The 115,343-nt window shown below is 67.1% G+C and carries 95 protein-coding genes and 1 tRNA gene (2 of these 96 cut by a window edge); 29 read left to right on the top strand and 67 right to left on the bottom strand.

Annotated features, from left to right (window positions below):
- Positions 1-2,470 carry the 5' portion of a bifunctional acetate--CoA ligase family protein/GNAT family N-acetyltransferase gene (locus tag ACWF5H_RS07645; protein ID WP_452035938.1) on the bottom strand. Its footprint begins 257 nt before the window's first position, so only the first 2,470 of its 2,727 coding nucleotides appear in the window; the start codon lies at positions 2,468-2,470; the stop codon falls past the left edge of the window.
- Between the two features lie 47 nt (positions 2,471-2,517).
- Here ACWF5H_RS07645 and ACWF5H_RS07650 point away from each other — a divergent pair, with 47 nt between their 5' ends.
- Positions 2,518-5,064 (top strand): DNA gyrase/topoisomerase IV subunit A, encoded by a 2,547-nt coding sequence (locus tag ACWF5H_RS07650; protein WP_452035939.1) that lies wholly within the window; start codon positions 2,518-2,520, stop codon positions 5,062-5,064.
- A 9-nt stretch (positions 5,065-5,073) separates the two neighbouring features.
- Positions 5,074-5,592: a DinB family protein gene (locus ACWF5H_RS07655; RefSeq protein WP_452035940.1), complete on the top strand. Its 519-nt coding sequence runs from the start codon at positions 5,074-5,076 to the stop codon at positions 5,590-5,592.
- A 10-nt stretch (positions 5,593-5,602) separates the two neighbouring features.
- Here the strand turns inward: ACWF5H_RS07655 and ACWF5H_RS07660 are convergent, their stop codons facing one another.
- The 4 genes from ACWF5H_RS07660 to ACWF5H_RS07675 are packed head-to-tail and all read right to left on the bottom strand — an operon-like array spanning position 5,603 to position 12,665.
- Positions 5,603-6,586 (bottom strand): GNAT family N-acetyltransferase, encoded by a 984-nt coding sequence (locus ACWF5H_RS07660; protein ID WP_452035941.1) that lies wholly within the window; start codon positions 6,584-6,586, stop codon positions 5,603-5,605.
- Between the two features lie 4 nt (positions 6,587-6,590).
- Positions 6,591-9,992, bottom strand: coding sequence for a thiol reductant ABC exporter subunit CydD (cydD, locus tag ACWF5H_RS07665; RefSeq protein WP_452035942.1), 3,402 nt, complete (start codon positions 9,990-9,992; stop codon positions 6,591-6,593).
- Positions 9,989-11,008 carry a cytochrome d ubiquinol oxidase subunit II gene (gene cydB / locus ACWF5H_RS07670; RefSeq protein ID WP_452035944.1) on the bottom strand — a complete coding sequence of 340 codons (1,020 nt, stop codon included), beginning with the start codon at positions 11,006-11,008 and terminating at the stop codon, positions 9,989-9,991. Before cydB ends, cydD begins: the two co-directional genes overlap by 4 nt.
- Positions 11,009-11,039: 31 nt before the next feature.
- On the bottom strand, positions 11,040-12,665 hold the full coding sequence (locus ACWF5H_RS07675; protein WP_452035945.1) for a cytochrome ubiquinol oxidase subunit I: 1,626 nt from the start codon (positions 12,663-12,665) through the stop codon (positions 11,040-11,042).
- Positions 12,666-12,850: 185 nt separating this feature from the next.
- Here ACWF5H_RS07675 and ACWF5H_RS07680 point away from each other — a divergent pair, with 185 nt between their 5' ends.
- Together ACWF5H_RS07680 and ACWF5H_RS07685 are read left to right on the top strand one after the other, a co-directional pair.
- The gene (locus ACWF5H_RS07680) at positions 12,851-13,240 is read left to right on the top strand and encodes a BlaI/MecI/CopY family transcriptional regulator (RefSeq protein WP_364649750.1); all 390 of its coding nucleotides are present in this window, start codon (positions 12,851-12,853) and stop codon (positions 13,238-13,240) included.
- A gap of 6 nt (positions 13,241-13,246) precedes the next feature.
- Positions 13,247-14,224, top strand: coding sequence for a M56 family metallopeptidase (locus ACWF5H_RS07685; RefSeq protein ID WP_452035946.1), 978 nt, complete (start codon positions 13,247-13,249; stop codon positions 14,222-14,224).
- Here the strand turns inward: ACWF5H_RS07685 and ACWF5H_RS07690 are convergent.
- A complete protein-coding gene (locus ACWF5H_RS07690) occupies positions 14,221-16,332 on the bottom strand; it encodes a DNA gyrase/topoisomerase IV subunit B (protein ID WP_452035947.1) in 2,112 nt (703 codons plus the stop codon). The genes ACWF5H_RS07685 and ACWF5H_RS07690 overlap by 4 nt on opposite strands.
- Before the next feature lie 250 nt (positions 16,333-16,582).
- On the opposite strand from ACWF5H_RS07690, the gene ACWF5H_RS07695 reads away from it, so the two are divergent.
- A complete protein-coding gene (locus ACWF5H_RS07695; RefSeq protein WP_414960124.1) occupies positions 16,583-16,804 on the top strand; it encodes a DUF7455 domain-containing protein in 222 nt (73 codons plus the stop codon).
- 257 nt (positions 16,805-17,061) lie between these two features.
- Here ACWF5H_RS07695 and ACWF5H_RS07700 read toward each other — a convergent pair whose 3' ends face one another.
- The 4 genes from ACWF5H_RS07700 to ACWF5H_RS07715 all read right to left on the bottom strand — a co-directional run bounded on the left by ACWF5H_RS07700 (position 17,062) and on the right by ACWF5H_RS07715 (position 22,321).
- Positions 17,062-18,327 carry an RNA polymerase sigma factor gene (locus tag ACWF5H_RS07700; protein WP_452035949.1) on the bottom strand — a complete coding sequence of 422 codons (1,266 nt, stop codon included), beginning with the start codon at positions 18,325-18,327 and terminating at the stop codon, positions 17,062-17,064.
- A 250-nt stretch (positions 18,328-18,577) separates the two neighbouring features.
- Positions 18,578-19,852 carry a DUF4192 family protein gene (locus tag ACWF5H_RS07705; RefSeq protein ID WP_452035950.1) on the bottom strand — a complete coding sequence of 425 codons (1,275 nt, stop codon included), beginning with the start codon at positions 19,850-19,852 and terminating at the stop codon, positions 18,578-18,580.
- 95 nt (positions 19,853-19,947) lie between these two features.
- A complete protein-coding gene (locus ACWF5H_RS07710; RefSeq protein WP_452035952.1) occupies positions 19,948-21,303 on the bottom strand; it encodes an MFS transporter in 1,356 nt (451 codons plus the stop codon).
- A gap of 34 nt (positions 21,304-21,337) precedes the next feature.
- Positions 21,338-22,321 carry a proteasome assembly chaperone family protein gene (locus ACWF5H_RS07715; protein WP_452035953.1) on the bottom strand — a complete coding sequence of 328 codons (984 nt, stop codon included), beginning with the start codon at positions 22,319-22,321 and terminating at the stop codon, positions 21,338-21,340.
- 264 nt (positions 22,322-22,585) lie between these two features.
- On the opposite strand from ACWF5H_RS07715, the gene ACWF5H_RS07720 reads away from it, so the two are divergent.
- The 5 genes from ACWF5H_RS07720 (at position 22,586) to ACWF5H_RS07740 (ending at position 28,704) form a co-directional block, all read left to right on the top strand.
- Positions 22,586-24,109 (top strand): leucyl aminopeptidase, encoded by a 1,524-nt coding sequence (locus tag ACWF5H_RS07720; protein ID WP_452035956.1) that lies wholly within the window; start codon positions 22,586-22,588, stop codon positions 24,107-24,109.
- A gap of 182 nt (positions 24,110-24,291) precedes the next feature.
- Complete coding sequence (gene lpdA, locus ACWF5H_RS07725; protein WP_452035958.1) at positions 24,292-25,674, top strand: dihydrolipoyl dehydrogenase; 1,383 nt, start codon at positions 24,292-24,294, stop codon at positions 25,672-25,674.
- Positions 25,675-25,785: 111 nt separating this feature from the next.
- The gene (gene sucB, locus ACWF5H_RS07730) at positions 25,786-27,576 is read left to right on the top strand and encodes a 2-oxoglutarate dehydrogenase, E2 component, dihydrolipoamide succinyltransferase (protein ID WP_452035959.1); all 1,791 of its coding nucleotides are present in this window, start codon (positions 25,786-25,788) and stop codon (positions 27,574-27,576) included.
- A gap of 169 nt (positions 27,577-27,745) precedes the next feature.
- The gene (locus ACWF5H_RS07735; RefSeq protein WP_452035961.1) at positions 27,746-28,096 is read left to right on the top strand and encodes a hypothetical protein; all 351 of its coding nucleotides are present in this window, start codon (positions 27,746-27,748) and stop codon (positions 28,094-28,096) included.
- Positions 28,097-28,272: 176 nt separating this feature from the next.
- Positions 28,273-28,704 carry an OsmC family peroxiredoxin gene (locus ACWF5H_RS07740; RefSeq protein ID WP_364649717.1) on the top strand — a complete coding sequence of 144 codons (432 nt, stop codon included), beginning with the start codon at positions 28,273-28,275 and terminating at the stop codon, positions 28,702-28,704.
- An 85-nt stretch (positions 28,705-28,789) separates the two neighbouring features.
- Here ACWF5H_RS07740 and ACWF5H_RS07745 read toward each other — a convergent pair whose 3' ends face one another.
- Positions 28,790-32,281, bottom strand: a complete 3,492-nt coding sequence (locus ACWF5H_RS07745) for a S41 family peptidase (RefSeq protein WP_452035962.1) — start codon at positions 32,279-32,281, stop codon at positions 28,790-28,792.
- Between the two features lie 37 nt (positions 32,282-32,318).
- A complete protein-coding gene (locus ACWF5H_RS07750) occupies positions 32,319-34,115 on the bottom strand; it encodes a protein kinase domain-containing protein (RefSeq protein ID WP_452035963.1) in 1,797 nt (598 codons plus the stop codon).
- 101 nt (positions 34,116-34,216) lie between these two features.
- On the opposite strand from ACWF5H_RS07750, the gene lipB reads away from it, so the two are divergent.
- The 3 genes from lipB (at position 34,217) to ACWF5H_RS07765 (ending at position 36,796) form a co-directional block, all read left to right on the top strand.
- On the top strand, positions 34,217-34,933 hold the full coding sequence (gene lipB, locus ACWF5H_RS07755; RefSeq protein WP_452035964.1) for a lipoyl(octanoyl) transferase LipB: 717 nt from the start codon (positions 34,217-34,219) through the stop codon (positions 34,931-34,933).
- A complete protein-coding gene (gene lipA, locus ACWF5H_RS07760; RefSeq protein ID WP_452035965.1) occupies positions 34,930-35,934 on the top strand; it encodes a lipoyl synthase in 1,005 nt (334 codons plus the stop codon). Before lipB ends, lipA begins: the two co-directional genes overlap by 4 nt.
- Positions 35,935-36,040: 106 nt before the next feature.
- Positions 36,041-36,796, top strand: coding sequence for a DUF4191 domain-containing protein (locus ACWF5H_RS07765; RefSeq protein ID WP_127514393.1), 756 nt, complete (start codon positions 36,041-36,043; stop codon positions 36,794-36,796).
- A 113-nt stretch (positions 36,797-36,909) separates the two neighbouring features.
- Here ACWF5H_RS07765 and ACWF5H_RS07770 read toward each other — a convergent pair whose 3' ends face one another.
- Positions 36,910-37,347 (bottom strand): RDD family protein, encoded by a 438-nt coding sequence (locus tag ACWF5H_RS07770; RefSeq protein ID WP_364649703.1) that lies wholly within the window; start codon positions 37,345-37,347, stop codon positions 36,910-36,912.
- Between the two features lie 234 nt (positions 37,348-37,581).
- Here ACWF5H_RS07770 and glnA point away from each other — a divergent pair, with 234 nt between their 5' ends.
- On the top strand, positions 37,582-39,006 hold the full coding sequence (gene glnA / locus ACWF5H_RS07775) for a type I glutamate--ammonia ligase (protein ID WP_364649700.1): 1,425 nt from the start codon (positions 37,582-37,584) through the stop codon (positions 39,004-39,006).
- Between the two features lie 116 nt (positions 39,007-39,122).
- Here glnA and ACWF5H_RS07780 read toward each other — a convergent pair whose 3' ends face one another.
- From ACWF5H_RS07780 to ACWF5H_RS07795, 4 genes are all read right to left on the bottom strand, one after another.
- Entirely contained in the window at positions 39,123-39,320 is a 198-nt protein-coding gene (locus ACWF5H_RS07780) for a hypothetical protein (protein ID WP_452035966.1), read from the bottom strand.
- Positions 39,321-39,441: 121 nt separating this feature from the next.
- On the bottom strand, positions 39,442-39,768 hold the full coding sequence (locus ACWF5H_RS07785; protein WP_364649694.1) for a cupin domain-containing protein: 327 nt from the start codon (positions 39,766-39,768) through the stop codon (positions 39,442-39,444).
- Positions 39,769-39,918: 150 nt separating this feature from the next.
- Positions 39,919-42,936 (bottom strand): bifunctional [glutamine synthetase] adenylyltransferase/[glutamine synthetase]-adenylyl-L-tyrosine phosphorylase, encoded by a 3,018-nt coding sequence (locus ACWF5H_RS07790; RefSeq protein WP_452035967.1) that lies wholly within the window; start codon positions 42,934-42,936, stop codon positions 39,919-39,921.
- 11 nt (positions 42,937-42,947) lie between these two features.
- Positions 42,948-44,288, bottom strand: a complete 1,341-nt coding sequence (locus ACWF5H_RS07795; RefSeq protein WP_127514406.1) for a glutamine synthetase family protein — start codon at positions 44,286-44,288, stop codon at positions 42,948-42,950.
- A 174-nt stretch (positions 44,289-44,462) separates the two neighbouring features.
- Here ACWF5H_RS07795 and panB point away from each other — a divergent pair, with 174 nt between their 5' ends.
- Complete coding sequence (gene panB / locus ACWF5H_RS07800; RefSeq protein WP_364649688.1) at positions 44,463-45,335, top strand: 3-methyl-2-oxobutanoate hydroxymethyltransferase; 873 nt, start codon at positions 44,463-44,465, stop codon at positions 45,333-45,335.
- A gap of 56 nt (positions 45,336-45,391) precedes the next feature.
- Here panB and ACWF5H_RS07805 read toward each other — a convergent pair whose 3' ends face one another.
- Complete coding sequence (locus ACWF5H_RS07805) at positions 45,392-45,586, bottom strand: SPOR domain-containing protein (RefSeq protein WP_364650181.1); 195 nt, start codon at positions 45,584-45,586, stop codon at positions 45,392-45,394.
- Between the two features lie 62 nt (positions 45,587-45,648).
- Between ACWF5H_RS07805 and map the strand changes: the two genes are divergently transcribed.
- Together map and ppgK are read left to right on the top strand one after the other, a co-directional pair.
- The gene (gene map / locus ACWF5H_RS07810) at positions 45,649-46,527 is read left to right on the top strand and encodes a type I methionyl aminopeptidase (protein WP_452035968.1); all 879 of its coding nucleotides are present in this window, start codon (positions 45,649-45,651) and stop codon (positions 46,525-46,527) included.
- 80 nt (positions 46,528-46,607) lie between these two features.
- Positions 46,608-47,426, top strand: a complete 819-nt coding sequence (gene ppgK, locus ACWF5H_RS07815; RefSeq protein WP_364649682.1) for a polyphosphate--glucose phosphotransferase — start codon at positions 46,608-46,610, stop codon at positions 47,424-47,426.
- A gap of 63 nt (positions 47,427-47,489) precedes the next feature.
- Here the strand turns inward: ppgK and nrdR are convergent, their stop codons facing one another.
- The 25 genes from nrdR to dinB form a co-directional block, all read right to left on the bottom strand.
- Positions 47,490-47,990, bottom strand: a complete 501-nt coding sequence (nrdR, locus tag ACWF5H_RS07820) for a transcriptional regulator NrdR (protein WP_127514416.1) — start codon at positions 47,988-47,990, stop codon at positions 47,490-47,492.
- A gap of 100 nt (positions 47,991-48,090) precedes the next feature.
- Complete coding sequence (gene hisD, locus ACWF5H_RS07825) at positions 48,091-49,434, bottom strand: histidinol dehydrogenase (protein WP_452035969.1); 1,344 nt, start codon at positions 49,432-49,434, stop codon at positions 48,091-48,093.
- A 34-nt stretch (positions 49,435-49,468) separates the two neighbouring features.
- Positions 49,469-52,948, bottom strand: coding sequence for a DNA polymerase III subunit alpha (dnaE, locus tag ACWF5H_RS07830; RefSeq protein ID WP_452036074.1), 3,480 nt, complete (start codon positions 52,946-52,948; stop codon positions 49,469-49,471).
- A 108-nt stretch (positions 52,949-53,056) separates the two neighbouring features.
- Positions 53,057-53,992, bottom strand: a complete 936-nt coding sequence (locus tag ACWF5H_RS07835; protein ID WP_452035970.1) for an RluA family pseudouridine synthase — start codon at positions 53,990-53,992, stop codon at positions 53,057-53,059.
- Entirely contained in the window at positions 53,985-54,617 is a 633-nt protein-coding gene (lspA, locus tag ACWF5H_RS07840) for a signal peptidase II (protein ID WP_364649673.1), read from the bottom strand. The genes ACWF5H_RS07835 and lspA overlap by 8 nt, the downstream gene beginning before the upstream one ends.
- Positions 54,618-54,746: 129 nt before the next feature.
- The gene (locus ACWF5H_RS07845) at positions 54,747-55,412 is read right to left on the bottom strand and encodes a DivIVA domain-containing protein (protein WP_364649670.1); all 666 of its coding nucleotides are present in this window, start codon (positions 55,410-55,412) and stop codon (positions 54,747-54,749) included.
- 150 nt (positions 55,413-55,562) lie between these two features.
- A complete protein-coding gene (locus tag ACWF5H_RS07850; protein ID WP_127514426.1) occupies positions 55,563-55,850 on the bottom strand; it encodes a YggT family protein in 288 nt (95 codons plus the stop codon).
- Positions 55,851-55,919: 69 nt separating this feature from the next.
- On the bottom strand, positions 55,920-56,438 hold the full coding sequence (locus tag ACWF5H_RS07855) for a cell division protein SepF (RefSeq protein WP_452035972.1): 519 nt from the start codon (positions 56,436-56,438) through the stop codon (positions 55,920-55,922).
- 94 nt (positions 56,439-56,532) lie between these two features.
- The gene (locus ACWF5H_RS07860) at positions 56,533-57,282 is read right to left on the bottom strand and encodes a YggS family pyridoxal phosphate-dependent enzyme (RefSeq protein WP_452035973.1); all 750 of its coding nucleotides are present in this window, start codon (positions 57,280-57,282) and stop codon (positions 56,533-56,535) included.
- On the bottom strand, positions 57,279-57,992 hold the full coding sequence (locus ACWF5H_RS07865; RefSeq protein ID WP_452035975.1) for a polyphenol oxidase family protein: 714 nt from the start codon (positions 57,990-57,992) through the stop codon (positions 57,279-57,281). Before ACWF5H_RS07865 ends, ACWF5H_RS07860 begins: the two co-directional genes overlap by 4 nt.
- Positions 57,993-58,014: 22 nt before the next feature.
- Entirely contained in the window at positions 58,015-59,205 is a 1,191-nt protein-coding gene (ftsZ, locus tag ACWF5H_RS07870; protein ID WP_452035977.1) for a cell division protein FtsZ, read from the bottom strand.
- Positions 59,206-59,432: 227 nt separating this feature from the next.
- Positions 59,433-60,245: a cell division protein FtsQ/DivIB gene (locus tag ACWF5H_RS07875; RefSeq protein ID WP_452035979.1), complete on the bottom strand. Its 813-nt coding sequence runs from the start codon at positions 60,243-60,245 to the stop codon at positions 59,433-59,435.
- 353 nt (positions 60,246-60,598) lie between these two features.
- Positions 60,599-62,023: a UDP-N-acetylmuramate--L-alanine ligase gene (murC, locus tag ACWF5H_RS07880; protein ID WP_452035980.1), complete on the bottom strand. Its 1,425-nt coding sequence runs from the start codon at positions 62,021-62,023 to the stop codon at positions 60,599-60,601.
- The gene (gene murG / locus ACWF5H_RS07885; protein WP_452035981.1) at positions 62,020-63,129 is read right to left on the bottom strand and encodes an undecaprenyldiphospho-muramoylpentapeptide beta-N-acetylglucosaminyltransferase; all 1,110 of its coding nucleotides are present in this window, start codon (positions 63,127-63,129) and stop codon (positions 62,020-62,022) included. Before murG ends, murC begins: the two co-directional genes overlap by 4 nt.
- A gap of 43 nt (positions 63,130-63,172) precedes the next feature.
- Positions 63,173-64,489, bottom strand: coding sequence for a putative lipid II flippase FtsW (ftsW, locus tag ACWF5H_RS07890; RefSeq protein WP_452035983.1), 1,317 nt, complete (start codon positions 64,487-64,489; stop codon positions 63,173-63,175).
- The gene (gene murD / locus ACWF5H_RS07895; RefSeq protein WP_452035984.1) at positions 64,489-66,021 is read right to left on the bottom strand and encodes a UDP-N-acetylmuramoyl-L-alanine--D-glutamate ligase; all 1,533 of its coding nucleotides are present in this window, start codon (positions 66,019-66,021) and stop codon (positions 64,489-64,491) included. The genes ftsW and murD overlap by 1 nt, the downstream gene beginning before the upstream one ends.
- Positions 66,018-67,130, bottom strand: a complete 1,113-nt coding sequence (gene mraY / locus ACWF5H_RS07900) for a phospho-N-acetylmuramoyl-pentapeptide-transferase (protein ID WP_364649643.1) — start codon at positions 67,128-67,130, stop codon at positions 66,018-66,020. Before mraY ends, murD begins: the two co-directional genes overlap by 4 nt.
- On the bottom strand, positions 67,127-68,650 hold the full coding sequence (locus ACWF5H_RS07905) for a UDP-N-acetylmuramoyl-tripeptide--D-alanyl-D-alanine ligase (protein ID WP_452035986.1): 1,524 nt from the start codon (positions 68,648-68,650) through the stop codon (positions 67,127-67,129). Before ACWF5H_RS07905 ends, mraY begins: the two co-directional genes overlap by 4 nt.
- A 6-nt stretch (positions 68,651-68,656) precedes the next feature.
- A complete protein-coding gene (locus tag ACWF5H_RS07910; protein WP_452035987.1) occupies positions 68,657-70,315 on the bottom strand; it encodes a UDP-N-acetylmuramoyl-L-alanyl-D-glutamate--2,6-diaminopimelate ligase in 1,659 nt (552 codons plus the stop codon).
- Complete coding sequence (locus ACWF5H_RS07915) at positions 70,312-72,090, bottom strand: peptidoglycan D,D-transpeptidase FtsI family protein (RefSeq protein WP_452035989.1); 1,779 nt, start codon at positions 72,088-72,090, stop codon at positions 70,312-70,314. The genes ACWF5H_RS07910 and ACWF5H_RS07915 overlap by 4 nt, the downstream gene beginning before the upstream one ends.
- Positions 72,091-72,117: 27 nt before the next feature.
- Entirely contained in the window at positions 72,118-72,783 is a 666-nt protein-coding gene (locus ACWF5H_RS07920) for a hypothetical protein (protein WP_452035991.1), read from the bottom strand.
- Positions 72,780-73,769 carry a 16S rRNA (cytosine(1402)-N(4))-methyltransferase RsmH gene (rsmH, locus tag ACWF5H_RS07925; RefSeq protein ID WP_364649628.1) on the bottom strand — a complete coding sequence of 330 codons (990 nt, stop codon included), beginning with the start codon at positions 73,767-73,769 and terminating at the stop codon, positions 72,780-72,782. The genes ACWF5H_RS07920 and rsmH overlap by 4 nt, the downstream gene beginning before the upstream one ends.
- Before the next feature lie 208 nt (positions 73,770-73,977).
- Positions 73,978-74,409 carry a division/cell wall cluster transcriptional repressor MraZ gene (mraZ, locus tag ACWF5H_RS07930; RefSeq protein ID WP_127514456.1) on the bottom strand — a complete coding sequence of 144 codons (432 nt, stop codon included), beginning with the start codon at positions 74,407-74,409 and terminating at the stop codon, positions 73,978-73,980.
- Positions 74,410-74,819: 410 nt separating this feature from the next.
- Positions 74,820-75,194 (bottom strand): DUF3040 domain-containing protein, encoded by a 375-nt coding sequence (locus ACWF5H_RS07935; RefSeq protein ID WP_452035992.1) that lies wholly within the window; start codon positions 75,192-75,194, stop codon positions 74,820-74,822.
- 177 nt (positions 75,195-75,371) lie between these two features.
- Positions 75,372-76,571 carry a DNA polymerase IV gene (gene dinB, locus ACWF5H_RS07940; RefSeq protein ID WP_452036076.1) on the bottom strand — a complete coding sequence of 400 codons (1,200 nt, stop codon included), beginning with the start codon at positions 76,569-76,571 and terminating at the stop codon, positions 75,372-75,374.
- A 200-nt stretch (positions 76,572-76,771) separates the two neighbouring features.
- Here dinB and ACWF5H_RS07945 point away from each other — a divergent pair, with 200 nt between their 5' ends.
- The gene (locus ACWF5H_RS07945; protein WP_452035993.1) at positions 76,772-77,872 is read left to right on the top strand and encodes a polyprenyl synthetase family protein; all 1,101 of its coding nucleotides are present in this window, start codon (positions 76,772-76,774) and stop codon (positions 77,870-77,872) included.
- A gap of 67 nt (positions 77,873-77,939) precedes the next feature.
- Here the strand turns inward: ACWF5H_RS07945 and ACWF5H_RS07950 are convergent, their stop codons facing one another.
- Positions 77,940-78,293 (bottom strand): Rv2175c family DNA-binding protein, encoded by a 354-nt coding sequence (locus tag ACWF5H_RS07950; protein WP_452035995.1) that lies wholly within the window; start codon positions 78,291-78,293, stop codon positions 77,940-77,942.
- A gap of 738 nt (positions 78,294-79,031) precedes the next feature.
- Between ACWF5H_RS07950 and ACWF5H_RS07955 the strand changes: the two genes are divergently transcribed.
- Positions 79,032-80,309: a LysM peptidoglycan-binding domain-containing protein gene (locus ACWF5H_RS07955; RefSeq protein WP_452036078.1), complete on the top strand. Its 1,278-nt coding sequence runs from the start codon at positions 79,032-79,034 to the stop codon at positions 80,307-80,309.
- A gap of 81 nt (positions 80,310-80,390) precedes the next feature.
- Positions 80,391-82,373: a Stk1 family PASTA domain-containing Ser/Thr kinase gene (gene pknB, locus ACWF5H_RS07960; protein ID WP_452035997.1), complete on the top strand. Its 1,983-nt coding sequence runs from the start codon at positions 80,391-80,393 to the stop codon at positions 82,371-82,373.
- 131 nt (positions 82,374-82,504) lie between these two features.
- Here the strand turns inward: pknB and ACWF5H_RS07965 are convergent, their stop codons facing one another.
- Both ACWF5H_RS07965 and ACWF5H_RS07970 read right to left on the bottom strand, forming a co-directional pair.
- Entirely contained in the window at positions 82,505-83,890 is a 1,386-nt protein-coding gene (locus ACWF5H_RS07965) for a class II 3-deoxy-7-phosphoheptulonate synthase (protein WP_364649608.1), read from the bottom strand.
- An 82-nt stretch (positions 83,891-83,972) separates the two neighbouring features.
- A complete protein-coding gene (locus tag ACWF5H_RS07970) occupies positions 83,973-85,019 on the bottom strand; it encodes a 1-acyl-sn-glycerol-3-phosphate acyltransferase (protein ID WP_452035998.1) in 1,047 nt (348 codons plus the stop codon).
- 156 nt (positions 85,020-85,175) lie between these two features.
- Between ACWF5H_RS07970 and ACWF5H_RS07975 the strand changes: the two genes are divergently transcribed.
- Positions 85,176-85,964: an alpha/beta hydrolase gene (locus ACWF5H_RS07975; protein ID WP_452035999.1), complete on the top strand. Its 789-nt coding sequence runs from the start codon at positions 85,176-85,178 to the stop codon at positions 85,962-85,964.
- Positions 85,951-86,421: a hypothetical protein gene (locus ACWF5H_RS07980; protein WP_364649599.1), complete on the top strand. Its 471-nt coding sequence runs from the start codon at positions 85,951-85,953 to the stop codon at positions 86,419-86,421. Before ACWF5H_RS07975 ends, ACWF5H_RS07980 begins: the two co-directional genes overlap by 14 nt.
- Positions 86,422-86,438: 17 nt before the next feature.
- Here ACWF5H_RS07980 and ACWF5H_RS07985 read toward each other — a convergent pair whose 3' ends face one another.
- The gene (locus tag ACWF5H_RS07985) at positions 86,439-87,398 is read right to left on the bottom strand and encodes an ROK family glucokinase (protein ID WP_452036000.1); all 960 of its coding nucleotides are present in this window, start codon (positions 87,396-87,398) and stop codon (positions 86,439-86,441) included.
- A 174-nt stretch (positions 87,399-87,572) separates the two neighbouring features.
- Between ACWF5H_RS07985 and ACWF5H_RS07990 the strand changes: the two genes are divergently transcribed.
- Complete coding sequence (locus ACWF5H_RS07990; protein WP_452036001.1) at positions 87,573-89,381, top strand: AMP-dependent synthetase/ligase; 1,809 nt, start codon at positions 87,573-87,575, stop codon at positions 89,379-89,381.
- Between the two features lie 87 nt (positions 89,382-89,468).
- Here the strand turns inward: ACWF5H_RS07990 and ACWF5H_RS07995 are convergent, their stop codons facing one another.
- Positions 89,469-92,900, bottom strand: a complete 3,432-nt coding sequence (locus ACWF5H_RS07995) for a pyruvate carboxylase (protein ID WP_452036003.1) — start codon at positions 92,898-92,900, stop codon at positions 89,469-89,471.
- A gap of 316 nt (positions 92,901-93,216) precedes the next feature.
- Here ACWF5H_RS07995 and ACWF5H_RS08000 point away from each other — a divergent pair, with 316 nt between their 5' ends.
- Positions 93,217-94,056, top strand: a complete 840-nt coding sequence (locus tag ACWF5H_RS08000; protein WP_364649587.1) for a ParA family protein — start codon at positions 93,217-93,219, stop codon at positions 94,054-94,056.
- 111 nt (positions 94,057-94,167) lie between these two features.
- On the opposite strand, the gene ACWF5H_RS08005 is transcribed toward ACWF5H_RS08000, so the two are convergent.
- The 5 genes from ACWF5H_RS08005 to gcvH form a co-directional block, all read right to left on the bottom strand.
- Complete coding sequence (locus tag ACWF5H_RS08005) at positions 94,168-94,764, bottom strand: MerR family transcriptional regulator (RefSeq protein WP_127514479.1); 597 nt, start codon at positions 94,762-94,764, stop codon at positions 94,168-94,170.
- 230 nt (positions 94,765-94,994) lie between these two features.
- Positions 94,995-95,498, bottom strand: a complete 504-nt coding sequence (locus ACWF5H_RS08010; protein WP_452036006.1) for a bifunctional nuclease family protein — start codon at positions 95,496-95,498, stop codon at positions 94,995-94,997.
- An 11-nt stretch (positions 95,499-95,509) separates the two neighbouring features.
- Positions 95,510-96,187 carry a transcriptional regulator FtsR gene (ftsR, locus tag ACWF5H_RS08015; RefSeq protein WP_452036080.1) on the bottom strand — a complete coding sequence of 226 codons (678 nt, stop codon included), beginning with the start codon at positions 96,185-96,187 and terminating at the stop codon, positions 95,510-95,512.
- Positions 96,188-96,262: 75 nt separating this feature from the next.
- Positions 96,263-96,742 carry an FHA domain-containing protein gene (locus ACWF5H_RS08020; protein ID WP_364649580.1) on the bottom strand — a complete coding sequence of 160 codons (480 nt, stop codon included), beginning with the start codon at positions 96,740-96,742 and terminating at the stop codon, positions 96,263-96,265.
- A gap of 74 nt (positions 96,743-96,816) precedes the next feature.
- Positions 96,817-97,203 (bottom strand): glycine cleavage system protein GcvH, encoded by a 387-nt coding sequence (gcvH, locus tag ACWF5H_RS08025; protein ID WP_364649577.1) that lies wholly within the window; start codon positions 97,201-97,203, stop codon positions 96,817-96,819.
- 521 nt (positions 97,204-97,724) lie between these two features.
- Between gcvH and ACWF5H_RS08030 the strand changes: the two genes are divergently transcribed.
- Positions 97,725-98,459 carry a TetR/AcrR family transcriptional regulator gene (locus ACWF5H_RS08030; RefSeq protein ID WP_452036008.1) on the top strand — a complete coding sequence of 245 codons (735 nt, stop codon included), beginning with the start codon at positions 97,725-97,727 and terminating at the stop codon, positions 98,457-98,459.
- 133 nt (positions 98,460-98,592) lie between these two features.
- On the opposite strand, the gene ACWF5H_RS08035 is transcribed toward ACWF5H_RS08030, so the two are convergent.
- The 10 genes from ACWF5H_RS08035 to ACWF5H_RS08080 form a co-directional block, all read right to left on the bottom strand.
- A tRNA-Pro gene (locus tag ACWF5H_RS08035) sits at positions 98,593-98,666 on the bottom strand.
- Between the two features lie 126 nt (positions 98,667-98,792).
- On the bottom strand, positions 98,793-100,346 hold the full coding sequence (der, locus tag ACWF5H_RS08040; RefSeq protein ID WP_452036009.1) for a ribosome biogenesis GTPase Der: 1,554 nt from the start codon (positions 100,344-100,346) through the stop codon (positions 98,793-98,795).
- Positions 100,339-101,079 carry a lysophospholipid acyltransferase family protein gene (locus ACWF5H_RS08045; protein WP_452036010.1) on the bottom strand — a complete coding sequence of 247 codons (741 nt, stop codon included), beginning with the start codon at positions 101,077-101,079 and terminating at the stop codon, positions 100,339-100,341. Before ACWF5H_RS08045 ends, der begins: the two co-directional genes overlap by 8 nt.
- Positions 101,066-101,770: a (d)CMP kinase gene (cmk, locus tag ACWF5H_RS08050; RefSeq protein WP_364652402.1), complete on the bottom strand. Its 705-nt coding sequence runs from the start codon at positions 101,768-101,770 to the stop codon at positions 101,066-101,068. Before cmk ends, ACWF5H_RS08045 begins: the two co-directional genes overlap by 14 nt.
- A complete protein-coding gene (locus ACWF5H_RS08055; RefSeq protein WP_452036012.1) occupies positions 101,767-102,885 on the bottom strand; it encodes a prephenate dehydrogenase in 1,119 nt (372 codons plus the stop codon). The genes cmk and ACWF5H_RS08055 overlap by 4 nt, the downstream gene beginning before the upstream one ends.
- A 3-nt stretch (positions 102,886-102,888) precedes the next feature.
- The gene (locus ACWF5H_RS08060; RefSeq protein ID WP_452036013.1) at positions 102,889-104,139 is read right to left on the bottom strand and encodes a pseudouridine synthase; all 1,251 of its coding nucleotides are present in this window, start codon (positions 104,137-104,139) and stop codon (positions 102,889-102,891) included.
- 59 nt (positions 104,140-104,198) lie between these two features.
- Complete coding sequence (gene scpB, locus ACWF5H_RS08065) at positions 104,199-104,834, bottom strand: SMC-Scp complex subunit ScpB (protein ID WP_452036014.1); 636 nt, start codon at positions 104,832-104,834, stop codon at positions 104,199-104,201.
- On the bottom strand, positions 104,827-105,759 hold the full coding sequence (locus tag ACWF5H_RS08070; RefSeq protein ID WP_452036015.1) for a segregation and condensation protein A: 933 nt from the start codon (positions 105,757-105,759) through the stop codon (positions 104,827-104,829). Before ACWF5H_RS08070 ends, scpB begins: the two co-directional genes overlap by 8 nt.
- Positions 105,759-106,649: a ParA family protein gene (locus ACWF5H_RS08075; protein ID WP_127514504.1), complete on the bottom strand. Its 891-nt coding sequence runs from the start codon at positions 106,647-106,649 to the stop codon at positions 105,759-105,761. The genes ACWF5H_RS08070 and ACWF5H_RS08075 overlap by 1 nt, the downstream gene beginning before the upstream one ends.
- Positions 106,650-106,924: 275 nt before the next feature.
- Entirely contained in the window at positions 106,925-107,314 is a 390-nt protein-coding gene (locus ACWF5H_RS08080; RefSeq protein WP_452036082.1) for a VOC family protein, read from the bottom strand.
- Between the two features lie 201 nt (positions 107,315-107,515).
- Here ACWF5H_RS08080 and ACWF5H_RS08085 point away from each other — a divergent pair, with 201 nt between their 5' ends.
- From ACWF5H_RS08085 to ACWF5H_RS08100, 4 genes are read left to right on the top strand one after another with little or no spacing between them, the layout of a single operon-like run.
- Positions 107,516-108,232: a GntR family transcriptional regulator gene (locus ACWF5H_RS08085; protein WP_452036018.1), complete on the top strand. Its 717-nt coding sequence runs from the start codon at positions 107,516-107,518 to the stop codon at positions 108,230-108,232.
- Positions 108,232-109,752 carry an MmgE/PrpD family protein gene (locus tag ACWF5H_RS08090; RefSeq protein WP_452036020.1) on the top strand — a complete coding sequence of 507 codons (1,521 nt, stop codon included), beginning with the start codon at positions 108,232-108,234 and terminating at the stop codon, positions 109,750-109,752. The genes ACWF5H_RS08085 and ACWF5H_RS08090 overlap by 1 nt, the downstream gene beginning before the upstream one ends.
- Positions 109,753-110,658: a methylisocitrate lyase gene (gene prpB, locus ACWF5H_RS08095; RefSeq protein WP_452036021.1), complete on the top strand. Its 906-nt coding sequence runs from the start codon at positions 109,753-109,755 to the stop codon at positions 110,656-110,658. It begins immediately after the preceding gene.
- A 21-nt stretch (positions 110,659-110,679) separates the two neighbouring features.
- Positions 110,680-111,840 (top strand): bifunctional 2-methylcitrate synthase/citrate synthase, encoded by a 1,161-nt coding sequence (locus ACWF5H_RS08100; RefSeq protein ID WP_452036022.1) that lies wholly within the window; start codon positions 110,680-110,682, stop codon positions 111,838-111,840.
- Here the strand turns inward: ACWF5H_RS08100 and ACWF5H_RS08105 are convergent.
- The 4 genes in view from ACWF5H_RS08105 to ACWF5H_RS08120 are tightly spaced (at most 52 nt apart) and all read right to left on the bottom strand, a layout consistent with a single transcriptional unit that may run on beyond the window.
- A complete protein-coding gene (locus ACWF5H_RS08105) occupies positions 111,837-112,340 on the bottom strand; it encodes an 8-oxo-dGTP diphosphatase (RefSeq protein ID WP_452036023.1) in 504 nt (167 codons plus the stop codon). The two genes, ACWF5H_RS08100 and ACWF5H_RS08105, sit on opposite strands and share 4 nt — an antisense overlap.
- A gap of 52 nt (positions 112,341-112,392) precedes the next feature.
- Positions 112,393-113,373: a site-specific tyrosine recombinase XerD gene (gene xerD, locus ACWF5H_RS08110; RefSeq protein WP_452036024.1), complete on the bottom strand. Its 981-nt coding sequence runs from the start codon at positions 113,371-113,373 to the stop codon at positions 112,393-112,395.
- A gap of 6 nt (positions 113,374-113,379) precedes the next feature.
- Entirely contained in the window at positions 113,380-114,057 is a 678-nt protein-coding gene (locus tag ACWF5H_RS08115) for an NUDIX hydrolase (protein WP_364652390.1), read from the bottom strand.
- Position 114,058: 1 nt separating this feature from the next.
- Positions 114,059-115,343, bottom strand: the 3' portion of a protein-coding gene (locus tag ACWF5H_RS08120) for a CTP synthase (protein WP_364652389.1). Its footprint extends 437 nt past the window's final position; only the last 1,285 of its 1,722 coding nucleotides appear in the window; its start codon lies off the right edge, out of view; it ends in the stop codon at positions 114,059-114,061.

Below are 115,343 nucleotides of genomic sequence, written 5' to 3' on the forward strand. Positions count from 1 at the left end.
CGTCCACTGTGGTCAGTGGCGGGATCCGGTGCGACCAGTCCCCCAGCAGGTTCACGGCGTCGCCGGCCAGCCCGAAGGACACCACCGGGCCAAGCAGCGGATCTTCGATCGCGCGGATGGTGCAGGCCTGACCCGCGCGCACCATCGACTGGACCTCCAGCGGAATGTCGCCGAACTGGGCCAGGCTGGCCCGCATATGCGCAATGTTGGCGCGCAGCGTGGTTGCATCGGTGATGTTCAACCGGACGCCGCCCAGATCCAGCCGCTGGCGCAGCCGCGCATCGGTGGTCTTCAGCGCCACTGGCCAGCCGAGCCGTTCGGCGGCGGCCACCGCCTCGTCGTCGTTGGTGAAGCCGGCCGAGTCCTGCACGGTGATGCCGTAGCACCCCAGCAGCCGGGCGGTCTGCTCCTGGCTGGGCGTGAGCAGATCCGTGCCGGTCAGCCCGGCGAGCAGGGCGTCGATCTGCTGCTGGGACGCGGCGGGGTCGGTGCCGGCCGATTCGGTGTATTCGCCTTTGTCACGGGCCTTCCATTCGGCATAGCGGACCACGGCCGCCAGCGCGTTGACGGCGCTGCCGGGGCTGGCAAAACATGGCAGCGCCCGCTGGAGTCCGCCCGCCGCCGGTTCCGTACCGGCCCCGGATCCATCGCCGGTTGCCAGCAGGCCGTCGGTCCGTTCCGCCAGGTCGAGCACGCCCGTAAAGGAGGCAACCACCGGTTTGCCCGCTTCTTCCGCGCACTCGCGCAGCACTTCCGCCAGCACCGAGGTCTGGATTCCCGTGGCCGGGAGGAGGGTGACGACGGCGGCGTGCACCTCGGGCGCCGCCAGCGCCTGCCGCACCCGCTGGCGAAGCACCGGCAGCGCCTTGGACTGCCCGGTGTTCAGGTCCATCCCGGTTTCCAGCCGGACCACGTCCAACTGGTGGGCCTTGGCGGCGTCGGCCACCACGTTGCCCAGTGCCAGGGAGTTGCTGAACACGGCCAGATTGGCTCCGGCCGGGAGCGGCTGGCTGACCAGGATCTGCGCCACGTCCATGAGTTCTTCGTTGGTTTCCACGCGGATCACGCCGGACTGGCGGAACATCGCGTCCAGCGCGCCCATCGGCGCCTGGGTGGTCCGCACCGCATGGCCCGGGGGCAGCTGCAGTCCCATCACGTCGGACTTGGCCACGATCACGGGCTTGCTGAGCGAGAGCCGGCGGGCGATCCGGGAGAATTTACGCGGGTTGCCGATGGATTCCAGATACAGCCCCACCGCCTTGGTGGCCGCGTCATCTTCCCAGTACTGCATCACATCGTTGCCGGAAACGTCTGCCCGGTTGCCGCCGGAGACCATCGAGGACAAGCCGAGCCCGCGCCGGCTGGCGGCGGTGTAGAGCAGCACACCGATCGCCGCCGACTGGCTAAACAGTCCCAGCGGTCCTCGCGGCGGCATGGCGGGTGCCATGGACGCATTCAACGAGACAGCGGGATCGGTATTCAGGAGTCCCAGCGAACCGGGGCCGATCACGCGCATGCCGTGGGCGCGGGCGTGTCGGACCAGTTCGCGCTGCCGTTGCAGTCCTTCGTTGCCGGCTTGGGAGAATCCGTCGCTGGCCACCAAGATCCCCTTGACCCCGGCGGCAGCGCATTCGCGTGCCACCTTGGTTACTTCCTCATAGGGGACGGCGACGACGGCGAGTTCCACCGGTTCCGGGACCTCGGCGATGGTCCCATAGGAGATCATGCCGTTCAGCTCAAAGGCTTGCGGATTGATGGCGTAGACGGGGCCGGTGAATCCGGCTTCGATGATGTTCTCCAGCAGCGAGTAGCCCACGCTGCCCCAGTCCCGGCTGGCACCGATCACCGCCACGGCACCGGGCGCCAGCAGGGCGGCAACGCTCTTGGCCTCGGCCCGGTGTTCGCGGGAGGCCATCACGGCACGGGACCGTTCGGTCGGATCAAGGTCGAACTCCAGGGCGACCACGCCGTCGTCGAAATGGCGCCGCACTTCATACCCCGCGTCGTTGAAGACGGTGATCATCTTTCGGTTCTCCGGCAGCACCTCGGCGGAAAACTTGCTGATGCCGTTTTCCCGGGCGGCCGCGGCCAGGTGCTCCAGCAGAATGGATCCCAGTCCGCGCCCCTGGTGGGCGTCCGAAATGTTGAAGGCAACTTCGGCCTCGGCCGGATCGTTGAGCCGGTCATAGCGGCCGATCCCGATGATTTCGTCGCCCATGGTGATCACGAAGGCCACGCGGTTGACGTAGTCGACGTTGGTGAAGCGGGCCAGTTCGCGCGCGCTGAGCTTGGCCTTGAAGGTGAAAAAGCGCAGGTAGATGGAGCTCTCGGATTGCCCCACGTGGAAGGCCTGCAGCGCCTCGGCGTCGGCCGGGACTATGGGGCGCAGGTGCGCCGTCCCGCCGTCGCGCAGCACGACATCCGCTTCCCAATAATCCGGATAATCCGGGGAATCAGCCTCTTGCGCCATAAACTCACTGTATCCGCAACTTTTAACTAAGGACCGAAGCACTACCCATGCCCCGTCGCCAGACTCCAGCCCCCGAAGAGGACTTCACGGAGAACATCGTCGATATTGACGTGACTTCCGAGATGGAAGGCTCCTTCCTCGAATACGCCTACTCGGTCATCTACTCGCGCGCCCTGCCCGATGCCCGCGACGGGTTGAAGCCGGTGCAGCGCCGCATTCTGTACATGATGTCCCAGATGGGGCTGCGGCCGGACCGGGGGCATGTGAAGTCCGCCCGCGTGGTCGGCGAAGTGATGGGCAAGCTCCACCCGCACGGCGACGCCGCCATTTACGACGCGATGGTGCGGATGGCCCAGTCGTTCTCGCTGCGGATGCCGCTGATCGACGGGCACGGCAACTTCGGATCGCTCGACGACGGGCCGGCGGCGCCGCGGTACACCGAGGCGCGGCTGGCGGCCCCGGCGCTGGCGCTGACGGACCATCTGGACGAAGACGTGGTGGACTTCGTTCCCAACTACGACAACCAGCTGATGCAGCCGGAGGTGCTCCCGGCCGCCTTCCCCAACCTGCTGGTCAACGGCTCCTCCGGCATCGCCGTGGGTATGGCCACCAACATGGCTCCGCACAACCTGGGCGAAGTGATCGCCGCGGCCCAGCACCTGATCGCCAACCCCGAAGCCACTCTCGAGGACATCATCCGGTTCGTTCCGGGGCCGGATCTGCCTTCGGGCGGAAAGATCGTGGGACTGGACGGCGTCCGGGACGCGTACGCCACCGGCCGCGGTTCGTTCAAGACCAGGGCCAAGGTGGAGGTGGAAAAGCTCACCGCCCGCCGCACCGGACTGGTGGTCACGGAGCTGCCCTACGGCGTCGGCCCGGAAAAGGTGATCGAGAAGATCAAGGACGCGGTCACGTCCAAGAAGCTGCAGGGCATCAGCGACATAGTGGACCTGACCGACCGGCAGCACGGCCTGCGCCTGGTCATTGAACTGAAGAACGGCTTCAACCCGAACGCCGTGCTCGCCCAGCTGTACCGCTATTCGCCAATGGAAGATTCCTTTGGCATCAACAACGTCACGCTGGTGGACGGGCAGCCGCGCACGCTGGGCCTGCTGGAGCTGCTGCAGGTCTACGTGGACCACCGCATCGGCGTGGTCCGCCGGCGCACGGCGTTCCGGCTGGGCAAGAAGAAAGACCGGCTGCATCTGGTCGAGGGTCTCTTGATTGCCATCGTGGACATCGACGAGGTCATCCAGATCATCCGGTCCTCGGACGAAGCCGCCGCCGCCCGCGAACGGCTGATGGCGATCTACGACCTGTCCGAGATTCAGGCCAACTACATCCTGGAACTGCGGCTTCGCCAGCTGACCAAGTACTCGCGGATCGAACTGGAAAAGGAACAGGACGAACTGCGCCGCGAGATTGCGGAGCTGGAGGAGATCCTGGCCAACGAGTCCACGCTGCGCCGGCTGGTCTCCACCGAGCTGGGCGAGGTTTCCGCCCTCTACGCCACGCCGCGGCGGACCGTGCTGCTCGAATCCGAGGCCGCTGCCCCGCTTCGCGGCACGGCACTGCCGGCTCCAGCCGCCGCGGGCAAGAACGCCAAGGCGGCCCTGCCGCTGCAGATTGCCGACGACCCGTGCTGGGTACTGCTCTCCGCGTCCGGCCAGCTCGCCCGCACCGTGGACCAGGACCCTTTGGCGGACGGCCAGCGGATCCGGCACGACACGCTGCTGTCCGTGGTCAAGACCACCGCGCGCGCCGAGATCGGGGCCGTCACCTCGCTGGGCCGGATGCTGCGGCTACCGGTGCTGGACATGCCGGTGCTCGCCGGGGCGGCCGGTTCCCCGAATCTGGCCGGCGGGGTTCCGGTCAAGGAGTTCATCACGCTGGCGAAGGGCGAATCCCTGGTGGCGTTGGCGCCGCTGGACAAGGTGCTGGCCATCGGCACTGCCCAGGGCGTGGCCAAGCGCGTCACCCCGGACTACCCGCTGAACCGGGAGGACTGGGAGATCATCACGCTCAAGCCCAAGGACTACATTGTGGGCCTGAGCGTGCCGGCCGACGACGACGAGCTGGTCTTCATCACGCGCCAGGCGCAGCTACTGCACTTCCCGGCCTCCACGGTCCGGGCCCAGGGGCGCACCGCCGGCGGCGTGGCGGGGATCAAGCTGGCGGCCGAGGACACGGTAGCGTTCTTCGGCTCGGTCGCGGCCGGAGATCCGGCCGCCGTCGTCGTCACCGTTGCCTCCACGCAGGACGCCCTGCCGGGCACCTCCCCGGGATCCGTCAAGGTCACCCCGTTCGCCGAGTACCCGGCGAAGGGCCGGGCCACCGGCGGCGTCCGTGCACACCGCTTCCTGAAGGGCGAAGACGTGCTCACGCTGGCGTGGGCCGGGCATGGGCCCGCGAAGGCCAGTTCCGCCAACGGGGCCTCGCGGGCGTTGCCCACCGAACATGGCCGCCGCGATGGATCCGGCATACCGCTGTCCCAGGCGGTGGACGCCGTCGGCCCGTCCCTGTCCGGCCCGTCCCTGTCCGACCCGTCCCTGTCCGACCCGTCCCTGTCGCAGCAGGAGCCGGAAGACTCGTAGGCTGGCAGCATGCCGATCACTCCGGACACCAAAGACTGGACCTGGGTCACCGAACGGCCCTGCCCCGAATGCGGCTTCGATCCGGCCGGCATCACGCCGGACCGGATCGGCCCGGCGCTGCTGGCCTCCGTGCCGCGCTGGCAAGCCGCGCTGGCGGAACCCGGCGTGGGCAGCCGCCCGGACAGCAGCACCTGGTCCGTCCTGGAGTACGCGGCCCACGTGCGCGACCTCTGCCGGGTGTTCGACACCCGGCTCCAGCTGATGCTGGGCCAGGACAATCCGGACTTCGCGAACTGGGACCAGGATGCCGCAGCGGTGGAGGGACAGTACGCCAGCCTGGATCCACTCGCCGTGGCCCAGGAGTTAGCCGCGGCGGCAGCCGATGCGGCGGCGGCCTTCAACGCCGTGACGCCGGCAGAGTGGGACCGGAGCGGCAGACGCAGCAACGGCTCGGTTTTCACGGTCACCACCCTGGGCACCTACTTCCTGCACGACGTCACGCACCACCTGCACGACGTCGGGGCCTAGCGGCCCGGGGTCAGGTCAGCGGCAGCTCGTAGTCCAGGTAGCGCTTGGTGGGCACGTAGCCCATCCGGGTGTAGAGGGCCAGCGCCCCGCTGGGGTTCTCGGTGTCCACGCCCAGCCCGGCATGTGCCATCCCGCCGGCCTTGAACCGGCGCATGGCCTCCGCGAGCAGCGACTGGGCGAGCCCGCGGCCGCGCCACTGCCTGCGGACGCCCAGCAGGTTGGTGAACCCCTCGTCGTACCCCGACTGGTTTTTATACTCCGGATCAAAGCTGGCCACTTGGTACGCCACCGTCTCGCCGGAGGCGGCCTCCACCACCGACATGCTCCATTCCGGCTTGGTTTCCGGGTGCTGCACCAAGGTCTTCCACCGGCGCTCGTCCCGTGGCTCACTGCCCCAGTGGTCCGCGAACGCTTCGTTGTGGGCCAGCCGAACGGCGTCGCTGTCGCCCGGATCCAAGTCCACAAACGCGAAGCCATGCGGCAGCGGCGCGTCCGGAATCTCCTGGAGCGGCCGGGTCATTTCGGTGAAATAGCGCACCACCTTGGCACCCACCGCGGCCATCAGCGCGTTGTGCGCCGGGTCTTGTTCCTCGGTGCTGCTCCGCAGGACGCCGCCGGTGATGCCGGCCGCGCCGAACCGGCGCTTCTGGCACTCGGCCTGCCACGCGTAGAGCGCCCTGCCGATGCCGCGGCGGCGGCAGTCCGGATCCACCCCGCCCCAAGTGTGCGCCACGGGCGAGCCGGCGTTCGCGTAGACCCGGCCCACCGCACGCACGGTCCCGTCGGCATCCAGCCCGATGGCGGTGCACTCAGCCGGGTCGTTGGCAGGGTCGTCGAAAGCCTCCGCCAGATCCGCCTTCGTCTCGGTCCACACGGGCTTGTCCACCGCGGCCATCCGATGGATCAACTGGTGCCAGCCGTCAATGTCCGCTTCCGTCATCGCCCGCCACTGCAGGGCTGCGCCCGGATCGGCCGGGAGGTCGGGATTCGTCATTGCCTCAGCCTAAGGCAGCAGCGTACCTGCCGGTAGACATCCGCAACCGATCGTCGCACCACTGGGCCTGGCGCTCGTCGTGGGTCACCATGACCACTGCTTTCCCGGCGAGTGCCCGCCGCAGATCCAGCAACAGGTCGTCTGCCGCCTCGCGGTCAAGATGGGCGGTCGGTTCGTCCAACAGCACCACGTCCGAGTCGGCCAGCAGCGCCCTGGCCACGGCCAACCGCTGCCGCTGGCCGCCGGAGAGGAAGTGCCCGCCCGGGCCGATCCGCGTGTCGAGGCCCTCCGGGAGTCCGGCGAGGAATCCGCCGAGGCCCACGGCGGCCAGCGCCGAGCGCATCCGCTCCGCGCTGGGCGCCTGGTCAGGCCGCCGGGCCAGCAGCAGGTTGGCCCGCACCGTCGAGTTGAAGAGGTGCGCCTCCTGCGGCATCCAGGCGATGGCGGAGCGCGGCGCATCGCCGGCCGCGCCGTTGACCAGATACCGGCCGGACGCCAGCGGCAGGAAGCCCAGCAGCACGCCCAGCAGGGTGGACTTCCCGCTGCCCGACGGCCCGGTCACGGCCAGCCATTGCCCGCGCTCCACCCGCAGGTCCACGCCGGCGAAGGCGTCCTGCGCCGCGTCGGGATAGCGATAGGACGCGTCCCGCAGCTCCAGCGTTTCGACCGCTGGCCCGTCGGCCACGTCGTCGGCCGGGATCTCGGTGCTGCCCAGGTCCGGCGCCACCCGCGCCCCGGCGGCCCGCCAGGCGCCCCATTGCTGCACTGCGGTGTTGACGGCCATGAAGGGTTCCACCAGCGCCAACTGCATCAGGACGACGACGGCGGCCACCCCCGGAGCGGTGCCGCCGGCTGTTCCGATCATCACCACCGCGGCCAGCGAACAGGCCAGCGCGGTCAGTCCGTGGCCCAGTCCCTGGGCCCAGGCGCTGCGCTGCACTGCCGCCGTCGCCTGCCGGTCCAGCCGGCGGGCCCGCTGCAGCAGTGGCCGGGCTGCCGTGTTGGCGGCGAGATCCGGCGCGGCTGCCAGCAACCGCGTCACGGCGTTCAGCGACCTGCCCTTGAGCTGGACGTTGGTAGCCTGCGCGTGCCGGTCCGCCCAGCGGGTCACGGCCGGTGCCAGCACCACGCAGACCGCCGAGAGCAACAGCTGCCAGCCGAGGGCCGCAGGCATCAGCAGCGCGGTGGCCACACAGGAGGCCGCGGCCACCAGCAGGCCCACCAGCGGGGCGAAGACAGCCCGCGGAGCCACATCGCGCAGTTCGTCCACATCTCCGACCAGCCGTTCCAGCGCGCCGCCGCCGCGGGCCAGCCGCCGCCAGGCTGCCGGCCGCTGCAGCAGTCCGTTCCACAGCCGGATCCGCAGCCGGTCGGTGCTCTCGAAGACTGCGTCATGCAGTTTCAACCGTTCCTGGTACCGCAGCACCGAGCGTCCGATGCCGAAGAACCGGACTCCCACGATGGAAGTCATCAGGTGCAGGATCGGGGGCTGCTCGCTGGCGTAGACAATCAACCAGCCGGACAGACCGGCCAGCGAGACGGCGAAGAGTGCCGCACCAAGGCCAAAGCACAGCGCGGCCAGGAACCGCGGGCTCCACGGCCGCAGCAGGGCCGCTTGCCGCCACAGGCCGGGTCCGGCGGGGACTTCCGCGCTCGGCGCGTCCGTCCGGGGGCCCGGTGACCCGGCCACGGAATCGGTGTGTTCGGTGTCCGGCTCCGCGGATGCTGCCTGTCCAACGTGTCCAGCCGACGCCGCGGCATGTGCTGCCGGGGCGATTGACGGGCCCACCGGCACCACGTGGTCGGCGAGCGCCGCCGTGTCCGGGTCATGGGCCACCAGCACGGTGGTCACGCGGCCGCGAAGCCCGGCCAGCGCCGCCTCGATGGCGCGTGCACTCTGCTCGTCCACGTGGGCCGTGGGTTCATCGGCAAGCAGCACATCCACGCCGGGGACGTGCTCGATCCGGGCCAGTGCCCGCGCCACGGCCACCCGGCGCAGTTCGCCGGGGCTGAGGTCGCCGGTGTCGGCGTCCGCCAGACCGGCGGCGTTTACCCGTGCCAGCGCTTCCGCCGCTGCCGCCCGCCCCGCGGGTCCGGTCAGCCCCGCATACAGTGCCACCTCTTCGGCCGCCGTCGCTTCCGAGGGAACCGGGTGCTGCGGAATCCAGGCAATCCGGCCGCGATGTATGCCGGACACTTCCCCGGCCAGCCGGATGCCCGCGCCGTCGCGGCGAAGGCCGGCCAGCACTTCCAGCACTGTGCTCTTACCGCCGCCGCTCGGTCCGGACAGGGCTGTGATGCGACCCGCCGGCGCGGTAAAGTCCAGCCCTTCCAGCATTTGCCCCCGCCCGGAGTACCCCGCGGCCAGCCCGGCCACCCGCACTTCCGGCGCTCCCCCGCCTGCGGCAGCCACGGACCCTCCGGCAGCCAATGGACCGGCGGCGGGTACCAGTGGCCGGCCGGCCGGCGCGTCCAGCACGGCGTTGCTGCGCTTGAGCGATTCCACCCCGTCTTCGCTCGCGTGGTGCGCCGAGCCGAGGTCGCGCAGCGGCTGGAAACAGTCCGGTGCCAGGATCAGCGCCAGCAGCCCGGCTTCCAACTCCATCCCGCCATAGACCAGCCGGATGCCCACAAACACGGCCACCACGGCCACGGAGATGGTGGCGATCAGTTCCAGCGCCAGAGAGGAGAGGAAGGCCACCCGCAAGGTGGCGATGGTCCGTTCGCGGTAAGCGCCGGCGACATCGCGCAGCGCCCTGGTCTGTGCCGCGGCCCGGCCCAGCCCGACCAGGACCGGAAGCCCGCGGGCCAGTTCCAGCAGGTGGTCGGACAGCCGGTCCAAGGCCGCCGCGGCCTGTTCCGTCCGGTCTTCGGTGTGCTTGCCGATCAGGATCATGAAGACCGGCACCAACGGCAGCGTGAGCACCACGATTAGCGCGCTCACCCAGTCCGCGGCCAGGATCCGCAGCCCCACCAGCAGAGGTACCACGGCACAGGTCACCAGTGCCGGCAGGTACTTGGTGTAATAGTCGTCCAGGTTGTCCAGGCCCCGAGTGGCCAGGACGCTCAGGGCGCCGTCGCCGGCAGAGTCCGCTCCGTCAGATGTTGCACCTCCGTCGTCCAGGATCCGCGCGGAGAGGCGCGCCCGCAGGTCCTCCTTGACTCCGGCTGCGGCCCGCTGCGCCGCCACGTCCTGGCCCCAGGCCGCCGCAGAGCGCAGCACTGCACCCATGACGCCTGGCAGCAGTACCCCGTCCCAGCTGAAGGTCCCGGTCGCCAGGCCGGCCACCCCGGCGGCCACGGCAGACGCGAGCAGCACCAGTCCGGCGGCCTTGACCGCCGCGGCCAGCCCCAGCAGGTACAGGGCGCGTTTGCCGGCAGCGCCCACCGGCAGCATGGGTTTCATTGTGCGACGACGGCGTGTGCGGCGGGGATGGCCGACGAGCTCACCCGCTTGCGGAACACCCAGTAGGTGTAGCCCTGGTAGACCAGCACCGCCGGGATGCCGAAGAGCGCCACCACGCTCATCACGCCCAGCGTGTAGTCGGAGGACGAGGCGGATTCCACCGTCAGGCTGAAGGCCTCGTCGAGCGTGGACGGCAGCACCGTGGGGAACACTGCGCTGAAGATGGTCACCGTGCCGGCAATCAGGAAGACGCCGAGCCCGGCGAAGGAGAGCCCCTCCCGGCCGGCCTTGGCCATTAGCCAGGCGGCCACCGCGCCGGCGGCGGCAACCCCAAGGGTCACAACCGTGACCGGCTCGCCGTTGCGCAGCACCAGCGCCGCGGCCCAGACCGCCATCGGCAGCAGCGCCACCGGCAGCCAGCGCTGTACCAGTGCCTTGGCCCGCAGCCGGACGTCGCCGTCGGTCTTCAGGGTCAGGAATGCTGCCGCGTGCACCAGGCAGAAGCCCACCACGGCCAGGCCGCCGAGCACGGCGTAACCGTTGAACCAGGCGAATGCACCGCCCACCCGGTCGCCGTTGGCGTCAACGGGCAGCCCGGTGGTGGTCAGGGCCAGCATGGCGCCGACGCCGAAGGCTGCGATCAACGAGCCCAGCGAGATCGCCCAGTCCCAGCCGGACCGCCAGCGGTCGGAATCCACCTTGCCGCGGTATTCGATGCCGACGGCGCGGAAAATCAGGGCCAGCAGCACCAGCACCAGGGGCAGGTAAAGGCCGGAGAACAGCGCGGCATACCACTGCGGGAAGGCCGCAAACGTGGCGGCCCCCGCAGTGATCAGCCAGACTTCGTTCCCGTCCCAGACCGGACCGATGGTGTTCAGCAGCACGCGGCGTTCGGTGTTGTTCCGGGCGAAGCCGCGCATCATCATGCCGACGCCAAGGTCGAATCCTTCCAGGAACAGGTAGCCGGTCCAGAAGAAGGCGATGACGATGAACCAGACGGTGGGCAGGGTTTCCATGTAGTCCTCTTATCGTTCCGTGGGAGCCGGATCAGTAGGCGAAGCCGAGCACATCGGCTTCGCTGTCCTTGCCGCGGCCGCCGGTGCCGTCGCCGCCGCCGTCCGGGCCGCCGTCGTCGTCCTTCTCCGTGCCTTTCGCGGGCGATCCGTGCAGCAGTTCCGGCATTGCCGAGGGCACACCGCCGCGGCAGTAGGTCACGAGCAGCTTCACTTCCACCACCAGCAACGTGCCGTAGACCAATGTGAAGGCGCTCAGCGAGAAGATCAGTTCGGCCAGCGAGACCCCCGGCGAGACCGCGGCGGCGGTGAACATGAAGACGTTGTCGATGCCGTCGGGGTCCGGGTTGGGCGCCACCACGAACGGCTGGCGGCCCATTTCCGTGAAGATCCAGCCGGCCGAGTTCGCGCCGAACGGAGCCAGGATGCCGAACACGGCCAGCCGCATCAGCCACTTCGATTCGGGCACGGTGCCCTTGCGCACCACCCACAGCGCGACGACGGCGGCGGCCGCCGCCAGCATGCCGAAGGTGATCATCATGCGGAAGCCCCAGTAGGTGACCTCCATGACCGGCACGTAGTTGATTTCGGTTCCCGCGCGCTCGCCGTAGATCGGATTGTCCGGCAGATGCGTGCCAAACCGTTCCTGGTACTCCGGCAGCAGGGTGTTGATGCCGCGGATGTCGGTGTCGAAGTCGCCGTTGGCCAGGAAGGAGAGCATCCCGGGCAGTTCCACCACGGCCACCATGTCGCTGCACTCGTTCGACCCGAGGTCGCCGATCGACAGGATGGAGAAGCCGGTGCCGTCGTGGCAGGCGGCCTCGGCGGCAGCCATCTTCATCGGCTGCTGGTCAAACATGAGCTTGGCCTGCAGGTCACCGGTGAGGGAGACGCCGGCAAAAGAGACAACCGCGACGACGGCGCCGATCCGCAGCGAGCGGAGCCAGACCTTATGGTCCGCGGCGTCCCGGCCGCGGGCGGGATCCGATCCGACAATCACGCGGCCGTCCGCGCCGACCGTATCGATGCCGTCGCGGCGGCGCTTCCACAAGTGGTACCAGCTGATGCCCAGCAGGAAGCCGCCGGCCACCGAAAGGGCGCCGAAGATCGTGTGCGGGAAGGCCACCAGCAGGGTGTTGTTCGTCAGCACGGCCCAGACATCCACCATGACCGGCCGTCCGTCGATCATTTCGACGCCGACCGGGTGCTGCATCCAGGAGTTGGCGGCCAGGATGAAGTAGGCCGAAGCGATGGTCGCCAGCGAGGCGCACCAGATGCTGAGCAGGTGCACGGCCTTGGGCAGCCGGCCCCAGCCGAAAATCCACAAACCCAGGAAGATGGATTCAACGAAGAACGCCAGCAAGGCCTCCATCGCCAGCGGGGCGCCGAAGACGTCGCCGACGAAGCGGCTGTACTCGCTCCAGGCCATGCCGAACTGGAACTCCTGGACCAGGCCGGTGGCCACGCCCATGATGAAGTTGATCAGGAACAGCTTGCCCCAGAACTTGGTCATCCGCAGGTACTGATCCTTGCGGGTGCGATACCAAGCCGTGTGCATGATCGCGACCAGCAGCCCCAGACCAATGGTCAAGGGCACCATCAGGAAGTGGTAGACGGTGGTGATGCCGAACTGCCACCGCGCGATTTCCAGTGCTTCCAACCCGTGCCTCCCGGACTGATGTGCTTCCCGGACGGATCCGGAGTCATTTCTACATCCTGTAGAACTTAATCTTCTACGTACTGTAGAACATTTGCCCGAAAGACGGTAAATTAGAGACCAAGAGCACGGTCGCGGGAAGATTCCGCAGGCCGTTCATGCGACGTTAAGAGACGAAAAGGAACCAAATGGCTACTCTCGGAGAGCTGGAACGGGCAGTCATGGACGTGCTGTGGTCCCAGAACGCCGCCGATCCTGAAGAAACCGGACTGACTGCCAACGAACTGCGGGACCTGCTGGCACAGACCACCGCCGACGGAGCGGACGGCAAGGAACTGGCCGTCACGACGGTCCTGACAGTGCTGTCCCGCCTGGAGAAAAAGGGACTGGTCCAGCGCGGCCGGGACATCCGGCCGCACCGCTACCGGGCAGTCACCAGCCGTGAAGAACACACCGTGGAGCTGATGCACGAAGTACTGGGCTCGGCGCCGGACCGCGAGGCAGTCTTGGCCAGGTTCATCGGCACCGTGAGCGAACAAGAGGCCGAGGCACTGCGCAAGATCCTCTCTTCCAGCTAAAGCCGCATGTTTCTGGCCTCCTACCTGCTCGCCGCCCTGGCGGTCATTCTGGCGTGGCCGGCTCCCATCATGCTCTCGCGGGCACGCTGGACTGCCCGCAGCCCGGAGACGGCACTGGTGCTGTGGCAGGCCATCGCCCTGGCCGGCGGGTTGTCCATGATCGGCGCCATGCTGACATGGGGGCTGGAACCGCTGGGGGAAAACCTGCTGCAGGGCCTTCGTGGCCTGACCAGCCTGCTGCTGGACGGCAGCCCTGACGCCGGACTTGACCTGATTCATGTGTTCGCGCTCAGCGCGGCCCTGCTGCTGACCGTCCACCTGGTCTTCACGCTGCTGCTGACCTACTACAAGATCCGCAAACAGCGCGGCCGGCACCGTGACCTGCTGAACTTGCTCAGCTCCCCGTCCGCAGACTCCCCGCGGACCCTGGTGATCAACCATCCCGCACCGGTCGCCTACTGCCTGCCGGGCGGCGGCGGCTCCGTCACGGTGCTCTCGAACGGATTGCTCGAGTTACTCTCCCCGGACGAACTGCGGGCCGTGATGACGCACGAAAAGGCGCACCTGGACCAGCGCCACGACCTGTTGCTGTGGGCCTTCGCCGCCTGGCGGTCGGCCCTGCCGTGGCTCCCCACCTCGAAGCTGGCCCGGACAGCCGTGAACGAACTGACCGAAATGCTCGCAGACGACCACGCCCTGAAGACCTCGGACCGCGAGACGCTGATTCGGGCCATCGCCGTCGTCGCTGCGGGCGAGCGGCCGCAGCCGGGGGCAGCGACAGTGGCCACCGGAGTCGGCGACCCTGCCAAGGCCTTGCTCGGCGCGGCAGAGACGGAGACCTTTGTCACGGCACACCGGCTGCGGCGGTTGCTCTCCCCCGTTCCGGGCCTCGGCCGCCCCGCGCAATCGGCGGTGCTGCTGGGTTCGGCACTGCTACTGGCGGTGCCGACCGCGCTGCTGGTGGCACCCGGCCTGGCGTCTTAAGCGTCGATCCGTTCGCGGTCCAGCATTGAGGCTCCGGCAACGATGAACTCCTTACGCGGAGCCACATCCGATCCCATCAACAGATCGAAGGACCGCTCGGCCGCTTCGGCGTCCTCGATCCGCACCCGGCGCAACGTGCGATGCCTTGGTTCCATGGTGGTTTCGGCCAACTGGTCGGCGTCCATCTCGCCCAGGCCCTTGTAGCGCTGGATCGGTTCCTTGTACTTCCTGCCATCCTGTTCCAGCGTGGCGAGCAGCTTGTGCAGCTCGTTTTCCGAATAGGTGTACACCACTTCGTTGGCTTTGGAACCGGGGTTGATGATCTCCACCCGGTGCAGCGGCGGCACCGCGGCGTAAACCCGGCCGGCATCGACCAGCGGCCGCATATAGCGGAAGAAGAGCGTCAACAGCAGGGTTCGGATGTGCGCGCCGTCGACGTCGGCGTCGGTCATCAAGACGACCTTGCCGTAACGGGCGGCATCCAACTGGAAGCTGCGGCCGGAGCCGGCCCCCACCACCTGGATGATGGCGGCACATTCGGCGTTGTTCAGCATGTCTCCCACCGAGGCCTTCTGAACATTGAGGATCTTGCCGCGGATCGGCAGCAGCGCCTGATGGTCCGAGGAACGGGCCAGCCGGGCGGTGCCCAGGGCACTGTCGCCCTCCACGATGAACAGCTCGGACCGTTCGACCTCGTTGGTGCGGCAGTCGATCAGCTTTGCCGGCATGGTGGATGTCTCCAGCGCATTCTTCCGCCGCTGGGTTTCCTTGTGCACGCGGGCCGAGATGCGGGATTTCATCTCGCTGACGACCTTCTCCAGCAACAGCGCGGTTTGCGCCTTGTCCCCCCGGTTCGATGAACCGAGCTTCGCCGCCAGTTCCTTCTCAACCACTCGCGACACGATGGCACGCACGGCAGAGGTGCCGAGGATCTCCTTGGTCTGGCCTTCGAACTGCGGCTCGGCCAGGCGGACGGTGAGCACCGCGGTCAGCCCCGCGAAGACGTCGTCCTTCTCGATCTTGTCGTTGCCCGCTTTCAGCTTCCGGGCATTGGCCTCGATCACCTTGCGGAACGTTTTCAGCAGCGCCTGTTCGAAACCGCTCTGGTGCGTGCCGCCCTTGGGCGTGGCGATGATGTTCACGAACGAACGCACGGTGGTGTCGTAGCCGATGCCCCAGCGCAGGGCCACGTCCACCTCGCAGTCGCGGTCGACCTCGGTAATTTTGCTGTGCCCGTTTTCGTCGAGCACCGGCACGGTTTCCTTGAACTTGCCCGAACCGTGGAAGCGCCAGACATCGGTGACGGCACTGTCATTGGCCAGGTAGTCAACGAACTCGGCAATGCCGCCGTCGTGGTGGAAGACCTCTTCGAACGGACCGTCTTCGCCGGGGGTACCGGGCAGCCTGCGCTCGTCGCGCAGCGTGATCTTCAGCCCGGGAACCAGGAAGGAGGTCTGCCGGGCCCGGTTCTGCAGATCTTCGTAGGAAAACTTGGCATCCGGGGTGAAGATTTGCCGGTCTCCCCAATACCGGATGCGTGTGCCGGTCACGCCGCGCTTGGCGGTGCCGACGACTTCCAGCTTGGAGCCGGTGACGAACGGCTCGAACGTGGACTCCGGGCCCGGGCCCTTGGCCGGATCGATGAACTTTCCGGGCTCGCCGCGCCGGAAGGACATTCCGTAGGTCTTGCCGCCGCGGTCAACCTGGACATCCAGCCGGGAGGACAGCGCGTTGACCACGCTGGCGCCCACGCCGTGCAGACCGCCGGAGGCGGTGTAGGAGCCGCCGCCGAACTTGCCGCCGGCATGAAGTTTGGTGAACACGACTTCGACGCCGCTCAGACCGGTCTTGGGCTCGATATCCACCGGGATGCCGCGGCCGTCGTCATGGATCTCCACGGCCCCGTCCGGGTGCAGGGTGATCTTAATGCTCTGCCCGTAGCCTGCCAGGGCCTCGTCCACCGAGTTGTCGATGATTTCCCAGAGGCAATGCATCAATCCGCGGGAATCGGTTGAACCGATGTACATGCCCGGCCGTTTGCGGACGGCTTCCAGCCCTTCCAGGACGGAAAGGTGACGTGCTGTGTACTCAGACTTCGTTGGCGCCACGTGTAAAGTGCTCCTTGGCAAGACAGAACTGCGGTTCCTAGCCGCGGCCCGCCGCGAATAACGGACCGTTACTAGGCTAATCCCCTTTGCCTGCGCACCGGTGCACCGCGCCGAGCCGAGCCGCAGCATGTGACGCAGCTCCCTGCTGTTACCCACATGTGATACGCGGTGAGCGAAAGTGACCCAAAGATGCGAAGTTTTGGGAGGTCCGGATGGTTGTATGGATAGACGCACTCGTAAGGAGGTCATCATGACAACAGCAGTAGCCCCCCGTGAACTGACCGCAATGGACCGTTGCGACCGTTGTGGCGCTCAGGCCTATGTACGGGTGGTCCTGGCCTCCTCTGGCGGCGAACTCCTCTTCTGCGGGCACCATGCCCGGCAGCACGAGCCGCAGCTTCGCTCGAAAGCCTCGGAGTGGCAGGACGAAACCGGCCGCCTGACCGAAAAGGCCGGCGCCGGCGCCGAATAGGCCCTGGCCGAATAGCTGCCGGCGCAGCCTGACCGCGCACGGCAGGGCCTGACAGGTACCCACGTTGAAGGGCGCCGTTCCCCGGAGAGGGAACGGCGCCCTTCGCTTGTCCGGCGGACCGGCAGTTTCCGACGGCGGCATCCGCGGCTTGTTCTGCTGCGTCATCGCCGACGGTTTAACGGCAGCACGGCCGAAGGTTTAACGCCGGCAGGGCCGACCCCCTCTCGGGGAGCCGGCCCTGCCGCTACGTTGTGGGATCAGTCCAGGTAGTCGCGCAGTACCTGCGACCGCGACGGGTGCCGCAGCTTGGACATGGTCTTCGATTCGATCTGGCGGATGCGCTCACGCGTGACGCCATAGACCTTGCCGATTTCGTCTAAAGTCTTCGGCTGACCGTCGGTCAGGCCGAAGCGCATGGCCACCACGCCGGCTTCACGCTCGGACAACGTGTCAAGCACCGAGTGCAGCTGTTCCTGCAGCAAGGTGAAGCTGACGGCGTCGGCGGGAACAACGGCTTCGGAGTCCTCGATCAGGTCGCCGAACTCGGAGTCGCCGTCTTCGCCCAGCGGCGTGTGCAGCGAGATCGGCTCGCGGCCGTACTTCTGGACCTCGACGACCTTTTCGGGGGTCATGTCCAGTTCCTTGGCCAGCTCTTCGGGCGTAGGCTCGCGGCCCAGGTCCTGAAGCATTTGGCGCTGCACGCGGGCGAGCTTGTTGATGACTTCCACCATGTGCACCGGGATGCGGATGGTGCGGGCCTGGTCCGCCATGGCGCGGGTGATGGCCTGGCGGATCCACCAGGTTGCATAAGTGGAGAACTTGAAGCCCTTGGTGTAGTCGAACTTCTCCACCGCGCGGATGAGGCCCAGGTTGCCTTCCTGGATCAGATCCAGGAACAGCATGCCGCGGCCGGTGTAGCGCTTGGCCAGCGAGACTACCAGGCGCAGGTTGGCTTCGAGCAGGTGGTTCTTGGCCCGCTTGCCGTCGTGGACAATCTGCTCCAGGTCGCGGCGCAGCCGCGTTTCCATGGTGCCTTCGTCCTTGGCCAGTTTCTCTTCGGCGAAGAGACCGGCCTCGATCCGCAGCGCGAGGTCTACTTCCTGCTCAGCGTTGAGCAGGGCAACCTTGCCGATCTGCTTCAGGTAGTCCTTGACGGGGTCCGCGGTGGCACCGGCGGAGACTACCTGCTGGGCGGGAGCGTCGTCGTCGTCGGCATCGGAGTAGACGAAGCCGGAACCGGTTTCGCCTTCCTTGCCCTTCTTGGCACCGGCTTCCTCGGTGGCTTCGACATCTTCGTCCGCGGGATCCGTCTCTACGTCCGAATCTTCGTCGACTTCTTCCGTGGCCGGATCGGCGGCACCCGCATCCTTCTTGGCGGCGGCACCCGGCTTCCGGCCGCGCCGCTTGGGAGCGGCTTCTGCCGCTGACTGGGCGCCGGTGCGCTTGGCAGTCGCGGACTTCTTCGGAGCGGAGGCAGCAGTCTCCTCTTCGGGAGCTGCAACAGTCTTCTTGTCCGGTGACACAGAGAACCTTTCGTACGGCGGTCTGTGACGCTACCTGCGGGCAACACCACTATGACCCTGTCAAGTCCGTGTTTGATTTCAAACCAAAGTCACGGACGCAGGGTCTGCATGGCATAACCTGATCCGCGGCTGCGGTATTCCCGAAGGATGTACCGCTGTTTGAAACACGAACCCAACCGGGTCTCGGTTCCCATTGTCTCACGATTCAGTCCGCCGGAAGAACCGGATTTGGGCCCCCCTTCCGTCGCGGCTAGGCGGCCAAATGCCTCCGGCCGGGCCAAGCAGTCTCCCGGCGGCGTGCCCACATGGGCAGCATCCCGCTGGCCGCCAGTTCCCGAACCAGCTCGGCGAGCCGGTAGCCGGGCCGTTCACGCAGGCACGCTTCGGCGCGCTGATGGGCATGCGAACCGCGGCCCCTGGCCCATTCAATCCAGGCGTGCAGCGTTCCGGCCGCGGCGCGCGCGTGGCCGGCCCCCACCGCGTGTAGCTGCGCGAGTAGTTGCGCCGTGGCGTCCACACGCTCCCAATCCGGCGCCCGGGGCGAATCACCGACCAGGATCTTCGACAAGTCGCGGGCTGCCACGGAGTCGCCGGTCTCCGGCAACGGCTCGGCTTCCGCCTTCCCAGCTGTGCAGTGATCTGGCTCAGTGACGAGGCCCGCCGCTCTTGCCCACAGGAAAGCGTTCTCGAGACCGCTGCAGGCGAAGATGGCGATGGCGTCACGCACCGCGTTCTCGGTCAGGCTCGCGAGCAAAAAGGCTTGAGCCTGGGCAGTCATGCTTCCCGCTTGGTTGGCGGTCAAGGCATCCTCCCACCGGCGGAGGGTAGACAAGTAAACAGACGGAGACGTCCAGCTTCCGGCAAGTCCTTCGGCCAACTGGTCCGCCTCCGCCTGCAGGGCCGCCGGCGGATCCGGGGCCGGGAATGCGGCATCGGCAGACGGTTCGTCGGCAGATACAGCCTGGCTAGCTCCGGCCACGGGGTGGTCTCTGCGGGACGTTGCCGGTGCCGGTTCGGCTGCGGCCTCCGCCGCCGACGCGGCATACGTGCTGCCGTTGTAGACGAGTTCGGCGTTCAACGCGCTGTCCCGGATCTGCGACACCGGGCGCCCGGGCAACGGGCAGCAGCTGGTGTCGGTGCAGTACAGTTCGCGCCAATGCGTTGTGCCCACCGTCCAGCCGCTGCGGACCGGCAGCCCAACGTCGGCCAGGGAGCGGCCGAGGGCGGCGACCAGTTTTGCATGAGGCGGCCGGTCCGGCGTGCGCCACGCCTGTTCGGTGTAGAGGATTAACAGTGAGGAGTCTGCCTCCGCGTCGGAGCGCAGGTAGTCGGCTGCAGTCTCGGCGAACAGATCCAGCTGGCAGCTCTCCCCGTTCTCGGGGAGGTCCAGGCGCAGGGTGGCGCCGAGCCGGCCGCCGGCGAGGGACAAGAGCACCACGCTGGAGGAGGGCATGAATCCCAGCGTGTGCGGCACGAAGCCCAGGACGTCGGCGGGCTGGCGGGCCGTGATCTTCTTCTTCTCCATGGCAGAAGCCTGCCGCCGAGTGACCTCGGCGGCTATGCATCGGATAGAGCCTGTGGACAAAGGGGGCCGCAGCGGGCTCCGTGGAGGGAAGCTGGTCAGCCGCGCCGGTTTCCGCCGCTCTCCCGGCGTTCCCGGATCCGTTCGCGGCGCCTGCGCCGGTCCCTGGCCAGAGCATCCCGCAGCGGCGGCACAATGACTCCGCCGTGCGACATCCGCGTCCGCACCCGTTTACGCACGGTCAATATAGCCAGCGTGCCGCCGATCAGGAAGACGAATTGAAGGCTGAAGGCCAGCTTGAACGAGTCCAGCGCATACAGCTCGCCCTGCGAGAAACCGCTGGCCAGCAACGCATCCAGCACCACGCCCATGCCGAACATCACCAGCAGCGCCGAAATGAAACCGCCGACGTTGACGATGCCGGTGGCGGTGCCGGCGCGGCTGAGCGGATTGAACGTCCGCGCAAAGTCGAAGCCAATCATGGATCCCGGGCCTCCGACGGACACCGCCATCACCAGCAGCAGAAGCAGCCAGAACGGTGCCGGGCCGGGGTAAAGCAGCACGCACAGCCACGCTGCCGACATGGTCCCAATGATCAACAGGACCATGGTGGAGCGTCGCAACGGATGCCGGCCCACCCAGCCGCCCAGCAGCGGACCCGCAACGAAGGATGTCAGCACGGCTACCGTCATCAGCACCGAGGCTGCCGCCGGGGTGAGACCTTGGGCGGAGACGAGGAAGGGGTAGCCCCACATGAGCATAAAGACATTGGCGGGGAACTGGACCGTGAAATGAGTCCACAGCCCCAGCCTGGTGCCCGGTTCCCGCCAGGCATCTGCCAGGGACGCCCCGGTCTGTCGCAGGGTCGGCGGCAACGGCTTCTTCAGTTGCGCCGGCTCATTGCGGACCACGGCGAGCGCCAGCACGAAGGCCAGCGCGGACAGCGCGGCCACGGAGAGGAACGCCGGCGTCCAACCCGCAAGGTTCAGGATCGCCACGAAGGGGATGACGCTGATCAGTTGGCCGATTTGGCCCAGCTGGCCGGTGAGCTGGGTCAGCAGCGGAATGCGCCTCGCACTGAACCAGCTGGGCAACAGCCTCAGCACCGACACGAAGGTCATCGCGTCGCCCGCTCCCACGAGGATACGGCCTGCCAGACCCTCCGGCACGGACGAGGCAAAGGCCAGTGCGGTTTGCCCGGCCAACATCAGCAGGGCTCCACCGGCCACCATCATCCGCGGCCCGTACTTGTCCACCATCAGGCCGACAGGGATCTGCAGCCCTGCGTAAACCACCAACTGGACCACGGTGAAGGTCGACAGCGCGGCGGCGGTGGCGTCGAAGCGTTCGGTAGCCTGCAGGCCGGCTACGCCGAAAGAGGTGCGCTGGGTGATCGCGACCAGATAGGCGAAAATTCCGCTTCCCCACACCCACCATGCACGCCGCGAATCCATTGCTCCATTATTGCCCGCTTCCCGGGGCGCAGGACTAATCGGAGGTTCCGGGCTCGGCGGAAGGCTCCGTGCCCCCGTCCTCACCGGCGGCGGGCTGTGTGGCGAGGAATGCTTCTACCGCGGCACCGAGCTCGTCGGCGTCGGGCAGCTCTTCGTTGTCCTTGACCAGCAAGGAACGGCGCTCTTCGTGCCCGGCATATTCGTCGTACCGCTCTTCGAGGCGGACGACCACGCGCTGGACATCGGCTGAGTCCTGTACCTGCCGGTCGATCTGGCCTTCGACGTCGCGGCCGTTCTCGCGCAGCCGGTCGGTCGGGAGCATCAGCGACGTCGCGGCGCCGAGGTATTCCAAGGCGGCGACGGCGGCGGGCGGGTACTGGGCGTCCGCCAGGTAGTGCGGCACGTGGATGGAATAGCCCACCACGTCCCGGCCGGCTTCGGCCAGCCGCATTTCCAGCAGCGGCCCGATGCCTGCCTGCAATTCGGCTTGGGGCTTCCAGGTGGTGAAGCCGTCGATCAGATCCTGCCGGGAGCCGTGGACGGTGACACCAATTGGCCGGGTGTGCGGCACCGGCATGGGCAGCGACTGGACCCATGCCACCAGGCGCGTCTGGAGCCGGTTCGCCAGCCAGACGACCGCGCCGGAGAAACGGTCCCATTGGTAGTCGGGTTCGGGACCGGTCAACAGCAGGAACGGCGTGCCGAGCCCGTCGACCAGCCGGTAGAGCTCGATGGCGGGCACTTCGTAGTCAGTAAAGTGATCCCCCGCGAAGGTGATTTTGGGCCGCCTGCTGCGGTAGTCCACCAGCTGGTCGGCATCGAAGGCAGCAACCAGCTGGGCATCGAGCTCGTCGAGCAATTCGTCGCCGATCTGCTCCACCACGTGACCGGCTTCGGCTGCCCCGGTGAACCCCATCACGAGGTCAAGCCCGCGCAGCGCGGGTGAATCAAACAACTCAGCGTTGGTCGACATCAGCGACCGTGGATCCAACAATGTTTCCCTCCGTTCCGGCATCATCTTCCCTGCCGTGCATGGCCTTTACACATGCCAGCGCCGGAGCTGGCCGAAAAATTCCGCGGCTGTGGACCTCGTACAAGGCGTCCGAAACAGCGCATCCGTGCGCGAGAGACTACGATCGACAGGTGCAGGCCCTGTTCCGGCAAACGCCTGGTGGGGTTTTTCTGCTGCAACTAACTGTAAACACAACGGTATGCAACCGGTGAGCGGCGGCCACACCCGTTCCGCGCTGGCCGGCTGAAGGACAAGTTAGGACAGATCTGCGTGATCCCCACGACCGAGCTTAAGCTCAGCGCCATTGCCAAGGATGTCAGAAAAGCCAAGTCCGATGCCCTCGTCATCGCGGTCGGGCAGGGCGGCGACGGCCCGGTCCTGCTGGAGAATCCGTTATCGGCCAAGTCCGCCCAGGCCTTGGCCGACAGCCTGCCGTTGCTCGGAATCACCGGCGCAGCCGATGAAGTCCACCGGCTGCCGGGGCTGCCGGAGTCGGGCACGGATGTGCTGGTGTTGGCCGGCGTCGGAAAGCTGCCGCCCGGCAATGCCGTGACCACCGAGACCCTGCGCCGCGCCGCCGGCTCTGCGGTGCGCCAATTGGCCGGGGTCCGGTCGGTGGCCTTGGGCTTGCCGGCGGCCACCGTGGCCGAAGCCACGGCCGTGGCCGAAGGCGCCGCGCTCGGCGCCTATGCCTTCAATGAGCACCGCAGCCGCGAAAACGATGGCCGCCGCCCGGTCGCCGAAGCCACAGTGCTCACGCCGGTTGCCGGCGACAAGCAACTGGCCAAGGCGCTCAAGCGGGCCTCCGTGCTGGGACGGGCGGTCAATGCGACGCGCTCCCTGGTCAACCAGCCGCCGAGCCACCTCTACCCCGAGTCTTTCGCCTCGGCAGCTGCACAGATGGCCAAGGGCCTGCCGGTCAAGGTCACGGTCATGGACGAGGACAAACTGGAGAAGGACGGCTACGGCGGCTTGACCGGCGTCGGCAAGGGATCGACGCGGCCGCCGCGGTTGGTCAAGGTTGAATATGCCCCGGCCCGGGCCAAGGCGAAGCTCGCCTTCGTCGGCAAGGGCATCACGTTCGACTCCGGCGGCCTGTCGCTCAAGCCCGCTGCCGGCATGATGACGATGAAGTGCGACATGGCGGGCGCCGCCGTCGTTCTCAATGCTGTTTTGGCGATCGCCGAGTTGGGCCTGCCGGTGAAGGCCACCGCGTGGCTGTGCCTGGCGGAGAACATGCCCTCGGGCACCGCCTCCCGTCCCTCCGACGTACTCACCATGTACGGCGGCAAGACGGTGGAAGTCCTCAACACCGACGCCGAGGGCCGGCTGGTGATGGCCGACGGGCTGGCCGCGGCCAGCGAGGAACATCCCGACGTGTTGCTGGACGTCGCCACCCTGACAGGTGCACAGATGGTTGCGCTGGGAAGCCGGGTGGGCGCGGTCATGGGCGAAGAACCCGTGCGGGACGCCGTGAAGGCTGCCGCGGACCGGGCGGGGGAACTGTTCTGGCCGATGCCGCTGCCGGAGGAACTGCGCTCCGGCCTGGATTCCCAGGTGGCAGACCTGTCCAACATGGGCGACAAGTACGGCGGCATGCTGACGGCCGCGATCTTCCTGCGCGAGTTCGTGGGCGAAACCGCCGGCGTGCGCATCCCCTGGGCGCACTTGGATATTGCCGGACCGGCCTTCAACGAAGGCTCGCCGCACGGCTACACCCCGAAGGAGGGCACCGGCGTCGCAGTGCGCACCCTGGTGGCCTACGCCGAGGATGTGGTCGCCCGCAGCGCTTGAGGCCTGTATCGCCGCCCACCTTTCGGCGTGAATCCGCCCACAATCGGGCCCTGTGGTGCTGTCACCAAGTAGATGATGGTATGCGGTACCGCTAAGGTGAAAACCAAACCAACTTCGATCTTCAACCCAATCAACTCATCGACGTGTCACCACACGTTACGAACACGCGAGGGAGCGTTCACGTGGCCGATTCGGCAACAGCGCAAGAATTCGACATCCTGGTCCTCGGCGCCGGCAGCGGCGGTTATGCCGCGGCCCTGCGCGCCGTGCAACTGGGCTTCACCGTCGGCCTGGTGGAGAAGGCCAAGCTCGGCGGCACCTGCCTGCACAACGGCTGCATCCCCACCAAGGCCCTGCTGCACTCGGCCGAGCTGGCCGACCACGCCAAGGACGCCTCGAAGTACGGCGTGAACCTGAGCATGGACTCGATCGACATGGCCGCCGTCAACGCCTACAAAGACGGCATCATTGCCGGCAAGTTCAAGGGCCTCACCGGCCTGATCAAGTCCAAGGGCATCACCGTCATCGAGGGTGAAGGCAAGCTCGTCGGCACGGACACCGTCGAGGTCGACGGCACCGTCTACAAGGGCAAGAACATCGTTCTGGCCACTGGCTCCTACTCGAAGACGCTCCCCGGCCTCGAAATCGGTGGCAAGGTCATCACCTCCGACCACGCCCTGCAGATGGACACCCTGCCCAAGAGCGCGGTGATCCTCGGCGGCGGTGTGATCGGCGTCGAGTTCGCCTCCGTCTGGAAGTCCTTCGGGGTGGACGTCACCATCGTCGAGGGCCTGCCCTCGCTGGTCCCGAACGAGGACCCGGCCATCATCAAGCAGCTGGAGCGCGCCTTCAAGAAGCGCGGCATCAAGTTCAACACCGGCGTCTTCTTCGACAAGGTGGAGCAGAACGACGACGGCGTGGTGGTCACGCTGGCCGACGGCAAGACGTTCGAGGCCGACCTGTTGCTGGTGGCAGTGGGCCGCGGCCCGAGCACTGCCGGGCTGGGCTTCGAGGAAGCCGGCGTCACGGTGGACCGTGGCTTCGTGATCACCAACGAGCGCCTGCACACCGGCGTCGGCAACATCTACGCCGTCGGCGACATTGTCCCGGGCGTCCAGCTGGCACACCGCGGATTCCAGCAGGGAATCTTCGTGGCCGAGGAAATCGCCGGCAACAAGCCTGCCGTGATCGAGGACATCAACGTTCCGAAGGTCACCTACTGCGATCCGGAGATCGCCTCCGTCGGCCTGAACCAGCCGCAGGCCGAAGAGAAGTACGGCAAGGACAACGTGGAGACGGTCGAGTACAATCTGGCCGGCAACGGCAAGAGCTCCATCTTGGGCACCAGCGGCATCATCAAGATGGTCCGCGAGAAGGACGGCCCCATCGTCGGCATGCACATGATCGGCGGCCGCATCGGCGAGCAGATCGGCGAAGCGCAGCTGATCGTCAGCTGGGAAGCGTACCCGGAGGATGTTGCGGCACTGATCCACGCGCACCCGACCCAGAACGAGGCGCTCGGCGAAGCCGCCATGGCCCTGGCCGGCCGTCCGCTGCACGGATAACAAGCTTCCCTGAGTGCACCCGTCCCCACCGGACGGGTGCACTAGGCTCAAGAATAAGACTCGATGTACCGGCCAGTCCGGAAAATAGACTCAAAGGAGAACGGGGACGACATGTCTGAAACCGTGAACTTGCCCGCCCTCGGTGAAAGCGTCACCGAAGGCACTGTGACCCGCTGGCTGAAGCAGGTCGGCGACCGCGTCGAAGTCGACGAACCGCTGCTCGAGGTTTCCACCGACAAGGTCGACACCGAAATCCCCTCTCCCGTAGCCGGCGTGATCGAAGAGATCCTGGTGGCCGAGGACGAGACCGCCGACGTCGGAGCCCCGCTGGTGCGCATCGGCGACGGTTCCGGTTCCGGCCAGGCCGCCGAAGAGGCTCCCGCCGAGGAAGCCCCGGCAGCAGAGCCGCAGCAGGAGGCTCCCGCCGAGGAAGCCCCGAAGCAGGAGGAGCCCCAGCAGGAGGCTCCCGCGCAGGAAGCCCCGAAGCAGGAGGAGCCCCAGCAGGAGGCTCCCGCCGAGGAAGCCCCGGCCGCCGGTTCCGGCGAAGGCACCGAAGTCACCCTCCCGGCCCTGGGCGAGAGCGTCACCGAAGGTACCGTCACGCGCTGGCTGAAGCAGGTGGGCGACACGGTTGAGGTCGACGAGCCGCTGCTCGAGGTCTCCACCGACAAGGTCGACACCGAGATTCCGTCTCCGGTGGCCGGCACGGTCCAGGAGATTAAGGTCGCCGAGGACGAGACCGCCGAGGTCGGTTCCGTGCTGGCCATCATCGGCACCGGTGCCGCTCCCGCCAAGGCGGAGCCGAAGGAAGCCGAGCCGGTTGCCGCAGCGCCGGCCCAGGACCGCGAGGCCCCGGTAAAGGAGCCGGCCCAGGCCGAACAGCCCGCCGCCGAAGCACCCAAGGCAGAAGCCCCCAAGGCCGAGGCGCCTGCCGCCGAAGCCCCGAAGGCGGCGCCGGCCCCGGCCGAGGCTGCTGCAGCCTCCGACGCCGGCTACGTCACCCCGCTGGTCCGCAAACTGGCCAACCAGCACAAGGTGGACCTGTCCACCGTCAAGGGCACTGGCGTGGGCGGACGCATCCGCAAGCAGGACGTGCTCGAAGCAGCCGAAGCCGCCGCCAAGCCGGCGGCTCCCGCCGCAACCTCCGCAGCCGCTCCGGCCCAGGCAGCAGCCTCGGCCAAGCGCGGCACGGTCGAGAAGGCGCCGCGGATCCGACAGGTCATTGCCCGCCGGATGCGCGAGTCGCTGGACGCCTCCACGCAGCTCACCCAGGTCCACGAGATCGACATGACCAAGGTGGTCAAGCTCCGCGAACGCGCTAAGAAGTCCTTCCAGGATCAAAACGGCGTCAAGCTGACCTACCTGCCCTTCATCGCCAAGGCGGTGGCGGAGGCGCTCAAGCAGCACCCGAAGCTGAACGCCGAGTACGACGAGGAAAAGCAGGAGATCACCTACCACAACGCCGAGCACCTGGCGATTGCGGTGGATACCGACAAGGGCCTGCTGGTACCGGTCATCAATGACGCCGGCAACCTCAACCTCGCCGGCCTGGCTGGCAAGATTGCCGACGTCGCTGCCCGCACCCGGAGCAACAAGATCGGTCCGGACGAGCTCTCCGGCGGCACGTTCTCCATCACCAACATCGGCAGCGTCGGGGCCCTGTTCGACACTCCGATCATCAACCAGCCGCAGGTGGGCATCCTCGGGACCGGCAGCATCGTCAAGCGCGCCGTGGTGGTCCAGGATGAGAACGGCGACGATTCGATCGCTATCCGGTCGATGATGTACCTCTCGCTGACCTACGACCACCGCCTGGTCGACGGCGCGGATGCAGGACGCTTCCTGCAGACGCTGCGGGCACGATTGGAAGCCGGGCAGTTCGAGGCAGACCTGGGCCTCTAGCCCGTTCGGTCGGCACCACGCACGATTCGGCGGCGGGCTGCGTTCACTCTTGGACGCAGCCCGCCGCTGTTTCGTCTCCACTCCGGCTGCTACTACACCCAGTAGAAATATTCGGTTTGCCGCGGCATGCCGCGGATTGGCGCCCGCTGCCGGCCGCTAAGCTGGGCCTATGGACATCCTCTACAGCATTCTCGTCTTCCTGCACGTCGTCGGTGCGGCCATGATCGTCGGCATCTGGATCGGCAACATGAAGAAGCCCACCGTTCACCCGCGCCAGTTCGACGGCGCCGCACTGCAGGTCATCACCGGCGTCATTATGATGGGCCTGATTCCGGCCATGGACCTGGATGCAAACTATGTGAAGCTGACCACCAAGCTTGTCATCGCGCTTGTGGTTCTCGTCCTCGCGTTCATCGGCCGCCGCAAGTACAACGCGGGCGAACCGATTTCGGCCGGTCTGGCGCATTCCGTCGGCGGCTTGGCGCTCCTGAACGTCGCGATCGCGACCTTGTGGAACTGACCCTCTAAAGCTCCTGACACTGCGGCCGGCCCCGAGACTACGGGCCGGCCGCAGTGGCTTAAGCCGGGGCCGCCGGACAGGCAGTGGCAACTCCCCTAGTATGAAAAGGACGGCACCGGCCGCTTTCGGCCGGACCGGCATGGAACGCAACAGAGAACTTCAACCAAGGAGGACACATGGCTGCAACACGTTCTGCCAGCACCGAATGGAAGGGCGATCTCTTCACCGGCAGTGGCCAGACGACTTTCGAAACGTCTGGAATCGGCACCTACGAGGTCACCTGGAAGGCACGGGCGGAGCAGGCCGAAGGAAAGACGAGCCCCGAAGAGCTTCTGGCCGCCGCCCATGCCACCTGCTACTCGATGCAGTTCAGCAACATGCTCAAGGAAAACGGCACCACCGCGGAGAGCATCAAGACCTCGGCGGCAGTGGACTTCGTCCCGGGGACCGGCATCACCGAAATTCGCCTGACCGTCAACGCCACCGTGCCCGGCATCAGCGAGGATGACTTCCAGCGCCTGGCCACCGGCGCCAAGGAGAACTGTCCGGTATCCGGCGCCTTGGCCTCGGTTCCCAGCATCACACTGGACGCTACCCTGGCCAGCTAGTCGCGAACCTGATTGGCGGAAGAACCCCGGCGCATCGCTGATGCGCCGGGGTTCTTCCCGTTCAGGCCTTGTTCGCTAGCGGAGGTCAGCGCACATCCTGCGGCCGCGGCGGCAGCGGTCCGGGGCGCAGCATGGGGTAGCCGGCGCGCGACGGTGGCTGGTCGGTGGGCAGTTCGCCCAGCATCTCCTTGAGAATCCCCACCCCGTGCTCCAACTGCGGGTCCTCCCCCGCGCCATACGCGTGCGGCGGGAACGGCACCTCGATGTCCGGTTCCACGCCGTAGTTCTCCACGCCCCAGCCCACGCCCTGCGTGAACCAGAACGCATACCGCGGCTGCGTGACTCCGGTGCCGTCGGCCAGCGCAAACTTCGCGTCGATGCCGACCACTCCACCCCAAGTCCGTGTCCCGATCACGGGGCCGATGCCACGCAGCTTGCTCACCTGCGTGATGATGTCTCCGTCGGAACCGGCATATTCATCCGTGAGCAGGACGACCGGGCCCCGCGGAGCGTGTGCAGGATAGGTGCCCGGCTGCTCGCCGCGCGCGAGGTTCCAGGCGTTGACTTTGCGGCCGATCAGTTCGGCCACCAGCTGCGAGGTGTGGCCGCCCCGGTTGCGCCGGACATCGATGATGAGGGCGTCCTTGGCCGTCTCCACGTCCAAATCACGGTGCAATTGCGCCCAGCCGCGGGCCACCATGTCCGGGATGTGCAGGTAGCCGAAGCGTCCGTTCGATGCGTCACGGACATTCCGGCGGTTGCCGGCGACCCAGTTCTGGTACCGGAGCCGCTCCTCGTCGCGGATCGGGATCACCGCAATCCGCCGCTGCAGGCCGGCTTCCGGGCTGCCGGTGCCGTTGACGATGGTCAGTTCGACCGTCTTGCCGGCGGCGCCCACTAGCAGCGGCGCAGGCCCGGCGAGCGGATCCACCGGGATTCCATCCACGGCCGCAATCACGTCGCCCGGCTGGACGGCCGCGCCCGGCGCAGTCAGCGGAGACAGCGCCAGCGGATCCGAGGATTCTTCGGCCAGGATCTTGTGTACGGTCCATCCGGCGTCGGTCCGCACCAGATCGGCGCCCAGCAGACCCTGCTTGCCGGCGCCGGGTTCGGTGACCGGGGCGGGCATGACGTAGGCGTGCGAGGTGCCGAGTTCGCCGTGCAGCTCCCAGAGCAGGTCCACCAGGTCATCGTGGGAACCGAGGCGTTCCACCAGCGGCCGGTAGCGATCGTAGACGCCCTGCCAGTCCAGGCCCGCCATGTCCTCGGCCCAGTAGAAGTCGCGCTGCAGCCGCCAGGCCTCCTCGAAGGCCTGGCCCCAGACCTTGAGCGGCTCCAGCGTGAGCCGGATCCGGCTCAGGTCCACCAGCACGCTCTCCGGCGAATCGTCGTCGACTTTTCCGGCGGCGGGCACGGCCCTGACCTGCGACTTGTGCACGTACACCAGGCGCTTGCGGTCCTGCGACATTTCGTAAGCATCCAGGGCCGGCACCAGCACGGAAACCTCGCGCCGGGAGAGGTCGAACCGCTCCAGCCGCTGCGACTGCTCCGCATCCTCGGCCGAGGCTCGTCCTTCTCCGGTGACACCGGCGGGATCACTGGCCAGCCACAGCAACGCACCGTCCACCGCGGTGAGGCGTGTGTAGCGGCCCTGCTGGACCGGGACCGGGATGATCCGTTCGGCCAGCCGTTCGGCGTCCACCGCGATCTCCGCGGCGGCGGGCTTGGCCTCGCCGCTGTCCGGCGGGCCGTCTTGGTCCTTCTCCCCCGCCGGCGGCGCATCCGGCAACGTGCCGTGCACCGAGGGGCCGAACGGCGAGGGGGTGGCGGCGGCCAGGGCCACCAGGAACGGCTTGGTCGATGCCGGGAAACCCAGATCGAAGCTGTGAGTGGAATAGACCGGGTCGAAGCTCCGCTCGGAGAGGAAGGCTGCGAACTTGCCATCGGGGGTGAAGGCCGGTCCGTGGTCGCGGAAGCGTCCATCGGTGACATCGATGATGTTTCCCGTGCCGTCCGCCCGGACCAGCCGGAGCCGGGTGCGGGTGCCTTCCGCCGTCACCGGCTCGGCCCACAGGATCCAGCGTGAATCGGGTGAGAAGGCCAGTTCGTTGACCGCCCCGTGGTCGGTGCCCGCGAGCCGGCGCAGCTCCCCGCTCTCCGCGTCCAAGACCAGCAACTGTCCGTACTCGGTGGCCACCGCCGCCAAAGTGCCGTCCGGGCTGGCTGCGAGCGCGCTCACCCGGTCCGGCCCGGGCAGTTCCACCCGGCGCAACTGTTGCGGGGCCAGCGGCGCGGCCGAACGTGCCTCGGCTTCCTGGACATCCCCGCGGCCGCCCTGCTTACCGCCGGAGCGCACTTCCACAATGGGTTGGGATTGGGTCGGATTGACGACGGCGGAGGCCGAGACCGGGCGCGGCAAGCCGACCGGCTCCGGTTCCGCGGGTGCCGCGCTGGCTTCGGCGGGAGCGGTCGCTTCCGGCGGGGGAAGCTGTTCGAAAACCTGGCGGATGTAGAGAGCTTCTTCGCCCCCGTGGTCGGCAACGTAGACCACCCGCGAGTCACCCAGCGGCCGCGCCAGCCGCGCCCGGACGCCCGGCGTGGACTCCACCACGCGGGAAGGACCGTCCCGATGGGTCAGCCAGTGCACTGTTCCGTGCGCCTCGATGACTGACGCGGTTCCCTTCGGATTCGGCACGGCCGACGCCAAGTGCTGGGCCGCATTGAGAGGGCGGCTGCGCCGGCCGGTCGAGGCCGACCCCAACGTGAGGTTAATCCGGTGCGGCTCCGCCGCCAGGGAATCGAGCAGCCACAGCTCTCCTGCGGACTCGAAGACCACCCGGGTGCCGTCCGTGGAGGCATGGCGGACGTAAAAGCCGTCATGATCGGTGTGCCGGCGCAGGTCCGCCCCGTCCGGACGCACCGAATACAGGTTGCCGTGGCCTTCATGGTCGCTGAGAAACGCTACTCGGTCTCCGACCCACATCGGATCGGCCAAGTTCCCGTCCAGCTCAGCAGCGAGGCGACGGAATTCGCCGCCTCCATCGCGGTCGATCCACAGCTTTCCGGCCGTGCCACCGCGGTAGCGCTTCCACCAGGCCGGTTCGCGCGAGAGCACGCTGCCGACCACCACGGGCCGCTCGTCGCCAAGCTCCGGCCCAAACGCGACGGACTCAACCGGGCCATAAGGCAACACGCGGGCGCCGGAGCCGTCCAGCGGCACGGCGTAGGCCCAGGTGTGGCGCGATTCTTCACGCTGGAACGAACTGGTCACCAGGGCTTCGCCTTGGGGTGTGAATCCTTTGACCCTGGTGGAGGCATGTCCCCAATAGGTCAGCTGGCGGAAGCCGCCGCCGTCGACTGAGGCAGTCACTGCCTCCGGCGCGCTGGCCTGCACCACTCCCCAGACCAGACTCTGACCGTCGGGCGAGAATTTGGGGTTCCTGGCCGGCATTTGAAGTGACGAAACCCGCCACGCCCTGCCCCCGGCAAGCGGGCCCACCCACACATCGTCCTCGGCGACGAACGTGACCAGATCGGAGTGCACGTGCGGGTAGCGGAAGTAGCTGGATAAAGTCATGCCTCGATCTTAGTCACGGCCAGCAGCCGCCCTCGGGTCATCGGGGCGGCGGCGTTTCATGGACTGCTTGGATGAGCCAACCGGCGTCCTGCCGGACCAGTTCCAGCTGAATCCGCTGCATGCTGGGATCGGTGTGGTCCTGCACCACGCTGCCATCGGCCCTCAACTGGCGGAACGGCGCCGTGATGACCGTCGCAGCCACCATGACCGGTTGGCCCGACGCTGGTGCTGCCGGGTCAACCGTGAGGTCCTCGAGAGTGGTCTCGAAGTCCTGCAGCCAATCGCCCGCCTCGGTCAGCGCCGCGACGATATCCCGGTCGGTGTCCATGACGGCGGTTCCGGCCACATTGACCCGCTCGAGCAGTGTGGCAGACCGGGTACGCAGGGCTTCGGCACGCAACCATGCCAGAGCGGGCACGGCCGCGGCCGCGTCGTCGCCATGCAGTGCCTGCTCAAGGTCCGCCGGCATGGTCCGTGCCTCCGGCGGTGCCGCAGCCCGTCCTTCACGCTGCGCCGCGGCAACCTGCTGCACGGACTGGCCGCCGCCGGCAATTTGCGCCGCCTCCCGGGCACTCGGCGGAGCGGAGCTGCTCACCGCTGCGAGGGTCAACCCCGCCGCCGCAGCCACGGCTGTCAGCGCGAGCACCGCCCTGCCCCACCGTCGTCCGGCGGCTGGCCGGGCGTCGACGGCGGCGGGCGGATGTTGTTCACGTCCTCCTGTGCCACGCTCCCGCAGCCGCGGCGGCAGCGGGAGCCGCGTGCGGATCCGGGGCCGGGACCGCAGCCCGGGCAACGGCGCGGGCTTTTTGTCCGGCCGGCCCGCCCGCTTCCCCTCCCTCTGGCGCCGGGTCAACAGTTGGCTGGCCACGGATGGATGTGCCGACGCGGTCAGGTCCAGCGCCTCGGGGCGCGCGGTCCTGATCACGCGCCGGGCGAACTCTGCCGCCGACGGGCGCTCGTTCGAACGCTCCGCCAGTCCTTCTTCCAGCAGGGCAACCAGCTCCTCCGGCACATCAGGCACCAACGCGCCCAGCGGCGGGCGGTGTGCAGTGGCACCGGGCACCCGTCCGGTGAGGGAGAACCAGCCGATGGCAGCCAGTGCGTAGACGTCCGCTTCTGGGTCCAGCCCGCCCTCGGCCGGCATCCGGTGTGGCGCACTGAACCCGGGCGTGCCTGCCGCCGGCGGCTTATCGCTGCCCAGCGCACGCCCAACGCCCAGATCGGCCAGCAACGGCTTGCCCACCGCCGTGAACAGCACGTTGCCAGGCGAGACATCGCCGTGGACCACTCCGGTGCCGTGCAAGTAGTCGAGGGCACTGGCCAGCGGAGTCAGGATGGTCACCGCTTCGCCCACCGACAAGGGGCCCCGGGCGGCGACGAGCGCCGCCAGCGAACCACCGGCGGCATATTCCAGCAGCAGCCCCGGTCCCCGGTCCGTAGCCGCCTGACCATGCGTTTGCAGCAGGTGCTCATGCCGCCCGCCCGCCAACAAGGCCGATTCGCGGTCCGCCGCAGCAACGATGGTCTCCACCAGCGGCGTGTTGCTGACCACGGCCCAGGGCGCAGGCCTGCCAGCATCGGCAGCCGGCCCATGGAGCGCCGCACGCCGCGTCATCGGCGGCGCACCGGCGTCGTCGTGGTTTGCAGCAGAGCCGCGCCGGTCCGACAGCACCTTCAAGGCATACTCGGTACCTGTCGCCGCTTCCCGGACCAGCCACACCGATGCCGAGGCGCCGCTGCCGAGCCACCGCTGCACGATGAATCCCGGTGCCGCCGGACGCGGCGGTTCCTGCCCGGCGAGGGCCGTGCCGTCTGTCCGCTCGTCGTCGTCCATGCCTTACTTCTACTCCGTTCGGCGACGGTGCGCTGGCGTTATCCACAGCCCGCTCCGGTACACAAATAGAACTGCCGGTCGCCGGAGCGTAGGCTTGCGGGATGGCACTTGAGTTTTCGCGGGTGGGATTTGCCCCTGACTACGTCGACTATGAAGAAGGCTGGGCGCTGCAACGCCGGCTGCACGCTGAAGTGGTGGCGGGTTCCGCCCCCAGTACGGTGCTGTTGCTGGAACACAGGCCGGTGTATACCGCCGGAAAGAGGACCGAAGAGCACGAACGGCCGCTGGACGGCACCCCCGTGGTCAGCGTGGACCGCGGCGGCAAACTGACCTGGCACGGGCCCGGCCAGCTGGTGGGTTACCCCATCGTGGCCCTCCCCGATCCCACCAAGGTCGCCGACTACGTGGACATCCTGGAGCAGGTCCTGATCAATGTGCTCGCAGATTACGGCGTAACAGGCACACGGATCGAGGGCCGGTCAGGCGTGTGGATCGACGCCGACGAGCGCGGCCCGGCCCGCAAGATCGCCGCCATCGGCATCCGTGTCAATCACCGGGTGACCATGCACGGCTTTGCCTTGAACTGCCGTAATGATCTGGCGCCCTACAGCCAGATCATTGCCTGCGGCATCACCGATGCCGGCACCACCACCATCCAGGCCGAAACCGGCTTGGACGTCGCGCCGGCCGACATCGCCGACCGGGTGGAGGCGGAACTCCGCTCGTACGAAACCTCGCTGGTCAAGGCCGCTACCCCCGGCCCCGCGGCCACCGACACCGACCCTGGCCACCGCCAGACCGAAGGAGCCCTGCTGTGACGCTCGCCCCCGAAGGACGCCGCTTGCTGCGCGTCGAGGCCCGCAATGCCGCAACACCCGTGGAGCGCAAGCCGGATTGGATCAAGGCCAAGGTCAGCATGGGCCCCGAGTACGTGGGCATGAAGAACCTGGTCAAAAAGGAAGGGCTGCACACGGTCTGCGAAGAGGCAGGCTGCCCCAATATCTTTGAGTGCTGGGAAGACCGCGAGGCAACGTTCCTGATCGGCGGCTCCGAGTGCACCCGGCGATGCGATTTCTGCCAGATCGACACCGGCAAGCCGTCGCCGCTTGACGTTCTGGAGCCCACCAAGGTGGCCCAGTCGGTGCAGCAGATGAACCTGCGCTACGCCACCGTCACCGGTGTGGCCCGCGACGACCTGGCCGACGAGGGTGTGTGGCTCTACGCCGAGACCATTCGGAAGATCCACGAACTCAACCCGGGCACCGGCGTCGAAATCCTGATCCCGGACTTCTCCGGCAAGCCCGAGCACATCACCGCGATCTGCGAGGCCAAGCCGGAGGTGTTCGCGCACAACCTGGAGACCGTGCCTCGGATCTTCAAGCGCATCCGCCCCGCGTTCCGCTACGACCGCTCGCTGGACGTCCTCACCCAGGGCCGCGACCAGGGCATGGTGACCAAGTCCAACCTGATGCTGGGGATGGGCGAGACCCGCGAAGAGATCTCCGAGGCGCTGCGCGACCTGCACGCCGCCGGCTGCGACCTGATCACCATCAACCAGTACCTGCGCCCGACCGAGCGCCACCACCCGGTGGAGCGCTGGGTCAAGCCCGAGGAATTCGTCGAGCTGAGCCAGGAGGCCGAGGAGATCGGCTTCCTGGGTGTGATGAGCGGGCCGCTGGTGCGCTCGTCCTACCGGGCCAGCCGCCTGTGGGCCACCGCCATGCGCAAGAAGGGCTTGGAGCTTCCGCCCGAGCTGGCCCACATCGGCGAATCCGGCAGCACCCGTCAGGAAGCCGCCACGCTGGTTGCTTCCCGCTAGCTGAACCGGCCGGAACCACGGTCCGGGGGCCGCCAGGCTGCCGGACCGTTGCCGTGTCCAGAGAAGGCGCGCGAGCGACCCGTCCGTCACGATAGAATTGAACATTATGGCCAATCGCACCGATTCCGATGCCCCGAAACGGGGTCTCTTCTCACGCAAGCCCAAGGCTGAGAAGCCGTCCAAAGCCAACAAGCAGCCCGGCCGGCTGAAGCAGATCGGCCAGGTCTTCCAAATGACCCGGCGCAACGACCCGAACGTTGTCTGGTTCATGCTGCTGGCCTTCCTCGGCATCGTCGCCGTGGGCTTGGCCGTCGGCCTGCTAATCAACAACTGGATCACGCTGCTGATCATCTCCATCCCGCTGGGCGTGCTGGCTGCCACCTTCATCCTGTCCCGCCGCGCCGAACGTGCTGCGTTCTCGCAGATTGAAGGCCAGCCGGGTGCTTCCGGAGCGGCGCTGAGCGTCCTGCGCCGCGGCTGGATACTGCAGGACCAGCCGGTGGCCGTGAATCCGCGGACTCAGGACGCGGTGTTCCGTGCCGTGGGCCGCCCCGGCATTGTGCTGGTCACCGAGGGTCCCTCGCACCGCGTGCGCCAGTTGGTGGAGTCGGAGCGCCGCAGGCTGCGCCGCATTCTGCCCAACGTCAAGATCCATGTGATCGAGACCGGCCGCGGCGAGGGCCAGGTGGAGCTGAGTAAGGTGGCCAAGACCGTGCAGAAGCTCAAGAAGGAACTGACCAAGCAGGAGGTCAGCGCCGTGGACAAGCGGCTGCAGGCCCTGGGCAGCAGCAAGCTGCCGATCCCGAAGGGCGTGGACCCGTTCAAGGCCCGCCCGGACCGCAAGGCCATGCGCGGACGCTGATCCTTCCCTAGATATGCGAGAGGGGCTGCCGGTTCTGAACCGGCAGCCCCTCTCGCACATCAGGAGTTGATTTTGTCTGCGTCCGCCTGCGGTTGTACGCGACGCTGGCCGCGTCAGCGGCGGATCAGGATGGTGCCCATGGCCCGGTCGTGCAGGCCGCGCTGGTCGGCGTCGAAAATGGCCGCCGGAATCACCAGGCACAACAGGATGGTGCGGACCACCGCGGGCATCAATCCCGGAGCGGAGCCGTCGAGTTTGCGCACCTGGATGCCGAGCAGCCGGTGGCCGATGCTGTAGCCCAGGGTTCCCACCAGCAGCAACTGCTCGACGGCGAACACAGCCAGGATGGAAAGCTGGCCGCCGCCCAGGAACGCGTTGGCGATCGCATAACAGAGCAGCCAGTCGATCAGCAGCGCCACGATCCGGCGACCCGGGCGGGCAATCGATCCGCTGCCGGATTGCGGTAGCCCAAGCCGCTGGCCGGGCCATTGCTGCATGTTGGACTGCGGGGGGCCTTCAAGCCAGGAACCAAGATCGCGTCTACTTACCACCCCTCAAGTTTACCGGTCGTCGATGGCGCTGGTTCCCGGAGCGGCCGGACCTCCCGCAACTGCTGGCAAAGCCGTCGGCCCGCTGCCGCTAAACTTGCAGTGCACATCGATTTAAGTAACCTGCCCGAAACAATTGCGACACTGACGGGAAATTCCCTGCTTCTACTGTTGTAACTGTTGCCGCCCCGTAGAGCGGAGGCAGGTTCCCCCAGAATGCGTAAGGAGCATGACCCGATGTTCAAGAATGCGGACGAGGTCCTCACATACATCGCCGACGAAGACGTCAAGTTCGTCGATATCCGTTTCACCGACCTGCCAGGCGTCCAGCAGCACTTCAACGTGCCCGCGAAGACCGTTGACGCCGACTTCTTCGTGAACGGGCAGCTCTTCGACGGCTCCTCGATCCGCGGTTTCCAGGGCATCGCCGAATCCGACATGCAGCTGATCCCGGATGTCACCACCGCATTCATCGATCCGTTCCGGGTGGAGAAGACGCTGGCCCTGAACTTCTCCATCGTGAACCCGCGAACCGGCGACCCGTACCACCGCGACCCGCGCGGCGTGTCCGAGCGTGCCGAGGCGTACCTTGCATCCACCGGGATCGCCGACACCGCGTTCTTCGCCCCGGAAGCCGAATTCTTCATTTTCGACGACGTCCGTTACCAGTCCAGCCCGGAGCACTCCTTCTATAAGGTGGACTCGGTCGAGGCCCACTGGAACTCCGGCAAGAAGGAAGAAGGCGGCAACCAGGGCTACAAGACCCCGGTCAAGGGCGGCTACTTCCCGGTGGCCCCCACCGACAAGCAGGCCGACCTGCGCGACGCGATCTGCGTGGAACTGGACGCCGTCGGCCTCGAAGTGGAACGGTCCCACCATGAAGTCGGCTCCGCCGGCCAGGCCGAGATCAACTACCGGTTCAGCACCATGACGCACGCGGCCGACGACCTGCTGAAGTTCAAGTACATCGTCAAGAACGTGGCCGATGCCTGGGGCAAGTCCGCCACCTTCATGCCCAAGCCCGTCTTCGGTGACAACGGTTCCGGCATGCACTGCCACCAGTCGCTGTGGACCGGCGGAGAGCCCCTGTTCTACGACGAGAAGGGCTACGCCGGCCTGTCCGACACCGCCCGCTGGTACATCGGCGGCCTGCTCAAGCACGCTTCCGCCGTGCTCGCGTTCACCAACCCCACGGTGAACTCCTACCGCCGGCTGGTCAAGGGCTTCGAGGCCCCGGTGAACATGGTCTACTCGCAAGGCAACCGCTCGGCCGGCATCCGCATCCCGATCACCGGTTCCAACCCCAAGGCCAAGCGCATCGAGTTCCGCGCTCCCGACCCCAGCTCCAACCCCTACCTGGCCTTCGCTGCCCAGCTGATGGCAGGCCTGGACGGGATCAAGAACCGCATCGAGCCGGCCGACCCGATCGATAAGGACCTGTACGAGCTGCCCGCCGAGGAAGCCAAGGACATCCAGAAGGCTCCGGGTTCGCTGGAGGAAGCGCTCGAGGCTCTGGAGGCGGACAACGAGTTCCTGCAGGCCGGCGGCGTCTTCACCCAGGACCTGATCGACACCTGGATCGCCTACAAGCGCGAAGAGGAAATCACACCGCTGGCCGCCCGCCCGAACCCCTACGAGTTCGAGCTCTACTACGGCTGCTAGCCCAAGCATGCGCTAGACGTGCGGCCGCCCCGGCATCCGCACGATCGTGAGCTCCTCGAAGCGGCCCGCTATTGCCCTCCGGCAACCAGCGGGCCGCTTTCGTGCGTCGACACCCGCTAACGGCCCAGCGCCTTGCGGAATATGGCCACCACGCCAACAAACACCAGCGCGGTGACCGTGAGCACGAACGAATAGGCGACACCGATGCGCAGTATCACCAGGAGCACCAGGAACAGGGCGAGCGCGACGATGAGCGCGTTCTTCACCGGTCGCGGGGTACGGCCGCTGAGTGTGGATCCTCCGTTTCCACCCATAAGCCACATTTTGCCACTGCCGGGCGTCCACGTCCCGTCCCTGGCCGGGCCACCTGCGCGCGTTAGGCCTCCGCCAGAATAGTCCTGTCCCCGGGCCGGCCGGACGGCACGCGCGCAGGCCCTAGCGGTGCGTTTCGGTGACGGCGGTGAGCAGGAACACCGAGTCTTCGGATGCTTCCACCGAGTGCCGCTCCTGCGGAATGACGGCCAGCTGGTTCTGGTTCACCGCCATGCGTCCGGACGCGGAGACCACGGTCACCGACCCTTCAAGGACCAGCAGGGTGCCGGCGAGAGGAGCGTTGTGCTCCCCCAGTTCGGCCCCGGCCTTCAGTGCGAGTACGGTTTGGCGCAGCGGACCGTCCTGGGCCACCAAGGCCGCACTGCGTCCGTGCGGCGAGCCGACCGCCACCGCCAGATGCTCGCGTCCAACCACATCGATGTCGGTCATCTCTGAAGTCTCCTTCGCTTAGGTTCCGGCATCAGCCTAGCCCGGTCCCCTTCCGGCAGCCATCAAAGCACAGCGGATGGCCCGACGGCGGTGCCTGCCGAGGCGGGCTGCCCGCCGCCGGCAGCGGCTCGGAGCGCCCTGGCCGGGAGTTCAGGTGCCGTAACCATAGAAGTAGCGCTCGAAAATGGCGCGGGCGCGCCGGGTCAGGCGCAGGTAATCTTCCTCGATGGCCGCTGCGTTGCCCGGCTCGTACCCGCACCAGCGCGCCACCGCTTCCAGGTCCCGCCGCGAGGCGGGCAGCAGGTCGGAGTTCTTACCGGCCCAGATCACATTGGCCGAGCGGATCCGGGTGGCCAGGCTCCAGCTCCGGCCGAGCGTTGCCGCGTCGTCCTCGGGCAGCAGCCCGGCGGCGGCGATGGCCGAGAGCGCCGCCAAGGTGTTGGTGGTGCACAGCTCCGGACGCCCGTGGGCGTGCTGCAGCTGCAGCAACTGCACCAGCCATTCCACGTCGCTGAGTCCGCCGCGGCCCAGCTTCAGATGCCGGGCCGGATCGGCGCCGCGCGGCAGCCGCTCGGATTCCACCCGGGCCTTGATCCGGCGGATCTCGCGGGCTTGGTCGCTGGCCAGCTCCGCCGGATAGCGGATCGGATCCACCAATGCCATGAAGTCTTCGGCGAGGTCGTCGTCGCCGGCCATCGGGCGGGCGCGCAGCAAGGCCTGTGCCTCCCACACCAGCGACCAGCGCTGGTAGTACTCCCGGTACGAGTCCAGCGACCGCACCATCGGCCCGTTCTTGCCTTCCGGCCGCAGGGCCGCATCCACCTCCAGCACCCGCTCGGCCAGCACCGGCGGAGTACACGGCTGCTTTAGCAACGCAGAAATCCGGGCCACGATGCGCTCCGCCTGCTGCTGGGCCTGGCCGGGATCCGCACCCGGCAACGGCCGGTGCACGTACATCACGTCGGCATCCGAGCCGTAGCTGATTTCGCGTCCGCCCTGGCGGCCCATGGCGACCACCAGTAGCGCCGTCAACCGTCCCTCCGACTCCAGCACGGAGGTTTCCGCCACGTGCAAGGCCCCGAGCACTGCAGCCCGGTCGGCGTCGGACAAGGCCGCGCCGACCTGGCTTTGCTCCAGCAGGCCGGACGAGTCGGCGAGCGCTATGCGCAGCGTTTCCCGGCGGCGGATCAGCCGGATCAGCCGGATGGCCTCTTCCGGCACCGGATGGCGGGACATCTTGGATTGGATCTCCTGCCACTGGGCGTCGAAGCTCAGCGGCACCAGGTCTTTGTCCGTGCCCAGCCACGCCGTCGATTCCGGCGAAACCTCCAGCAGGTCCGTGATGAAGCGGCTGCTGGAGAGGACGTGGCACAGCCGTTCGGCGGCGGAGCTCGAGTCGCGCAGCATGCCCAGATACCAGTGCGAGTCCCCCAGCCGTTCGCTCAACCGCCGGAAGCCCAGCAGCCCGGCGTCGGGGTCCACCCCGGAAGCGATCCATTCCAGCAGCACCGGCAGCAGTTGGCGCTGCAGCGATGCCTTCCGGCTGACCCCGCCGGTCAGAGCCTCAATGTGGCGCATGGCGCCGCGCGGATCCTGGTAACCCAAGGCGGCCAGCCGGCCCTGGGCCGCCTCGGGGCTGAGCCGCACTTCGTCCAGGCTCAGGTTGGACGCGGCGGCCAGCAGCGGCCGGTAGAAGATTTGCTCATGCAGGGCCCGCACCCGGCGCTTGGTCTGCTGCCATTTCTCCAGCAGTTCCGCCGGTGCCGGGCGCCGGTCCAGCAGCGCGCCCTGTGCGGCCTTGGCCAGCACGCGCTGGGCCTGCTCGGCTTCGGGCATCAGGTGGGTCCGGCGCAGCTGCACCAGTTGGATCCGGTGCTCCAGGACACGCAGGAACCGGTACGCCTCATCGAATTCGCGGGCGTCCGCCCGGGAGATGTAGCCGGCCACGCTCAAGGCCCCGATGGCGGAGGTGGTGTCCCGCTGCCGGATGGACTCGTCCACACGGGCATGGACCAGCTGGAGCAATTGGACCGTGAACTCGACGTCCCGGAGTCCGCCGCGCCCCAGCTTGATCTGCCGGCCGCGCTCATGGGCCGGAATGTTTTCCGTGACCCGGCGGCGCATGGATTGCACCGACTCGACAAAGCCGTCGCGCTCCGAGGAGGACCACACCAGCGGTGCGACCGCTTCCTCATACCGGCGGCCCAGCTCGGCGTCGCCGGCCACCGCCCGGGCCTTCAGCAACGCCTGGAACTCCCAGCTCTGGGCCCAGCGCCGGTAGTACGTCAGATGCGAATCCAGGGTCCGCACCAACGGCCCGTCTTTGCCCTCCGGCCGCAGGTTGGCGTCCACTTCCCAGAGTCCGGGCTCCGGCCCGGGGGACGAGATGGCGCGCGCCGTTCCGGTGGCCAGAGCGGCACCTATGGCAGCGGCATCGCCGTCGTCGAGTCCCTCGGCCTCGACGACGTACACCACGTCGACGTCGGAAATATAATTCAGCTCGCCGGCGCCGCATTTGCCCATCCCGATGATGGCCAGTTTCACCGCCGCAACGTCCTCGGCGGGATAGCGTTCCGCCACCTCGGCCCGGGCCACCGCCAGCCCGGCCTCCAGCGCAGCCGCCGCCAGGTCGGCTAGCTCCCGGCCGACCGCCGGCATGAAGTCGACCGGAGAGGCAGCGCAAAGATCGCGGATGGCCAGTTCGGCCAGATGCCGGCGGTACGTGCTCCGCAGCTCGATGTAGGCGTCCTTGCCGGCGAGGGACGCGACCGGTTGGTCGGACAGCGGATCTGCCCGGACGGACTGCAGCATCGAACTGCGCAGCCGGGACGCCGGAACGCTGCCCGGTTCCGGGCCGATATCCGTGTCCAGGACATCAAGGTGCTCCGGCCGGCGGAGCAGGAATTCGCCCAGTGCTTCCGAGGCCCCGAGCAGCCTGAACAGGGCTTCGCTCCCGTCGCCACCCGTGTTGATGACCTCAACCAGGGACGGGTTCTTCTCCAGCAGCCGGACCAGGGTGACCAGCGCCTGGTCCGGGTCCGCGCTGACGGCGAAGCCCGCCTCCAACCGTTCCTGGCTGACGCCGGTCAGTTCCTTGGCCTTCAGGAAACGGGTGCTGCGCTCCAGGTCGTGAAAACCTCGGGCAATCAAACGCCGGGTGGTGAGCACTGTCTTTCGTCCTAGAGGATTCCGATGTTGCGCTTCAGCTCGTGCGGGGTCACCTGCAGCCGGTAGTCGTGCCATTCGGCGCGCTTGTTCCGCAGGAAGATTTCGTAGACCTGCTCGCCCAGGATGCCGGCGACCAGTTCGGACTCTTCCATCGCCCGGATGGCGTCGTGCAGGCTGGACGGCAGCGGATCAAGGCCCATGGCGCGGCGCTCCGCGGTGCTCAGGCTCCAGACGTCGTCCTCGGCCGCCGGCGGCAGCTCGTAGCCTTCCTCGATCCCCTTCAGGCCTGCCCCGAGCAGCACCGCGTAGGACAGGTACGGGTTGGCGGCCGAGTCAATGCCGCGGTACTCGACCCGGGCCGACTGGCCCTTGTTCGGCTTGTAGAGCGGAACCCGCAACAGGGCGGAGCGGTTGTTGTGGCCCCAGGAGATATAGCTGGGGGCCTCTCCCCCGCCCCACAGCCGTTTGTACGAGTTGACGAACTGGTTGGTGACCGCGGTGAACTCCGGGGCGTGGTGCAGGATCCCGGCCATGAACTGGCGGGCCGTTTTGGACAGCTGGTATTCGGCGCCGGCTTCGAAGAACGCGTTCGAATCGCCCTCGAACAACGAGAAGTGGGTGTGCATGCCGGAGCCGGGATGATCGGAGAAAGGCTTGGGCATGAAGGTGGCATAGATGCCCTCCATCAACGCCACTTCCTTGACCACCGTGCGGAAGGTCATGATGTTGTCCGCGGTCTGCAGGGCGTCGGCGTAGCGGAGGTCGATTTCGTTCTGCCCGGGACCGTCCTCATGATGGCTGAACTCCACCGAGATGCCCACGTTTTCCAGCATGGTCACCGCCGTGCGGCGGAAGTCCTGTGCCACGCCGCCGGGCACGTGGTCGAAATAGCCGGCCCGGTCCACGGGCACCGGAATCCCGTCCGGCCCCAGTTCGTCGGACTTGAGCAGATAAAACTCGATTTCCGGATGGGTATAGCAGGTGAAGCCCATCTCCGCCGCCTTGCTGAGCGTCCGCTTCAGCACGTTGCGCGGATCGGCGCTGGAGGGCTCGCCGTCGGGCGTGAGCACATCGCAGAACATCCGCGAGGTCTGCTCCGCCTCGCCCCGCCAGGGCAGGATCTGGAATGTAGTGGGGTCCGGCTGGACCAGCATGTCCGACTCGAAAACCCGAGCCAGGCCCTCGATCGAGGAACCGTCGAAGCCGAGCCCTTCTTCGAAGGCGCCTTCCACCTCAGCAGGAGCCAGCGCCACGGATTTCAGCGACCCGACGATGTCCGTGAACCAGAGCCGGACGAACCGCACGTCGCGCTCTTCGATGGTGCGGAGGACGAATTCCTGCTGACGGTCCATGGGCTGCCTTTCACTATGTCCGCAAGCGGCTTCTGACTCGGCGCCGGAAGCCGCCTGCCAGAGCCTGCCGTGTACTTCCCTTAGCCTACTGGCAGCACCGCCGAAACTTTCCGCCCGGTAACGCGGCCGCGCACAAGTGGAGCAAGCAGACGTCTGAGGATTAGGCTCTATCACATGCCCACTTCACAGCCTTCCGGCGCAGAGCAGCCGGCTCCCTACGGCACGCCCGCGGCGTCTTCGGCGCCGCGCCCGGCCCGCCGCACCCGCATTCACCACCTGCAGCAGGCCAAGGACGAGGGCCGCCGCTTTGCGATGCTGACCGCGTATGACCAGTACACCGCGGAGATTTTCGATGCGGCCGGGATCGAGGTGCTGTTGATCGGCGACTCGGCGTCCAACAATGTGCTGGGCAACGAGACGTCGCTGCCGATCACGGTGGACGAAATGCTGCCGCTCTGCCGGGCGGTCGCCCGTTCGGCCCGGAGCGCCTTCGTCGTTGCCGACCTGCCCTTCGGCAGCTATGAGGTCTCGCCGGCGCAGGCGGTGGAAACCGGCGTGCGTTTCCTGAAGGAAACGGGAGTACATGCGGTGAAGATGGAGGGCGGCGCGTACTACGCGGACACCGTCCGTGCCCTGGTGCAGGCCGGCGTTCCGGTGATGGCCCACATCGGCTTCACCCCGCAGAGCGAGCACGCGTTGGGCGGCTACCGGGTGCAGGGCCGCGGCGACGACGCCGGGCGGCTGATTGACGATGCGCTGGCGCTGGAAGCAGCCGGGGCGTTTGCGGTGCTGATGGAGATGGTCCCGGCCGAGGCGGCAGCCAAGGTTGATCAGGCCCTGCACGTTCCCACTGTCGGCATCGGAGCCGGTCCGTCGACCACCGGCCAGGTGCTCGTCTGGCAGGACATGGTGGGTCTGCGCGGGGGCAAGATGGCCAAGTTCGTCAAGCAGTATGCAGACGTGCGCAGCATCATTTCCGACGCCGCTGCCGCCTTCCGCTCGGAGGTCCAGGACGGCGCGTTCCCCGGCCCGGAGCACTCCTTCTAGCGCGGGTCTGCCACCCGGACGCGCTGGCCCCGGGCGGGCGGGGCCCCCCGACCGCGTCAGTCGTCCTCGGCGTCCCACTCCTCGTTGCGCTGATGCACCTTTTCCAGCGCGTGCTCGGCCTCTTCGCGGGTCGCGTACGGGCCGATCAGTTGGGTCCAGTCGGACTGGGCGCCCACTTCCACCTGGTGGGTGACGACGTTGTACCAGAAATCCGCCATGCCGGCCTCCTTAAGTTGACGGCGCCGTTGCAGCGTAGCCGCCTGCCGGCGTCTGACCCGCCCGGCACCGCTGCAGCACCTATATGATCGATACTATGCCCCACAACGCAGCAACAGCACCCGCCGGAACCCTCGTTCAAGGCACCATCAGCCCCACCTTGCCGGTCCCCGCTTCGATCGAACGGCCCGAGTACGCGTGGAAACCAGCGCCGGCTAAATTCACCGGTTCCGAGGTCAAGTCGCCGGAAACCATCGAAAAAATCCGCACCGCAGGTCGGATCGCTGCACAGGCCATCGTGGAGGTCGGCAAGCACATCGAACCAGGCGTCACCACCGACCAATTGGACCGGATCGGCCATGAGTTCCTGCTGGACCACCATGCGTATCCGTCCTGCCTGGGCTACCGCGGCTTCCCGAAGTCGATTTGCTCCTCCCTCAATGAGGTGATTTGCCACGGGATCCCGGATACCACCGTGGTGCAGGACGGCGACATCATCAACATCGACATCACCGCCTACCTGGACGGCGTCCACGGGGATACCAACCACACCTTTCTGGTCGGCGACGTCGACGAGGAGTCGAGGCTGCTGGTCGAGCGCACGCAGGAGTCGCTGCGCCGCGGCATCAAAGCAGTGGCGCCGGGCCGCGAAATCAATGTCATCGGCAGGACCATCGAGTCCTACGCCAAGCGTTTCGGCTACGGCGTGGTCCGCGATTTCACCGGCCATGGCGTGGGCGAAGCGTTCCACACCGGTCTGATCATCCCGCATTACGACGCCGCCCCCGCCTACAGCCGGGTGATCGAGCCGGGAATGGTCTTCACCATCGAGCCAATGTTGACGTTGGGCACCATCGAATGGGAGATGTGGGACGACGACTGGACGGTTGTCACCAAGGACCGCAAGCGGACCGCCCAGTTCGAGCACACCCTGGTGGTCACCGACTCGGGCGCGGAGATCCTGACCCTGCCCTAACCCGCCACCCTCCGGTGCAGCGGGTAGGCTACCGAATAGTCTGGCGCGGCACGCCGGATACAAGCGCACACGGAGGTGGCATGGCGACCAAGGACGGCAAGGACGGCAAGGCAGCCAAACTGGCAGCACGCTCGGCAATCGGGATCGATATCGGCGGCACCGGCATCAAGGGCGGCATCGTGGACCTCAAAAAGGGAAACCTGGTCGGCGACCGCATCCGTTACGACACTCCCCGCCCGTCCACGCCGGACGCCGTGGCCGACGTCGTCGCCCGCATCGTCACCGAACTCTGCGCCCGGCCCGAGGGCCCGGCGCCGGACCGCCCGGTGGGCGTCACCTTCCCGGCCATCATCCGCCACGGCGTCGCCCGGTCGGCGGCAAACGTTGACCCCAGCTGGATCGGCACCGACGTCGACTCGCTGCTCACCGCCAAGATGTCCCGTCCCGTCCAGGTCATCAACGACGCGGACGCGGCCGGGCTGGCCGAGGCCCGTTATGGGGCCGGGTCCGGAGTGAAGGGCACCCTGCTGGTCATCACCCTGGGCACCGGCATCGGCTCCGCCTTCATCTTCAACGGCAAGCTGGTGCCCAACGCCGAACTGGGGCATCTCGAGCTGGACGGGCACGACGCCGAGTCGAAGGCTTCCGCCGCGGCCCGGGAACGCGAGGGGCTGGACTGGGAGGAGTATGCCGAGCGCCTGCAGCGCTACTTTTCGCACGTGGAGTTCTTGTTCTCGCCGGAGCTGTTCATCATCGGCGGCGGTATATCGAAACGGAGCGAGGACTTCCTGCCCCTGCTTCGGCTGGCCACGCCGATCATTCCGGCGCAGCTGCGCAACAACGCCGGCATCGTCGGGGCTGCGCTGCAGTCGGCGATCCACTTCGGTTTCGCCAAGTAAAAAGTTGGTGCCGGTGGCGGCCTCGGCTTCCCCTCCGCAGCCGCCACCGGAGTCTTGAGTGCGCTATTGCGCTGTCAGCGGCCGTTGCCGGCCTTCTGGCCCCTGCTGGCCGTTTTTCTGCGCATCGCGGCGCAGCTGGTCGATGGCGGATTCGAAATCCTCCAGCGATTCGTAGCCCTGGTACACGCTGGCGAACCGCAGGAAGGCGATCAGGTCCAGCTTCTTCAGCGGGCCGAGGATCGCCAGCCCCACCTCGTGGGCGTCGATTTCCGCCGCGCCGCTGGCGCGGACCGATTCTTCGACTTCCTGCGCCAGCATGGCCAGGTCGTCTTCCGTCACCGGCCGGCCCTGGCAGGCCTTGCGCACGCCGTTGACCACCTTGGTGCGGCTGAACGGCTCGCTGACCCCCGAGCGCTTGATCACGCTGAGGCTGGTGGTCTCGACCGTGGTGAATCGGCGCCCGCAGGCCGGGCATTGCCGGCGCCGGCGGATCGCCGAGCCGTCATCGGTCAGCCGGCTGTCCACCACGCGCGAATCGGAGTTGCGGCAGAACGGGCAATACACGCAACACTCCTTCCGTGGGGTAACAGCAACAAATTCATCCTAGGACTATATCTAGGTGAATTACAAGACTGTGATTACTACATGTTGGGGTTCGGCCCGCTCAGGCGAACCGGATGGTCACGGCGTCGCCGTGCGCCGGGAGGTCCTCGGCCCGGGACAGCGCATCGATGTGTCCGCTGACTTCCCGCAGTGCTCCGCTGCCGTAATTGATCACCTGGACCGCCCGCAGGAAGGTTGTCACATTGAGGCCGCTGGCGAAGGTGGCGGTGCCGCTGGTGGGCAGTACATGGTTGGAGCCGGCGCAATAGTCGCCCAAGCTCACCGGGCTGTAGTCGCCCACAAAGATCGCGCCGGCGTTACGGATCCTGGCGGCCACCGCGGCCGCGTCGGCGGTCTGGATTTCCAGGTGTTCGGCGGCATAGGCGTCGCAGACGGCGATGCCCTGTTCCAGCCCGTCCACCAGGATGGTGCCCGACTGCGGTCCGGACAGTGCCTGGCGGACACGCTCGGAATGCTTGGTCCCGGCAATCTGCCGGCCGAGTTCCCCGCGCACGGCCTCCGCCAGTTCCGCTGAGGCAGTGATCAGCACGGAGGCTGCGTGCGGGTCGTGCTCGGCCTGGCTGATCAGGTCGGCGGCCACGAAGGCAGGATTGGCGGTCTCGTCGGCCAGGATCGCGATCTCGGTAGTGCCCGCTTCCGCGTCGATGCCGACCACGCTCTTGACCAGCCGCTTGGCCGTAGCCACGAAAACATTGCCGGGTCCGGTGACCACGTCCACGGGTTCAAGCGCCGGGCCGTGACCGTTGGCGGGCACACCGTAGGCGAAGGCGGCCACCGCCTGCGCACCGCCGATGGCGTAGACCTCGTCGATGCCCAACAGCTTCGCAGCAGCCAGGATGGTGGGGTGCGGCAGCGACCCGAAGTCCTTCTGCGGCGGCGAGGCGAGCGCGATGGACGCCACGCCCGCCGCCTGTGCCGGCACCACGTTCATCACCACGGAAGAGGGATACACCGCCAGCCCGCCGGGAACATAGAGCCCCACGCGGTTTACCGGGATCCACTTGTGCGTCACCACGGCCCCGTCGCCGATTTCGACGTCGGTGTCGCCCGGCTTCTGCGCCTCGGCGAACCGCCGGGCGCGCGCGATGGACTCCTCCAGGGCGGCCCGGACCTGCGGATCCAGCTGGTCCAGGGCCTCGTCCAGCGCCGCCGCCGGCACGCGCGGGTGAAGCTGCTCCACGCCGTCGAACCGGCGCGCGAGCTCGGCCAGGGCGGCAAACCCGTCTGCGCGAACCTTGCCGATGATCTCCTCGACGGCGCCGGTCGCGGCGTCGAATGTGGTGTCCGCGCGCGGCATCGCGGCTTTCAGCTCAGCGGTGCCGAGGCTGCGGCCGCGCAGGTCCAGGGTGGGGAAATCGCTAAAGGTGTTGGCTGCAGAAGTCACCCACCCATTCTACTGACCCGTCGACGCCGCCGGGTCAGGCGTCGAGGCAGGCTGGCCCCAGCAGCACCTTGAGGTCGCCGAACAGCGAGGGGTTCGGGTTGACCCGCAAGTCCACCCCCAGCTTCATCACCTCGACTTTGCGGGAGCTGTTCAGCCGCACCTGCACCTCGGTAGTGCCGGGATGCGTGCGCAGCACATCACCCAGCGCGGTGACCACCGACTCGGTCGCCTTGAAGCTCGCCATCGAGATCACCACCGGACCGGAGTGCCCGTCGCTGAGGTCTGGCACGGTCAGTTCCTGCGCATTCAGGGTGACCGCACCGTCGTCGCGGCGCTGCAGCCGGCCCCTGACCACCACGATCAGGTCTTCCGCCAGCACGGTGGCGATCGGCGCATAGGCCTGGCCGAAGAACATGACCTCCATCGAGCCGCCGAGGTCCTCGACTTCGGCGCGGGCATAGGCGTTGCCACTGTTCTTGGCGATTCGGCGCTGCAGCGAGGTGATCATGCCCGCAATAGTGATGATCTGTCCGTCCGGCGGGCCGTCCTCGCCGATCAGCGAGGTGATCGACATGTCCGCGTGCTGGCTCAGGATGCCATCCAGTCCCTGCAGCGGATGGTCGGAGACGTACAGGCCCAGCATGTCGCGCTCGAAGGCCAGCTTGTCCTTCTTGTCCCACTCGGGCAGGTCCGGCACATCAACCGCGAGTCCCCCGGCGGTTTCGCCGCCGTCGTCGAACGCGCTGAATAGGTCAAATTGGTTGGCGGCCTCGTTGCGCTTGAGCACAATGACGGAGTCCACCGCTTCTTCGTGGATCATCGCCAGCGCGCGGCGCGGGTGGCCCAGCGAGTCGAACGCGCCGGCCTTGACCAGCGATTCGATGGTGCGCTTGTTGCAGACCACGGCCGGTACCTTCTGCAGGAAGTCGCTGAAGCTGGCGAAGTTGCCCTTCTCGTCGCGGGAGCCCACCATGGCATGCACCACGTTGGCACCGACGTTGCGGATGGCGCCCATGCCGAAGCGGATGTCCTTGCCCACCGGGGTGAAGTTCAGTGCCGATTCGTTCACATCCGGCGGCAGCACGGTGATGCCCATGTGGCGGCATTCGTTCAGGTACAGGGCCAGTTTGTCTTTGTCATCCCCCACCGAGGTGAGCAGCGCGGCCATGTACTCGGCCGGATAGTGCGCCTTCAAGTAGGCGGTCCAGTAGGAGACCAGGCCGTAGGCGGCCGAGTGCGCTTTGTTGAACGCGTAGTCGGAGAACGGCAGCAGGATGTCCCACAGTGCCTTGATCGCTGCCTCGGAGTAGCCGCGGTCCACCATGCCCTGGTGGAACCCGGCGTACTGCTTGTCCAGCTCCGACTTCTTCTTCTTGCCCATCGCGCGGCGCAGAATGTCCGCTTGGCCGAGCGAGAAGCCTGCCACCTTCTGGGCAATCGCCATCACCTGCTCCTGATACACGATCAGGCCGTAGGTGGTGTCCAGGATGTCCCGCAGCGGTTCTTCCAGCTCCGGGTGGATCGGGGTGATCTCCTGGAGGCCCGTTTTACGCAGGGCGTAGTTGGTGTGCGAGTTGGCGCCCATCGGACCCGGCCGATACAGCGCGATGACTGCGGAGATGTCTTCGAAGTTGTCCGGCCGCATCATCTTCAGCAGCGACCGCATCGGGCCGCCGTCGAGCTGGAAGACGCCCAGGGTGTCGCCGCGGGCGAGCAGATCGTAGGACCCGCGGTCGTCCAGGTCCAGCGTCTCAAGATCCAGGTCCACGTCCTGGTTCATCTTGATGTTCTCAATGGCGTCGGTGATGATCGTCAGGTTCCGCAGTCCGAGGAAGTCCATCTTGATCAGGCCGAGGCCTTCACAGGTGGGATAGTCGAACTGCGTAATGACCTGGCCGTCCTGCTCCCGGCGCATGATCGGGATGATGTCGATCAGCGGGTCCGAGGACATGATGACGCCGGCGGCGTGCACGCCCCACTGGCGCTTCAGCCCCTCCAGGCCGAGCGCGGTTTCGAAGACCTTGGCGGAATCCGCGTCGGACTTGAGCAGCTCGCGCATCTCCTCGGCCTCGCCGTAGCGCTTGGCGCTGGGATCGTGCACTTCCTTCAGCGTCAGGCCCTTGCCCATGACATCCGGCGGCATGGCCTTGGTCAGCCGCTCGCCGGTGGAGAACGGATAGCCCATCACCCGGGATGAGTCCTTCAGCGCCTGCTTGGCCTTGATCGTGCCGTACGTGACGATCATGGCCACGCGGTCGTCACCATACTTCTCGGTGACGTACTTGATTACTTCCGGTCGGCGCCGGTCATCGAAGTCGACGTCGAAGTCAGGCATCGAGACGCGGTCCGGGTTCAGAAAGCGCTCGAAGATCAGGCCGTGCTTGAGCGGGTTCAGGTCGGTGATGCGCATTGCGTAGGCCACCATCGAGCCGGCACCGGAACCGCGGCCCGGGCCAACCCGGATGCCGTGGTCCTTAGACCAGTTGATGAAGTCGGCGACCACGAGGAAGTAGCCCGGGAAGCCCATTTGGAGGATGATGCCGATCTCATATTCGGCCTGCTTGCGCACATCGTCGGGAATCCCGCCCGGGAACCGATACTGCAGCCCCTTCTCGACTTCCTTGACGAACCAGGATTCCTCGTTCTCCCCCTCCGGTACGGGGAACACCGGCATGTAGGAGGCTTTGGTGTTGAACTCCACGTTGCAGCGCTCGGCGATCAGCAGGGTGTTGTCGCACGCTTCGGGCACATCGCGGAAGATGGCCCGCATCTCCGCCGGGGATTTCAGGTAGAACTCGTCCGCATCGAACTTGAACCGCTTCGGGTCGGCCAGCGACGAGCCGGACTGCACGCACAGCAGCGCCGCGTGCGACTTGGCATCCTCGGCGTGCGTGTAGTGAAGGTCGTTGGTGGCCACAAACGGGAGCCCGAGTTCGCGCGCCAGCTTGCGCAGGTCGGTCTGCACGTTGCGCTCGATGTCCAGCCCGTGGTCCATCAGCTCGCAGAAGAAGTTCTCCTTGCCGAAGATGTCCCGGAAATCGGAGGCGGCCTGCTTGGCCTCGTTGTAGAGGCCCAGCCGCAGCTTGGTCTGGACTTCGCCGGACGGGCAGCCGGTGGTGGCAATCAGGCCCTTGCCATAGGTCTGCAGCAGATCCCGGTCCATCCGGGGCTTGTACAGGTAGCCTTCCAGCGACGCCAGCGACGAGGCACGGAAGAGGTTGTGCATGCCCTCGGTAGTCTCAGCCCACATGGTCATGTGGGTGTAGGCACCGGCGCCGGAGACGTCGTTGCGTCCGCCGTCGCCCCAGCGCACGCGCGTCTTGTCCGCCCGGGCGGTGCCCGGAGTCAGGTACGCCTCGACGCCGACAATGGGTTTGACCCCGGCGTTGCGGGCCTTGTTCCAGAAATCGAAGGCACCGAAGACGAACCCGTGGTCCGTCGTCGCCACCGCGTTCATGCCCAGTTCCTCGGTGTGGCTGAACAGGTCGGTCAGCCGCGCGGCACCATCGAGCATCGAGTACTCGGTGTGGTTGTGGAGATGGACGAAGGAATCGTTGCCGGTCTTGGAAGAAGTCACTGCTGCCACCGTTTCATTCTAGGTGTCGGAGCCAGCGAGTCCGGACTACACGCGGTGTTCGGCCAGTGCCTGCAGCGCGTAAGCCAGGTCCTGCGGGTACTCGCTTTCGTATTCAACCCACTCCCCGGTGCCGGGGTGGTGGAAGCCAAGCTTTTTGGCATGCAGCCACTGCCGGGTCAGACCCAGCGCAGCGGCGAGTTTGGGATCGGCGCCGTAGGTCAGGTCGCCGGCGCAGGGATGCCGGAGCGCCGAGAAGTGCACGCGGATCTGGTGGGTCCGGCCGGTCTCCAAGTGCACTTCGACCAACGACGCCTTGCCGAAGGCCTCGAGGACCTCATAGTGGGTTAGCGAATGCCGGCCGTCTTCCACCACGGCGAACCGCCAGTCGTAGCCTGGGTGCCGGCCGATCGGCGCGTCGATGGTGCCCTCTAACGGATCCGGCAGCCCCTGCACGAGCGCGTGGTAGACCTTGTCCACCGTGCGGTCCTTGAACGCCTGCTTCAGCAAGGTGTAGCCGTGCTCGGTCTTGGCCACCACCATCACTCCGGAGGTTCCCACGTCCAGCCGGTGGACGATCCCGGCACGTTCGGCGGCTCCCGACGTCGAAATCCGGTAGCCGCGCGCGGCCAAGGCACCCACCACGGTGGGCCCCACCCAACCGGGCGACGGATGTGCCGCCACGCCGACCGGTTTGTCGATGACGACGAAATCGTCCTCGTCTCCGAGAATCTTCAAATCCTCAACCTCTTCCACCACGACGGCGAGCGGATCACGCTGCTCCGGTACGGCAATGCGCAGGCTCCCCCGTTCGGGGAGCTTCGCCGATTTGGCGATGGCCCGGCCATCCAGTTCCACGCATTTGTCGCCGAAAAGCGCCGCGGCGGCCGAGCGGGACATTCCCAGCAGCGCGGCGACAACCGTGTCTGCCCGTTCGCCGGCCGTACTGCTGTCCAGCTGGACGACCCTAACGTCGTCAGTCACCGCTCTCCCCTGCCGGCTTGCCGCCGTCGACCGGCTTGCCGTCCCCGTTCGAGCTGCGGTCCCCGGCCTTCGCGGTCTGCCGGGTGCCATCCATGCCAATCCCCATGAAGGTCAGCACGCACCACAGGATGACCGCGCCGACCACGGCGGAGTCGGCGATGTTGAAGATCGCAAAGTTGGGGAAGGCGATGAAATCCACCACGTGCCCGAGGCCGAAAGCGGGTTCGCGGAACAGGCGGTCGGTCAGATTGCCCAGCGCGCCGCCCAGCAGGAAGCCGAGCGCCACGGACCACCACAGGGACCGAACCTTGCGGGCGTAGACCAGGATCGCAATGGCGACGGCCGACATCACCAGGGTGAACACCCAGGTGTGGTCCTGGCCGATGGAGAAGGCTGCGCCGGAGTTGCGGATGAAATGCCAGTGCAACAGCGGCGGCAGCACCGGGGTGATCTGCCCCTCGGTCATGGTGGACACGACCCACCACTTGGTCAACTGGTCAAAGGCGTAGGCGAAGGCGGCGCAGCCTGTCAGCAGCAGGATGAACCGGCCCTTGCCCTTGCGTTGTCCGGTCTCGGCCGCCTCCCCGTCGTTGGATCGGTCGGCTGCCGGTGGAGTTTCTGACATGTCTCTCTCGTCTTCAGTGCCGTCCGGGGCACCCGATGCGGTGTCCAAAGGCAATGGCCGGCGGCAGGATGATCCCGGCGCCGGCCATGGGGAGCCCTGTGGAACAGGGCCTTGAGTTACCTTCCGCGCTTACGCGTCGGCGCTGTCCTTGACCTCGGGGGCAGCGAAGGAGCCGCGGGCTTCCAGATCGCGCAGCTGGCCTTCGATGTAGGCCTTCAGCCGGGCGCGGTAGTCGCGCTCGAAACCACGCAGCTGCTCGAGCTTGCGCTCCAGCACGGCCTTCTGCTGCTCGAGGTTGCCCAAGGTCTTACGGCTCTTTTCTTCGGCGTCGTTGACCAGGCTGCTGGCTTCCAGCTGTGCCTCGGCGATGATCTTGTCCCGCTGCTCCACGCCGGCGGTGACGTACTCGTCGTGGAGCTTCTGGGCCATGGCCAGCACGCCCGCCGCAGACTCGGCGGTAGCGGAGCGGTCGGTCTCGGGCGCCGCGGCGGCGGCGGGAGCCGGCTTCGGCTCTTCCTTCGCCTTGGGCTCGACCTTCGGTTCTTCCTTGACCTGTTCGCGGACCTGTTCGGTCTTCGGGGCAGCCGAGACCGGAGCCGGCACGGAGGCCTCCGGAGCCTGGCCCGACGTGGCTTCAGCCAGCTTCTTGCGAAGTTCGTCGTTCTCCTGGTTCAGCCGGCGGAGTTCAACAACGATCTCATCGAGAAAATCGTCGACCTCATCCTGGTCATAGCCTTCGCGAAACTTAGTCGGCTGGAACCTCTTGTTGACAACGTCTTCTGGCGTCAAAGCCATCTGGTCACCTCATACTGGTTCGTGTGGGTCATGAATTCAACGTGCTGGATTCATAACAACGGTAGCGAATATTCCCCGTGCAAGGACATCCGCCAGCTATATCTGAATCAGAATATATCGTTTCGGAGACGAACACTAACGCGCCGCCGGTCAGGCCAAACCCGCCACAACCGCCATGGCGATCGTCACGGCAAGGAACAGCACCAGGAAGGCAAGGTCAAGCGCGAATCCGCCGATCCGCAGCGGCGGAATGATCCTGCGCAGGCCCTTCAGCGGCGGGTCCGTCACGGTGTAGATGACGGAAGCCGCGACCAGGGCGATACCGCGCGGCCGCCAGCGCCGGGCGAAGGCTTGCACGACTTCAAAGACGATGCGCACGATCAAGCCCAGCTGGAACAACATCAAGATCAGGTACAGCAGGACGAAAATGATGGACACGCCGGTTCCACGATTCCTAGCGCTAGAAGGATTTTGACGGGCGGCACGCCTCCCGGGAAGTGCGGCGGGCTAGCTCTGGTTAAAGAAACTGGCCTGCTGGTCACTGGACTTGCGGTCCTCACCCAGCACTTCCACGCTCGACGGCGAGAGCAGGAAAACCTTATTGGTAACCCGTTCAATGCTACCGTGCAGGCCGAAGACCAGTCCGGCGGAGAAATCGACCAGGCGCTTGGCTTCCGCCTCGCCCATGTCTGTGACGTTCATGATCACCGGGATGCCGTCGCGGAAACTCTCGCCAATAATCTTGGCGTCGTTGTAGGAGCGCGGGTGCACGGTGGTGATCTGGTGCAGCACGGTGGCGTCCTCGCGGGCAGAGGGTGCGCGCTTGATCGGCGTCACCGGGGCACGGTATTCCTCGGCAGCCGGCTTCACCGGTGCCGCCGATGGCTCAGCGCGGCGCTCCTGTCGGGGCTGGTCCACGGGCTGCTCCTCATCTCGAGCGGGGGTGTCCGCCTGCTCGGCTTCGTAGTGCTCGTCACCATCGGCGAGCCCAAGATAAATCATTGTCTTGCGCAGTGTGCCTGCCATGGTAGCTCCCATCCTGTCTTCAGCGCTGCCGCATACCCTGCGCGGCCCCGGTCACGAACTTGGGGTCCGGCAAAGTGCCTGCCTAGCCAAAACGCTACCGCACGGCCGGTCGCGGTCCGAGGACATCTGATCCGACACGGAGGTGTGTCGCGCCGGCAGCGACCGCTGCCTCAAGGTCCTGGCTCATCCCTGCCGAAACCATGCCGGCCCCGGGGTGCTCCTCCCGGAGCCGATGCGAGAGTTCAGCCAACCGGCCGAAGGCCCGGGCCGGGTCTGCGCCCAGCGGCGCGACCGCCATCAGTCCGGCCGGAGTCAACCCCTCGGCCGCCTGCAAGGCGTCGGCCAGCGCCAGGATTTCCCCGGGGCGGGCACCGCCGCGGGCGGCCGTTCCGGCTGCCTTCCGCAGGTCCGGCTCGTCAAGGTCCACCTGGATCAGGCAGCCGAGAGCCGACCGGGGTTCAAGCCCGGCAGCCTGCCGCCGTTCCTGCTCGGCCGCCATGGCCTTGCGCAGCGCCTGGACCAGTTGCGGCCGGTCCACCGAATGCAGCAGATCGGCGTACTGGACCACCGATTTGGCCTTGTTTGTCTGCAGCTGGCCGATGAAATGCCAGCGCAGCCCGCGGCCGGACAGCTCCGCGGCCTTCGCGGCTGCTTCCTGATCCCGGTTTTCCCCGACGTCGGTTACGCCCAGCTCGTGCAGCAGCGCCACGTCGGAGGCGGGGAAGAACTTCGTCACCACAATCAGCTCCGGCTCCGCCGCGCGTCCGGCTGCGGCCCGGGTGATCCGCTCCCGGACGCGTTCCAGGTTCGCTGACAGTTCGACCTTCCGGGCGTTGGTGCTCATGCGTCCTTCCAGACCAGGCCGGCGAACCGGCCGGTGCGTTGATCCAGCCGGTAGGAGTACAACCGGCCTTCCTCCCGGGTGCAGCCAGGTACCCGGTGCGCCTGCACGCCGAGTCCGGCCAGCTCTGCGGTGGCCCCGGCGGCGAGATCAAGCGCCGCGGTGCCCCATGCGGTCCTCGCTGCCAACTCAGGAATCCTGGCTACGGCGTCGGCCTGCATCTGCTCGGGAACCTCATAGCAGGCTCCGCAGATGGACGGCCCGATCCATGCCTGCAGCCCGCCGGCGCCCGCGTCCCGAAGCCCAGCAACGGCGTTGGCCAGCACCCCGTCCAGCAGTCCGCGGCGGCCGGCATGCGCCACCGCGGTGGCGGCACCGCCGTCGGGCAGTGTTCCCACCAGCAGCACCGGCAGGCAGTCCGCAACCATCACGGCCAGCGGCACAGCGCCGTCCGGGCTCACCAGGGCGTCGGCCGTCACAGCCGGCTGCGTCGAAGCCGGACCCCCGGGCGCCACGACCACGGCCTCGGCCGAATGCACTTGGTTCATGAACCGCAGCGAACCGGCTGGTACCGGCAGGGCGCCCTCCAGCGACCGACGCCGCCGGTGCACGGCGTCGGCGTCGTCGCCCACATGCAGGCCCAGGTTGCCAGCCGAGCGGTCGGTGAATGCGGCCCACACGCCGGCGTGGACCTGCTGCTTCCACCAGAACACTGCCGGAACCCTCCTGGACTGGTTACTTCAAGAAATCCGGAACATCCAGGTCGTCGACCCGGCCCGCGCTCAGGTCCGGCTCCACGATGGCCGGAAGATCCATGTCGAAGCCGGCATCGGCCGGAACGTGCGCGGACTGCGAAACCATGCCGCCGAAGCCGTGCTCGGTCGGTTCGGAAACGGGCACGGAGGGCTGCGCGGCAGGCACGGCGGGGGCGCCCGCCGGCGCCGCGGCCGGCTTCTGCGCCGGGGCTGCGGACGTGACATCCACCTGGTCGAAGCCGGCGGCGATGACGGTGACCCGGGCTTCGTCGCCGAGGGCGTCGTCGATGACGGCGCCGAAGATGATGTTCGCCTCGGGGTGCGCCACTTCCTGCACCAGCCGTGCGGCCTCGTTGATTTCGAACAGGCCCAGATCCGAGCCGCCCTGGATCGAGAGCAGCACACCGTGCGCCCCGTCGATGGAGGCCTCCAGGAGCGGAGACGCGATGGCCAGTTCGGCGGCCTTGACTGCACGGTCCTCACCGCGGGCGGAGCCGATGCCCATCAGCGCCGAGCCGGCACCCTGCATCACGGACTTGACGTCTGCGAAGTCGAGGTTGATCAGGCCGGGCGTGGTGATCAGGTCGGTAATGCCCTGGACACCGGAGAGCAGCACCTGGTCAGCGGAGCGGAAGGCATCCAGCATGGAGACGTTACGGTCGCTGATGGACAGCAGGCGGTCGTTCGGGATCACGATCAGGGTGTCGACTTCGTCGCGCAGCGTTTCGATGCCGGTTTCGGCCTGGTTCGACCGGCGGCGGCCCTCGAAGGTGAACGGCCGGGTGACGACGCCGATGGTCAGCGCGCCGAGCGAGCGGGCGATCCGGGCCACGACGGGCGCGCCGCCGGTACCGGTACCGCCGCCTTCACCGGCCGTCACGAAGACCATGTCCGCGCCGCGCAGGACTTCCTCAATCTCCTCGGCGTGGTCGTCGGCAGCCTTGCGGCCCACTTCCGGGTCGGCTCCGGCGCCCAGTCCGCGGGTGAGCTCACGCCCGACGTCGAGCTTGACGTCGGCGTCACTCATCAACAGTGCCTGAGCGTCGGTATTGATCGCGATGAACTCCACGCCGCGGAGCCCCACCTCGATCATCCGGTTGACGGCATTCACGCCACCGCCGCCGATGCCGACGACTTTGATGACGGCCAAGTAATTCTGCGGTGCTGCCACGTCCTGTGTCCCTTGCTCGAGTCTGTGCACTGATCAGTTCTGCCGAAGCGGGCGGGTCCCCGGTCCGGTAGTTTCACCTGAACCTTAACCTTCAACTTGAAGGTTAGAGTTATGTCAAGTAGTTCCTATCCGAGACGCTAGACGGAAGGCCGGGCCTGCACAATGACCCGGCTCCGCGTGTCGCACGATCGGCGGCCTCTGCGTTTCGATGCAGCCTGCAACCTGCCTCAACGAGTCACCGGCCGCGTGGGCGTACTCACATCGATGACGCTGGCTTTGCCCTTAACGCCTTTCGCCTGCAGCAGGGCCTGCAGCACCGTGGCCTTGAGCTCCTGCTGCCCCGCGTTCCCCCACAGCACCTTCTGGCCGTTGGTCAACTGCAGTTCCACCGAGTCCACCGACCGGGCCGAGGCGTGCTCGAGCTGTTTCAGCACCTCCGGCTGCAGCGCGCCGAGCACGCCGGTGATCGACGCGAACACATCGGAATCCTCGGCCGCGTTGGCGCCGTCGATCAACGGCAGTTTGGCCTCGCTGCGCTTGCGGACCGAAGCCAGGGCCTTGCCCGATTCATCGATCAGCACGAACTTCTTGCCGTCCTTCAACACGGCGACGGGGGTCCGCTCGATGATCCGCACATGCAGTTCGGAGGGCGGTTTGGCGACGACTTCCACGGACTCGACCGCCGGAAAGTGGTCCACGTGGGCAGCCACTTCCCGTTCGCCAACGCGCGCCAGCGGGATTCCCTTCAGCGGCTCCAGCGCCTCGCTGAGCGTGCCGGAGTCTGTCAGCTCGGCACCGTCCACGGTGATGGTCTTCACCGCCAGCGCCGGGGACAGGAAGATGACCGACGTCATCACGGCCAGGAGCACGACGACGGTGCCCGCCGCGATCAGCAGCCGGCGCCGGGTCTTGCGTCGGGGCGGCTCGGGGAAACTGACCACCGTGGTGTCGCGTCGCCCGGCCGGCGATGCGTGGGACGGCTCGGGCTGTTGGCGGCGCCAACGCGCCAGCAGGCCCGCCGCCGCCCCGCGCCGGGGCATCGATGCCGCTGCGGATTTACCGGCAGCGGATTCTCCTGCGCCGGATTTCCCTGGCGCGGATTTTCCTGCGGCCGACGACGCCGGTGCCCCCGTGCCGCCCTCCGACCGGCGGTTGCCCGCAGTCGGCCACGTGGAACCGGCCGTGGGAGTTTCGGCAGTCCCGGACACAGCCGTCTGGCCGGATGCCTGTGCCGGCAGCGCCGTCACTCTTCCGGAGGTGAGCCGTACCCCGGAGCCCGCGCCGGCCGCCGTCGTGCTTTCGGGCTGCCGCTCCGCCGCTACCGGTGCCGCGTCGTCAGACCGCCCCGCCGGGGCGGCAGGGCGTGCCGCGGGAGTGCGTGGCTTGCGCGGACTCATTGCACGGTGGTGGAGGCCTGCTCCAAGGCCTCCACCAGGACGGGGCCGTATTGGGTCACGTCGCCGGCGCCGACGGTCAGCACAATGTCGCCGGGCCGTGAGCGGGCCACGATGTCAGCCACGGCCCGGGCCGGGTCCGGTGCATAGCTGCCGGCCGGCAGCCGGTTAGTGATCAGTTCGCTGGTGACGCCCGGGATCGGATCTTCACGCGCGGGATAGATATCCAGGATCGCGACCGAATCGGCCAACTGCAGCGCCTGGGCGAATTCCGCGGCGAACTCCCGGGTGCGTGAAAACAGGTGCGGCTGGAAGAGCACGTGCACGGCATGTCCGGCCGCCACCTTGCGCGCGGCGGTCAGGGCTGCGTGGACCTCGGTGGGATGGTGCGCGTAGTCATCGAACACGCGGACCCCGGCTGCCGCGCCCTTGGCTTCAAACCGCCTGGCTGCCCCGGTGAAGCCGGCCAGCCCCTCGGCCGCGATCGACGGATCGATACCCTGCGTGATGGCGACCGCGACGGCCGCAGCTGCATTGCGGATGTTGTGCTCGCCGGGCACCTGGAGCCGCAGCGTGCAGGTGCCGCCCGGGTATTCGATCCGGCTGGCGCTGCCGGAGCCGGCGAATTCGCTCTCAACAATGCGGAGCTCGGCGTCCGCCGCGTAGCCGTAGCCGAGCACCCGGCACGGTGCGCCGGATGCTGCCACCCGATCTGCCAAGGCGCGCGCGCCGTCGTCGTCGAGGCAGAGCACCAGCGTGCCGTCGCTGGGGAGCAGCGCCGCGAACTGGTCGAAGGAGGCGTAGACGGCTTCGGCGGACCCGTAGTGGTCCAGGTGGTCGGCCTCCACGTTGGTCACAACGATGACCTGCGGCCGGTAGTTCAGGAACGAGGCGTCGGATTCGTCCGCTTCAGCGACAAACAGGTCGCCTTCCCCGTGCGCGGCGTTGACGCCCAGCGCCGCCACATCGCCGCCGATCGCGAACGACGGCTCCCGCCCTGCGGCCTGCAGCATCACCGTGGCCATGGCCGTGGTGGTGGTTTTGCCGTGCGTGCCGCCAACGGCGATCAACCGCTTCCCCTCCATGGCGGCGGACAGCGCCACCGAACGGTGCACAATGTTCAGTCCCGCGGCAACGGCAGCCTGCAGCTCGGGGTTCTCCGGCCGGATGGCGGTGGAGACCACCACCGTATCCGCGCCGCCGATATGGGCCGCCTCGTGACCGACGAAGACCGTGGCGCCGAGCGCCTCCAGTTGGCGCAGGACGGCCGAGTCGCGCGCGTCCGAACCGGATACCGGCACTCCGCGGGCCAGCAGGATCCGGGCGATGGCAGACATGCCGGCGCCGCCGAGTCCAATGAAGTGCACCGCGCCGAGCTCGCCGAATGGCAGCCGGGCCGTGGTGTGGAAATCAGTGGCTTTCATCGGTGCTCCTCCCCCGTTGCCTCGAGCACTAATTGTGCCATTCGCGCGTCCGCATCACGGATCCCCAGGCCGTGCGCTGCCGCGGACATCTGCTGCAGCCGCTCCGGGTTCTTCAACAGCGGCACCAGTTCGTCCGTGACCCAACGCGGGCTGAAGTCTCCGTCCCGGACCAGCACCGCGCCGCCTGCCTCCACCAAGGAGGCCGCGTTCAGGGCCTGTTCGCCGTTTCCGTGCGGCAGCGGCACCAGCACCGATGGCAAGCCGACGGCGGCAACTTCGCACACCGTGGCCGCACCGGCGCGGGCCAACAGCAGGTCCGCCGCGGCGTAGACATCCTGCATGCCGTCCACATACTCCACCTGGTGGTAGCCGGGAGAAGTGAGCAGCTGCCCCTCGGCATCACGCAGCGCCTTGTTCCGGCCGGTGATGTGCAGCACCTGGATTCCGGCTGCGGCGAGTTCCGGCAGCGCCGCGGCGATGGTCCGGTTGATGCTGAGTGCCCCGGATGAGCCGCCGGTGACGATCAGCGTCGGTTCCTCCGGCGCCAGCCCCAGCCTCAGGCGGGCGGCGCTGCGGGACGCCGGGCGGTCCAGGGTTGCGATTTCCCGCCGCATCGGCATGCCGACCCAGCGGGCCCCGGGCAACTGGGTGTCCTTGAACGCCACCGCCACCCGTTCGGCCAGCCGGGCCCCCACCCGGTTGGCCAGGCCGGGCCGGGCGTTGGCCTCATGGATCACGATTGGTACCCGGCGCAGCTTGGCCGCGATGTACATGGGCGTGCTGACATACCCGCCCACGCCCACCACGACGTCGGCCTTCGCGCCATCGATAATGCCGGCAGCCTGGCGCACGGCCCGGGCGAATTTGAACGGCAGCTTCAGCAGGTCAAGCGAGGGCCGGCGCGGCAGCGGCACGCGCCCGATGGTGGCCAATTCGTAGCCGGCGGCGGGAACCAGCCGGGTCTCCATGCCGGCGGCGGTGCCGACGGCGAGGATGCGCGCCGCGGGGGCTGCCTCGACCACGGCCCCGGCGATGGCCAGCAGCGGGCTGACGTGCCCCGCCGTGCCGCCGCCGGCCAGGACCACAGAGGGCTCGGAAATGTTCATGGTGTGGCTGGATTACCTTCTGCTCGGCTTCTGGTGGATGGGTTCAGCGGGTGCCGGCGGACGTGTGCTGCCGCAGCCTGCCGATCAGTCCCCCCGGCTTCTTCCGGCCGGCTGCACCGGTCCGGGCAAAGGACAAGAGTACACCGACGGCTGCCAGCGTCACGGTCAGCGCGGAGCCACCGTAGGAGATGAACGGCAGCGGCACGCCGATCACCGGCAGCAGACCGGTGACCACCGCAATATTCACGAAGGCCTGGCCGATGATCCAGACCATGATGGATCCGGCGAAGATCCGCACGAAAAGGGACTCCTGGCGCATCACCGTGCGCACCAGCGCGATGGCCAGGACGCCGAACAGGGCGAGGATGACCATGGTGCCGAGCAGCCCCAGTTCTTCGCCGATGATGGCGAAGATGTAGTCGTTGTGGGCTTCCGGAATCCAGTTGTACTTCTGCCGGCTTTGGCCCAGGCCCACGCCCCACCAGCCTCCGGAGGCCAGCGCGAAGAGCCCGTTGCAGGACTGCATGTTGAGCCCGGTGGTGGTTTCGCAGCCCTGGTCGGTCCACATCAGGATGCGGCCCATCCGGTTGGGGCTGACCACTACCAGCAGCAGCACCAGCGCACCAGCGCACAGGCCGGCGATGCCAAAGAGCTTCAACGGCGCGCCGGCGAAGAACAGTCCGCCGGCAATGATGAGCATCAGGATCATCGCCGTGCCCAGGTCATTGCCGGCCAGCACCGGTCCCACAATCAGGATGGCGCCGGGCAGCACCACCGGAATGACCAGGTGCTTCCAGTCGCCCAGCAGCCGTTCCTTGGCCGCCAGGACGGCCGCCATCCAGAGGCACATGCCCAGTTTGGCGACTTCCGAGGGCTGCAAGGACGTCCCGCCGGGCAACGTAATCCAGTTGCGGTTGCCGCCGACGGACTCGCCGAGCGGCGTGAAAACCAGCAGCAGCAGGATGACCGACAGAGCGAGGGCCGGCCAAGCCAGCCTCCGGTAGGTGGCCGGCTTCCAGCGGGAGAGAATCAGCATCGCCGTGACGCCTAAACCCGCGAAGATCGACTGCCGCATAAACAGGCCGAACGGCGAATTGTCGTCAGCGATGGATTCCACCGCCGACGAAGAGAGCACCATCAGCAAACCGATGGCGGTCAACGCGAGGGCTGAGCCGAGGATCAGGTAATAACTGGCGCCGCTGGACTGGGTTCCCGTGCCCTGGATCCGGTCCAGCAGCACGGTGCCGCGTTCCCGGAGATGCCGGAGCTTGGCCGCGGGGGCATCCTTTGTCCCGGCGGTGCCGGATTCGCGGACGACGGCGGGGGTCCGGCTTCCGCTGCGGGTGCCGCTGGTGGCCATTACTGCTCCTTGGTCGACGGTGCCTGCCCTTCCCCGAACCGGCGGACGGCTTCCATGAACGCATTGCCGCGGTGCGCGTAGGACGTGAACTGGTCCATCGACGCGGCAGCCGGGGCCATCAGGACGGTGTCCCCGTCGGCGGCTACGCCGGCTGCAGCTTCCACGGCTGCCGCCATCACGGTCTCGCCGGCGCGGACGCCCGACGTCGGCATCCTGTCTTCAGTTTCCTCCGGCGGGACGCCGATAACGGGGACATCCGGCGCGTGTCGCCGCAACGAGGCCAGCAGCGCCGAGTTGTCGGTGCCGATCAGCACCACGGCCTTCAGCCGGCGCGCGTGGTCCGCGATCAATTCGTCGTAGTTCACGCCCTTGGACAAGCCGCCGGCGATCCACACCACCGAGGAAAAGGACGCCAGCGAGGCCGAGGCAGCGTGTGGATTGGTGGCCTTGGAGTCGTTGACCCAGAGCACCCCGGCCTGCTCCAATACTTTCTGGATCCGGTGGGATCCCGGATCGAACCGCCGCAGTCCTTCGCGTACCGCGGCCGGCTCCACGCCGTAGGCCCGGACCAGTGCGGCGGCCGCCAGCGCGTTGGCAACCTGGTGCCGCGGCGCGAGGTCGCCGAGGTCGGCCAGACTGGCCAACTCGGCCGCCGAGTCACGGCGCTCCTGGATATAGGCCCGGTCCACCAGCAGTCGCTCCACGACGCCGACCATGCTCACGGCCGGCATGCCGGTGGTGAAACCGATGGCCCGGCAGCCCTCGACGACGTCGGCAGCCTCGACCATCTCCTCGGTCTCGCGCTGCTCGGCGTTGTAGACGCACGCGATCCTGGTCCGCTCGTAGATCTTGGCCTTATCGGCCAGATACGCGGCGTAGGACCCGTGCCAGTCCACGTGGTCTTCGGCCACGTTGAGCACCACGGAGGCCATCGGGGACATGCTGTGGGTCCAATGCAGCTGGAAGCTGGAGAGTTCGACGGCGATCACGTCGTATCCGATCGGATCGCGCACGGCGTCCAGGATGGGTGTGCCCACGTTGCCGGCGGCGATGGCACGCAGCCCGGCCGCTTGCAGCATGGATTCGGCCATTCCCACCGTGGTGGTCTTGCCATTGGTGCCGGTGATGGCCAGCCAATCGGCTGTGCGCCGCCCGGCGCGTTCGCGCACCCGCCAGGCCAGCTCAACGTCGCCCCAGATGGGGATCCCTGCGTCCGCGGCGGCGGCCAGCAGCGGCGTCTGCGGGCTCCAGCCCGGCGACGTGACCACCAGTTCGGCAGGTTCCCCGCCGACGTCGGGCAACGCGCTGCCATGCTCGGCACCTAGCAGCACTTCGCGGGCGCCAACAATCTTCAAGGTGTCGGCCTTGGCCCGGTTTTCCTCCGTGTCGCGGCCGTCGACCACCACCACGGCGGCGCCCAGTTCGATCAGCGTGTCGGCAGCGGAGAAACCCGACAGTCCGATGCCGGCGACCACTACGCGCAGTCCGGCCCAGTCCGAGTCCCAGGATGTCAGCGAATCAAGACGGTTCACGAGCCCAGCACCCAATCCGCGTAGAAGATACCCAGCGCGGCCGCCACGCACAGCCCGGCGATGATCCAGAAGCGCACCACCACGGTGACTTCGGCCCAGCCCTTCAACTCGAAGTGGTGCTGCAGCGGGGCCATCTTGAAGACCCGCTTACCGCCGCTGAGCTTGAAGAAGGCCACCTGGATGATCACGGAGAGCGCGATGATGACGAACAGGCCGGCCATGACCACCAGCAGCAATTCGCTGCGGGACAGGATGGCGAAGCCGGCAATGGCGCCGCCGATGGCCAGCGAACCGGTGTCGCCCATGAAGATCTTGGCGGGCGAGGTGTTCCACCACAGGAACCCGATCAGCGCACCGACCAGCGCACCGGCGAGCAACGCCAGGTCCAGCGGGTCGCGCACTTCATAGCAGGCTTCACCGGGCACCTTGACGGAGCCGCAGCTCTGGTTGAACTGCCAGATGCCCATCAGCATGTAGGCCCCGCAGACCATCACCGATGCGCCCGCGGCGAGCCCATCCAGCCCGTCGGTCAGGTTCACGCCGTTGGTGGCCGCGGTGACAATGATGTTGGACCAGATGATGAACAGGATAGTGCCAAGGACTGTGCCGCCGAAGGCAAGGTCCAGCCAGGGAATGTCGCGGGTGAAGGAGATGTTCAGCGACGCCGGTGTCCGGCCCAGGCTGTCCGGAAAGTTCAGGGCCAGCACGGCAAAAATGATGCCGACAAGGCCCTGCAGCACGATCTTCGCCCAGGCCCTGAGGCCGAGGCTGCGTTGCTTGGAGATCTTGATGAAGTCGTCCAGGAAGCCCACCAGACCCATGCCGGCCATCAGCAGCAGCAGCACGCCGCCGGAGGCTGTGGGTCCCTGGTGCGCCCCCCCGTTGATCAGCCACATGCCCAGGTGGGTGGCGAAATAGGCCACCACCACGGTGGCCACGATGACCACGCCGCCCATGGTGGGCGTTCCGCGCTTGGTGTGGTGCGCCGTCGGGCCGTCGTCGCGGATGAACTGGCCGTAGCCCTTCTTCACCAGCAGCTTGATGAACAACGGCGTTCCGAGCAGCGACAGCACCAGCGCCAGGGCAGAACCGATCAGCAGGGCTATCACTGCGCCAGGCCTTCCTCTTGGGTTGCGGAACCGCGCACTGCAGCCGCCGCGGGATCGTCCGACGACGGGTTTCCTAATGCTACCCGGTCGCCCAGGAACCGCAGGCCGGCTCCGTTGGAGGACTTGAACAGCACCAGATCGCCCGGTTCCAGCTGCTCTTCGAGCACGCGGTGGGCCTCCTCGGGGCTGGCGACCCACATCGACTCGTCGCCCCAGGAGCCTTCCATCACGGCTCCGGTGTGCATGGCCCTGGCGCCGGCGCCGACCACGATCAGGCGCGAGATGTTAAGCCGGACCACGGTCCGTCCGATCGCGTCGTGTTCATGAACGGTGTCGTCGCCCAGTTCCAGCATCTCGCCCAGCACCGCCCAGGTGCGGCGGCCGCGGCCGAGTTCGGCCAGGGCGCGCAGCGCCGCCCGCATGGATTCCGGGTTGGCGTTGTAGGCATCGTTGATCACCGTCACGCCGTCCGGCCGCTCGGTCCGTTCCATCCGCCAGCGGCTGGCCGGGCCGCGCCCGCCCAGGCCCGCGGCGATGGTTTCCGGGGGGACGCCCAGGGCCCAGGCGGCGCCGGCGGCAGCCAGCAGGTTGGCCACGTGGTGGATGCCGATCAGGCCGGACGTGACCGGGTGCTCGCTGCCGTCCGGGAAGCACAGCGTGAATTCGGGGTGGCCCGCCTCGTTAGTGCCGGCTCCGCGGGCCCGCAGCAGCTGTGCGGTGCTGTCGGCGGGCAGGCTGAAATTGTCGTCGGAGCTGAAGTAGAGCACGTGCGCGCCGGTGCGGGCGGCCATCGCCTTGACCCGGGGATCGTCGGCATTGAGCACGGCTGTTCCGTCGGCGGGCAGCGCCTCGGCCAGCTCGCCCTTGGCGATGGCAATGTTTTCCACTCCGCCGAATTCCCCGGCGTGGGCGCTGCCCACGCCCAGCACCACGCCGATGCCCGGCTTGACCATGTCGGCCAGGTATTCGATGTGGCCGATGCCCGTGGCCCCCATTTCCACCACAAGGTAGCGGGTGTCGAAACCGGCGGCGAAGACTGTCAGCGGCACGCCGACCTCGCCGTTGTAGGAGCCGATCGGTGCCACCGTGGGCGCCACCTGGCCCAAGATGCCGGCCAGCAGGTCCTTGGTGGTGGTTTTGCCGGCGCTGCCGGTAATGCCCACAACCTCGAGCCCCGAGGCGGCGCGCAGCCGGGTCACGATGGCCGCGGCGATGGCGCCCATGGCCAGCACGGCGTCGGCCACAATGATCTGCGGCAGGATCCGGCCCGAGGAATCGGAAACTTCGCGTTCGGTCAGCGCGAGCACGGCGCCGGCTTCGAAGGCCGTGCCAACGTAGAAGTGGCCGTCTGCGCTCTCGCCCGGCTTGGCCACGAACAGGCCGCCGGGTTCGATCTCGCGGGAATCTGTGGTGGCGGAACTCACGGTGATGTCGGCAGTCTCCCCCGTGCCGTCGACCGGCTCCCCAATGATCCGTCCGCCTGTTATCGCCGCAATATCGGCTGCAGTTAGTTCAATCATGACGATCTAGGACTCTACCGCCTTCGGGGAGAGTAGTCCGAATCCGTGCCGCTGCAGCGCCTCGCGCAGTTCCACCCGGTCATCGAGGGCCAGATTCTCCCCGTTGACCTCCTGCCAGACTTCGTGACCGCGGCCGGCAACCAGCACCGTGTCCGACGGCGCAGCCATGGCTACGGCATGCTCGATGGCCGCCGCGCGCGGGAAAACCTCCATGATGTCGGCGGACAAGTGTTCCTTCTCGGCAGCGGCACGGGCACCGGCCAGCACATCGGCGCGAATCTGGGCCGCGTCTTCGCCGTGCGGGTCATCGTCGCTGATGACGACGACGTCCGCCAGCCGGGCGGCGATGGCCCCCATCAGCGGGCGCTTGGTCTGGTCGCGCTCTCCCGTGGCGCCGAATACCACAATCACCCGGGCGCCGGGCTCGGGACGCCGCACCGAGGCCAAGGTCCTTTCCAGCGCGTCCGGGTTGTGCGCGAAGTCGACGATGGCCGCCGGGTTCTCACTGATCAGTTGCATCCGCCCGGGCACCTCCACGGTGAGCGGGTCAGCGCTGTCCAGCGCCTCCTGCAGCCGCGCCGGATCGGTCCCGGACGCCAGCACCATGACCACGGCCAGTGCGGCGTTGGAAATGTTGAAGGTGCCCGGCAGGCCGGTGTGCAGGCGCAGCACCTCGCCAGCGGGGCCGTGCAGCTCGAACCGGTGCCCCAGGCCTTCGCGGACCACGCCGCGTACGGCCCAGTCGGCGCCGCCGCCGCTCGTAGCCAGCGTTGCCGTCTCCACTCCCCCGGCCTGCGCCCGTTCGGCGAGCCGGCGGCCCCAGTCGTCGTCAACGCAGACCACCGCCCGGCGGGCCCGTTCGGGTTCGAACAGGCGGGCCTTGGTGTCGAAGTACTCGTCCATGCTGCCGTGCAGGTCCAGGTGGTCCTGGGTCAGGTTGGTGAACCCTGCCACGTCGAACCGGACGGCATCCACGCGCCGGTAGGAAATGGCGTGCGAGGAGACTTCCATCGCGGCGGCGTCCAGTCCCCGTTCGCGCATCAGGGCCAGCAGCCCGTGCACTTCGGGCGATTCCGGCGTGGTCAAGGCGCTGGGAATCGCCTCGGAGCCCGCCTTGATCTCGATGGTGCCGATCAATCCGCTGCCCAGTCCCAGCGCCGCCAGCAGGGAATTGATGAAGTAGGTGGTGGTGGTCTTGCCGTTGGTCCCGGTCACGCCGAACAGCGTCGGCGCCCCGCCGCCCTCGGGCTGGCTGCGGTAGATGGCGGCCGCCAATGGTCCCACGAGGGCACGCAGGCCGGCCGAACGCAGCACCGGCAGCCCCGGGGCGTTCTCGGCGGCCAGTCGGGCGCCGTCGTCGTCAGTCAAGATGGCCGCTGCCCCGGCCGCCTCCGCCTGGGCGGCAAATCCGGCGCCGTGCCGGCGCGCCCCGGGCAGGCCGATGTACAGGTCCCCCGGCTCCACCGAGCGTGAATCGATGGTGATGCCGGTGAAGGCCAGCTCGTCCGTGGCCGGTCCGCTTTCCGGGACCGGAAGGCCGCGGTGCTGCAGGGTGTCGCGCAGCTCCGCCAGACGGACCGGCCTGACCGTTGGGGGCCGCAGGGGCGAGGCGGACCGGTGGGACTGGTCGGCGGTGGAACTCACATATTCTCCAGGTTGGCTCATTCCAGCGGCAGGTCGACCCGTTTGCTGGTGGACGGCGGCACGTTGTAGGCATTGAGGACCTGCGTCATGACCTTCTTGAACGTCGGTCCGGCGGTCAGCGTCAGCACGCCGCCCTGCGGCCGCTGGATGGTCGCAACGACGACGAACTCCGGATCCTCCATCGGGGCGATACCGGCCATCGAGATGGTGTAGCCGCTGAACCCCCCGCTGGCGGAGGGCGCTTCGGCGGTTCCGGTCTTGACCCCGATCCGGTAGTCCTCAATATTACCGGCCTTGCCGCTGTGGTACTTCGGGTTGGTCTCCAACATGTCCTGCACCTTGTTGGCGGTCTTCTTGGAGACAGCCCGGCTGCCCTTCTTGGCAGGCACCTCATGCTCGGTGCCGTCCGGGTCGATGTAGGCGTCGATGAGCCGCGGCTGCATCAGCACGCCGTTGTTGGCGATGGTGCCGAACGCCACGGCCGTGTGCAGCGCGGTCTGCGCGAGGCCCTGGCCGAACATGACGGTGAACTCCTGCCGCCCGTCCCAGGTCTCGGGAGCGGCCAGCAAACCGGAAGTGGCGCCGCCGATGCCGATGTCGAAACCCTGGCCGATGCCGAACTTCCGCAGGTAGTCATACCGCTGCTGCCGGGTCAGCTGCTGGCTGATCATGGTGGTCCCGGTATTCAGCGACTGGGCAAAGATGCCCGCCGTGGTGCGCGTCAGCGTGCCGTGCGGTGTGGCGTCCTGGAAGGTCTGGCCGTTGACCGTGTATTTGGGCGGGATGGTGTAGCGCGACGCCGGGGTGGTGATCCCTTCTTCGATCGCGGCCGCCATGGTGATCATCTTGGTGGTCGAGCCGGGCTCGAAGGCGCGCGTCACCGCCATCGACTGACGGTCGCCGTCGGGAGTGGCACCTGGGTCGTTGGGATCCACCGTGGTGGAATCCGCCAGCGCAATCAGATCACCGGTCTTGGCATTAAGAACGACGACGGTGCCGTATTCGGCGCCGTAGTCTTTGACGGTTTCCGCGATGACTTCCTGCGCGTACCACTGGATATCGGTGTTCAGGGTCAGGCGGACGCTCTGGCCGTTGACCGCCGGGACCTCTTCATTGGTGCCCACCGGAATGCGGATGCCATCGGCGCCGATTTCGTAGGTCTTGGTGCCGGGCGTCCCGGAGAGGACGTCGTTCTGGGACGCCTCGATGCCTTCGAGCGGCACGCCGTCAGAGCGCATGAAACCGACCACGGCACCGGCTACGGCACCGGCCGGGTAGTTGCGCGTGGTGGTCGCTTGCGCGGACAGCCCGGGGAAGGCCAGGTCATCGATCTTCTGCTGGACTTCCGGGGTGACGGACTTGGCCACGTAGTTGAAGGGCTTGTCGCCGGTGACGGCTTTGGTGACCGTCTTCGCGTCCTGGCCCAGGATTCCGGCCAGCTCCGCGATGGCGTCGGCGATCTTGATGTCTTCGGATTCCTGGCGGATCGGGTCGAACCGGGTGTAGTCCTCTACCAGCCGCTGGTCCACCACGATGTCGAACCGCTGGACGCTGCGGGCCAGCACCTTGTTGTTGGCATCGAGGATTTCACCGCGCAGCGCCGGCAGGTCGACGGTGCGCAGGCGCTTGTCCACGGCAGCCTGCGCCATGCCGGCGGTGTCCAATCCCTGCAGCTGGAACAGACGGGCCCCGAGGATCACCAGCAGGATCAGCACAATGGCGAGTCCGGCCCGGAGCCGCCGGGTGGCCCTCGCCGTCCGGTCGGGGGGCTGGCGCTTGGCCGTTGGTGCTGCCACAGGTACCTCGTTTGCGTTGCCGGACAGTTACTGCCCTGTCTGTTGCTTCGGCGCCGGGATGCTGCCGCCGTTGAGCTGCTTCTCGTCGTTCTTCTTCGCTGCCTTCTCTGCGGCCGCAGCTTCTGCCGCGGCCGCGGACTGGGCTGCCGGCTTTGCTGCTGCGGCCTCGCTGTTCTTCTTCTCCGTCTTGGCCTTTGCTGCCGGCTGGTGGCCGGGGTTTTCCGGCTGCGCCACCAACAGCTCCGGCGCGGCGCCCGGTTCTGCAGCCTTCGGCTTCCCGGCAACTTTCTGGCTTCCCAGATCGATGGAGCCGACCGACGGCGACGTTACCATTCCCAAGTCTGCCGCCTTGGCGGCCAGATTCTGCGGAGCCTGGTTGTTTTCCAGCTGCTGTGTCAGTTTTTCGTTCGCTTGGGCCAGCGACACCTGCTCGTTGCGCAGCTCCACCAGTTTGTACTGACCGCTGGACACCGAGATGTTCAGCACCAGCACGCTGCCAAGGGCCAGCACCAGGACGGTGAAGCAGAAAAGGGCGAACGGCACCCGCTTGCGGGCCGGGCTGTTGGGAACCAGGGACAGAGGGGTACGGCGGGGCGCCTGCCGGGGCGAAGCGCCGGGACGGCCGGCCGGGGCCGCACTGCCGTGCACATACTGCTGCTGCTCGGGACGGGCTGCGTGGGCACTGGCACTCATTGTGCACTCCTGTTCCGGATCCGTTCTACCGCCCGCAGTTTGGCGGATGCCGCACGCGGGTTCTCTTCGATTTCTGCTGCCGTGGGTACTTCCGTGCCCTTGGTCAAGGTCTTCAATTGCGGCTTGTGTTCTTCCAGCTCGACGGGGAATCCACGCGGCGCGGAGGACTTCGCGAGCTGACTGAACACCGATTTGGTGATCTTGTCCTCGAGCGAGTGGTAGGACATCACGACGATCCGCCCACCGAGGGCCAGCACGTCGATCGCGGCGGGCAACGCCCGCTCGAGCACGTCCAGCTCCTCGTTGACTTCGATGCGCAGCGCCTGGAAAGTCCGCTTGGCCGGGTGGCCGCCGGTGCGGGCCGCGGCGGCCGGCACCACTTTGCGGATGGCTTCCACCAACTCGCCCGTGGTGGTCAGCGGGGCGGCATCCCTGGCAGCGACAATGCTGGAGGCGATGCGGCCGGCGAACTTCTCCTCGCCCCAGCGCCGGATGATGCGCACCAGGTCCGCCTCGGTGTACGTGTTGACGACGTCCGCGGCCGTCATGCCCCGGCTGGTATCCATCCGCATATCCAGCGGAGCATCGTAGGAGTAGGCAAAGCCGCGGTCGCGCTCGTCCAGCTGGAGCGAGGACACGCCCAAATCGAACAAGGCGCCGTCGATTTGCCCGAAGCCCAGGTCCTCGACCGCGTCGGCGATCTCGTCGTAAACGGCGTGGACCAGGTCGGTGCGCTCCGCGAAAGGCCGAAGCCGTTCCCCAGCGAGCGCCAACGCTTGCTCGTCCCGGTCAATGCCGACCAAGTGCAGCTGGGGAAAGCGCTGCAGCATGGCCTCCGAATGTCCGCCCATGCCCAGGGTGGCGTCGACCACGACGGCCCGGCCCCGTTCTTCGATAGCGCGCTCGATGGCGGGAGCGAGCAGGTTGATGCAGCGGTCGCGGAGCACCGGGACGTGGCGCTCCCCTGCTGGCCGCTCGCTGTTCATCCTGGATGCCTCTTCCTGCTGCTATCGGTCGCGTTCGGCGGGCCGGTCGGCCCTGGTGTCTTTAAGGCCGAAGGTCCTTGGACCAGATCCCCATCCGCGCCTGGCCTGCTCCGCCTGGCTCCGGGGAAGTGAGCCAGGTTGAACCTGCCGGGCGGCTGGAGATCTCATCCAAGAACGTCCGTGCCGCGTGTTGTGTTGTGGTACCGGATCAAAAGACTCCGGGCAATACGTCTTCGTCTGTTTCGGAGAAGGCGGTTTCCTGCTCCAGGAGGTAGTTGTCCCAGGCCTGGGCGTCCCAGATCTCCGCGCGGGTACCCGCACCGATCACTGCCAGTTCCCTGCCCAGTCCTGCATAGCTTCGCAGGGCCGCCGGGATGGTGACCCGGCCCTGCTTGTCAGGCACTTCGTCAGAGGCTCCGGACAGAAAGACTCGAATGTAGTCACGGGCCTGGCGGGAAGATATCGGAGCTTTCCGCATCTCCTCGTGTACCCGTTCGAATTCCTTCTGGCTGAAGACGTAGATGCAACGCTCCTGGCCTCTCGTCAGGACGAGACCGTCGGCAAGCTCATCGCGGAACTTTGCGGGAAGTATCAGGCGCCCCTTCTCGTCCAGCCGCGGCGAATGTGTCCCGAGGAACATCGCCACCGCCTTGCCGATTGGAGGAGACCGTCGACCCCCTGCGTCACCACTACCCTCTTATGTCCTCCACTTTACTCCACATCACGCCACAGTCAACTGTTTGGACCCCGTTTTGTAGCTGGAAATGTTCGGCGCGCTCCGCGCCACGGCAAGGAAGTTCCCGGGTGGAGCGGCGTGGAGGGGTTGTGGAGGGAATTGAGTCCCGGGGCATGGGCGTGTTCGCTTGCCGCACAAAGGTCCGGCCGCGTGGGGCCGCGGTGGAGCGAAAAGGAGTGGAGAGGGGTCAGATAGGCCCGTTAAACACGAAAAGACCCGTCAGGTGACGGGTCTTGCCTTCGTGAAGGTCGGCTCAGAAACCCTGGTGGAGCAAAGTGGAGCAACCGGACGGCTGCCCCGAAGGGGCCAGCCGGTCAGCGGTCTTCGCCGTGATGGCGTTCGTCCCATCGTTCTTCCAAATTGGCCATGAAGCCGCCCTTGGACGAGGACGCCGGCTTATTTCCGGTCGACCGCGGCGACCCGGTTCCGGCTCTCCGGGTGGTGGCCCAATAAACACCGGCCCCCATAATGACGAACCCCAAGACCCCGACGGCGATGATCTGGCTGAGAATACCGGTGAGCAAGACCAGAATTCCGGCAATCGCGACGAGTGAACCCACAACGATGTGGCGCGTCGACAACGATCGGCCGCTGGCCGATTCCATGTGGCTGGCAAACTTCGGGTCTTCAGCATGCAACTGTTGCTCGAGTTGTTCCAGCAGCCGCTGCTCATGCTCTGAGAGTGGCATCTGAGCCTCCTTTTATCCAGTCCCCCGAGGGCTGACTCAGTCGTTCAACGAACCCCGCGGGACAAGAGTTCCTGACACACCTACCGGAACCGTATTGACCCCTTCTACTAAGAATAGAGCGCAAACCCGCCAATCGAAAGCGGCGGCGATCCAACTGTGACTCCGCCCATAAGGTTTTCATTCGCCGGCCTCCGGCAGCTCCTGTCGGCCCGCTCCCGGACCGGGCGGCAACGGCCGGCGGGCGCCCGGCTGGAGCAGCGAAGCCGGCAGGATCCCGGCTGCTCCAAACTTTCGATTGACTTCGTCCAGGGCCTGTTCAGCGTTGTGCCACGTATCTTCATGTCCGTCGAAACTAAGCTGCTGGCCGCCGCGGCCGGCGTCCTCCAGCTGCTCCGCCCGGAGCCCGATCAGCCGAACCGGTTGCGGACGGTCGCCAAGATCCGACAAGAGGGCCGCGGCTGCTGCCTGGAGCTGCTTCGCGCTGTTTGACGGCGCCTGCAGCTTCCGCGACCGGCTCAAGGTGGTGAAGTCGGAATAGCGCAGCTTCAGCGCGATGGTTCCGGCGCGCAAGCTGCCGGCCCGCAGTCTCGCCGCCGTGCGGTAGGCCAGCCGCAACAGTTCGCGGTGCAGCAGCTGGTCGTCGTCGACGTCCTTCTCGAAGGTCTCCTCGGCGCCGATGCTCTTCTCCATGCGTTCGGGGGTCACCACCCGATCATCGATGCCCCAGGCGAGCCGGTGGACGTGGTCGCCGGTGGCGCCCAGCACGCGGTGCAACGCGGCCTGCGGGGTCTGTGCCACATCGGCCACGGTCCGGATGCCGAGGCGGGCAAGGACCTCGGCCGTCTTGGCGCCGACGCCCCACAAGGCGCCGACCGGCAACGGATGCAGGAAGGCCAGCGTTTCGGCCTCGGGTACCAGCAGCAGCCCATCCGGCTTCGCGTGGGTGGAAGCGATCTTCGCCACGAACTTGGAGGCAGCGATGCCCACAGTCGCGGTCAGCCCCAGCTCGTCGGAGATCCTGCGGCGGATCAGCGCGCCAATCTCCAGCGGCTCCCCCAGCCGCCGTCTTGCGCCGGCCACGTCAAGGAAGGCCTCGTCGACACTGAGTGGCTCCACCAGCGGAGTGATCTCCCGGAAGATCGCCATGATCCGCGCCGAGGCCTGCTGGTACTTCGTGTGGCTGGGCTCAATGATCTGTGCCTGCGGACACAGCATGCGCGCCCGGGCCATGGGCATGGCAGAGCGGACCCCGTATTTGCGGGCCTCATAGGAGGCGGAGAGCACCACCGCCCGGCCGGAGGCGGACCCCACAATCACCGGTACTCCAACCAGCTCGGGCCGCTCCAGCAGTTCCACGCCAACAAAGAAGGCATCCATATCCACGTGGAGGATGGTGCAGTTCTGTTGGTCCGGGGAGGTCACAGAACTATCGTAGGCGTGACGCCACGGCTGCACGGGCGCCGCACGCGATTGTCTAGACTGGTCTGCAGACATCGGAACCATCGCGAGGAGCGCCGCCCCATGCCGTACGGCCGAACAGGAATCCCGCCATGCACGGGCCGACCGGAGGTAGCAGCATGGAGCCGTCACTGACCCCAACGAGTCCTGCCGAGCAGGACGACTTCCGGCAGGCCGTTGCAGGCATGCTGCAGCAATTCCTGGGCGGGCAGAAGGAACTGTTGCTCGATGCGGCCCCGGACGCGGCGCCGTTGGTGGAGGCCATCGCGGACCTCACCGCGGGCGGTAAACGCCTGCGTGCGCTGCTGGCGTACTGGGGGTGGCGCGGCGCCGGGGGGTCGGTGCTGGCCGAACCGGCAGTGCAGGCCGGGGTCGCGCTGGAACTTTTCCAGGCAGCGGCGCTGATCCACGATGACATCATCGACCGCTCGGATACACGGCGGGGAAACCCGAGCGTGCACCGCCGGTTTGAACAACAGCACCGCCGCAACGGCTGGGCGCTCGACGCCGAACGCTACGGACAGGCCTCCGCCCTGCTGGCCGGTGATCTCTGCCTGTCCCTCAGCGAGGAGGTCTTTTCCGGCATCGGGGCGCAGTCTGCTGCCGGGACACCGGCCCGCACCATCTTCAACCGGATGCGAGCCGAAGTCATGGCCGGCCAGTATCTGGACCTATTGGAGGAGGCTGCCGGCCCGGGCCGTCCGGTTGAGACCGCCGTGGACCGCGCGCTGCAGATCCTGCGCTATAAGTCGGCCAAATACTCCACCGTCCACCCGCTGGGCGTGGGCGGCGCCTTGGCCGGCGCATCAGCTGGACTGCTCGACGCCTACGAAGCGTTTTCGCTGCCGCTGGGCGAAGCCTTCCAAATCCGGGACGATGTGCTGGGCGTCTTCGGCGACCCGGCCACCACCGGCAAGCCCGCCGGCGACGATCTGCGGGAGGGCAAGCGCACGGTCCTGATCGCACACACCCTTATTCACTGCACGCCGGCCGAACGCGACCTGCTGGAAGCCAAACTGGGTTCGCCGGATCTTTCCGACCGGACAGTGGAGGAACTCCGCGGGCTGATCACCAGCAGCGGCGCCTTGGCGGCAGCGGAACAGATGATTTCCGAACGGACGGCTGCGGTCGATGAAGCACTCGCTGCCCTGCCCGTGACCGAGGATGTCCGCCACGCGCTGGGCCGGCTGGCCGACTCGGCGGTACGCCGCAACGCTTAAAGCAGGCGGGCTCTGTCCGCGGCAACCGCGGACAGAGCCCGTATTCAGAACAAAGAGGTGCGGCCGGTTACCAGCCCAGCGCCTGGGCACGGCGGCGGATCTCGGTCTTTCGGCCTTCACGCAGGGCGTCAATCGGCCGGCCGGGCAATGAATCGTCGGCGCTAAAAAGCCAGCGCAACGCTTCCTCATCACTGAAGCCGGCATCGGCGAGGACCGCCAGCGTTCCCTTGAGGCTCTCGAGGACGCCTGACTCGACCAGGAATGCTTCCGGCACCGAGCGGATCTGGCGCTCCCCCACCTTTGCCGCCAGCAGGGCCCGTTCCTCCAGCAGGCTGCGCACGTCCCTTACGGAGACGTCCAGTCGCTCTGCGACGTCGGGCAGCGGCAGCCAATCGGCAATCAGTTCTTCAAGTTCACTCACTGTATAAGCGTGCCATGCTGACCCACGCGGAGCCATTTCAAAAGCTCGACACGCCGCCTTCATTCTTCATTCACCAGCTGCGGCTGTTGTGTTATGCGCCGATAGTGTAGATTCACTTGAGTCACAGTTTTAACATTGATAACAAATGACACACCAGTACCACTGTGCGGCCCGTTGGGGGACGCTCGCCAGGCCGCAGAACAAGGATGAGGGACATCAATGACCGATCAGCGCCCGATCACGCGCAACGACCGCAGCCAGCCCCGCCGGGTGCTACTGTCCGCGGCAGCAACCGCGGCGATTCCCGCCGTCGTGCTGTCCTCAGCCGCATTGGCCATGCCCGCGCAGGCGGCGGATCTTCCGCCCCGCGCCGCGCTGCAGCCTAAGGCAGCGATACCGGGTGTCACGGTTCCCACCGCCGCCTTCATTCCCGCCTCCCAGGTCGCCGCCCAGTTGCCCGCTGCGCTGCGCACGCAGGCCACTGGATCCGCCCACACGGTGCGCGCCGGCGAAACGATCAGCGGCATTGCTTCCCGCTACGGCATCTCCACGAAGAAGGTGCTCTCGCTTAACGGCCTGAGCGCCAGCACCATCATTCACCCCGGCCAGAAGATCAAGCTCGGCGGTTCGGCCGCCGCCAAGTCCTCCGGCAGCACGGCCGCCAAGTCCTCCTCCGGTGCCGGCAACTACACGGTCAAGTCCGGCGACACGCTCTCCGGCATCGCCGCCAAGCACGGCATGAGCCTGGGCGCCGTCCTCTCCGCCAACAACCTCAGGGTCAACTCGGTCATCTACCCCGGCCAGAAGATCAAGGTCAAGGGCGGCAAGTCCTCCGTGTCCAGCGCCTCGGTCCAGACCACGGCTAAAGCTTCCACCCGGGTCGGCAACGCCTCCAGCTCCGGCAATTACACGGTCAAGTCCGGCGACACGCTCTCCGGCATCGCCGCCAAGCACGGCATGAGCCTGGGCGCCGTCCTCTCCGCCAACAACCTTAAGGTCAACTCGGTCATCTACCCCGGCCAGAAGATCAAGGTCAAGGGCGGCAAGTCCTCCGCGTCCGGTAGCTCGGCCAAGGCCCCGGCGAAAGCTTCCACCAAGACTTCCAAGGCCTCCGCCAGCGGCAACTACACGGTCAAGCCGGGCGATACGCTCTCCGGCATCGCCGCCCGCCACGGGATGAGCCTGGCCTCCGTCCTCTCCGCCAACAACCTCAAGGTCACATCCGTGATCCATCCCGGCCAGAAGATCAAGGTCACCGGCGGGACCGTGTCCAGCGCATCGACGTCGTCCAAAGCGCCGGCCAAGGCACCGTCCCAGAGCAACGCTGCCGGCTCCGGCAGCTACACCGTCAAGTCCGGGGACACGCTCTCCGGCATCGCCGGCAAGCTCAACGTGACGCTTTCCAGCCTGCTGCAGGCCAGCGGCCTGAAGTCGACGTCGATCATCTACCCGGGCCAGAAGATTGGCGTCCCCGGCAATTCGACGGCTTCGCAGACCACGACGTCGAACGTGGGCACCGCGTCTGCCGCGCCGCTGGTGCCGAGCACCTTCCTGCATTACACCTACCCCGAAGCGGTAGTGTCCAAGGCGAACGAGAACAAGCGTCTGCTGCTCTCCACGCCGCAGCCCAGCCAGGCGCAGATGAAGGACATCATCGCCGAAACCGCCCGCAAGATGGGCGTCGATCCCAAGCTCGCGCTGGCACACGCCTACCAGGAGTCCGGCTTCCAGCAGACCGCCGTGTCTCCGGCCAACGCCATCGGCGCCATGCAGGTCATCCCGTCCTCGGGCGAGTGGGCCTCGGATTTGGTGGGCCGCAAGCTCAACCTGCTGGATCCCTATGACAACGCCACCGCCGGTGTGGCGATTATTCGGTCCCTGGTCAGCACCAGCCCGTCCCTGGACATCGCCATCGCGTCCTACTATCAGGGCCAGTACGGTGTGATGACCTACGGCATGTACAAGGACACCAAGGCCTACGTGGCTTCGGTGAAGTCGCACATGAAGAAGTTCTAGCCGGCCACGGCCCTCGCCGCGAAAGGACCCGAACCACAGTGTTGATTCGGGTCCTTTCGCTCATCGGACTAGGATCGTAGAGTGCAGCAACCGGCAACTGATTCACTGGTCGGCGCCCTGATCGACGGACGCTACCGTGTTCTTTCGCGCCTCGCGCGCGGCGGGATGTCCACCGTCTATCTGGCGTCCGACACCCGGCTGGACCGCAATGTGGCGCTCAAGGTGCTCTATCCCTATCTCGCGGAAGACCAAAGCTTCCTCGAGCGGTTTGAGCGAGAAGCCAAATCGGCGGCCCGGCTCTCGCACCCCCATGTGGTGGGCGTCTACGATCAGGGCATCGACGGCAACGTCGCCTACCTGGCGATGGAATATGTCCGCGGGCACACGCTCCGCGACCTGTTGAACGAATCTGCGCCATTGACGCCCCGGCACGCGCTGGCCGTGCTGGATCCGGTCATCGAGGGGCTCTCGGCCGCGCACGCCGCCGGCCTGGTCCACCGCGACATCAAGCCGGAGAACGTCCTGATGTCCGACGACGGACGGATCAAGCTCGGGGACTTCGGCTTGGCGCGCGCGGTGACCACCAGTACCAGCACCGGCACCCTGATAGGGACGGTGGCATATCTGCCGCCCGAGTTGGTCACCGGAACGGCGGCCGATGAACGCAGCGATGTTTACTCCGTGGGAATCATGCTGTTCGAGATGCTGACCGGACGCCAGCCCTTCACCGGAGACGTGCCCATCCAGGTGGCCTTCCAGCACGTCAACTCCACCGTTCCGGCGCCGTCCACCCTGGTTCCCGGGCTCGCTTCGGATCTGGACGAACTGGTGCTCTGGTGCACGGGTTCGGACCCGGACCAGAGGCCGGTGGATGCCACGGCCCTGCTGGGCGAACTGCGGCACGTGCACAAGTCGCTCAGCGATGCACAGCTGGACCTCCAGAGCGGACCGGCCCGAGAAGCGGGGACATCGGCCACCGAAGTCATCGCCTCCGATCCACGCCGCACCACCGTGATCTCCCGTCCTACCCAGCACACCCAGATTTTCAGCGCCGGCCAGGCCGCTGCGGCACCGGCAAGCGAGCAACGGCCGCTATCCGCGCGGGAGTCGAAGAAACGCCAGCGGGAACTCGCCCGCAGCGCCCGGCGTCCGGAACAAAACCTGCGTCGTGGCAATCCACGGCGCCGCGGCATGATCTGGATTGTTGTGCTGGCGATCGTGGCCGCGCTGGTTGCCGCCGCGGGATGGTTCTTCGGCATGGGCCCCGGCGCGCTCGTTGCCGTACCGGACGTCGCCGGAAAACCCGTGGCGGAAGCCCAGAGCTTGCTCCAGGAGCAGGGGCTGGAGTACAGGCTGCAGGAAGTTTTCGACGAAAAAGTGGCCAAGGGAATCGCCGTGGGCACGGAGCCGGACGCGCCCATCGAAGTACGCCGGTTCGAGCCTCTGGCGCTCGTGGTGTCGAAGGGGCCGGAACTGTTCGCTGTCCCGCCGCTGGCGGGCATGACCTTGGACAAGGCCACCGCCACGCTGGAAGAGGCCAACCTCGCCGCCGGCAAGGTCAAGAAGGCCTACGACGAGGACGTCGCCGCAGGCACGGTCCTCAGCCACAAGCCTGCCGAAGGCGAACAGCTCAGGCGGGGCTCCGCCGTCGAGCTGACCGTTTCGAAGGGGCCAAAGCCCTTTGACGTCCCCCAGGTGGTGGGCCAGCCCCAGGGTGACGCCGCCGCCGCCTTGGAAGGTGCCGGGCTGAAGGTGGAAACAGCACCCGAGGCCGTCTTTGACCGAAACGTCCCGGAGGGATCGGTCGCCGCGCAGGCTCCTGCCGAGGGCCAAGTGATCCGCGGCGACACGGTCACCTTGACGCTCTCCAAGGGACCGCGGATGGTCGACGTCCCGGACATGGTTGGCCTGCAGGTAGACGACGCAGAGCGCCAACTGAAGGAACTTGGCTTCGAGGTGGAAGTCAACGAGATCCTCGGCGGTTTCTTCGGCACGGTCCGGGCCCAGGATCCGGTTAATGAGTCGGTGCCCGAAGGCTCCGTCATCACGCTGACCGTGGTGTGACTCCGGCAGCCTGGCCGTCCGGCGGCCGGCCTAGCTGGGTCAGCAGGGCCACGCACCCTTGAGCGGCAGAAGGCCCGGAACCTGTTCCATGGTTCCGGGCCTTCTGCTGTGTGCTGGTAAAGCTGGGCCGGCTACTGCTGGCGGGAGAGTGCCCCGGCCACCAGGAACGCCATCTCCAGCGACTGCATGTGGTTCAGTCGCGGATCGCAGACGGACTCGTAGCGGTCCAAAAAGGCCGTCTGGTCGATCGGATCGGCACCGCCGAGGCACTCGGCCACGTCGTCGCCGGTCATTTCCACGTGCAGGCCGCCGGGGAACGTCCCGAGTTCGTGGTGGACATCGAAGAACCCGCGCACCTCGTCGATCACGTCGTCGAAGTTGCGGGTCTTGTAGCCGTTCGGCGAGGTGACGGTGTTTCCGTGCATGGGATCGGTCACCCACAGCACCTTGGCGCCGCTTTCGGTTACCCGCTTGACCAATTCCGGCAGCTTCTGGCGGATGTTGCCGGCACCCATGCGGGTGATGAACGTCAGCCGTCCGGGTTCGCGTTCCGGATCCAGTTTGTCGATCAGCCGCAGGGCGTCGTCGGCCGAGCTGGTCGGTCCCAGCTTGACCCCGATCGGATTGCGGACCTTGGACAGGAATTCCACGTGGGCACCGTCCAGCTGCCGGGTGCGTTCGCCGATCCAGAGGAAGTGACCGGAGGTGTTGTAGGGCAGGCCGGTGCGCGAATCGATGCGCGTCAGGGCCCGCTCATAGTCCAGCACCAGTGCCTCATGGCTGGCGAAGAACTCCACCCGCTTGAGCGCGTCGAAGTCGGCTCCGCAGGCGTCCATGAATTTCACCGCGCGGTCGATTTCGCGCGCGAGCGACTCGTAGCGGGAATGTGCCGGATTGGCCGTGAAGCCCTTGTTCCAGTGGTGCACCAGCCGCAGGTCGGCGAATCCACCTTGGGTGAAAGCCCGGATCAGGTTCAGTGTGGAGGCCGAGGTGTGGTAGGCCTGCACCATCCGGCTGGCATCGTGGGCGCGGGACTCGGGGGTGAAGTCGAACCCGTTGACCATGTCGCCGCGGTAGGCCGGCAGCGTCACGCCTTCGCGTGTCTCGTCGTTGGACGAACGGGGCTTGGCGAACTGGCCGGCCATCCTGCCCATCTTGATCACGGGCAGCGAGGCGCCGTAGGTGAGCACCACGGCCATCTGCAGAATGGTCTTGACCCGGGCGCTGATCTTGTCGGCTGTGGCTGCACCGAAGGTCTCGGCGCAATCCCCGCCCTGGAGCAGGAAGGCCTTGCCGTCGGCGGCTTGGGCCAGACGTTCCCGCAGGACGTCCACTTCGCCGGCGAAGACCAGCGGCGGCAGGGTGTTCAGCTCGGCAACGGCCGAGGCGTGGACCGAGGCGTCGTGCCAGCTGGGCTGCTGCACCACCGGCAGCTCGCGCCAGTCATCCAAACCGGGGTAGTTCGCCGCCGTGGGCAGCTGGTCGGGAACGGAAGCAGTAAAGGTTGTATCGGTCACGACTCAATCGTAGACCGCCGCTCTGCCCGGCTTCATGTGGAGAGGTCATGCTCCGACGACTTGCCGTCACATTGCGGCTGGATTAGTGCGGGCTGTCCTGGCCCGGACTCGGGGCGGTTCCGCGGCTCTCCGGAAGCGCAGCCGGATCCGCCGGCTGGGCGGCGGACCCGCCCGCAACTTCATTCCCGGCCACCCCGTCGGGTGCGGCGCCTGCAGCGGCCGCGCCTGTTGGTGCGGCCGGGGATGCGGCGGCTACGGTGTCAGCGGAGGCCGGACCCGCGGTTCCGGGCTGCTCGTGCCCCGACATAGGAGGTGCAGGCACCTCTGCGGCAGGCGTTGTTGCGCCGATCACCGTGATGGCACCGGGTGCTTTGGTCTTTGACGGTTCCGGTTGCTCCGCGGGCAGCCCGACGGCGGCCTGGCGCTGGCTCTCCCCGCGGGCCGGCTTGCGTGCCGATTGCCGCGCCTTTACGGTGCTGGCGTACGAATCGACGTATTCCTGCCCGGAGAGCCGCATGATCTCGTACATGATCTCGTCGGTGACCGAGCGCTGGATGAACCGGTCGTCTTCCAGGCCCTTGTAGCGGGAGAAATCCAACGGTTTGCCCATGATGATGCCGACCCGGCGGATGTTGGGGATGCGCCGGCCGATCGGCTGGACCTTGTCGGTGCCGATCATCGCCACCGGAATGACCGGTACCCCGGTGCTCAGCACCAGCTTCGCCACGCCGGTCTTGCCGCGGTACAGCTTGCCGTCCGGCGACCGGGTGCCTTCCGGATAGATGCCCAGCAGCCCGCCCTCCTGCAGCGCGTCCCGTCCGGCCAACAGGGAGGTGGCCGACGCCGCCCCGCCTGAGCGGTCCATCGGCAGCTGGTTCGTCATCGTGAAGAACGCCGCCGTGAGCTTGCCCTTGATTCCCTTGCCGGTGAAGTATTCGCTCTTAGCCAGGAACACCACGGGCCGTGAAACCGCCAGCGGCAGGAAAATCGAATCCGAGAAAGAAAGGTGGTTACTGGCCAGCACGGCAGGCCCGTTATCCGGAATGTTGTCCAGGCCCTTGACCCACGGCCGGAAGAGCAGGCGAACCACCGGCCCCACGACGATGGTCTTCATAAACCAGTAGAACACGTGTGCCTTTCCATTCCGCCGCCGCAGGCCGCATAACAATTCCGTTTGAGACTCTACTCCAGCTTGGCGTCTGCGTGGCCGCGCCGCGGGCTAGGACGCAAAGGAAGGGGACGGCAATCAATGGCCGAACGGCTCCCATAATGACACGATAGTGCCATGACTTCTGCTCTCGACGGGGCCTTCTCCAGCTCCGGGCACGGCCCCCATTCCCGTCTGGGCGTGGTGCTGCTGCATGGCTTTACCGGTTCCCCGCGCAGCATGCGGGGGTGGGCGGAGAGTTTGGCCGATGCCGGCTTTGCCGTGCGGCTGCCGTTGCTGCCCGGCCACGGCACCACGTGGCAGGAGCTGGGAACATCCCGCTGGCAAAGCTGGTACGGGGCGGCCGAGCAGGCTTTCGCCGAACTCGCCCGCGAGCGCAGCCAGGTCTTCGTCGCCGGCCTGTCCATGGGCGGCGCCCTCGCGCTGCGGCTGGCCGCGCATCGACCGGTCTCCGGCGTGCTGCTGGTAAACCCGGGGCTGACCATCGCCGATCCTCGGGCACCGTTCTCCGGACTGATGAAGTACGTGCTGAAATCCGTGCCGGCCATTGGCAACGACATCAATATGCCGGGCATCGATGAGGGTGCCTACGACCGCACCCCGGTGGCGGCCGCCCACCAACTGGGCCAGCTCTTCAAGACGGTGGTGGCCGACCTGCCCCGGGTCACCGCTCCGACCCTGGTCTTCCGCTCCGCCGTGGACCATACGGTGCCCGAGTCCTCGATGCGCGTGCTCCGCCGCCGCATCGGCACCGAGCGGCTGGAGGTGGTGCCGCTCGCGGACAGCTACCATGTGGCCACTATGGACCACGACGCCGAGCTGATCTATCGCAGATCGGCGGAATTCATCCAGGCCATCGCGGCCACGTCATCACCGAACTCAGGAGCCAGCCGTGCCGGGGCATGAACAGGACCGGGACGACGCCGTCTGGCAGGATCTGGTGGCCCGGCTGGAAGAAACCGACTCCGGCAACCCGGATGGACCCCTTCCGGAGCAGCCTGCAGCCGACGGCGGCACGGATCCCCGACGCCTGCGCGATATCTTCGAACACCGCCTGCCGGAGGTCGGGACGCCGGGCGGGTCAGCCGGCCCGCGGGACTACGTCGTCGAGGAACCGGACGAGGACGAGGGCTACGTACCGCCGGAGCCCGAACCATTGGGCGCCGGCGAGCCGCTGCTCGTGCTGGCGTGGATCGGCGCGGTGGGCTCGCCGCTGGGTCTCCTGCTGACCGCCATGCTGTGGCGCGGCGCACCCTTGGCTGCGGTGCTGGGCATGGTGGTCCTGTTCGTGGCTTCCGCCGTCTACCTGCTCTTCCGGCTGCCCAAGGAACGCGACGGGTACGACGACGGCGCACGCGTCTGAGGCGGCCGGCGCGGGGATCAGCCGGCGGCGGCCCGGGCGAGGTCTGCGGCACCGATCATCCCGGCCCTCGGTCCCAAGGCCGCCAGCCGGACGTCCGCCAGTGGGCGGAAACCCCGGCCGGTCAGGTTCCGCTCCAGCGCATGGCGTGCCGGCTGCAGCAACAGATCGCCGGCTTCACAGAGTCCCCCGCCGATCACGAACAGACCCGGATCCAGCGCCGCGGCCAGATTAGCCAGTCCCAGCCCCAGCCATTCGCCGGTCTCCTCCAGCAGCCGGACACTGGCCGGATCGGCCCGCTTGGCTTGCTCGGTCACCACTGCGCCGGTGATGTCCTCCACGATGCCGCCCGTGGCCTGCAGCCATCGCTGGGCCACCGGGGAATTCGCCGCCGCCAGTTCCCGGGCCTCGCGGCCCAGTGCATCGCCCGAGGCGTACTGCTCCCAGCAACCGCGGTTTCCACACGCGCAGCGGTGTCCGCCGGGCATGATGACCTGGTGCCCGAACTCCCCCGCAACACCCCAGCGGCCCCGCTCCAGCCGGCCGTCCATCACCATGGCTCCGCCGATGCCCGTGCCCAGGGTGATGCACACCAGCCGCGGCTCTCCTGCCCCCGCCCCAAAACGGAACTCGGCCCATGCGGCGGCATCGGCGTCGTTGACTACCGTGACGGGCCGGCGGAGCAGCCGCTGCAGGTTGTCCCGCAGCGGTTCGTTCCGCCAGGCCAGGTGCGGGCTGAACAACACGGTGCCGCCGGAAAGATCCATCCAGCCGGCCGCGCCAACGCCCACCGCCACCACCTGGTGCTCGGACGCCACCTCGCGCACCAGCGCGGCGATGAGCTCTTCCACGTCCCGGGGATCGTGGCCCGGGGTCGGACGGACCAGCTCCGCGACCACGTTCCCGGCACCATCGATGGCACCGGCCGCCACCTTGGTGCCGCCGATATCGATCCCCACCGACAGTCCGCTGTTCTCCACCTCCCCATCGTAGGCAAGCCGAGCCCACCTGCCGGGCAGCCGGGGCGGGAGGGACCGTTACCGTTTTGTAGGTTACCTGCCGGTAGGCACTGTGATTTAGGTTATAGGCTAAAGGCAACCTCCGTCAGGGAGGCTGAGCAGAGCTGGCCACAGCTGAAGTAGTGAGGAGCTAACGTGCGCGAATACAGCGTGCCCGTCCTGGTTGACGTTCCGCGGGATGCCAACATCGCCGACCTGGTGGTTGAGCAGGCGCAGAAGGCATCGAACCCTGCCCTGTTTTCACGCAAGGATTCGTCCGGGGCATGGCAGGACATCCGTGCCACCGAATTCCTCGCCGACGTGACACGTTTGGCCAAGGGGCTCATCTCCTCCGGCGTCCAGCCGGGCCAACGCGTGGGCATCATGGCCCGTACCCGCTACGAATGGTCGCTGGTGGATTTCGCGGTCTGGTTTGCGGGCGCGGTGTCGGTGCCGATCTACGAGACCTCCTCCCCCAGCCAGATCGCGTGGATCCTGGGCGATTCGGGCGCGGTGGCAGTATTCGCCGAAAGCGCTGCCCATGAAGCCAAGGTTCGCCGGGCCGCCCTCGACGAAGGCCTGGAAAACCTGAAGCACGTGTGGCAGTTGGACGAAGAGTCGCTGGATGCACTGCGCACGGCCGGCAACGATGTCCCGGACGCCGACGTGGAGGAACGCCGCAGCGCCGCCGGCCTCGACGACTTGGCCACGATCATCTACACCTCCGGCACCACCGGCCGGCCCAAGGGCTGCGAACTGACCCACGGGAATTTCGTGGAGCTGTCCAAGAACGCCGCCGCCGCGCTGCCGGACGTCGCCCACGAGGGCGCCCAGACCATCATGTTCCTGCCGCTGGCCCACGTTTTCGCACGGTTTATCTCCGTGCTCTGCGTTGCCGCGGGCGCCACAGTGGCGCACACCCCGGACATCAAGAACCTGCTGCCGGACCTGCAGAGCTACCGGCCCACGTTCATCCTGGCCGTTCCGCGCGTCTTCGAGAAGGTCTACAACAGCTCCATGCTCAAGGCGGAGGACGGCGGCAAGGGCAAGATCTTCCACGCCGCCGCCGACACCGCCGTCGCCTGGTCACGCGCCGATGCGGCCGGCAAGGTGCCGTTGACGCTCAAGCTCAAGCACAAGCTTTTCGACAAGCTGGTCTACCACAAGATCCGCGAAGCGATGGGCGGCCGGGTTGAACATGCAGTCTCCGGCGGCGGCCCCCTGGGCGAACGGCTGGGGCATTTCTTTCACGGCATCGGCCTGCTGGTGCTGGAAGGCTACGGGCTCACCGAAACGACGGCGCCGATCTCCGTCAACACGCCCCAGCTGGTCAAGATCGGCACGGTCGGAGCCCCGCTGCCCGGCAATGCTGTAAAGATTGCCGACGACGGCGAGATCCTCGCCAAGGGCGTCTGCGTGCTCCGCGGCTACTTCAACCGTCCGGATCTCACCGCCGAGGCGTTCCAGGACGGCTGGTTCCGCACCGGCGACATCGGCGAACTGGACGCCGACGGTTTCCTGAGCATCACCGGCCGGAAGAAGGAGATCATCGTCACGGCCAGCGGCAAGAACGTTGTGCCGGCACAGCTTGAAGACCAGATCCGCGCCGATGCGCTGGTGTCCCAATGCGTGGTGATCGGCGACAACCGCCCGTTCATCTCCGCGCTCATCACGCTGGACGAGGAAGCCCTGCCCGGCTGGCTTGAACGCCACGGACTGCCGGCCGGCACCACGATGGAACAGGCCGCCAGCCACGACGCCGTGAAGACCGCCATCCAAGCCCTGATCGACCAGGCCAACCAATCGGTCTCGCAGGCGGAGGGGATCAAGTCCTTCCGCGTCATCCCGTCCGACTTCACCGAGGCGTCCGGACACCTGACGCCGTCGCTGAAGATCAAGCGGGCGCAGGTACTGTCAGATTTCGACGAGTATGTGGAGCAGATCTACACCAGCGTCCGGCAATAACCGCTCCGGCGTAAACGGAAGGGCTGCCGCTTCACAGCGGCAGCCCTTCCGTCGTTTGTCAGGCCGCTCGGCGTACCGGCCTTCCGGCTACGCCGGGTCGATGACCAGCAGCAGGTCGCCGCCCTGGACCTGTTCGACGGCGGAGACCGCCAGCCGCGCCACGGTGCCCCCGGCCGGGGCCGTGATACCGGCTTCCATCTTCATCGCCTCGATCGTGGCCACCGTATCGCCGGCCTTGATGGTGTCCCCGGGCTTGACGATGACCGTGACCGCGCCGGCGAAAGGAGCCGCCACGTGTCCCGGCTGTCCGGGATCGGCCTTCTCCGCAACCTTGACCTCTGATTCGACGCTGCGGTCGCGCACCGTCACGTTGCGCTGCTGGCCGTTGAGCGTGCAATGCACGGTGCGCATGCCCTTCTCATCCGGCTCGGAGATGGCGCCGAGCATGGCGATCAGGCGGACGCCCTTCTCGAGGGCGATCACATGTTCGGACCCCGGCTGCAGCCCGTAGAGGTAGTCCAGCGTGTCTAGCACGGAGACATCTCCGTAGGTTTCCCTGGTCTTCTCGAATTCCTTGGCCGGGCCGGCAAAGAGCAGCCGGTTCAGCGTCGTCCGCCGGGTGGCCGGGTCCGAGGCCAACGCTGCCGAGTCCTCGGCGGAGAGCACCTCGTTGCGGGGCTTGATGGTGCGCCCGGCCAGGGCCTTGGTGCGGAACGGCTCCGGCCAGCCGCCGGGCGGATCACCCAGCTCGCCGGAGAGGAAGCCAATCACGGAGTCGGGAATGTCGAACTTCCGCGGGTCCGCGGCGAACTCCTCGGGGTCGACGTTGGCGCCCACCAGCTGCAGGGCCAGATCGCCCACCACCTTAGACGACGGCGTCACCTTCACCAGCCGGCCCAGGATCTTGTCGGCAGCCGAGTACATGTCCTCGATCGCCTCGAACCGTTCGCCGAGTCCTAGCGCCATTGCTTGCTGCCGCAGGTTGGACAGCTGTCCACCCGGAATTTCGTGGGTGTACACGCGGCCGGTCGGCCCCGGCAACCCCGACTCGAACGGAGCATAGACGCGGCGGACCGCTTCCCAGTAGGGCTCCAGCGACCCCACCGCGGCCAGGTCCAAGCCGGTGTCGCGCTCGGTGTGGGCCAAGGCGGCGACCAGCGCCGACATCGACGGCTGGCTGGTGGTGCCGGCCATCGCGGCGCTGGCAGTGTCGACAGCGTCCACACCAGCATCGACGGCAGCCAACAACGTGGCCAACTGCCCGCCGGCCGTGTCATGGGTGTGCAGGTGCACCGGCAGATCGAAGCGTCCACGCAGCGCCGAGACCAGCTTAGCTGCGGCCGCCGGACGCAGCAGGCCGGCCATGTCCTTGATCGCCAGGACGTGGGCCCCGGCATCGACAATCCGGTCCGCCAAGGCCAGGTAGTAGTCCAGCGTGTAGAGGTCCTCGGCGGGATCCAGCAGGTCGCCCGTGTAGCAAAGCGCAACTTCCGCCACGGCCGTTCCGGTCTCCCGCACGGCGCGGATGGCCGGTTCCATCTGCGAGACGTCGTTGAGCGCATCGAAGATCCGGAAAATATCAATGCCGGTGGCGGCCGCTTCCTTAACGAATGCTGTGGTGACCTCCTCCGGGTACGGCGTATAGCCCACCGTGTTCCGGCCGCGCAGCAGCATCTGCAGGCAGATGTTCGGCATCGCTTGGCGCAGCGCCGCCAGCCGCTCCCACGGGTCCTCGCCCAGGAACCGCAGCGCCACATCGTAGGTTGCTCCGCCCCATGCCTCCACCGAGAGCAGTTGCGGGGTCAGGGCGGACACCGCGGGCGCCGCATTCAGCAGGTCCTTGGTCCGCACGCGGGTGGCCAGCAGCGACTGGTGGGCGTCGCGGAAAGTTGTATCTGTGACCGCCACGGCCGTTTGCTCCCGCAGCTCGGCAGCGAACTTCTCCGGACCCAGCTGCTGGAGCCGCTGCCGCGAGCCCGCCGCCGGGACCGTGGTCAGTGCGCCGGTGGCCTCGAGTGCCTGCCGGGCCGGTTCGGGCAGCTTCTCCACCGGCGCCGTGGCCACCGGCAGCTCCCCGTTCGGCTTGTTGACCGTGACATCCGCCAGCCAAGTCAACAGCTTGGTGCCGCGGTCGGCGGAGACACGGGCCTTCAGCAGCTCCGGCCGTTCGTCGATGAACGATGTGGCTACCTTGCCGGCAAGGAAATCCGGGTCCTCCAGCACTGCCTGCAGGAACGGAATATTGGTGGAAACGCCGCGGATGCGGAACTCGGCCAGGGCACGCTTGGCGCGGGCCGCCGCCGTCGCAAAGTCGCGTCCACGGCAAGTGAGCTTGACCAGCATCGAGTCGAAGTGCGGGCTGATCTCGGCACCGGTGTAGATGGTTCCGCCGTCCAGCCGGACCCCCGCGCCGCCGGCTGAGCGGTAGGCGGTGATCTTGCCGACGTCGGGCCGGAATCCGTTGGCCGGATCCTCGGTGGTGATCCGGGACTGCATCGCTGCGCCGTTGACGGAGACCGTCTGCTGCGACAAACCCAGATCGGCCAAAGTCTCGCCGGCGGCGATGCGCAGCTGGGACTGCACCAGGTCGACGTCGGTGATCTCCTCGGTCACCGTGTGCTCCACCTGGATCCGCGGGTTCATCTCGATGAAGACGTGCTGCCCTGCCCGCTCACCCACGGTGTCCACCAGGAATTCGACCGTGCCGGCATTGGTGTAACCTAGCGCCTCGGCGAATTTCACGGCATCCCGGTACAGCGCCTGGCGGATGTTTTCGTCCAGGTTGGGTGCGGGGGCGATTTCGATGACCTTCTGGTGCCGGCGTTGGAGCGAGCAATCGCGTTCGAAGAGGTGCATGACGTTGCCCTGCCCGTCGGCCAGGATCTGCACCTCGATGTGGCGCGGCCGCAGCACGGCCTGCTCCAGGAATACGGTTGGGTCGCCGAAGGCGGTGTCGGCTTCGCGCATGGCGGCTGCCAGCGCTTCCGGCAGGTCTTTCGGGCTATCGACCCGGCGCATGCCGCGCCCGCCGCCGCCGGCCACGGCCTTGACGAAAATGGGGAAGCCGATCTCCTCGGCCTCGGCCAGCAGCTTCTCCGTATCGGCGCTGGGGTCGGTGGACTTCAGCACCGGAATCCCTGCCTTGCGCGCTGCCTGCAAGGCACGGACCTTGTGCCCGGCCAGCTCCAGCACGTCCGCCTTCGGGCCGACGAAGGCGATGCCAGCCCCGGCAGCCGCACGGGCCAGGTCCGGATTCTCGGACAAAAAACCGTAACCCGGGTAGATGGCGTCCGCGCCGGATTCCTTGGCCACCCGAATGATCTCGTTAATGTCGAGATAGGCCCGCACGGGATGTCCGGGCTCGCCAATGAGATACGCTTCGTCGGCTTTCTGCCGGTGGATCGAATTTCGGTCCTCATGGGGGAACACAGCCACGGTCTTCGCGCCCAGTTCGTAGGCTGCGCGGAAAGCCCTGATGGCGATTTCGCCACGATTGGCTACCAGGATCTTTGAGAACATTTCACTCCTGCATCATTGCCGGGTCCGGACTAAGGATTTGAGACACGACCGTCCGGCGCCGTAGCCGGCCGACTCAGTGAGCCAAGTCTCACGGACGTCCCGCTGAACTGGCAAGCCAGTGTTGCACAGATCACCTCTAGGTTGTGGTTAGCGGTCCGGATGTTACGGCGCCGCGGCGGGCGCCGAAGAGAAACGCCGCTTAGCCGCGCCGATGGCACAGTCTCCTGCGGCGCTCCACCTATGATGTATAGGGTGCCGTGAAGACTTATCCGGCGCAGAAGCCCCACGACTCGATACGTTAGGTTTTGGTTTTTACGTGCAAGTAGTGAGCATCAGCAGCCTCAAGGGCGGGGTCGGCAAGACCTCGGTCACGCTGGGCCTGGCCTCTGCGGCGCTGGCAGCGGGAATTCCCACCCTGGTCATCGACTTGGATCCGCATGCTGATGCCACCACGGGGCTGGGCGTCAAGCCGTCCCACCAGACCGACATCGGCCGGCTACTCAAGAACGCACGCAAAGCCGATCTGGCCCAGAACGCCGCCCCGAGCGGATGGGTGGGGACAGCAGAAGCCAATCCGGCCACATCGTCGGGCCGGAAGGTCCTTGATGTCGCTGTCGGCTCGGCCTACTCCGGCATCTACGACCGCCCGGATCTGAGCCGCCGGGACCTGCGCCGGCTGTCCACCGTGCTCTCGCGCGTGACCGGGTATTCACTGGTACTCATCGACTGCCCGCCGTCCCTCAACGGCCTGACACGGATGGCATGGACTGCCAGCAACCGGGTGCTGCTGGTGGCCGAGCCCAGCCTCTTCTCGGTTGCCGGCACCGAACGCACCATGCGGGCCATCGACCTGTTCCGGGAGGAATTCGCGCCGGATCTCAAGACTGCAGGTGTGGTTGCCAACCGAGTCCGGCCAAGCTCCAACGAGCACAATTACCGGCTGGGGGAAATGAAGACCATGTTCGGCGACCTACTGCTCTCCCCCACCATCGTGGAGCAGGCGAACTGGCAGCAGATCCAGGGTGCTGCACATTCCGTCCACCAGTGGCCCGGCGAATCCGCCAGGCAGGCTGCCTCGCTCTTCGACGACCTGCTCAAGAACATCACTGATTCGGGCCGGATGCGCAGCCGGGCGCTTCGCCGCCAGCCCAGCTGACAACGCGCTGCCCCTCGCCCGTCCCGCGGCGCAACCGCCCCGATCCGCATCAACAGCGGGAGGGGCTCCGGAATCCGGAGCCCCTCCCGCTGTCTATAAGTTGTGCTGGGGTCAGCTGATCTTGCGCGCTGCGCGCCGGCGGCTCAGTTCATCGTCGTGGAACTCGGGCTGCTCGGCGGCGTGTTCGCTGGGGAGCTCTGCGAGGCTGCCCTCAACCTCCCGCCAGACCCGGCCAACTGCGATGCCAAAGACGCCCTGTCCGCCCTGGACAAGGTCGATGACTTCGTCGGCGGAGGTGCATTCATAGACGCTGGCGCCGTCGCTCATCAGGGTGATCTGGGCCAGGTCTTCGACGCCGCGTTCACGCAGGTGTTCAACGGCTGTTCGGATCTGCTGCAGCGAGACACCGGTGTCCAGCAGCCGCTTGACCACCTTCAGGACCAGAATGTCCCGGAAGCTGTAGAGGCGCTGGGAGCCGGAGCCCGACGCACCGCGGACGGCGGGTTCCACCAGGCCGGTCCGAGCCCAGTAGTCCAACTGCCGGTAGGTGATGCCGGCCGCTTTGCAGGCCGTGGGGCCGCGGTATCCGGCGTCCTCATCCAGCACGGGCAAGTCTTCGGTGAACAGCAGGCCCTGGGCGCTTGCGGGTATGGCAGCACCGGTCGTTCGAGCGTGCGGCATTTCGCCTGCATCACCTTTAGGACTCACGTGAACCCTCCTTGTCGAAGTTCCCTATGGGGAAGTGAGCACCGCGGTCAGCCCAGAGGTCTGGTTTCAGTCTGCCCTGAGTTGGCTTGCGGTGCAATGGGAACTGTATGCTTCGACGTTAGAACGGCGGGGGCCGCCGGTCAAAGATGCTGGCACTTTTGCTGCGGCGTGTCGGATTCGGCCCCCTCGGCGCGGCCGGCTTAGATGCGGGATGTGTGTCTCGCCGGCGCCTATTTTTCGAAGTCCTCGGGCTCCACGTCGGCGAGGAATTCGCGGAACTGGCGCAGCTGGCTCTCCGCGTTGTCCTGCGTCTCGCCGCCGGATTCGTCGTCGTCGGAAGCTTCGGCGATCTTGACCCCTGCCTCCTCCATCACCTCGTCCGCGCAGTAGATGGGGCAGGGCACACGCAGTGCCACCGCAATGGCGTCCGAGGCACGAGAGCTGACTGTAGCGCCGCCGTCGAAAACCAACTCGGCGAAAAAGACCGTGTCCTGCACGGTGACCAGGCGGACTTCGGTAATGCTCCGGCCCAACGCCTCCACCACGTCGTTCAGCAGGTCGTGCGTCATGGGACGCGGCGGCTTGATGCCTTGCTGGGCAAACGCGATGGCGCTGGCTTCCGGAGCGCCAATCCAGATGGGAATATGACGTTCGCCGTCAGTTTCTTTGAGCAGCACAAGCGGCTGGTTCGACGGAAGCTCGATGCGGACTCCGACGACCTCTAGTTCGAGCATGGCTCCTCCGTTCAGCGCTCCATCTGCGACAGATGCCCATGGACGAGGGCAGTGTGCAGATTCAGGCACAGATCGCTGATTTCCTTGGCGGTTTCCGCGGCGCGCGCACGTGAGGCGACGTCGCGGCGCGAGGCCAACGGCGCCACGGCACGCTCCACCAGCCCGACTTCGCGGTCAGCCGCGGCCCGGAACGACCGAAGGTGCCGCGGCTCGATTCCATGGCTGCCCAACTGCATGCAGGCGCGAACCACCTTGAGCGCGTGTTCATCGAAGCGCGTGTCCTGCTCGTGGATCAGACCATAGGCGAGCAGGTCGTCCACTAATTCCTGCGACGCTCCACTGACCTGCAGGAGCTCGCCTCGGGTCAGTGCCCGGCCACGACCGTTCAGTTCAGCGGCAAGCGGGTCGGACACCATCCGGGGCACCAGCGTCATCCCGCCCGGAAGCGCCTCCGGCCGCTCGCCGCGGTCGATGGCGTCCAGATAGTCCTTGATGACCTTGAGCGGCAGGTACTGGTCCCGCTGCAGCGCCAGCACAAACCGGAGCCGTTCAACGTCCTGGCCAGTGTATTTCCGGTAACCGGCCGGCGTGCGCTGGGGGCTGATCAGCCCCTTTTCCTCCAAGAAACGGATCTTTGAGGCGCTGATCTGCGGGAACTCGTCCGTCAGCTGCTGCAGCACCTCGCCGATATTGAGGACGCTGCTGCGGTAGCCCTCCCGGGACGACCCGAGGGTGCGCCGCGCTGGCTGGGACGCCGGCACCGGTTAGCCCTGCCCCTTTGCCGCCGTGCCTGCGTAGAAGGTTAGGCGGAACTTGCCGATCTGCACTTCGTTTCCGGTCCGCAATTGCAGGCTGTCCACCCGGTCGTTGTTGACGTAGGTGCCGTTGAGGCTGCCCGAGTCAACAACCATGAAGCCATCGCCGGACCGGCGGAATTCGACATGCTTGCGGGAGACGGTCACGTCGTCCAGGAAGATATCCGCCTCCGGGTGCCGGCCAGCCGTGGTGACGTCCTGGTCCAACAGGAACCGGGCGCCCGCGTTAGGGCCGCCGTGGGCTATCAGCAGCGCCGACCCGGCCGGCAACGCTGCCACCGATGCTTCCTCCTCGGAGCTGAGCATCGGCGTGGCTGCGTGTGCCACGGTCTGCGGCGGCAAAAAGATGGATGTGGTTTCCGCATTCGCCTCCGGGTGCCGGCCGTCGCCGTTCCCATTGTTTGCGGCGTTGCGAGCGTCGCCCACCATCAATAGATCCTCCGTAAAAATGTAGCGGCCAACCGGTCCAAGACCGGCTGGCCGTCGATTTGGTTCCGGTAGCTCTAGCCTACCTGCTGTTCATACTCCGGGGCACTGAGCAGCGTCTCCAGTGCCGCCGGATCCGACAGCTTGACCTCCAGCAGCCAGCCTTCCCCGTAGGGATCGGAGTTAATCAGTGCCGGATCGGACTCGAGCGCGTCGTTGACGGCCACTACTTCGCCGCTCACCGGAGCGTAGATGTCGCTGACGCTCTTGGTCGATTCCACTTCACCAACAACGTCGTTGGCAGTGATGGAGGAGCCGGCTTCCGGCATCTGCACATAGACCACGTCACCGAGGGCATCTTGGGCAAAGTCGGTGATGCCCAGGCGCACAGTGCCCTCGGCATCTGCGGCAGCCACCCACTCATGCTCAGCGGTGTACTTCAGATCTGCGGGAATATTGCTCATCGGTTGCCTTTCTCGCACCATGGACGTCCAGTTGCTGCAGGCAAGGAACCGAATTCCCCGCCATCGCTGAAAGTATAGGCACACAAGACCCTGCACAAGCTAATGGAAAGGCCCATCGGACCCACCGGGCCGCCCCGGCACCAGCACGGCGCGGCCCCCACCGGACGCCGGACGCGTGAAGCCTGTCCTCGTCCTAGCTGCCGGACGCCCAGCATCCGCCTGCGTCCTAGCTGCCGGACGCCGCGAGCCTGTCCCGGTCGAGTTCAGGGTTTGGCTGCCAGATCACCCCGTATAACCCCAGATTTGGACGCCAAAGGATGACTTCGCCATGAGGTCAGGGGCAGCATCCGGTGACGTGGACGCCAAACGGTGACTTGGACGGGCAACGGTACTCGAGCCACCCGGTGGCTGGCCCATCAAAGGGGCCGGCCACCGGGTCAGCGGCGTGCCGGGCAGCGCGGCCCTGAGGCGTACGCTGTACACTTGTGACGGTGGATTTTCCACGGCTGAGAGGTGACGGAATGAGTCAAAAGGCAGAGGGCAGGACGCGCGTTCGACTTAACCGGAGCCGCGTCCTGGAGACCGCCGTCGGCGTCGCGGACACGCTGGGGATCGACGCGCTCAGCATGCGCCGGCTCGCCCAGGAGCTCGATGTGGTGCCGATGGCGCTGTACAAGCACGTCGCCGACAAGGAGGACCTGCTCGACGGGATGGTGGAGGTGCTCATCCGCGAGATCGACCCGCCGGCTCCCGGCGCCGATTGGCGAAATGCCATCCGGCTGCGGGTGCTCTCCGCCCGGCAAGCGCTCCAGCGCCATCCGTGGGCCCGGCAGGCGATCGAATCCCGTGCACGCCCCACCCCGGCCGTGCTGGAGTATCAGGATTCGTTCGCCGGCATTTTCCTCGCGGGCGGCTTCACCCCCGACCTCGCCCACCACGTCATGCATGCGTTGGGGGGCCGGATGTGGGGGTTCACCCAGGAACTCTTCGACGGATCGGCTGCCCCGGCGGCGGAAGCACCGCCCGCGCTGACGCCGGAGGCACAGGCGGCCATGTTCGCTCAGATGCAAGAGCTGTACCCCAACATCGTCACCGTCGCCACCGCGGCGCAACACGATGACGGCTCTGTCGTCGGTCACGGCTGCGACGATCAGTTCGAGTTCGAGTTCGCGCTGGACCTGCTCCTCGACGGCTTCGACAGACTCCATCGGCAGGGCTGGTCGTCCGCGCAGGTGAGGAAGCAGGCCGCCGGGTAGGAGGCCTCCGGCTTAGCGTTCAGCCCACACGACAACGTCCCGCAGCCCTGCTGGGCGGCGGGACGTCTGTTAGTGCCGGAAAACTACAAAGGGCCGCTAGCCAGTATTTCTACTGGCCAGCCGCCCTTATCTGTCGGGTTGACAGGATTTGAACCTGCGACCCCTTGACCCCCAGTCAAGTGCGCTACCAAGCTGCGCCACAACCCGAAGTTCCGCCTTCATGCATCCGGCGGAACCACCTCAAATACTGTACAGCATTTTTGCGCCCGCCATGACCACCCGGCGCGGCCGGGGCGGTGGCCGCCGGCACGTTGTCCGGCGGCCACAGCAAGGTCAGCGCTTGCGTGCCCGCTTCTCGCGAACGCGCATGCTGACTTCGATCGGAGTGCCTTCGAAACCGAAGGTTTCGCGCAGCCGGCGGGTGATGAACCGGCGGTAGCCAGGATCCAGGAAACCGGTGGTGAACAGCACAAACTTCGGCGGCCGCGAGGTTGCCTGTGTTCCGAACAGGATGCGCGGCTGCTTGCCACCACGCACGGGGTGCGGATGGGCAGCCACCAGTTCGCCCAGGAACGCGTTGAGGCGCCCGGTGGGGATGCGCTTGTCCCAGGACTCGAGCGCACGGTCCAGCGCCGGCACCAGCCTGTCCTTGTGCCAGCCGGTCTTCGCCGAAATATTGACCCGAGGAGCCCACTCCACGTGGGCCAGGTCCTGTTCGATCTCGCGTTCCAGGTACCGGCGGCGGTCGTCGTCCAACAGGTCCCACTTGTTGAAGGCGAGCACCAGTGCCCGGCCGGAATCGATCGCCAACTGCAGGATGCGCACGTCCTGCTCGCTGAGCACCTCATCCACGGCCAGCAGCACGACGGCGACCTCCGCCTTTTCGAGCGCAGCCTGCGTCCGCAGCGAGGCATAGAAATCTGCGCCCTGCTGCATGTGCACGCGGCGGCGGATGCCGGCCGTGTCAACGAACCGCCAGGTGCGTCCGCCGAGTTCGATCATTTCATCGACGGGATCACGCGTGGTGCCCGCCAACGAGTCGACCACCACCCGCTCGCTGCCCGCCAGCTTGTTGAGCAGCGACGATTTGCCCACGTTCGGGCGGCCGATCAACGCGACCCTGCGGGGACCGCCGGTGCGCTCCAGTCCCCCGTAGGCGGAAAATTCGGGCAACACGTCCATGACGGCGTCAAGCATGTCGGCGGCGCCGCGGCCGTGCAGTGCCGACACGGGGTGCGGCTCGCCGAAGCCAAGGCCCCACAACGTGGTGGCCTCGGATTCCTGGGCCATGTCGTCCACCTTGTTGGCCACCAAGATGACCGGCTTCTTCTTCCGGCGCAGCATCTTCACAACTGCTTCATCGGTGGCGGTGGCGCCCACGTTGGCGTCGACCACCAGCAGAACGGCGTCCGCCATGTCCACCGCGATCTCGGCCTGGTCGGCTACGCGGGCGTGGATTCCCCTGGCGTCGTGTTCCCAGCCGCCGGTGTCCACCAGTGTGAACGGGCGTCCGTTCCAGTGGGCCGAGTAGGAGACGCGGTCGCGGGTGACACCGGGGGTGTCTTCGACCACTGCCTCGCGGCGGCCCAGGATCCTGTTCACCAGCGTCGACTTGCCCACATTGGGCCGGCCCACGATGGCCAGCACCGGTGCGACGCGCAACGGCTCTTCCTCGGACACGGGTTCTTCCGCGGCGGCCAGCAGCGCGGCGTCTTCGTCATCAAGCTCGTAGTCCGCCAAGCCAGCGCGCAGCGATGCCGCGCGCATCTCGGCTTCGTTGTCGTCGAGCGCAAGCATGCGCTCGACGACCTGGTCTTCGCCCGCCGGACGGTATTCCTCGTCGGCCGGCCGTTCCGCCGGGGAGGATCCGGGCTGGGTCTCACTCATCGTCTGTTCCTTCTGGGTAGGCTGCAAGCCGGTTGTCGTCGCGGGTGTGGGCGGCCGGAAGCCGCTGCCCGGTTAACGCCACGCTGCGCCGGACATGGCCGGACAACTGCCGGCGGATCGCTTCGGCTGCAGTGTCCATTGAAACACGCCCGGAGGCCGAGGGCAGCCGCCGATAGGTCTGCGGAGTACCGAACGCCACGTGGAAGACCCGGCCGGGCCGCGGGATGGCGTCCCGGTGCTCGCCGCTGATCCGGGTGCCGAGCACCGCCACCGGCACCACGGGTGCGCCGCTGATCAAGGCCAGCCAGGCCACCCCGGAACTGACCTCGGCCGCATCCCCGGCCCCGCGGCTTCCCTCGGGCAGGATTCCGACGCAGCGGCCCTCGGCCAATAAGGCCCTGGCATCGCTGAGGGCTGCCCGGTCGCCGCTTCGGTCCACCGGGATCTGACCGGAGTACTGCAGGACCTTGCCGAGCATTCCGGTGAACATTTCCTGCTTGACCAGCACGTGCATGGGGCGCGGCGCTGCACCCACCATGACCGGGCCGTCGAGGTAGCTCAAGTGGTTGGCCGCGAAGATGACCGGGCCGCCGGCCGGGACATTTTCGCGTCCATGGATACGGGTCCGGTAAACCAGATGGTCCAGTACCTTGCCCACCGGTCGGCCCCAGCGCGGACCCCAGCGGACAGGTGTGGTGAATCCCCCGGCCCGGGTGGGCTCAGTGCGCGGCATGCCGCACGACGGCGAGCACCGCTTCCACGGTCTGTTCGAAGTCCAAGTCGGACGAATCCACGGTGAAAACACCGTCCGCCGCCTCGGAGAAATTCACCACCGTCGAATCCTTCGCATCCCGGGCCAGCACCTGCTCGTGCAGGTCGGCGTCGCTCTGGGTTCCGCCCAACTGGAGGCCGCGCCGGCGCAGCCGGGCCTCCTCGCTGGCGGTCAGCAGCAGCCGCACCTCGGCGTCAGGCGCGACTACGGTGGTGATGTCGCGGCCCTCGGCAACAATCCGGCGGCCCGAATCCGCAATGATCTGCTGCTGGCGGCGGACCAGTTCGGCCCGTGCGCCCAGCGTGGTGGCCACGGCGCTGACCGATGCGGAGATGGACGGCTCGCGGATCTCGTCGGTGATGTCGGTCGAGCCGATGCGCACAAATTCATCGTCCGGGTTGGTGCTGATCTGCAGGTCCACGTCCTTGCAGGCTTGCTCGACGGCAGCCGAATCGGCCAGATCCACACCGGTGTTGACGCAGTACCAGGTCACCGCGCGGTACATGGCGCCGGTATCCAGGTAGGACGCGTGCAGTCGGCGCGCCGTTTCCTTACTGACGGACGACTTGCCGGAGCCCGAGGGTCCGTCGATGGCAACCACCAGGGCCTTGCCCAGCCGGTAACGAGCCATGTCCACTTCCGCCGCGCTCATTGCACAACCTTCCATCCGTGTGAGGTGAGATATTCGATCAGTTCGTGGCGTTTGCTGGGCAGCACCGCAATTTCCGCCAGCCCCACTGGCTGGCCGGCCGAGTGCGCCAGACGGAGGTCTTCCAGGTTGATGCCCTCCTCGCCGATTTCGGTCAGCAGGCGCGCGATTTGGCCGGGGGTGTCGTCGACCAGCACGGTCAGCCACGCGAACGCCTGCGGTGGCGCACCGTGCTTGCCGGGAATCCGGGCCTGGCCGGCGTTGCCCTCGCTGATCAGCTGCGCCATATCCAGCCGGGCGCCGTCGGCCTCCGGCTGTTCCAGAGTATTGATCAGCCGTTCCAGATCTTCCCGGACACCGTATAGGAGGTCCACCACCCGCGCCGCGTTGGCGCCGAGGATCTGCACCCACAGCGCCGGGTCGCTGGCGGCGATCCTGGTGACGTCGCGGAGGCCTTGGCCGGAGAGCGACAAGGCGTGGGTCGGAGTGTCCTGCAGCCGGCTGGCCAGCAGCGAGGACATGACCTGGGGCAGGTGCGAGATCATCGCCACGGACGTGTCATGTTCGCCCGCGGACATCCGCGACACCACGGCGCCCAGATCGATGGCGAGCGCCTGAGCGGTCTTCACCGCTCCCGGCAACGACTGTTCAGACGGGCACAGGACCCACGGCATCGACGTGAAGATCTCGCCGCGGGCCGCCACCGGACCCGATTTTTCCCGGCCGGCCATCGGGTGGGTGCCCACGTAGCGGCCAAGGTCGGCCCCGGTCAGGTCCGGATCCTTGGCCAGCGCCTCGAAAATCGACGACTTGACGCTGGCGATGTCCACCACGACGGCGTCCGGGTAATCCCGCAGCGCCTGCGACACGACGGCGGCGGTAACGTCCGGCGGCGCCGCGACGACCACCAACTGTGGCTCCACGCGTTCGCCCGCAGGGAGGATTCGTCCTGCGCCAATGTCCTGGGCCACGGCCTGGGCGGACGGGGACGGATCCGACAGCAGGACGTCAATGCCGCGGGCACGCAGGCCGAGGCCGATGCTGGCTCCAAGCAGTCCGGTTCCGATCACCAAGACCGGTCCGGACAGATGGGTAGCCTGCACATGTGCTGGGTTCACCTGCTACATCCCCACCAATGCCAGCAAGTGTCCGGCCTCTTGGCGGCCCAGGGCGCGGATGCTGCCCTGGCGCTGATCGCCCAGACGGATGGGTCCGACCTGGATCCGGACCAGCCGTTCCACCGGGTGGCCAACGGCGTCGAACAAGCGCCGCACCACCCGGTTTTTACCCGAGTGCAGCACGACTTCCACCAGAACGTGTCCCGGCGTGGAGTCCACCAGCTTGAACGAATCCACCGAGGAGACGCCGTCTTCCAGCTCGATGCCGGCTTTCATCTGCGCACCCACACCGTGAGCCATCGGCCCGCGGACCTGCACCAGGTACGTTTTGGGGACCTGGTAGGACGGGTGGGTGAGGCGGTTGGCCAGCTCGCCGTCGTTGGTCAGCAGCAGCAGGCCTTCGGTGGCCTGGTCCAGCCGGCCCACATGGAACAGCCGCTGGCCCTGCTGGGGCTTCAGGTAGTCGCTGATGCACGGGCGCCCTTCGGGATCCTCCATCGTGGAGACAACGCCCTTGGGCTTGTTGAAGACCAGGTAGGTCAGCGTCTCATCCATCTGCACGCGGATACCGTCCACGTGGATGACCGCGTGGGCGGGGTCCACCCGCACGCCAAGCTCGCGCACGACGACGCCATCCACTTCTACCCGGCCGGCCTGGATCAGTTCTTCGCACACGCGGCGCGAGGCAACTCCGGCCCCGGCGAGGACCTTCTGCAGGCGCACGCCCTCGGGATCGTGCAAGTCGGAAACTGCCCCGGCGCCCGTGCCGGCGCGCGAACCACGATTGGGTCGGCTGACCGGGCCCAGGTTCTGGCCGAAGCGCTCCCGGCCGAAGGCCTTGGGTCCTGCCGACCGCTGCGGCTTGGCACCGCGGGCCTTGCCCGCACCGGCCTTGCTGCCGTAGGATTTGCCGGCTCCAGGCTTGCCTGTGCCCGAGCCCGCCGTCGACGGCTTGCGGCTCCCCTGCTTGCCCGCGCCTGGTTCGGCCGGTCCCCTGCGGGCACCATGCTGACCGGAACCCTGACCGAACTCGGAACGGCTCTGGTCCCGTCCGGCACCTGAGCCGGAGCGACCGCCACCGGGCTTGCCGGCACCGGTCCGGCCGGCGCCGCTCCCCTGGCCGGGACGGCCTCGTCCCTGGGCCGAGCCGCCTTCCGATCGGCGCTGGGCGCCGTCCGGACGACGGTCGTCGCCGGGACGCTTTCCGCCGCGGGGATTATTCCGTCCGGAGCCGGAACGAGGCGGTTGTGTCATGGTGGATCCTTACCCGTGGGAACTACGTCAATGGTCTGGCGCTGCCGGCTGCCGGCAGTCTAGAGCGAAGCGTCGTCGTACTCGGACAGGTTTTCCAGCCCCGGCAGATGCGGGGCGATCTCCGGCAGTTCGCCGATGCTTCCTATCCCCAATCTTTCCAGAAAATACGAGGTGGTCCGATACAGGATGGCTCCGGTCTCCGGATCGGTGCCGGAATCCTCGATCAGCCCGCGTTGAGTCAGCGTCCGCACTACCGAGTCGACGTTGACTCCCCGGATGGCGGAAACCCTGGCCCGGGAGACCGGTTGGCGGTAGGCGATGACTGCCAGCGTCTCCAAGGCAGCCTGGGTCAGCCGGGCGGTCTGTCCTTCCAGCACGAAGCCGGACACCAGCGGCGCGAAATCGCTGCGCGAGAAGATGCGCCAGCCGCCGGCGATGTTGCGCAGCTCAAAGCCGCGGGGCGCAACGGCGGGCTGGCCGGCGGAGGAGGCGCCGCCGTCGTAATCCCTTTTCAGGTCCAGCAGCAGCTCCCGGACCGTGTCCACCGGCAGGGAAAGCGCGGTGGCCAATTCGATCTCCGACGCCGGTTCGTCGATGACCATCAGCACGGCCTCGAGGGCAGCGCGGGCGCCGCCGGGCAACTGGTCCACGTCGATCCCCGGAACGCCCGCAGCCTCCTTCACCGGATCAGTCATGGGTCTCCTCCGTTTCATCCGCCGCCGTTTCCGGCACCGGGGTGTCTTCGTACTCTTCGCTAAGGTTCTCGCCGGTCCATTCCGCGTCCGGGCCGGTCCAACGGACCGTCAGCTCGCCCAGCGGCGCCACCTGGTCGAACGCGATGACGGCATCGCGGAACATCTCCAGAAGGGCAAGGAAGCGGGCGACCACTACCAGGGTTCCGTCCGCGTCGGCGGTGAGCGAGCGGAAGGACAGCGGGCCGCCGGCCTGGAGCCGCGCACCCAGGATGGCAGCTTGCTCTTTCACACTGACCGGCGGGGCGTGCAGGTGGGAGAGCCCGACCTGGGTGGGGGCGGGTACCTTGGGCTCCAGTGCCTTGGCCGCGAGGGCGGCGAACTCCGCCAGCGGCGTGCGCCAGACCAGCTCGGGCAGCAACGCCGCAAAGTGCGGCTCCAGCGAGACCTGCCGCGGAAAGCGGTCGGCTTCCCGGGCCAATCGCTGGCCCAAAAGCGCCGCGATCTCCTTGAAGGCCTTGTACTGCAGCAGCCGGGCGAAGAGCAGGTCGCGGGCCTCGAGCAGGGCGATGTCTTCATCGTCTTCGACCTCGCCGGTGGGCAACAACCGGGCGGCCTTCAGGTCCAGCAGCGTGGCTGCGATGACCAGGAACTCGCTGGCTTCGTCCAGCGCCTTGTCGTCGCCATCCGCCTGCAGTCCCCGGATATAGGAAATGAATTCGTCGGTGACCCGGGAGAGCGCCACTTCCGTGATGTCCATTTCGTGCTTGGAAATCAACCCCAGTAGCAGGTCGAAAGGACCGCTGAAGTTGTCCAAAGTCACAGCAAACCCGGCCGTCTTCCGGTCGCCATCCGGGCCGGCCGGCACCGTTTCCTGAGCTGCCGGAGGACGGCCAGCAGGCGTCGCGCCTGCCGGCGTCAGCGTCATCAGGGGGCGCCGCCGCGCGAAATGAGCTCCTTGGCCAACTGGCGGTAGGCGGTGGCACCGGCGTGGTTTCCGGCGTAGCTGGTGATCGGCTCGGCGGCGACGGTGGCGTCGGCGAACTTGATCGTGCGCTTGATCACGGTTTCGAAGACCTTGTCCCCGAACGCCTCCAGCAGGCGGCCGATCACCTCGCGGCTGTGCAGCGTGCGCGGGTCGTACATGGTGGCCAGCACACCGTCGATCTGCAGGCGGGGATTCAACCGGTCCTGGACCTTCTCGATGGTTTCCACCAGCAGCGCCACCGCCCGCAGCGCAAAAAACTCGCAGATCAGCGGAATGATCACACCGTGGGCCGCGGTCAGCGCGTTGACGGTCAGCAGGCCGAGGGAGGGCTGGCAATCGATCAGGATGATGTCGTAGTCGTCCTCGACTTTGCGCAGCGCGTGCGCCAGGACCTGCTCGCGAGCAACTTCATTGACCAGCTGTACCTCTGCGGCGGAGAGGTCGATGTTGGCCGGCAGCAGGTCGATGTTCTCCACCTCGGTGGGCTGGATCGCCTCGCGAATGTCCGTCTTGCGGTCCATCAGCACGTTGTAGACGGTCAGGTCCAGCTCATGCGGATTCGTGCCGAGCCCCGCGGACAGCGCACCCTGCGGGTCGAAATCGACCAGCAGCACCTTGCGGCCGAGCTCGGCCAGGGCCGCGCCAAGGTTGATGGTGGACGTGGTTTTACCCACGCCGCCCTTCTGGTTGACCATAGCCACGATCCGCGCGGGACCATGCGAAGCCAAGGCGGGTGGTTCAGGGAACTCGGTCAGCGGCCGGCCGGTGGGGCCCAGGACATCCTCGTCCGCTTGCCGCAGAGTGGTTGTCGCACCTTGTTCGCTGCTCACGTATCAAACCCAGCTTCCATCGTTTCGCTGCCGTACTTCTTCCTGACAAGGTTACAGTGACGGTCCTGATATCAATCGACAGGACGCTGAGGATCGGCGAGCCTTTAGCTTCAAGTAGAGGTCTAAGGTTTTTGCCCATCCTAGGCCGGCGCAACCGTGCCCACCGGCACAACCGTGCCCACCGGCACAACCGTGTCCGCCGGACTGCCCGGGATGTCAGTAAGAGTTGAACGTCAGGGACACCGCCCGAGAACGGCGGACCTGAGCCTCGCCCCCTAGCCGGCCGCGGGATCGGTCTGCCACAGACCCATCACGTTCCCCTCGCTGTCCCGAAAGTAGGCGAAGTACCCCATCTGCGGCACGGCGCCCTTGGCCCTGACGGTCGAGCCGCCCAGGCTGCCGATTTTTTCCAGGGCCGCGTCAATGTCGTCGACGTCCACGGTGATGATCGGACCGGTCAGTTCCCCTTCGCGGCGGAACATGCCGCCGTTGATGGCCCCGGGTTCGGTTGGCATGCCCTGCTCGTCGGTGGGGATCGTCCCGAGCGAGGTGTAATCGATCTCCGGCATCGCGTTGATACTCCAGCCAAAGGCCGCGGTGTAAAACTCTTTCGCACGGTCCTGGTCCTCCGCTGGAATTTCGAAATGCACCACATGTCCGGCCATTGCACTCACCTGCATTCTGCGTGAAGGGATGGCGTGGTGATCCACACCACATCGACACAGTCTAGGGCGGCAACCACGAGGCCACTAGTAGTCGGCCATCTCGTGCCGCGGACCAGCCCTTGTGTATACATAGTTGGGCAAATTGGGAACTTTCGCAGCCTTCTCTAGTGGCGGTTGGCCATTCGTGTATACAGTAGGAGGGTGGGTATCGCGGAACGGCACCAGCCAACAACAGCAAACCCGCCCGTACGGGCCAGCGAGCGCGCCTACTGGGCGTTGCGCGAGGACATCGTCGAATGGCGGCTGCCGCCGGGCACCGTCTTGGGCGAGGTGGAGCAGGCGGCACGGCTAGGCGTCTCCCGCACTCCCCTCCGCGAGGCGCTGGGCCGGCTGAATGCCGAGGGGCTGACTGCCCCTCATGCCGGACGCGGCGTCGTCGTCGCTGCCATCTCGCTGGAGAACGTCACCGAACTCTTCGAGCTGCGCACCGCTCTGGAATGCCAGGCGGCGGCATTGGCCGCCGCTCGCGGCGAACCGGACGGCTTCCGCCAACTGCAGCAGGAATTCCTCGCCGCCGCGGACGCCATGCGCGGTTCTGCGCCGGATCCGCAGGCATACTACGAACTGGTCGGCCGGCTGGATGCTGCCGTGGACCGGGCGGCTGGAAACACCTACTTGCACCAGGCGATGAGCAACCTCCGCGTCCACCTGGTGCGGATCCGACGGCTGGCCCGGGACAATCCGGCCCGGCTGCTGGCCTCCGCCGCCGAACACGCCAACATCGCCGGCGCCATCGCCGGCGGCGACAGCCAGGTGGCAGCGGCGGCCACCCGAATCCACCTGCACCAGAGCCTGGAACATTTCAAATCCACCGATCCAAACCATCGACCCGATCTGCCAGCCGAGAGGACAGTTTAATGACCGTCGAGAACCACGTACGCGTCTACCGCAGCGAAGAGAACCTGCCGCGCGAGGACCAACTCGCCTACAAGATCGCCCAAGTCGCCACCGATCCGGTGGAGGTTTCCGCCGATGTGGCCGAGATGGTGATCAACCGGATCATCGATAACGCTTCGGTGGCCATCGCTTCGCTGAACCGCAGCCCGATTGTCGCCGCGCGTGCACAGGCGCTGAGCCACCCGGTCTCCGGTGGCGGTAACGGCGCGGGCATCTTCGGCATCGCGCAGAAGACGTCGCCGGAGTGGGCCGCGTGGGCCAACGGCGTGGCCGTGCGCGAACTGGACTACCACGACACGTTCCTGGCCGCCGAATACTCGCACCCGGGCGACAACATCCCGCCGATCCTCGCGGTGGCCCAGCATGTGGGTTCGAACGGCCGCGATCTGCTCCGCGGCATCGCCACCGGCTACGAGATCCAGGTGGATCTGGTCAAGGCCATCTGCCTGCACAAGCACAAGATCGACCACGTGGCCCACTTGGGTCCGTCGGCTGCCGCGGGCATCGGAACGCTGCTGGGCCTGGACGTGGAAACCATCTTCCAGGCCGTGGGCCAGGCGCTGCATACGACGACGGCGACCCGCCAGTCGCGCAAGGGCGAGATCTCCACCTGGAAGGCCCATGCACCTGCTTTCGCGGGCAAGATGGCCGTGGAGGCAGTGGACCGCGCGATGCGCGGGCAGACCTCACCGGTGCCGATCTACGAAGGAGAAGACGGCGTCATCGCGTGGCTGCTGGACGGCCCGGACGCCTCCTATGACGTCCCGCTGCCGGCGCCGGGAGAGGCGAAGCGCGCCATCCTGGACACCTACACCAAGGAACACTCGGCCGAATACCAGGCGCAGGCCTGGATCGATCTGGCCCGGAAGCTGCACCGTGAACACCCGGAGGCCGCCGACGCGGAGAACGTGAAGTCGGTCCTGATCAAGACCAGCCACCACACGCACTTCGTGATCGGCTCCGGCGCCAACGATCCGCAAAAGTACAGCCCGACGGCATCCCGCGAAACACTGGACCACTCGATCCCGTACATCTTTACCGTGGCGCTGCAGGACGGCGCCTGGCACCACGTAGACTCCTACGCCCCCGAGCGGGCGGGCCGGCCGGACACCGTGGCGCTCTGGCACAAGGTCAGCACCGAGGAAGACCCGGAGTGGACCCGCCGCTACCATTCGCTGGACATCGCCGAGAAGGCCTTCGGCGGCTCGGTGGAGATCACGTTGGCCGACGGAACCGTCATCACCGACGAAATCGCCGTGGCGGATGCCCACCCGCTGGGGGCCCGCCCGTTCACCCGGGAACACTACGTCAACAAGCTGCGGACCCTGGCCGCCGGGATCGTCGAGGACGCCGAAATCGACAGGTTCCTGGCCGCCGTCGAGCGCCTACCCGAACTGGCTGCCGGCGAGTTGGACCAGCTCAATATCCAGGCCGCCGACGGGGTCATCGACCTCGCCGCCGGCCCGAAGGGACTGTTCTAAATGCTTTACTCCGCCACCACACCCGAGCAGAAGCGCCGGACGCTGCGCGAGTCCCTGGCGACCGGGAAGCTGCAGCAGTTCCCCGGCGCGTTCAACCCGCTCTCGGCACGGCTGATCCAGGAGAAGGGGTTCGACGGCGTCTACATCTCCGGTGCCGTGCTGGCCAACGATCTGGGGCTGCCGGACATCGGGCTGACCACACTGACCGAGGTCGCCACCCGGGCCGGCCAGATCGCGCGGATGACCGATCTGCCGGCCCTGGTGGACGCCGACACCGGCTTCGGCGAGCCGATGAACGTGGCCCGCACCGTGCAGGAGCTGGAAAACGCCGGCCTGGCCGGCTGCCACATCGAAGACCAGTTCAACCCCAAGCGCTGCGGCCATCTGGATGGGAAGAACGTGGTGGATCTGGAGACCGCCAGCAAACGGATCCGGGCCGCCGCCGACGCGCGCCGGGACCCGAACTTCCTGATCATGGCCCGGACCGACATCCGGGCGGTGGACGGCCTGGCGGCAGCCCAGGATCGCGCCCGCGCACTGGTTGACGCCGGGGCGGACGCCATCTTCCCCGAAGCCATGCGCACCCTGGAGGAATTCGCGGCCATCCGCGAAGCCGTCGACGTGCCGGTGCTGGCCAACATGACCGAGTTCGGCAAAAGCGAGTTGTTCACCGCCGAGGCCCTCTCCTCGGTGGGCGTGAATATGGTCATCTACCCGGTGACCCTGCTGCGCAGCGCGATGGGGGCTGCCGAGCGGACCCTGGACGCGATCAAGGCCGACGGAACCCAGCAATCACAGGTCCCGCACATGCTGACCCGTGCGCGTTTGTACGAATTGGTGGATTATGAGGCGTATAACCAATTCGACACCTCTGTATTCAACTTCCAAGTGCCCGGTCAGCACTGACCACAAAACATAGGAGTCGCTATGAGCACGGATGCAACCACTGAAGCACCGCAGATCCGCAAAGGGCTGGCCGGCGTCGTCGTCGACACCACAAAGATCTCCAAGGTCAACGCGGAGACCAACTCGCTGCTGTACCGCGGCTATCCCGTCCAAGACCTGGCCGCACACTGCAGCTTCGAAGAAGTGGCGTATCTGCTGTGGAACTCAGAGTTGCCCGACGCGGACCAACTGCGGGACTTCACCTCGGCCGAACGCGGCGGCCGCGCACTGGATCCGGTGGTGAAGTCGGTCATCGATTCGCTGCCGGTTGAAGCCCACCCGATGGACGTCTGCCGGACGGCGGCCAGCGTGATCGGAGCGCGTCACCGGCTGGTCGAGGATTCCTCGCCGGAGGCGAACATGGCCAAGGCCCTTGAGCTGTTTGCCGCGTTCCCGGCGGTGGTGGCCTACGATCAGCGCAGGCGCCGCAGCCAAGACCTGGTGGAACCGCGCGACGACCTGGGCTACGCGGCGAATTTCCTCTGGATGTCCTTCGGCGAGGAGGCAGCCCCGGAGGTGGTGGACGCGTTCAACGTCTCCATGATCCTGTACGCCGAGCACTCGTTCAACGCCTCCACCTTCACGGCCCGGGTCATCACCTCCACGCTGTCCGACCTGCACTCGGCCGTCACCGGCGCCATCGGAGCGTTGAAGGGCCCGCTGCACGGCGGTGCCAACGAAGCGGTGATGCATACCTTCGAACAAATCGGCATCCGCACCGACGAATCCCGTGAAGAGGCCGCCGCCCGGGCCCGGACGTGGATGGAACAGGCCCTGGCGGAAAAGAAGAAGGTGATGGGCTTCGGCCACCGGGTCTACAAGCACGGCGATTCCCGGGTGCCGACCATGAAGGCCGCGCTGGACAAGATGATTGAGCATTACGGCCGCCCCGAAATCCTCGGCCTGTACGACGGTCTGGAACACGCGATGGCCGAGGCGAAGGACATCAAGCCGAACCTTGACTACCCGGCTGGCCCCACATACCACCTGATGGGGTTCGACACGGACATATTCACCCCGCTGTTCGTTGCCAGCCGGATTACCGGCTGGACGGCGCACATCATGGAGCAGCTGGAGGCGAACTCGCTGATCCGTCCGCTCAGTGAGTACAACGGACCGGACCAGCGGGCGCTGGGCCGCTAGAATTCCCAAGCCACACGGTGGCCGGTGTCGAGATCCTCGACGTCGGCCACCGTCTCGTTATCCGGCCGCATCACCACCCGCAGTCGAGGCTGGTCCCCCGACAGCGCCAGCGGCAGCCAGTGTCCGGCGTCCTGCCACATCAGCCCCAGCGGCAGCCGGTCCACGCGGTGCCAGGACGGGGCAATTTCCGCAGACTCGGCGGGCACGCCACTCCAGGACCGCGCGACGAAGAGAGCGGTGTCCATGTTCCATGCCGGCTTCGCCGGGAAGTCGAAGAAAATCCGACCGGCCCGTTCCAGATCCGCCGGCCGGACGCACACCCCGGTCTCCTCGTGCATCTCCCGGCAGGCCGCGTCTCCGTCGGACTCCCCCGGCTCCAGTTTCCCGCCGATCCCTACGACCTTCCCGGCGCCGAAACCGGTCTTCTTCCGGCCGAGCAGCACGCAGCTTTGCCCGGCTTCTTCCCCCAGCAGAAAGCACAGGGCAACAGCAACGGTCATGGGAGCGAGTCTAGCTCGGAACGCCGGCCCCCCCCTGCCCCGCTCCGCCGCCCTAGCCCAGCGCGCGCGGATGCGCCGCGGCGTAGACCTCGCGAAGCGTATCCGCGGTGACCAACGTGTAGATCTGCGTGGTGGTGACGGATGCGTGGCCGAGCATCTCCTGAACCACACGGACGTCCGCGCCGCCCTCCAGCAGGTGGGTGGCGAAGGAGTGCCGCAAGGTGTGCGGAGACACGGGCTGCGTGATGCCTGCCTTCTCCGCGGCCGCTTTCAGGATGGTCCAGGCGCTTTGGCGGCTCAGCCGGCCGCCGCGGGCGTTCAGGAACAGGGCCGGTGTGCCAAGGCCCTTGGCAGCCAGTCCCGGCCGTCCCCGGACCAGGTAAGCGTCGGCAGCCTGGGCGGCGTAGGAGCCCAGCGGCACCAGCCGCTCCTTGGAACCCTTACCGAAAAGGCGGACGACGGCGGGGCCGTCGCCTTGCGGCTCCACGCTGACATCGTCAACGTCCAGGCCTACCGCTTCGCTGATCCGGGCGCCGGTCGCGTAGAGAAACTCCAGCAGCGCCCGGTCGCGCAGGCCGGTGGGACTGTCCGATCCCGTGGATTCAAGGATCCGGGTCACGTCGGCCACCGAGATGGCCTTCGGCAGGCGTTTGCCCGGCATCGGCGGATGGACATCGGTGGCCGGGTCGGTCTCCGTGATGCCCTCAAGCGTCCAGAATTTGTGCAGGCCGCGAACCGCCACGATGGTCCGGGCCGCTGACCTGACGCTCAGGGCGGCAGCGCCGTCGGACCCGTCGGAGAGGGCCTGGGCAAATGCCGTGACGTCGTGGCGGCTGACCAAGGCCGGCTCGCTGACCGAGCGTTCCTGCAGGAACCGCAGGTAGCGGCCCAAGTCCCTGCGGTACGCCGCGACGGTGTTGGCTGCCAGCCCGCGTTCCACCGCCATGTGCTGCAGGTAGTCGCCCGCGGCACGGCCCAGCGCCGTCGCGCTGAATTCGTCCCCCTTGGCGGGCGGGGCTTGCACCGGCAACATGGCTGCTCAGTCCCGGCCGGAGTCGGCGGCTCCGTCGGGACGCTGGCTGGGATGCTCCGGCCACGGTGCGTCCGCCGGACGCAGGTTCGCGAAGCCGGTAGCCGCGGCCCGGGATGCGGCGAGCAACCCGGCCACAGCCGACGGATTGTGCAGCCGGCCGGCCATCACCGCGTCCACGGCGTCGTCCAGGTCCACCCAGAGATGCTCGATCTCGGCTTCCTCTTCGGTACGCTCATGCCGCTGGTCTGAGGGAACCTCGGAAAGGTCCCTGGCCAGGTAAATCCGAATCGTCTCGCTGGAGGAACCGGGCGAATTGAAGAAGTCCACCAGCACGTCCCAGCGGCCGGCCACCAGATCAGCTTCCTCGGCCAGTTCCCGCGCCGCGGCATCCACGAAGTCCTCGCCGTCCATGTCCAGCAGGCCTGCAGGGATCTCCCACAGCGACATCTTGGCGGGCTGCCGGTACTGCTTCAGCAGCAGTACCCGTCCCGCCGGGTCCATCGCCAGGATGGCCACCGCGCCGGGATGCGCTATGTAGTCGCGCACCAGCGTGGCGCCGTCGCCCTGGCCCAGCGTGAAGGTATCGCTGACCACGTCCCAGATCCGGCCGCGGTATACCGTGCGGCTTTCCACCAGCGGGCGCGGATCGGGGATGTCGGCGAAGGCGTCCGGTTGCACCGGCACGTCAGACTCCGGACTTTGCCGGCGCCTTGGCCTGGCCATGGTCCAGCGCTGCGGCGATCAGGCCGGCGAACAGCGGATGCGGCCGCGTGGGGCGTGAACTCAGTTCCGGGTGTGCCTGGGTGGAGACGTAATACGGGTGCACATCGCGGGGAAGCTCGACGAACTCCACCAGCTTGCCGTCCGGCGAGGTGCCGGAGAAGACCAGGCCCGCAGCAGCGAGCTGGTCGCGGTATTCGTTGTTGACCTCGTAGCGATGGCGGTGGCGTTCGCTGACCTTGGTGCTGCCGTAGGTCTCGGCCACCACGGAGCCCGACTGCAGGGCCGCCTCGTACAAGCCCAGGCGCATGGTGCCGCCCAGGTCGCCCTTGCCCTCGACAATATCCAGCTGCTCGGCCATCGTGGCGATGACCGGGTGCTTGGTGTCCGGATCGAACTCGGTGGATGAAGCGCCTTCCAGCCCGACGATGTTGCGGGCGTACTCCATCACCATTGACTGCAGGCCAAGGCACAAGCCCAGGGTGGGGAGCTTGCGTTCGCGGGCGAACTTGAGCGCGCCGAGTTTGCCTTCCAGGCCGCGGATGCCGAAGCCTCCCGGCACGCAGATCGCGTGCACGCCGTTGAGTGCGGTAGCGGCGCCTTCGTCGGTGGCGCAATCGTCGGAGGGGACCCAGCGGATCTTCACCCGCGTCTGGTTGGCGAAACCGCCGGCGCGCAGGGCCTCGGTCACGGAAAGGTAGGCATCCGGCAAGTCGATGTACTTGCCCACCAGCGCCACCTCAACGGTGTGCTGCGGGTTGTGGACGGCCGCCAGCAGCCGGTCCCATTTGGACCAGTCGACGTCCTTGAACTTCAGGTCAAGGTGCTGCACGATGTACGCGTCCAGGTTCTGCGAATGCAGCGTCTTGGGGATGTCATAGATGCTCGGGGCATCCGGGCAGCCGATGACCGCGTCGATGTCCACGTCGCACATCCGGCCGATCTTTTCCCGCATTGCGGCGGGGACCTCGCGGTCTGAACGGATCACAATGGCGTCGGGCTGGATACCGATCGAACGCAGCGCGGCCACCGAGTGCTGGGTGGGCTTGGTCTTCAGTTCCTGCGACGGACCGATGTAGGGCACCAGTGACACGTGCAGGAAGAATACGTTGGTACGCCCGACGTCCTGGCGGACCTGGCGCGCCGCTTCCAGGAACGGCTGCGACTCGATGTCGCCCACCGTGCCGCCGATCTCGGTGATGATCACATCCGGAGACTTCTTACCGGCGACCGGCTCGGAAGGCAGTCGC

Source organism: Arthrobacter sp. NPDC055138 (genome assembly GCF_053607305.1).

What these genes read in the sequence shown, in the direction of transcription:
- ACWF5H_RS07650 (WP_452035939.1), top strand. Translation starts at nt 2,518, where the DNA reads ATGCCCCGTCGCCAGACTCCAGCCCCCGAAGAGGACTTCACGGAGAAC.
- ACWF5H_RS07655 (WP_452035940.1), top strand. Translation starts at nt 5,074, where the DNA reads ATGCCGATCACTCCGGACACCAAAGACTGGACCTGGGTCACCGAACGG.
- ACWF5H_RS07660 (WP_452035941.1), bottom strand. Translation starts at nt 6,586, where the DNA reads ATGACGAATCCCGACCTCCCGGCCGATCCGGGCGCAGCCCTGCAGTGG.
- cydD (WP_452035942.1), bottom strand. Translation starts at nt 9,992, where the DNA reads ATGAAACCCATGCTGCCGGTGGGCGCTGCCGGCAAACGCGCCCTGTAC.
- cydB (WP_452035944.1), bottom strand. Translation starts at nt 11,008, where the DNA reads ATGGAAACCCTGCCCACCGTCTGGTTCATCGTCATCGCCTTCTTCTGG.
- ACWF5H_RS07680 (WP_364649750.1), top strand. Translation starts at nt 12,851, where the DNA reads ATGGCTACTCTCGGAGAGCTGGAACGGGCAGTCATGGACGTGCTGTGG.
- ACWF5H_RS07685 (WP_452035946.1), top strand. Translation starts at nt 13,247, where the DNA reads ATGTTTCTGGCCTCCTACCTGCTCGCCGCCCTGGCGGTCATTCTGGCG.
- ACWF5H_RS07695 (WP_414960124.1), top strand. Translation starts at nt 16,583, where the DNA reads ATGACAACAGCAGTAGCCCCCCGTGAACTGACCGCAATGGACCGTTGC.
- ACWF5H_RS07705 (WP_452035950.1), bottom strand. Translation starts at nt 19,852, where the DNA reads ATGGAGAAGAAGAAGATCACGGCCCGCCAGCCCGCCGACGTCCTGGGC.
- ACWF5H_RS07710 (WP_452035952.1), bottom strand. Translation starts at nt 21,303, where the DNA reads ATGGATTCGCGGCGTGCATGGTGGGTGTGGGGAAGCGGAATTTTCGCC.
- ACWF5H_RS07715 (WP_452035953.1), bottom strand. Translation starts at nt 22,321, where the DNA reads ATGATGCCGGAACGGAGGGAAACATTGTTGGATCCACGGTCGCTGATG.
- sucB (WP_452035959.1), top strand. Translation starts at nt 25,786, where the DNA reads ATGTCTGAAACCGTGAACTTGCCCGCCCTCGGTGAAAGCGTCACCGAA.
- ACWF5H_RS07735 (WP_452035961.1), top strand. Translation starts at nt 27,746, where the DNA reads ATGGACATCCTCTACAGCATTCTCGTCTTCCTGCACGTCGTCGGTGCG.
- ACWF5H_RS07740 (WP_364649717.1), top strand. Translation starts at nt 28,273, where the DNA reads ATGGCTGCAACACGTTCTGCCAGCACCGAATGGAAGGGCGATCTCTTC.
- ACWF5H_RS07745 (WP_452035962.1), bottom strand. Translation starts at nt 32,281, where the DNA reads ATGACTTTATCCAGCTACTTCCGCTACCCGCACGTGCACTCCGATCTG.
- ACWF5H_RS07750 (WP_452035963.1), bottom strand. Translation starts at nt 34,115, where the DNA reads ATGGACGACGACGAGCGGACAGACGGCACGGCCCTCGCCGGGCAGGAA.
- lipB (WP_452035964.1), top strand. Translation starts at nt 34,217, where the DNA reads ATGGCACTTGAGTTTTCGCGGGTGGGATTTGCCCCTGACTACGTCGAC.
- ACWF5H_RS07765 (WP_127514393.1), top strand. Translation starts at nt 36,041, where the DNA reads ATGGCCAATCGCACCGATTCCGATGCCCCGAAACGGGGTCTCTTCTCA.
- glnA (WP_364649700.1), top strand. Translation starts at nt 37,582, where the DNA reads ATGTTCAAGAATGCGGACGAGGTCCTCACATACATCGCCGACGAAGAC.
- ACWF5H_RS07780 (WP_452035966.1), bottom strand. Translation starts at nt 39,320, where the DNA reads ATGGGTGGAAACGGAGGATCCACACTCAGCGGCCGTACCCCGCGACCG.
- ACWF5H_RS07785 (WP_364649694.1), bottom strand. Translation starts at nt 39,768, where the DNA reads ATGACCGACATCGATGTGGTTGGACGCGAGCATCTGGCGGTGGCGGTC.
- ACWF5H_RS07795 (WP_127514406.1), bottom strand. Translation starts at nt 44,288, where the DNA reads ATGGACCGTCAGCAGGAATTCGTCCTCCGCACCATCGAAGAGCGCGAC.
- panB (WP_364649688.1), top strand. Translation starts at nt 44,463, where the DNA reads ATGCCCACTTCACAGCCTTCCGGCGCAGAGCAGCCGGCTCCCTACGGC.
- map (WP_452035968.1), top strand. Translation starts at nt 45,649, where the DNA reads ATGCCCCACAACGCAGCAACAGCACCCGCCGGAACCCTCGTTCAAGGC.
- ppgK (WP_364649682.1), top strand. Translation starts at nt 46,608, where the DNA reads ATGGCGACCAAGGACGGCAAGGACGGCAAGGCAGCCAAACTGGCAGCA.
- dnaE (WP_452036074.1), bottom strand. Translation starts at nt 52,948, where the DNA reads ATGCTCGATGGTGCCGCGCGGCTGACCGACCTGTTCAGCCACACCGAG.
- lspA (WP_364649673.1), bottom strand. Translation starts at nt 54,617, where the DNA reads ATGTCAGAAACTCCACCGGCAGCCGACCGATCCAACGACGGGGAGGCG.
- ACWF5H_RS07845 (WP_364649670.1), bottom strand. Translation starts at nt 55,412, where the DNA reads ATGGCTTTGACGCCAGAAGACGTTGTCAACAAGAGGTTCCAGCCGACT.
- ACWF5H_RS07855 (WP_452035972.1), bottom strand. Translation starts at nt 56,438, where the DNA reads ATGGCAGGCACACTGCGCAAGACAATGATTTATCTTGGGCTCGCCGAT.
- ACWF5H_RS07860 (WP_452035973.1), bottom strand. Translation starts at nt 57,282, where the DNA reads ATGAGCACCAACGCCCGGAAGGTCGAACTGTCAGCGAACCTGGAACGC.
- ACWF5H_RS07875 (WP_452035979.1), bottom strand. Translation starts at nt 60,245, where the DNA reads ATGCCCCGGCGCGGGGCGGCGGCGGGCCTGCTGGCGCGTTGGCGCCGC.
- murC (WP_452035980.1), bottom strand. Translation starts at nt 62,023, where the DNA reads ATGAAAGCCACTGATTTCCACACCACGGCCCGGCTGCCATTCGGCGAG.
- murG (WP_452035981.1), bottom strand. Translation starts at nt 63,129, where the DNA reads ATGAACATTTCCGAGCCCTCTGTGGTCCTGGCCGGCGGCGGCACGGCG.
- ftsW (WP_452035983.1), bottom strand. Translation starts at nt 64,489, where the DNA reads ATGGCCACCAGCGGCACCCGCAGCGGAAGCCGGACCCCCGCCGTCGTC.
- ACWF5H_RS07905 (WP_452035986.1), bottom strand. Translation starts at nt 68,650, where the DNA reads ATGATTGAACTAACTGCAGCCGATATTGCGGCGATAACAGGCGGACGG.
- ACWF5H_RS07910 (WP_452035987.1), bottom strand. Translation starts at nt 70,315, where the DNA reads ATGAGCCAACCTGGAGAATATGTGAGTTCCACCGCCGACCAGTCCCAC.
- ACWF5H_RS07920 (WP_452035991.1), bottom strand. Translation starts at nt 72,783, where the DNA reads ATGAGTGCCAGTGCCCACGCAGCCCGTCCCGAGCAGCAGCAGTATGTG.
- rsmH (WP_364649628.1), bottom strand. Translation starts at nt 73,769, where the DNA reads ATGAACAGCGAGCGGCCAGCAGGGGAGCGCCACGTCCCGGTGCTCCGC.
- mraZ (WP_127514456.1), bottom strand. Translation starts at nt 74,409, where the DNA reads ATGTTCCTCGGGACACATTCGCCGCGGCTGGACGAGAAGGGGCGCCTG.
- ACWF5H_RS07935 (WP_452035992.1), bottom strand. Translation starts at nt 75,194, where the DNA reads ATGCCACTCTCAGAGCATGAGCAGCGGCTGCTGGAACAACTCGAGCAA.
- dinB (WP_452036076.1), bottom strand. Translation starts at nt 76,571, where the DNA reads ATGGATGCCTTCTTTGTTGGCGTGGAACTGCTGGAGCGGCCCGAGCTG.
- ACWF5H_RS07945 (WP_452035993.1), top strand. Translation starts at nt 76,772, where the DNA reads ATGGAGCCGTCACTGACCCCAACGAGTCCTGCCGAGCAGGACGACTTC.
- ACWF5H_RS07955 (WP_452036078.1), top strand. Translation starts at nt 79,032, where the DNA reads ATGAGCCTGGGCGCCGTCCTCTCCGCCAACAACCTCAGGGTCAACTCG.
- ACWF5H_RS07975 (WP_452035999.1), top strand. Translation starts at nt 85,176, where the DNA reads ATGACTTCTGCTCTCGACGGGGCCTTCTCCAGCTCCGGGCACGGCCCC.
- ACWF5H_RS07995 (WP_452036003.1), bottom strand. Translation starts at nt 92,900, where the DNA reads ATGTTCTCAAAGATCCTGGTAGCCAATCGTGGCGAAATCGCCATCAGG.
- ACWF5H_RS08010 (WP_452036006.1), bottom strand. Translation starts at nt 95,498, where the DNA reads ATGCTCGAACTAGAGGTCGTCGGAGTCCGCATCGAGCTTCCGTCGAAC.
- ACWF5H_RS08020 (WP_364649580.1), bottom strand. Translation starts at nt 96,742, where the DNA reads ATGGTGGGCGACGCTCGCAACGCCGCAAACAATGGGAACGGCGACGGC.
- gcvH (WP_364649577.1), bottom strand. Translation starts at nt 97,203, where the DNA reads ATGAGCAATATTCCCGCAGATCTGAAGTACACCGCTGAGCATGAGTGG.
- ACWF5H_RS08030 (WP_452036008.1), top strand. Translation starts at nt 97,725, where the DNA reads ATGAGTCAAAAGGCAGAGGGCAGGACGCGCGTTCGACTTAACCGGAGC.
- der (WP_452036009.1), bottom strand. Translation starts at nt 100,346, where the DNA reads ATGAGTGAGACCCAGCCCGGATCCTCCCCGGCGGAACGGCCGGCCGAC.
- ACWF5H_RS08045 (WP_452036010.1), bottom strand. Translation starts at nt 101,079, where the DNA reads ATGCCGCGCACTGAGCCCACCCGGGCCGGGGGATTCACCACACCTGTC.
- cmk (WP_364652402.1), bottom strand. Translation starts at nt 101,770, where the DNA reads ATGAGCGCGGCGGAAGTGGACATGGCTCGTTACCGGCTGGGCAAGGCC.
- ACWF5H_RS08060 (WP_452036013.1), bottom strand. Translation starts at nt 104,139, where the DNA reads ATGACACAACCGCCTCGTTCCGGCTCCGGACGGAATAATCCCCGCGGC.
- scpB (WP_452036014.1), bottom strand. Translation starts at nt 104,834, where the DNA reads ATGACTGATCCGGTGAAGGAGGCTGCGGGCGTTCCGGGGATCGACGTG.
- ACWF5H_RS08070 (WP_452036015.1), bottom strand. Translation starts at nt 105,759, where the DNA reads ATGACGCTGACGCCGGCAGGCGCGACGCCTGCTGGCCGTCCTCCGGCA.
- ACWF5H_RS08080 (WP_452036082.1), bottom strand. Translation starts at nt 107,314, where the DNA reads ATGGCCGGACATGTGGTGCATTTCGAAATTCCAGCGGAGGACCAGGAC.
- ACWF5H_RS08090 (WP_452036020.1), top strand. Translation starts at nt 108,232, where the DNA reads ATGACCGTCGAGAACCACGTACGCGTCTACCGCAGCGAAGAGAACCTG.
- prpB (WP_452036021.1), top strand. Translation starts at nt 109,753, where the DNA reads ATGCTTTACTCCGCCACCACACCCGAGCAGAAGCGCCGGACGCTGCGC.
- ACWF5H_RS08100 (WP_452036022.1), top strand. Translation starts at nt 110,680, where the DNA reads ATGAGCACGGATGCAACCACTGAAGCACCGCAGATCCGCAAAGGGCTG.
- ACWF5H_RS08105 (WP_452036023.1), bottom strand. Translation starts at nt 112,340, where the DNA reads ATGACCGTTGCTGTTGCCCTGTGCTTTCTGCTGGGGGAAGAAGCCGGG.
- xerD (WP_452036024.1), bottom strand. Translation starts at nt 113,373, where the DNA reads ATGTTGCCGGTGCAAGCCCCGCCCGCCAAGGGGGACGAATTCAGCGCG.